The sequence below is a fragment of the Actinoplanes sp. NPDC051861 genome, assembly GCF_040681145.1.
Classification (GTDB): domain Bacteria; phylum Actinomycetota; class Actinomycetes; order Mycobacteriales; family Micromonosporaceae; genus Actinoplanes.
Genome location: NZ_JBFAYE010000018.1, coordinates 1 through 113753 on the forward strand (window position 1 = coordinate 1; position 113753 = coordinate 113753).

General features: G+C 72.0%; 101 protein-coding genes (1 of these 101 running past the window's edge). 53 read left to right on the forward strand and 48 right to left on the reverse strand.

The window, feature by feature from the left end; translation table 11 throughout:
* Positions 1 to 91 precede the first annotated feature (91 nt).
* Genes AB0M02_RS34030 through AB0M02_RS34055 form a run of 6 tightly spaced genes read right to left on the reverse strand, consistent with a single transcriptional unit; the run spans position 92 to position 7426 of the window.
* The gene (locus AB0M02_RS34030) at positions 92 to 475 is read right to left on the reverse strand and encodes a hypothetical protein (RefSeq protein ID WP_364234506.1); all 384 of its coding nucleotides are present in this window, start codon (positions 473 to 475) and stop codon (positions 92 to 94) included.
* 49 nt (positions 476 to 524) lie between these two features.
* Positions 525 to 1394 (reverse strand): sugar ABC transporter permease, encoded by an 870-nt coding sequence (locus tag AB0M02_RS34035; RefSeq protein ID WP_364234865.1) that lies wholly within the window; start codon positions 1392 to 1394, stop codon positions 525 to 527.
* Positions 1395 to 1426: 32 nt separating this feature from the next.
* Complete coding sequence (locus AB0M02_RS34040) at positions 1427 to 2494, reverse strand: ABC transporter ATP-binding protein (protein WP_364234508.1); 1068 nt, start codon at positions 2492 to 2494, stop codon at positions 1427 to 1429.
* A gap of 7 nt (positions 2495 to 2501) precedes the next feature.
* Positions 2502 to 3779, reverse strand: a complete 1278-nt coding sequence (locus AB0M02_RS34045; RefSeq protein WP_364234867.1) for a sugar ABC transporter substrate-binding protein — start codon at positions 3777 to 3779, stop codon at positions 2502 to 2504.
* A gap of 24 nt (positions 3780 to 3803) precedes the next feature.
* Positions 3804 to 4613 carry a carbohydrate ABC transporter permease gene (locus tag AB0M02_RS34050; RefSeq protein WP_364234510.1) on the reverse strand — a complete coding sequence of 270 codons (810 nt, stop codon included), beginning with the start codon at positions 4611 to 4613 and terminating at the stop codon, positions 3804 to 3806.
* Entirely contained in the window at positions 4613 to 7426 is a 2814-nt protein-coding gene (locus AB0M02_RS34055; RefSeq protein ID WP_364234512.1) for a sialidase family protein, read from the reverse strand. The genes AB0M02_RS34050 and AB0M02_RS34055 overlap by 1 nt, the downstream gene beginning before the upstream one ends.
* Positions 7427 to 7697: 271 nt before the next feature.
* Here AB0M02_RS34055 and AB0M02_RS34060 point away from each other — a divergent pair, with 271 nt between their 5' ends.
* On the forward strand, positions 7698 to 7853 hold the full coding sequence (locus AB0M02_RS34060; protein WP_364234514.1) for a hypothetical protein: 156 nt from the start codon (positions 7698 to 7700) through the stop codon (positions 7851 to 7853).
* A gap of 79 nt (positions 7854 to 7932) precedes the next feature.
* Here the strand turns inward: AB0M02_RS34060 and AB0M02_RS34065 are convergent, their stop codons facing one another.
* The 6 genes from AB0M02_RS34065 to AB0M02_RS34090 are packed head-to-tail and all read right to left on the reverse strand — an operon-like array spanning position 7933 to position 15339.
* A complete protein-coding gene (locus AB0M02_RS34065) occupies positions 7933 to 8772 on the reverse strand; it encodes an SDR family oxidoreductase (protein ID WP_364234516.1) in 840 nt (279 codons plus the stop codon).
* The gene (locus AB0M02_RS34070) at positions 8769 to 10259 is read right to left on the reverse strand and encodes an AMP-binding protein (protein ID WP_364234519.1); all 1491 of its coding nucleotides are present in this window, start codon (positions 10257 to 10259) and stop codon (positions 8769 to 8771) included. The genes AB0M02_RS34065 and AB0M02_RS34070 overlap by 4 nt, the downstream gene beginning before the upstream one ends.
* Positions 10256 to 11221, reverse strand: coding sequence for an acyl-CoA dehydrogenase family protein (locus AB0M02_RS34075; RefSeq protein WP_364234522.1), 966 nt, complete (start codon positions 11219 to 11221; stop codon positions 10256 to 10258). The genes AB0M02_RS34070 and AB0M02_RS34075 overlap by 4 nt, the downstream gene beginning before the upstream one ends.
* Positions 11218 to 12402 (reverse strand): acyl-CoA dehydrogenase family protein, encoded by a 1185-nt coding sequence (locus AB0M02_RS34080; RefSeq protein WP_364234524.1) that lies wholly within the window; start codon positions 12400 to 12402, stop codon positions 11218 to 11220. The genes AB0M02_RS34075 and AB0M02_RS34080 overlap by 4 nt, the downstream gene beginning before the upstream one ends.
* 6 nt (positions 12403 to 12408) lie before the next feature.
* Positions 12409 to 13986 carry a succinic semialdehyde dehydrogenase gene (locus AB0M02_RS34085; protein WP_364234526.1) on the reverse strand — a complete coding sequence of 526 codons (1578 nt, stop codon included), beginning with the start codon at positions 13984 to 13986 and terminating at the stop codon, positions 12409 to 12411.
* Positions 13987 to 13995: 9 nt separating this feature from the next.
* Positions 13996 to 15339 carry a cytochrome P450 gene (locus AB0M02_RS34090; RefSeq protein ID WP_364234529.1) on the reverse strand — a complete coding sequence of 448 codons (1344 nt, stop codon included), beginning with the start codon at positions 15337 to 15339 and terminating at the stop codon, positions 13996 to 13998.
* Between the two features lie 95 nt (positions 15340 to 15434).
* On the opposite strand from AB0M02_RS34090, the gene AB0M02_RS34095 reads away from it, so the two are divergent.
* From AB0M02_RS34095 to AB0M02_RS34105, 3 genes are read left to right on the forward strand one after another with little or no spacing between them, the layout of a single operon-like run.
* The gene (locus tag AB0M02_RS34095) at positions 15435 to 16046 is read left to right on the forward strand and encodes a TetR/AcrR family transcriptional regulator (RefSeq protein ID WP_364234531.1); all 612 of its coding nucleotides are present in this window, start codon (positions 15435 to 15437) and stop codon (positions 16044 to 16046) included.
* 56 nt (positions 16047 to 16102) lie between these two features.
* Entirely contained in the window at positions 16103 to 17413 is a 1311-nt protein-coding gene (locus AB0M02_RS34100; RefSeq protein ID WP_364234532.1) for a choice-of-anchor B family protein, read from the forward strand.
* A gap of 41 nt (positions 17414 to 17454) precedes the next feature.
* Positions 17455 to 18249: a hypothetical protein gene (locus tag AB0M02_RS34105; protein WP_364234533.1), complete on the forward strand. Its 795-nt coding sequence runs from the start codon at positions 17455 to 17457 to the stop codon at positions 18247 to 18249.
* Between the two features lie 14 nt (positions 18250 to 18263).
* Here the strand turns inward: AB0M02_RS34105 and AB0M02_RS34110 are convergent, their stop codons facing one another.
* From AB0M02_RS34110 to AB0M02_RS34145, 8 genes are read right to left on the reverse strand one after another with little or no spacing between them, the layout of a single operon-like run.
* Positions 18264 to 18620, reverse strand: coding sequence for a PRC-barrel domain-containing protein (locus AB0M02_RS34110; RefSeq protein ID WP_364234535.1), 357 nt, complete (start codon positions 18618 to 18620; stop codon positions 18264 to 18266).
* A 48-nt stretch (positions 18621 to 18668) separates the two neighbouring features.
* Positions 18669 to 19673 (reverse strand): HAMP domain-containing sensor histidine kinase, encoded by a 1005-nt coding sequence (locus AB0M02_RS34115; protein WP_364234537.1) that lies wholly within the window; start codon positions 19671 to 19673, stop codon positions 18669 to 18671.
* Positions 19666 to 20361 (reverse strand): response regulator transcription factor, encoded by a 696-nt coding sequence (locus AB0M02_RS34120; RefSeq protein WP_364234540.1) that lies wholly within the window; start codon positions 20359 to 20361, stop codon positions 19666 to 19668. Before AB0M02_RS34120 ends, AB0M02_RS34115 begins: the two co-directional genes overlap by 8 nt.
* A 10-nt stretch (positions 20362 to 20371) precedes the next feature.
* Positions 20372 to 20770, reverse strand: coding sequence for a hypothetical protein (locus tag AB0M02_RS34125; RefSeq protein WP_364234542.1), 399 nt, complete (start codon positions 20768 to 20770; stop codon positions 20372 to 20374).
* The gene (locus AB0M02_RS34130) at positions 20767 to 21990 is read right to left on the reverse strand and encodes a molybdopterin-dependent oxidoreductase (protein WP_364234544.1); all 1224 of its coding nucleotides are present in this window, start codon (positions 21988 to 21990) and stop codon (positions 20767 to 20769) included. Before AB0M02_RS34130 ends, AB0M02_RS34125 begins: the two co-directional genes overlap by 4 nt.
* Positions 21987 to 22661: a class I SAM-dependent methyltransferase gene (locus AB0M02_RS34135; RefSeq protein WP_364234546.1), complete on the reverse strand. Its 675-nt coding sequence runs from the start codon at positions 22659 to 22661 to the stop codon at positions 21987 to 21989. The genes AB0M02_RS34130 and AB0M02_RS34135 overlap by 4 nt, the downstream gene beginning before the upstream one ends.
* Positions 22658 to 23311: a DUF2064 domain-containing protein gene (locus AB0M02_RS34140; protein WP_364234548.1), complete on the reverse strand. Its 654-nt coding sequence runs from the start codon at positions 23309 to 23311 to the stop codon at positions 22658 to 22660. The genes AB0M02_RS34135 and AB0M02_RS34140 overlap by 4 nt, the downstream gene beginning before the upstream one ends.
* Positions 23308 to 23967 (reverse strand): glycosyltransferase family 2 protein, encoded by a 660-nt coding sequence (locus AB0M02_RS34145; RefSeq protein WP_364234551.1) that lies wholly within the window; start codon positions 23965 to 23967, stop codon positions 23308 to 23310. Before AB0M02_RS34145 ends, AB0M02_RS34140 begins: the two co-directional genes overlap by 4 nt.
* A 132-nt stretch (positions 23968 to 24099) precedes the next feature.
* Here AB0M02_RS34145 and AB0M02_RS34150 point away from each other — a divergent pair, with 132 nt between their 5' ends.
* The 3 genes from AB0M02_RS34150 (at position 24100) to AB0M02_RS34160 (ending at position 27172) form a co-directional block, all read left to right on the forward strand.
* Positions 24100 to 25137, forward strand: coding sequence for an NAD-dependent epimerase/dehydratase family protein (locus AB0M02_RS34150; protein ID WP_364234552.1), 1038 nt, complete (start codon positions 24100 to 24102; stop codon positions 25135 to 25137).
* 169 nt (positions 25138 to 25306) lie between these two features.
* A complete protein-coding gene (locus AB0M02_RS34155; RefSeq protein ID WP_364234869.1) occupies positions 25307 to 26563 on the forward strand; it encodes a hypothetical protein in 1257 nt (418 codons plus the stop codon).
* Between the two features lie 69 nt (positions 26564 to 26632).
* Positions 26633 to 27172, forward strand: coding sequence for a DM13 domain-containing protein (locus AB0M02_RS34160; protein ID WP_364234554.1), 540 nt, complete (start codon positions 26633 to 26635; stop codon positions 27170 to 27172).
* Here the strand turns inward: AB0M02_RS34160 and AB0M02_RS34165 are convergent.
* From AB0M02_RS34165 to AB0M02_RS34175, 3 genes are all read right to left on the reverse strand, one after another.
* Positions 27165 to 28595 (reverse strand): RICIN domain-containing protein, encoded by a 1431-nt coding sequence (locus AB0M02_RS34165; protein ID WP_364234556.1) that lies wholly within the window; start codon positions 28593 to 28595, stop codon positions 27165 to 27167. The genes AB0M02_RS34160 and AB0M02_RS34165 overlap by 8 nt on opposite strands.
* Positions 28596 to 28609: 14 nt before the next feature.
* Positions 28610 to 30025 (reverse strand): pectinesterase family protein, encoded by a 1416-nt coding sequence (locus AB0M02_RS34170; protein WP_364234559.1) that lies wholly within the window; start codon positions 30023 to 30025, stop codon positions 28610 to 28612.
* Between the two features lie 88 nt (positions 30026 to 30113).
* The gene (locus tag AB0M02_RS34175; protein WP_364234561.1) at positions 30114 to 32018 is read right to left on the reverse strand and encodes a sigma-70 family RNA polymerase sigma factor; all 1905 of its coding nucleotides are present in this window, start codon (positions 32016 to 32018) and stop codon (positions 30114 to 30116) included.
* A gap of 95 nt (positions 32019 to 32113) precedes the next feature.
* Here AB0M02_RS34175 and AB0M02_RS34180 point away from each other — a divergent pair, with 95 nt between their 5' ends.
* A complete protein-coding gene (locus AB0M02_RS34180) occupies positions 32114 to 32566 on the forward strand; it encodes a cupin domain-containing protein (RefSeq protein ID WP_364234563.1) in 453 nt (150 codons plus the stop codon).
* Positions 32567 to 32610: 44 nt separating this feature from the next.
* Here the strand turns inward: AB0M02_RS34180 and AB0M02_RS34185 are convergent, their stop codons facing one another.
* From AB0M02_RS34185 to AB0M02_RS34195, 3 genes are all read right to left on the reverse strand, one after another.
* Positions 32611 to 33231, reverse strand: a complete 621-nt coding sequence (locus AB0M02_RS34185) for a TetR/AcrR family transcriptional regulator (RefSeq protein ID WP_364234564.1) — start codon at positions 33229 to 33231, stop codon at positions 32611 to 32613.
* Between the two features lie 72 nt (positions 33232 to 33303).
* Positions 33304 to 33912 carry a hypothetical protein gene (locus AB0M02_RS34190; RefSeq protein ID WP_364234566.1) on the reverse strand — a complete coding sequence of 203 codons (609 nt, stop codon included), beginning with the start codon at positions 33910 to 33912 and terminating at the stop codon, positions 33304 to 33306.
* A 142-nt stretch (positions 33913 to 34054) separates the two neighbouring features.
* Positions 34055 to 35023: an RNA polymerase subunit sigma-70 gene (locus tag AB0M02_RS34195; protein WP_364234568.1), complete on the reverse strand. Its 969-nt coding sequence runs from the start codon at positions 35021 to 35023 to the stop codon at positions 34055 to 34057.
* Positions 35024 to 35121: 98 nt separating this feature from the next.
* On the opposite strand from AB0M02_RS34195, the gene AB0M02_RS34200 reads away from it, so the two are divergent.
* The gene (locus AB0M02_RS34200; RefSeq protein ID WP_364234570.1) at positions 35122 to 36132 is read left to right on the forward strand and encodes a DUF2461 family protein; all 1011 of its coding nucleotides are present in this window, start codon (positions 35122 to 35124) and stop codon (positions 36130 to 36132) included.
* Positions 36133 to 36155: 23 nt separating this feature from the next.
* Positions 36156 to 36605, forward strand: coding sequence for an SRPBCC family protein (locus tag AB0M02_RS34205; RefSeq protein WP_364234573.1), 450 nt, complete (start codon positions 36156 to 36158; stop codon positions 36603 to 36605).
* On the opposite strand, the gene AB0M02_RS34210 is transcribed toward AB0M02_RS34205, so the two are convergent.
* Genes AB0M02_RS34210 through AB0M02_RS34225 form a run of 4 tightly spaced genes read right to left on the reverse strand, consistent with a single transcriptional unit; the run spans position 36596 to position 38260 of the window.
* Positions 36596 to 37177 (reverse strand): peroxidase-related enzyme, encoded by a 582-nt coding sequence (locus AB0M02_RS34210; RefSeq protein WP_364234576.1) that lies wholly within the window; start codon positions 37175 to 37177, stop codon positions 36596 to 36598. The genes AB0M02_RS34205 and AB0M02_RS34210 overlap by 10 nt on opposite strands.
* Positions 37177 to 37473: a hypothetical protein gene (locus AB0M02_RS34215; protein ID WP_364234579.1), complete on the reverse strand. Its 297-nt coding sequence runs from the start codon at positions 37471 to 37473 to the stop codon at positions 37177 to 37179. Before AB0M02_RS34215 ends, AB0M02_RS34210 begins: the two co-directional genes overlap by 1 nt.
* Positions 37473 to 37940 carry an SRPBCC family protein gene (locus tag AB0M02_RS34220; RefSeq protein WP_364234580.1) on the reverse strand — a complete coding sequence of 156 codons (468 nt, stop codon included), beginning with the start codon at positions 37938 to 37940 and terminating at the stop codon, positions 37473 to 37475. The genes AB0M02_RS34215 and AB0M02_RS34220 overlap by 1 nt, the downstream gene beginning before the upstream one ends.
* Positions 37937 to 38260 (reverse strand): metalloregulator ArsR/SmtB family transcription factor, encoded by a 324-nt coding sequence (locus AB0M02_RS34225; protein WP_364234582.1) that lies wholly within the window; start codon positions 38258 to 38260, stop codon positions 37937 to 37939. The genes AB0M02_RS34220 and AB0M02_RS34225 overlap by 4 nt, the downstream gene beginning before the upstream one ends.
* 293 nt (positions 38261 to 38553) lie before the next feature.
* On the opposite strand from AB0M02_RS34225, the gene AB0M02_RS34230 reads away from it, so the two are divergent.
* The 22 genes from AB0M02_RS34230 to AB0M02_RS34335 all read left to right on the forward strand — a co-directional run bounded on the left by AB0M02_RS34230 (position 38554) and on the right by AB0M02_RS34335 (position 67796).
* Entirely contained in the window at positions 38554 to 40674 is a 2121-nt protein-coding gene (locus AB0M02_RS34230) for an ATP-binding protein (protein ID WP_364234584.1), read from the forward strand.
* 6 nt (positions 40675 to 40680) lie between these two features.
* Complete coding sequence (locus tag AB0M02_RS34235) at positions 40681 to 41505, forward strand: Pvc16 family protein (RefSeq protein ID WP_364234585.1); 825 nt, start codon at positions 40681 to 40683, stop codon at positions 41503 to 41505.
* A gap of 31 nt (positions 41506 to 41536) precedes the next feature.
* On the forward strand, positions 41537 to 42676 hold the full coding sequence (locus tag AB0M02_RS34240) for a phage tail sheath subtilisin-like domain-containing protein (RefSeq protein ID WP_364234588.1): 1140 nt from the start codon (positions 41537 to 41539) through the stop codon (positions 42674 to 42676).
* A gap of 31 nt (positions 42677 to 42707) precedes the next feature.
* Positions 42708 to 43145: a phage tail protein gene (locus tag AB0M02_RS34245; RefSeq protein WP_364234590.1), complete on the forward strand. Its 438-nt coding sequence runs from the start codon at positions 42708 to 42710 to the stop codon at positions 43143 to 43145.
* Entirely contained in the window at positions 43142 to 43516 is a 375-nt protein-coding gene (locus AB0M02_RS34250) for a hypothetical protein (protein WP_364234592.1), read from the forward strand. Before AB0M02_RS34245 ends, AB0M02_RS34250 begins: the two co-directional genes overlap by 4 nt.
* A gap of 170 nt (positions 43517 to 43686) precedes the next feature.
* Positions 43687 to 44550 carry a DUF4157 domain-containing protein gene (locus AB0M02_RS34255; RefSeq protein WP_364234594.1) on the forward strand — a complete coding sequence of 288 codons (864 nt, stop codon included), beginning with the start codon at positions 43687 to 43689 and terminating at the stop codon, positions 44548 to 44550.
* Between the two features lies 1 nt (position 44551).
* Positions 44552 to 45301, forward strand: coding sequence for a LysM peptidoglycan-binding domain-containing protein (locus AB0M02_RS34260; protein ID WP_364234596.1), 750 nt, complete (start codon positions 44552 to 44554; stop codon positions 45299 to 45301).
* Positions 45298 to 46872 carry a phage baseplate assembly protein V gene (locus AB0M02_RS34265; RefSeq protein WP_364234597.1) on the forward strand — a complete coding sequence of 525 codons (1575 nt, stop codon included), beginning with the start codon at positions 45298 to 45300 and terminating at the stop codon, positions 46870 to 46872. The genes AB0M02_RS34260 and AB0M02_RS34265 overlap by 4 nt, the downstream gene beginning before the upstream one ends.
* On the forward strand, positions 46869 to 47219 hold the full coding sequence (locus AB0M02_RS34270; protein WP_364234599.1) for a hypothetical protein: 351 nt from the start codon (positions 46869 to 46871) through the stop codon (positions 47217 to 47219). The genes AB0M02_RS34265 and AB0M02_RS34270 overlap by 4 nt, the downstream gene beginning before the upstream one ends.
* Positions 47219 to 47605, forward strand: a complete 387-nt coding sequence (locus AB0M02_RS34275) for a GPW/gp25 family protein (protein WP_364234602.1) — start codon at positions 47219 to 47221, stop codon at positions 47603 to 47605. Before AB0M02_RS34270 ends, AB0M02_RS34275 begins: the two co-directional genes overlap by 1 nt.
* On the forward strand, positions 47605 to 49818 hold the full coding sequence (locus AB0M02_RS34280; protein ID WP_364234605.1) for a putative baseplate assembly protein: 2214 nt from the start codon (positions 47605 to 47607) through the stop codon (positions 49816 to 49818). The genes AB0M02_RS34275 and AB0M02_RS34280 overlap by 1 nt, the downstream gene beginning before the upstream one ends.
* The gene (locus AB0M02_RS34285; RefSeq protein WP_364234607.1) at positions 49815 to 51464 is read left to right on the forward strand and encodes a phage tail protein; all 1650 of its coding nucleotides are present in this window, start codon (positions 49815 to 49817) and stop codon (positions 51462 to 51464) included. The genes AB0M02_RS34280 and AB0M02_RS34285 overlap by 4 nt, the downstream gene beginning before the upstream one ends.
* 26 nt (positions 51465 to 51490) lie before the next feature.
* Positions 51491 to 53287: a hypothetical protein gene (locus AB0M02_RS34290; protein ID WP_364234609.1), complete on the forward strand. Its 1797-nt coding sequence runs from the start codon at positions 51491 to 51493 to the stop codon at positions 53285 to 53287.
* Positions 53284 to 53532 (forward strand): hypothetical protein, encoded by a 249-nt coding sequence (locus AB0M02_RS34295; RefSeq protein ID WP_364234611.1) that lies wholly within the window; start codon positions 53284 to 53286, stop codon positions 53530 to 53532. Before AB0M02_RS34290 ends, AB0M02_RS34295 begins: the two co-directional genes overlap by 4 nt.
* A complete protein-coding gene (locus AB0M02_RS34300; RefSeq protein WP_364234614.1) occupies positions 53529 to 55172 on the forward strand; it encodes a tail fiber domain-containing protein in 1644 nt (547 codons plus the stop codon). Before AB0M02_RS34295 ends, AB0M02_RS34300 begins: the two co-directional genes overlap by 4 nt.
* Positions 55159 to 55476, forward strand: coding sequence for a hypothetical protein (locus AB0M02_RS34305; protein ID WP_364234616.1), 318 nt, complete (start codon positions 55159 to 55161; stop codon positions 55474 to 55476). The genes AB0M02_RS34300 and AB0M02_RS34305 overlap by 14 nt, the downstream gene beginning before the upstream one ends.
* Positions 55473 to 56729: a lanthionine synthetase C family protein gene (locus AB0M02_RS34310; protein ID WP_364234617.1), complete on the forward strand. Its 1257-nt coding sequence runs from the start codon at positions 55473 to 55475 to the stop codon at positions 56727 to 56729. Before AB0M02_RS34305 ends, AB0M02_RS34310 begins: the two co-directional genes overlap by 4 nt.
* Entirely contained in the window at positions 56726 to 59698 is a 2973-nt protein-coding gene (locus tag AB0M02_RS34315; protein WP_364234619.1) for a lantibiotic dehydratase, read from the forward strand. Before AB0M02_RS34310 ends, AB0M02_RS34315 begins: the two co-directional genes overlap by 4 nt.
* Positions 59695 to 63117 carry a DUF4157 domain-containing protein gene (locus AB0M02_RS34320; protein ID WP_364234622.1) on the forward strand — a complete coding sequence of 1141 codons (3423 nt, stop codon included), beginning with the start codon at positions 59695 to 59697 and terminating at the stop codon, positions 63115 to 63117. Before AB0M02_RS34315 ends, AB0M02_RS34320 begins: the two co-directional genes overlap by 4 nt.
* A gap of 11 nt (positions 63118 to 63128) precedes the next feature.
* Complete coding sequence (locus AB0M02_RS34325) at positions 63129 to 65237, forward strand: hypothetical protein (RefSeq protein ID WP_364234624.1); 2109 nt, start codon at positions 63129 to 63131, stop codon at positions 65235 to 65237.
* Positions 65234 to 67195, forward strand: coding sequence for a DUF4157 domain-containing protein (locus AB0M02_RS34330; protein ID WP_364234627.1), 1962 nt, complete (start codon positions 65234 to 65236; stop codon positions 67193 to 67195). Before AB0M02_RS34325 ends, AB0M02_RS34330 begins: the two co-directional genes overlap by 4 nt.
* Positions 67196 to 67214: 19 nt before the next feature.
* The gene (locus AB0M02_RS34335) at positions 67215 to 67796 is read left to right on the forward strand and encodes a dihydrofolate reductase family protein (RefSeq protein ID WP_364234629.1); all 582 of its coding nucleotides are present in this window, start codon (positions 67215 to 67217) and stop codon (positions 67794 to 67796) included.
* Between the two features lie 46 nt (positions 67797 to 67842).
* Here the strand turns inward: AB0M02_RS34335 and AB0M02_RS34340 are convergent, their stop codons facing one another.
* From AB0M02_RS34340 to AB0M02_RS34360, 5 genes are all read right to left on the reverse strand, one after another.
* Positions 67843 to 68361, reverse strand: coding sequence for a ricin-type beta-trefoil lectin domain protein (locus AB0M02_RS34340; protein WP_364234631.1), 519 nt, complete (start codon positions 68359 to 68361; stop codon positions 67843 to 67845).
* A 253-nt stretch (positions 68362 to 68614) separates the two neighbouring features.
* Positions 68615 to 69955 carry an MATE family efflux transporter gene (locus AB0M02_RS34345; RefSeq protein ID WP_364234632.1) on the reverse strand — a complete coding sequence of 447 codons (1341 nt, stop codon included), beginning with the start codon at positions 69953 to 69955 and terminating at the stop codon, positions 68615 to 68617.
* A 5-nt stretch (positions 69956 to 69960) separates the two neighbouring features.
* A complete protein-coding gene (locus tag AB0M02_RS34350; protein ID WP_364234633.1) occupies positions 69961 to 70947 on the reverse strand; it encodes an aminoglycoside phosphotransferase family protein in 987 nt (328 codons plus the stop codon).
* A gap of 79 nt (positions 70948 to 71026) precedes the next feature.
* Positions 71027 to 72301 (reverse strand): ThuA domain-containing protein, encoded by a 1275-nt coding sequence (locus AB0M02_RS34355; protein ID WP_364234634.1) that lies wholly within the window; start codon positions 72299 to 72301, stop codon positions 71027 to 71029.
* Between the two features lie 113 nt (positions 72302 to 72414).
* On the reverse strand, positions 72415 to 72891 hold the full coding sequence (locus tag AB0M02_RS34360; RefSeq protein ID WP_364234636.1) for a CoA-binding protein: 477 nt from the start codon (positions 72889 to 72891) through the stop codon (positions 72415 to 72417).
* 121 nt (positions 72892 to 73012) lie between these two features.
* Here AB0M02_RS34360 and rraA point away from each other — a divergent pair, with 121 nt between their 5' ends.
* Both rraA and AB0M02_RS34370 read left to right on the forward strand, forming a co-directional pair.
* The gene (gene rraA / locus AB0M02_RS34365) at positions 73013 to 73501 is read left to right on the forward strand and encodes a ribonuclease E activity regulator RraA (protein ID WP_364234639.1); all 489 of its coding nucleotides are present in this window, start codon (positions 73013 to 73015) and stop codon (positions 73499 to 73501) included.
* 82 nt (positions 73502 to 73583) lie between these two features.
* Positions 73584 to 76349: a TIM barrel protein gene (locus AB0M02_RS34370; RefSeq protein ID WP_364234641.1), complete on the forward strand. Its 2766-nt coding sequence runs from the start codon at positions 73584 to 73586 to the stop codon at positions 76347 to 76349.
* Here AB0M02_RS34370 and AB0M02_RS34375 read toward each other — a convergent pair.
* From AB0M02_RS34375 to AB0M02_RS34385, 3 genes are read right to left on the reverse strand one after another with little or no spacing between them, the layout of a single operon-like run.
* Complete coding sequence (locus tag AB0M02_RS34375; protein WP_364234643.1) at positions 76317 to 77285, reverse strand: ThuA domain-containing protein; 969 nt, start codon at positions 77283 to 77285, stop codon at positions 76317 to 76319. The two genes, AB0M02_RS34370 and AB0M02_RS34375, sit on opposite strands and share 33 nt — an antisense overlap.
* Entirely contained in the window at positions 77282 to 78094 is an 813-nt protein-coding gene (locus tag AB0M02_RS34380) for a citryl-CoA lyase (protein WP_364234644.1), read from the reverse strand. The genes AB0M02_RS34375 and AB0M02_RS34380 overlap by 4 nt, the downstream gene beginning before the upstream one ends.
* Entirely contained in the window at positions 78091 to 79278 is a 1188-nt protein-coding gene (locus AB0M02_RS34385; protein WP_364234645.1) for a CoA transferase, read from the reverse strand. The genes AB0M02_RS34380 and AB0M02_RS34385 overlap by 4 nt, the downstream gene beginning before the upstream one ends.
* 119 nt (positions 79279 to 79397) lie before the next feature.
* Between AB0M02_RS34385 and AB0M02_RS34390 the strand changes: the two genes are divergently transcribed.
* The 5 genes from AB0M02_RS34390 to AB0M02_RS34410 are packed head-to-tail and all read left to right on the forward strand — an operon-like array spanning position 79398 to position 86125.
* Positions 79398 to 80849, forward strand: a complete 1452-nt coding sequence (locus AB0M02_RS34390) for an aldehyde dehydrogenase family protein (protein WP_364234647.1) — start codon at positions 79398 to 79400, stop codon at positions 80847 to 80849.
* Positions 80846 to 82585: a thiamine pyrophosphate-binding protein gene (locus tag AB0M02_RS34395; RefSeq protein WP_364234649.1), complete on the forward strand. Its 1740-nt coding sequence runs from the start codon at positions 80846 to 80848 to the stop codon at positions 82583 to 82585. The genes AB0M02_RS34390 and AB0M02_RS34395 overlap by 4 nt, the downstream gene beginning before the upstream one ends.
* A gap of 11 nt (positions 82586 to 82596) precedes the next feature.
* Positions 82597 to 84693 carry a PQQ-binding-like beta-propeller repeat protein gene (locus AB0M02_RS34400; RefSeq protein WP_364234651.1) on the forward strand — a complete coding sequence of 699 codons (2097 nt, stop codon included), beginning with the start codon at positions 82597 to 82599 and terminating at the stop codon, positions 84691 to 84693.
* Entirely contained in the window at positions 84690 to 85130 is a 441-nt protein-coding gene (locus tag AB0M02_RS34405; RefSeq protein WP_364234652.1) for a type II 3-dehydroquinate dehydratase, read from the forward strand. Before AB0M02_RS34400 ends, AB0M02_RS34405 begins: the two co-directional genes overlap by 4 nt.
* Positions 85121 to 86125 (forward strand): Gfo/Idh/MocA family oxidoreductase, encoded by a 1005-nt coding sequence (locus AB0M02_RS34410; protein ID WP_364234655.1) that lies wholly within the window; start codon positions 85121 to 85123, stop codon positions 86123 to 86125. Before AB0M02_RS34405 ends, AB0M02_RS34410 begins: the two co-directional genes overlap by 10 nt.
* A 5-nt stretch (positions 86126 to 86130) precedes the next feature.
* Here AB0M02_RS34410 and AB0M02_RS34415 read toward each other — a convergent pair whose 3' ends face one another.
* Positions 86131 to 86925 (reverse strand): IclR family transcriptional regulator, encoded by a 795-nt coding sequence (locus AB0M02_RS34415; RefSeq protein WP_364234656.1) that lies wholly within the window; start codon positions 86923 to 86925, stop codon positions 86131 to 86133.
* A 233-nt stretch (positions 86926 to 87158) separates the two neighbouring features.
* On the opposite strand from AB0M02_RS34415, the gene AB0M02_RS34420 reads away from it, so the two are divergent.
* The 6 genes from AB0M02_RS34420 to AB0M02_RS34445 are packed head-to-tail and all read left to right on the forward strand — an operon-like array spanning position 87159 to position 93562.
* The gene (locus tag AB0M02_RS34420) at positions 87159 to 87728 is read left to right on the forward strand and encodes a TRAP transporter small permease subunit (protein WP_364234658.1); all 570 of its coding nucleotides are present in this window, start codon (positions 87159 to 87161) and stop codon (positions 87726 to 87728) included.
* Positions 87725 to 89005 carry a TRAP transporter large permease gene (locus tag AB0M02_RS34425; RefSeq protein WP_364234659.1) on the forward strand — a complete coding sequence of 427 codons (1281 nt, stop codon included), beginning with the start codon at positions 87725 to 87727 and terminating at the stop codon, positions 89003 to 89005. The genes AB0M02_RS34420 and AB0M02_RS34425 overlap by 4 nt, the downstream gene beginning before the upstream one ends.
* 15 nt (positions 89006 to 89020) lie before the next feature.
* Positions 89021 to 90028, forward strand: coding sequence for a DctP family TRAP transporter solute-binding subunit (locus tag AB0M02_RS34430; protein ID WP_364234661.1), 1008 nt, complete (start codon positions 89021 to 89023; stop codon positions 90026 to 90028).
* 8 nt (positions 90029 to 90036) lie between these two features.
* Positions 90037 to 90906, forward strand: coding sequence for a shikimate dehydrogenase (locus AB0M02_RS34435; RefSeq protein WP_364234663.1), 870 nt, complete (start codon positions 90037 to 90039; stop codon positions 90904 to 90906).
* A gap of 7 nt (positions 90907 to 90913) precedes the next feature.
* Positions 90914 to 92227, forward strand: coding sequence for a sodium:proton antiporter (locus AB0M02_RS34440; protein WP_364234666.1), 1314 nt, complete (start codon positions 90914 to 90916; stop codon positions 92225 to 92227).
* Between the two features lie 18 nt (positions 92228 to 92245).
* Positions 92246 to 93562, forward strand: a complete 1317-nt coding sequence (locus AB0M02_RS34445; RefSeq protein WP_364234668.1) for a GNAT family N-acetyltransferase — start codon at positions 92246 to 92248, stop codon at positions 93560 to 93562.
* Between the two features lie 139 nt (positions 93563 to 93701).
* Here the strand turns inward: AB0M02_RS34445 and AB0M02_RS34450 are convergent, their stop codons facing one another.
* Both AB0M02_RS34450 and AB0M02_RS34455 read right to left on the reverse strand, forming a co-directional pair.
* Entirely contained in the window at positions 93702 to 94022 is a 321-nt protein-coding gene (locus tag AB0M02_RS34450; protein ID WP_364234670.1) for a superoxide dismutase, read from the reverse strand.
* Positions 94019 to 94648 carry a superoxide dismutase gene (locus AB0M02_RS34455; RefSeq protein WP_364234672.1) on the reverse strand — a complete coding sequence of 210 codons (630 nt, stop codon included), beginning with the start codon at positions 94646 to 94648 and terminating at the stop codon, positions 94019 to 94021. The genes AB0M02_RS34450 and AB0M02_RS34455 overlap by 4 nt, the downstream gene beginning before the upstream one ends.
* 315 nt (positions 94649 to 94963) lie before the next feature.
* On the opposite strand from AB0M02_RS34455, the gene AB0M02_RS34460 reads away from it, so the two are divergent.
* From AB0M02_RS34460 to AB0M02_RS34470, 3 genes are read left to right on the forward strand one after another with little or no spacing between them, the layout of a single operon-like run.
* On the forward strand, positions 94964 to 95548 hold the full coding sequence (locus tag AB0M02_RS34460) for a copper chaperone PCu(A)C (RefSeq protein WP_364234674.1): 585 nt from the start codon (positions 94964 to 94966) through the stop codon (positions 95546 to 95548).
* A 17-nt stretch (positions 95549 to 95565) separates the two neighbouring features.
* Complete coding sequence (locus AB0M02_RS34465) at positions 95566 to 96711, forward strand: Dyp-type peroxidase (protein WP_364234872.1); 1146 nt, start codon at positions 95566 to 95568, stop codon at positions 96709 to 96711.
* Positions 96708 to 97262 (forward strand): copper resistance CopC family protein, encoded by a 555-nt coding sequence (locus AB0M02_RS34470; protein WP_364234676.1) that lies wholly within the window; start codon positions 96708 to 96710, stop codon positions 97260 to 97262. Before AB0M02_RS34465 ends, AB0M02_RS34470 begins: the two co-directional genes overlap by 4 nt.
* 14 nt (positions 97263 to 97276) lie before the next feature.
* On the opposite strand, the gene AB0M02_RS34475 is transcribed toward AB0M02_RS34470, so the two are convergent.
* Genes AB0M02_RS34475 through AB0M02_RS34490 form a run of 4 tightly spaced genes read right to left on the reverse strand, consistent with a single transcriptional unit; the run spans position 97277 to position 99471 of the window.
* Positions 97277 to 97687: an arsenate reductase ArsC gene (locus tag AB0M02_RS34475; protein WP_364234678.1), complete on the reverse strand. Its 411-nt coding sequence runs from the start codon at positions 97685 to 97687 to the stop codon at positions 97277 to 97279.
* Complete coding sequence (locus tag AB0M02_RS34480; RefSeq protein WP_364234681.1) at positions 97684 to 98394, reverse strand: aquaporin; 711 nt, start codon at positions 98392 to 98394, stop codon at positions 97684 to 97686. The genes AB0M02_RS34475 and AB0M02_RS34480 overlap by 4 nt, the downstream gene beginning before the upstream one ends.
* Before the next feature lie 20 nt (positions 98395 to 98414).
* Entirely contained in the window at positions 98415 to 99104 is a 690-nt protein-coding gene (locus AB0M02_RS34485; protein ID WP_364234683.1) for a helix-turn-helix domain-containing protein, read from the reverse strand.
* 34 nt (positions 99105 to 99138) lie between these two features.
* Positions 99139 to 99471, reverse strand: coding sequence for a YnfA family protein (locus tag AB0M02_RS34490; protein WP_364234685.1), 333 nt, complete (start codon positions 99469 to 99471; stop codon positions 99139 to 99141).
* 75 nt (positions 99472 to 99546) lie between these two features.
* On the opposite strand from AB0M02_RS34490, the gene AB0M02_RS34495 reads away from it, so the two are divergent.
* A complete protein-coding gene (locus tag AB0M02_RS34495; protein ID WP_364234687.1) occupies positions 99547 to 102063 on the forward strand; it encodes an FAD-dependent oxidoreductase in 2517 nt (838 codons plus the stop codon).
* Here the strand turns inward: AB0M02_RS34495 and AB0M02_RS34500 are convergent.
* Together AB0M02_RS34500 and AB0M02_RS34505 are read right to left on the reverse strand one after the other, a co-directional pair.
* Positions 102050 to 105076, reverse strand: coding sequence for an AAA family ATPase (locus AB0M02_RS34500; protein ID WP_364234688.1), 3027 nt, complete (start codon positions 105074 to 105076; stop codon positions 102050 to 102052). The genes AB0M02_RS34495 and AB0M02_RS34500 overlap by 14 nt on opposite strands.
* Positions 105077 to 105086: 10 nt before the next feature.
* The gene (locus AB0M02_RS34505; protein WP_364234690.1) at positions 105087 to 108176 is read right to left on the reverse strand and encodes an AAA family ATPase; all 3090 of its coding nucleotides are present in this window, start codon (positions 108174 to 108176) and stop codon (positions 105087 to 105089) included.
* A 96-nt stretch (positions 108177 to 108272) separates the two neighbouring features.
* On the opposite strand from AB0M02_RS34505, the gene AB0M02_RS34510 reads away from it, so the two are divergent.
* The 4 genes from AB0M02_RS34510 to AB0M02_RS34525 all read left to right on the forward strand — a co-directional run bounded on the left by AB0M02_RS34510 (position 108273) and on the right by AB0M02_RS34525 (position 113358).
* Entirely contained in the window at positions 108273 to 109088 is an 816-nt protein-coding gene (locus AB0M02_RS34510; RefSeq protein WP_364234692.1) for an alpha/beta hydrolase, read from the forward strand.
* 7 nt (positions 109089 to 109095) lie between these two features.
* Positions 109096 to 112032 carry an AAA family ATPase gene (locus tag AB0M02_RS34515; RefSeq protein WP_364234694.1) on the forward strand — a complete coding sequence of 979 codons (2937 nt, stop codon included), beginning with the start codon at positions 109096 to 109098 and terminating at the stop codon, positions 112030 to 112032.
* A 55-nt stretch (positions 112033 to 112087) separates the two neighbouring features.
* Complete coding sequence (locus AB0M02_RS34520) at positions 112088 to 112396, forward strand: 2TM domain-containing protein (protein WP_364234696.1); 309 nt, start codon at positions 112088 to 112090, stop codon at positions 112394 to 112396.
* Positions 112397 to 112488: 92 nt separating this feature from the next.
* Complete coding sequence (locus AB0M02_RS34525; protein ID WP_364234699.1) at positions 112489 to 113358, forward strand: AfsR/SARP family transcriptional regulator; 870 nt, start codon at positions 112489 to 112491, stop codon at positions 113356 to 113358.
* On the opposite strand, the gene AB0M02_RS34530 is transcribed toward AB0M02_RS34525, so the two are convergent.
* Positions 113341 to 113753, reverse strand: partial view of an FAD-dependent oxidoreductase gene (locus tag AB0M02_RS34530; RefSeq protein ID WP_364234700.1) — the end only. 1207 nt of this gene lie beyond the right edge of the window; the window shows 413 of its 1620 coding nt (coding positions 1208–1620); its start codon lies beyond the right edge, outside the window; its stop codon occupies positions 113341 to 113343. The two genes, AB0M02_RS34525 and AB0M02_RS34530, sit on opposite strands and share 18 nt — an antisense overlap.

Genomic DNA, 113753 nt, shown 5'->3' on the forward strand with positions numbered 1-113753 from the left:
TACTACAACACTGCACGCAGCCACTCAGCCCTCGGAGGACACCCACCGATCACTCGACTGGCCGTGTGAACAACGTCTTCGGTCACAACATCTAGACCGGCGTGGCACGGTGGACGACCAGGCCGCGGGTGACGTCCGTGGCGCAGGCGGGGTCCGGGGTGGTCACCTGCCCGCTCACCGCCACCTCGGCGCCGGTCTGCAGGGCGGTGACCGGCGTGCCGGTCAGGCTCCACAGGCGTTCGCCGACGCGCAGCATCGTGCAGGACCCGGAGCGCTCCACCACGCCGGTCAGGTTGCGCTCGCCGAACGGAAGGCCGCCCGGCACCTCCCCGGAGGATGGTGGCGGATAGGAAGGGGGCATGGACGGCACTCCCGTCGGCGCTGCGGTGGCGGTGGGTGGTGGCTGATCGGCGCCGCAGGCGCTCACGGCCGCAGGCAGCCCGACGGCGAGCAACAGGGCCGGCAGGCGTCGCATGAGCTTCATACGGGTTGGACGGCGGCCGTGCACTCCCGGCTCCCGCCTCTCACCTGTCGTGGAAACGGCGGTAACGCCGCAGCAGCCGCCACTGCACGGCCACCGCGGCGACCGTCAGCAGGAGCATGACCAGGGTCGCGGCGGCGGCGTAGCCGTACCGCAGGTACTCGAACGCGGTCCGGTAGGCGAACAGCGGGATGTAGGTGGTGGCGTAGGGCGGCGGGCCGCCGTCGGTCACCACCAGGGCCGGTACGAAGGAGAAGTGCAGGCTCTGGATCACGTCCCGGACCAGCAGCAGGCCCAGCACCGGCGCGATCAGCGGCAGGGTGATCCGGCGCAGGACGTCCCAGCCCGTGGCGTCCTCGAGGGCGGCCAGCTCGTAGACGTCGCGGGGCAGGGCCCGGCGCGCGGCGAGCAGGATGATGAAGGTCTCGCCGATGGTGAACAGGCTCATCAGGATGATCGCGGCACGCGCGTCCACCGGGTCGGTCAGCCACAGCGGCGGGGTGCGCCCGAGGACGGTCAGCCCGTTCTGCCCGCCCATCGTCAGCACCTGGTTGATCGGTCCGTGGAGCGGGTTCAGCAGCCACAGCCAGAGCAGCCCGTAGGCGATCTCCGGGACCGCCGCGGGCAGCACCGCGGCGGTCCGTGCCGGGCCGGCGGCCACCGCGCGCCGGTGCAGCAGCAGGGCCAGGCCCAGCGCGATCAGCAGCCGCAGCGGCACCGCGATCGCGGCGAAGACCAAGGAGTTGACCAGTGCGGTCCGGAAGATCGGATCATCGGCAAGCTCGGCGAAGTTCCCGGTTCCCGTCCATTCCGGCGGCCGGATCAGGTCGTAGTCGGTGAACGCCAGGGCCAGGGTGATCACGAACGGGCCGAGCACCAGCACGACCAGCCCCAGCACGTAGGGGGCGAGCATGAGCCGGAGCTGGCCGTGACCCCGGTCCGGCCTCACGGCGCCGGCACCCGCCGGCCGGAGCCGGCGTCGAAGACGTGCACGTCGGCCCAGCGCACGCCGACCCCGACCGGGTCGCCGGGTGCCGGCCTCGCGGTTGCGGGGACGCGCGCGGTGAGCACGTGGTCCGAGACCTGGATGTACGCGTAAGCGTCCTCACCGACCACGTCCACCCGCTCGACCGTGCCCGCCGCGTCGAAGGCCGGAAGGGGGAAGGACTCCGGCTCCGCCGCGGCGGTGGTGAGGCGCACCGCTTCGGGGCGGAAGCCCAGGAGGTGGTCTCCGGCACAGGGCTCCGGCAGGCCCGACGGCACGATCGGGCCGCCGGCCGGGACCAGGTTCATCGCCGGGGAACCGACGAACCGGGCCACGAACACCGTCGCCGGGGTTCGCCAGATCTCGTCCGGCGTGCCGAGCTGTTCGAGGCGGCCGTCGCGGAGCACGGCGATCCGGTCGGCCAGGACGAGGGCCTCGGTCTGGTCGTGGGTGACGTGCACCGAGGTCACCCCGAGCCGGGCGTGCAGAGCCTTCAGCTCGCCGCGGGTCTCCACCCGCAGTTCCGGGTCGAGGTTGGACAGCGGCTCGTCGAACAGGAACAGGTCCGGTTCGCGGACCAGCGCGCGGGCCAGCGCGACCCGCTGCCGCTCGCCGCCGGACAGCTGCCCGGGTCGCCGGTCGAGCAGGTGCGCGCAGCCCACCGAGGCGGCCGCGGCCCGCGCCCGGTCCCGGGCGGCTGCGCGGGAGACGTCACGCACCTCCAGGCCGAAGGTGATGTTGTCCAGCGCGGTCAGGTGCGGGAAGAGCGCGTACGACTGGAACACCATCGACACGTTGCGCCGCCCCGGGCGCAGCCCGGTGACGTCGCGCCCCTGGATCAGCACCCGCCCCTCGTCGACCGGGTGCAGCCCGGCGACCAGCCGCAGCAGCGTGCTCTTGCCGGCACCCGAGGGCCCGAGCACGACGAGCAGTTCGCCGCGGTGGACCTCCAGGTCGAGCCGGTGCAGCACACGCGTGTCCCGATAGGCCGCCGAGACTCCCTCCAGCACCAGCCCGGCGTCCGTCATCCAGCGATCATCGCGGATGTTCGGCCCGCGCGAACAGAGGGCGCGTCTGTTCGTCGAGTTGCCGGATCACCACGTCCAGCCGGTCGCCCCGGTAGAAGGCGTTCTCCAGGATGCCCCCGGTCACGTCCTCGATCTCCGGCCACGTCGACACCGTCGGCAGCGCCCGCACGGTCGGGATCGCGTCCAGGAAGACCTTGGCGCTGCGCGGCGGCTGCGCCGGGCCGAGGAAGGCCGGGCTGGTGGAGACCTCGATGTGCGACGGGACGGTCCGCCCGGTCGCGGCGATGATCTCCTGACCTTCGGCGCTGATCGCGTACTCCAGGAACTTCCACGCCTCGTCCTTGTTGCTGCTGCCGCGGGTCAGGCAGTAGGCGTCCGAGTGCAGGACGCCGACCGGCTGCTGGTAGATCGGCAGCGACGCCACGTCCCACTCGAAGCCGGTGATCGACCGGAAGGTGGTGGTGGACCGCCGTGACGACAGCAGCATGGCCAGCCGGCCGTTGACGAAGCGCGACTCGTCGTCCTCCGCCTCGACCTCCTGGTCGGTCGGCACCACCCCGTACGCGAGGCGCAGGTCGATCAGGTTCTTCAGGGCCTCCCGCGCACCCGGCGAGTCCAGGGTGAGCCGGGTCGGGCGGGCCGGGTCGTCGACGATGTCGGCTCCGTTGGACCAGACGAACGGCGCCAGCCGGATGATCGACGGTTCGATGCCGAGCCCGTGCACAGCCGGTCGCTGCGGTGCACCCTCGGTCTCGGTGGCCCGGATGACTCCGCCGCGGGCGTCGCGGGTCATCGCGGTGGCGGTGGTGAGCATGTCGTTCCAGGTCCAGCCGGGTTTCGGCAGCGCGACGCCGTACTTCTCGAAGAGGGTGCGGTTGTAGTAGACGGCGAGGCTGGACACGTTCTGCGGCAGGCACAGCTGCTTGCCCTGCCACTTGAAGGCGTCCATCGCGACCGGGTAGTAGTCGGCCGGGTCGATGGTGCCGGACGCGGCGATGCGCTCGTCGAGCGGCTCGATCGCGTCCTTGACCGCGAACTGGCCGTAGAACCGGTAGTTCATCAGGAACAGGTCCGGCGGCGAGCCGCCGGCGATCGACGTGGAGAGCTTCGCGAGGAGATCCTCGCGGTCGCTAGCCTCGACCAGCTGCACCGGCTTGTTGTACGAGCCGACCAGGGTCCGGTACGCCTCCAGCTCCTCCGGGGCGCCGAACACCAGCAGCCGCACCGGTTCGCCGTCATCATCGGCGCTGGTGGAACCGCAGGCGGCCAGTGCGGCGCACAGCAGGAGGGCAATAAGTCGTCGCAAGTCTCATCTCCTGAGGGAGTCGGAGCGGAGGAACCACCGCTGGGCGAGCACGAAGACGATCACCGGTGGCAGGGTGGCCACCACCGCACCGGCCAGGAAGACCGGGAAGTTGGTCGGGTCCAGCACCGACAGCGACCGCAGGGCGAGCGGCAGCGTGAACAGGTCACGGTCGTAGACGTAGACCAGCGGGTCGAGGAAGTTGGACCAGGTCAGGATGAAGCTCAGCGCGGTCAGGGCGGCCGTCACCGGGCGGGCCACCGGCAGCGCGAAACGCCACCAGGTCTGTGCCGGGGTCAGGTCGGACAGCCGGCAGGTGTCGTACAGGTCGGCGGGCAGGCCGCGGAACGCCAGGTAGTAGACGAGCACGTAGAGCGGAGAGGCGCCGAGCAGGGCCGGCGCGATCAGCGGGACCAGGGTGTCGGTGAGACCCAGGAACCGGAAGATCACGAAGCGGGGGAGCAGCAGCGCGGTGGCCGGAGCCATCAGTGCCAGCAGCGACGCGGCGGCCACCACGGTGACGACCCGCTGCGACGAGCGGGCCAGCGCGAACCCGGCCCACGCGGCGACCAGCACGCTCAGCGGCACCGCGACCACCGCCACCAGCACCGAGTTGAGCGTGGCCCGGCCGAGCCCGCCGAGCGTCCAGGCCTGCTCGTACCCCGCGGCTGACAGCGGATCGGGCAGCAGCCGCGGGGTCGGCGGTGGCGGCTGGCCCGGCTCGGTGAGCGAGCCGGAGACCAGCAGGAGCAGTGGTGGCACGAACACGAGCAGCACGAACACCGCACCGAGCGTGCGCCACCACCTCGACGGCATTACTTGCTCAGGTCCAGCTTCCAGGCGCTGAGGCCGTGCGACGCGGCGTACAGGATGCGTTTGCCCGGCACCACCGTCAGCCCGGTGACCTCGACGTTGGGCATTCCGCCCGCGGCGCGCACCCAGGTGGTCGTCCCGCTGGGCAGTCGAAGCACGCCGAAGTCGGTGGCCGTGTAGAGGTCGCCGGTCACGTCGTCGCGGACCAGGTCGGTCAGCGGCTGGTCACCGAGGTTGTACGACCGGTCGGTCCACGTGCTGGCCCCGCTCGCCGCGACGGTCACCTCGAACGCGTGCCCGGGCGTCGCCGGGGTGTTCGAGTTGAACCCGCTGTAGGAGATCCAGGCCCGTGCGGGGTTGCGCGGGTCGGGGTAGATGCTGCTGACGAAGCGGGTCGGCAGCTGCCGGTCGTCGTCGATGCGGGTCCATTGCACCGCGGAGGCTGGTTCGGCATCCACGTTGCGGGAGATGAATACGCGGCCGGTGGTGGTGGCCGCCCAGGCGGTCGAGGCGTCGGCGGGGGAGCGCTCGATCGCCGCGACCGCGCCGCCGGCCTTGTCACCCCAGAGCACGTCGTTCAGGGCGGTCGGGCCGAGTTGCGCCCAGTCGCCGCACTGCTCCTCGAACGTACCGGTCCAGGTGTTGCAGATCCGGTTCGCCTCCTCGAGCGTGCGGGTGCCGAGGCCGGACGTCTTCGTCCGGTACACGGTCAGGCCGGTGCCGGCGAACATCGTGCCGCTCACCTTCGGGTCGCTGATCACCGGCGCGTAGAACTGGGTGTTCGGCTGCGCGTCGATCGGCTCGCCGACGTAGATCCAGCTGCCGGTGTCGCCGTTGTTGAAGTTCACCTCGATCTGCACACCTGTGAAGGTGTGGAACCGGAACTCCGGCCGCGCGACGTCCCAGCCGGACTGCCCGCCGTCACCGATGATGGTGTTCAGCCAGCGCCGCCGCTCGCCCTTGTTCTCCCAGGTGCCGTTGTCCTGGGTGCCGCCCTGCAACAGGTTCACGTCGTGCGGGCTCACCGACAGGCTCATGAACTGCAGCGTGGACAGGCCGTCGTTGACGTCGTCCAGCCGGGACGGGATGCGCGAGAGCATCTGCTGACAGCGGGCCAGCTGCGCGGGGTTGAGGGCGCGCTGCGGGTCGTCGCACCAGTCGGACCGGTCGACGAACTCGCCGCTGGAGCGGGAGATGCCGCCGTCGTTGGCCTCGAAGAACTGGAACGGGTTGCGCGGGTTCACGACAATGTCGTGCTGGTCCGGGTGCAGGCCGTTGGGGTGCAGCTCGTCGGTGCCGTCGAAGGTCATGTCGGTGCCGCTGACCCCGGCGTCGGTGGAGAGCACCACCGCCCGCTTGTTGGCGATCGTCTCGCCGTAGACGTAGGAACCGCCGGTGTAGACGATGTCGGGGTGCCCGTCGGGGGTGTGCACGAACATGTCGTACCAGCACTGTGCGCCGCACTGGTTGTAGGTCGCGTAGCCGGGGTCGGCCACGTTCGCGCTGGTCAGGTCCTGGAACGCGGGGGTGCCTGCGGCGACGTCGTCGCTGCGGAAGAGCCGGGAGTACGGGGTGCCCGTGTTGCCCTCGTAGACGTACATCCGGGTCTTGCCGTTGGGCAGCTCGGTCACGTCGAAGGAGGCGCGGGTCTGGAAGACGGTCGGTGCCAGCGAGGGCTTGATCTGGGTCCACGTGGCGCCGGCGTCGGGGGAGCGCCAGATGCCGCGCGCGTACGACGAGGCGTACACGATCCGGCTGTCGCCGGGGTCGAGCTCGACGTGCCGTACGCCGCGCGGCGAGCAGGTCGAGTTGTTGGTCCACTCCTCGGTGCTGCCGGTGCACTGGGCCGGGTCGGCCGAGCCGTTGTGCAGGAACCGCCAGTTCTTGCCGCCGTCGGTGGACTTGTAGAGGCCCCACTTCGCGGCGTCCGGCACCGGGCGGGTGATGCCGCTGCAGCAGACGCTGGACATGCCGCGCAGGGCGGTCGTCGTGGCGACGTACAGCACCTTGGGGTTGCCCGGCTCGACCACGATCTCACCGAGACCCTTGCCGCCCAGTTCCTTCTTGCCCAGCGGGCCCTGCCAGGTCAGTCCACCGTTGGTGGACTTGTAGAGCCCGACGCCGGCGACGCAGCCGGAGGCGCAGATGTTGGCCTCGCCGGTGCCGACGTAGATGGTCAGCCCGGTCGGGTCGTTGCGGTCGATGGTGACCGAGCCGGCCGCGTTGATGCCCAGCGGCCCGCCGAGGTACGCCCACCTCGGCCGTTCGGCCAGCAGGTTCGGGGTGGCCCAGACGCCGCCGCCGGCCGGGGTGATGTAGGCCCGGCAGACGGCGGGACGGCAGCGGTGGTCGACCGCGATCGACGTGGTGCGGCCGCCGGCGACGTATTCGTTGGGAACGTAGTTGAAGGCGTTGCGGAACTCCGTGAACGGGTAGAGCGCCTCGCTGGGCCCGACGTTCGTCCAGCGGTTCTGCCGGATCCGGCCCTGCGGCGCCGACCGCTTGTCGGCCGCGCTGAACGCCGTCCGCGACTGGTCCACCTGGGCGACCTTGATGGTCTCGGCCGGGAACGCCCGCTCGTCGAACTCGCCCAGCCCGAGCGCGCCCGGACTGTCCAGGACCCCGTGGTTGGGCCCGGCCTGCCGCATCGCCGCGAGGTGGCCGCCGAGGGCGCGGGGCATCTCCCCGCCGCCGGCCGCGGCCGCGCTCGCCGCGGGCACCGCGGCCCCGGCCAGGTGCACCCCGACCACTCCGGTGGTGGCCACCAGGGCACCGATCAGTGTTCCGATGAATATCTGCCGTCGCCGCCGGGTCATCGGACCCCCCTCCGAAGAACCACCGCAGCGCGGCAGCCATCGGCGACCGTCACTGTCGGCATCTCCTGGCACACTGCCAAATCCAGTGATCCATAACAATGTCTGTGGCCGGTTCGGCCGGTCCGTCGCTTTCGGCGCTCACCGGCGGCCTGGCAGCGGCGCGGGCCGGGTACGCGTCCGGGAGCCCGGACATCAAAACGGATTGGTATTTCGATGGGCTGGGTACCAGGAGGTCGGCGGGAGATGCCCGCCGACGAAACGGAGCAAAGTCATGCTGGTACTGGGACTCATCCTTCTGCTGTTGGGCATCTTTCTGAATGTGTCCATCCTGTACACGATCGGCATCATCCTCCTGGTGATCGGTGCGGTGCTCTGGATCCTCGGTGCGGTCGGCCGCCCGGTCGGTGGCCGAAAAGTTTGGTTCTAGCCTGTCCTGAGTGACAGGCACCGCTGAAAAGGGCGCCCCCGCAACGAAGGCGGGGCGCGCCCTTTCGCATGCACGGGTTCTACGGTGTCCCGGAGGTGCTGCGGCGGGCGCGTTGTTCGTAGGTCTCGCGGGCTGCTGTGTCGGCTCGGCTCAGGACCTTGCCGGCTTCGGAGAGTCTGTCGAGGGTGTCGGCGACGCGGCGGGGCAGTGCCTGGGTGAGCTTCGTCGGGCCCTGCACCCAGCGGGGCACCCACATCTCCGCCCGTGGTTTGCGCAGAGCCGACTCGATCACCTTGGCCACGTCGCCGGGGGTGACCGGCTTGACGCCCTTCGCCGCCGGGACCCCGGCGGACAGTTCGGTCTGTACCACCGTCGGGAGGATCAGCGTGACGTCCACGCCCGCCGGTGCCAGTTCGGCGCGCATGGCCTCGCTGAAGCCGACCACCGCGAACTTCGACGCCGAGTAGGTGGCGGCGTTGGCGACCGCCAGGCGGCCCACCGCCGACGCCACGTTGACAATGTGGCCGCGGCCGCGGTCGATCATTCCGGGTGCGACCGCCTTCGTGCCGTTGATGACGCCGAACACGTTGACGTCGAAGATGGTGCGGGTGAGCTGGTCGGGTTCCTTGAGCAGGGAGCCGAGCGGCATGATGCCGGCGTTGTTGATCAGGGCGTCCCAGGGGCCCAGGTGGTCCACCTCGGACAGGAAGTCGCTCCAGGAGGCGGGGTCCGTGACGTCCAGGCGGGCGGACGCCACCCGGTCGCCGAAGGGTGCGACGGTGGTGGCGGCCAGGTCGGCGTCGAGGTCGCCGACGGCTACCGAGGCGCCGAGGCGGGCCAGGCGCTGGGCGGTGGCGCGGCCGATGCCGCGCGCGCCGCCGGTGACGATCACGGCCATGCCGGCGATGCGGCGGCTCATCGGGGGTTCCTCAGCAGATCGCGTACGGCCTTGCGGTTGATCTTTCCGACGCTGGTCAGTGGAACGCTGTCCAGGACGGTGACCTCGCGGGGGTATTTGTACTTGGCCATCCGCTCGCTGGCGAACTCGACGAGTTCCGGGCCGGTCACGGATTGGCCCGGTGCGAGCTGGACGAAGGCGACCACCTCCTCGCCGTTCTCCTCGTCCGGTCTGCCGACGCACGCGGCGATCTGCACCGCCGGGTGTTCGAGCAGCACGTCCTCGACGTCACGCGGGAAGACGTTGAAGCCGCCGCGGATGATCAGATCCTTCATCCGGTCGACGACGTAGAGGTAGCCGTCGTCGTCGAGGTGGCCGATGTCGCCGGTGTGCAGCCATCCGTCGCGCACGGTCTGGGCGGTCAGCTCCGGATCGTTCCAGTAGCCGAGCATCACCCCCGCGCCGCGGACGCAGATCTCGCCGTCCTCGCCGGCCGGCACGGGTTTGCCGGTCAGGTCGAGAATGGCCACCTCGGAGTGCGGGAGTGGCTTGCCGACGCTGCCGGCGCGGTGTTCGAGGACCGACTCCGCCGAGATCACCGCGCTGGACTCGGTGCAGCCGTAACCCTGCAGAACGGTCACGCCGAAGGCCTTCTCGGCCGCCGCGCGGATCGCGGCCGGCAGGGTGGCGCCGCCCGATCCGAAGGAGACGAGCGAGGACAGGTCGTAGTCGCCGTGCGGTTGGGCGAGCAACACCTGCAGCATGGTCGGGACGACCGGGCTGGTTTCGAGGCGGTGCTCGGCGACCAGTTTCAGCCACCCGGCCGGGTCGAACCAGCGCTGCAGGACCGAGACGAGGCGGCGTTCGCTGTGCAGGCCCGCGATGACGACGATCAGGCCGTACGCGTGCGACAGCGGCAGCGGCAGCAGCGACCTGGTGGCGTCCGTCGACCGGGATGCCAGTTCCAGGCCACGGCCGGACTCCCACAGCCCGCGGTGGCTGAGCATGACGCCCTTCGCCCGGCCGGTCGTGCCGCCGGTGTAGAGCAGCGCCGCGACGTCGTCGCCGGCGCGCGCCACGATGCCGGCCGGCTCGCCGGTCTCCAGGTCGGCATAGGACGAGCCGATGACGAACGTCGTGATCGGCAGGCCCTCGGCGGCGGCGCGGAAGAGTTCGGCCACCTCGGGGCTGATGATCGCCGCGGTGGCGCCCGAGTCGGTGAGGATGTGCCGCAGCTCCGGCACGCTCTGCAGGAAGATCACCGGGGTGACGACGGCGCCGGCACGCCAGATCGCCCGGTACGCGATGAACACCTCCGGCGTGTTCATCGTCATCACGATCACCCGGTCGCCCGGCGCGACGCCGTGCGCGCTCAGCCCGGCGCCCGCCCGCGCCGACCGCTGGTAGATCTCGCCGGAGGTCAGCCACCGGCCCTCGAAGAACAGGGACTCGTAGTCGCCGAGCCGCTCGTAGGCGTTCTCGGCGAGAACCGCGAGGTTGTGCTTCATCGTGCCGCCTCCATCGCGAGCCGGGCGACCTCGTCGAAGGCCGCCACGTCGTCGCCGAGGAGGAACCGGTCCACCTTGGCGCGCCGCCAGTACAGGTGTGCGTCGTGCTCCCACGTGAACCCGATGCCGCCGTGCACCTGGATCACCGCCTCGGCTGCGTGTTCGAGGGTGGTGGCCGCGGCGGCCTTCGCGGCGGCGGCGGCCAGGGGCAGTTCGGCGGGTGCCCGGTCGGCGGCCCAGGCGGCCCACCAGACCAGTGACCGCAGTTGTTCCACCTCGACGTAGACGTCGACGAGCATGTGCTTGATCGCCTGGTAGGAACCGATGGGCCGGCCGAACGCGCGGCGCTGCTTCGCGTACTCGACGCCGATCTCCAGGAGCCGGCCGGCGGCGCCCAGGCCTTCGGCGGCAAGGATCGTACGCCCGACCCGTTCGGCCCGCCGCCAGCGCGCGTCGGCGTCGCGTACCAAAATGATGGTTTTGTCTAGAGTGACGTCACCCAGACCGCGCGTCGGATCGATCGGCTCCCGGGCCACGACCTCGCCCGGCCCGCAGACCAGATCGCCGTCGCGCAGCGCCAGGAAGGTGTCCGCACCGATCGCGTCCAGGACCGGCCCGCCGTCGTCGACCACCGCGACGGCAAGACTGCCGTCGGCGAGACCCGCCAGCCGCTCCTCGTCATCCTCCAGGAGCACCGCCGCCCGTGCGAAGGTCACCATCGACGGCCCGGCCAGGACCCGCCCGGCTTGCTCCGACACCACCGCCAGCTGAAGAACGGTGCCACCGCTCTCCGGGACGGTGATCGTCGCGAAGCCGCTCTTGACCAGCTCCGCTCGGCCCGGCCGGATGCCGGCGCCGTCGTCGAGTGCCGCCCGGGCCGCCGCCGGTGAGGCCGAGGCCGCCAGGAACTCCCCGGCGGCGGCCGCCAGGTCCAGGTGCTCCCGGTCCAGGTCGAAGTTCATCCGAGGCTCTCCTTGAACGTGACGTCCTTGTCGGCGCGGGGCTCGGCGGGCAGGCCGAGGACCCGCTCCCCGATGATGTTGCGCAGCACCTGGTCGCTGCCGCCGGCGATCGCCATTCCCGGCAGGACCGCCTGCATCGTCTGCCACGTGCCGTCACCGTCGCGGGTGACGGCGACCCGGGCGTCGCCACCGAGTACGCGAACCGCGAGGTCGGCCAGGTCCCGCGCGGACTGTGTGCCGCTCAGCTTCCCCGCCGACGCCTCCGGGCCGGGGAACTCGCCACGGCTCAGCTTCGACAGCTGGCGGTATCCGGTGTAGCGGGCGCCGAGCGCGGACACGTACCCGCGGCCGAGTTCCTGGCGGGCCAGCGCCTGCCGGTCGGCCGGCAGCGCGCCGATGTGCTCGGCGACGTGCCGGGCCACCGTCTCCGGCTTGGGCCCGATCGCGGTGCCGCCGCCACCGAGCGAGAGCCGTTCGCTCATCAGCGTCGTCAGCGCCACCCGCCAGCCGTCGCCGACGTCGCCGAGGCGCTCGCTGTCGGGTACGGCGACGTCGTCGAAGAACACCTCGTTGAAGTCCGCCCCGCCGTTCATCTGCCGCAACGGCCGTACCGTGACACCGGGTGCCCGCATGTCGACCACGAACATCGTCAGCCCGCGGTGCTTGGGCACGTCCGGGTCGGTACGGGTGAGCAGGATCCCGAAGTCGGCGAGCTGCGCGAGAGTCGTCCACACCTTCTGCCCGCTGATCCGCCAGCCGCCGGCGTCCTCGTCGCGGACCGCCCGGGTACGCAACGCCGCCAGGTCGCTACCCGCCTCCGGCTCACTGAACAGCTGGCACCACAGGTCGTCGGCCCGCAGCAGCCGCTTGAGGTAGCGCTCCTTCTGCGAGTCCGTACCGTGCATGATCACGGTCGGGCCGCACATGCCGATGCCGATCAGGTTGATCAGCGGAGGCAGCCCGAGACGTGCCATCTCCTGGTCGACGATCGCCTGTTGCATCGGGGTGCCGCCGCGGCCACCGGCCTCCACCGGCCAGGTGACGCCCACGAATCCGGCGTCATGGAGGGCAGCCTGCCAGGCCCGAGCCGCTTCCCGGGTGGAGGGTGGCTTCTGCCCGGAAAGGAACGAGCGCACCGAGGCACGCCAGTCCGCCTCGAACGCAGTGTCGTCGAAGTCCATCACACCTCACCGGATGCCGAGCCGCCGCAGCAGCCTCAACTGTCTGTTGCCGAGCGTCACGAACGACTCGGCCCGCGCACCGGGCGGCGGGCCGACCGGGCCGAGGCGGGAGACGGCCACGGTCTGCGCGTCGGTGAACCGGCGGATGCCCTCCGCGCCGTGGCGGCGGCCCAGCCCGCTGTCCCCGCGCCCGCCCATCGGCGCCTCGACGGTGCCGATCGCGAGTCCGGCCCCGTCGTTGATGTTGACCGCACCGGCGCGGATCCGCCGGGCCATCGCCTCGGCCTCACCCGTGTTCGCGCTGAAGATGCTCGCGGACAGCCCGTGCCGGCCGAGGTTGGCCGCGGCGATCGCGGCCGCGTCACCGTTCACCCGGTGCAGCGCGATGACCGGCCCGAACGTCTCGCCGAGACAGACGTCCATGTCCTCGGTGACGTCGGCCAGGACGGTCGGCTGGTACGCGTACGGGCCGATGTCCGGCCGCGCCCGGCCGCCGGCGAGTACGGTGGCGCCCTTGGCGACCGCGTCCCGTACGTGCGCCTCGACCCGGTCCAGCTGGGCCCGGCCGGCGAGCGGCCCGACGTCGTAGTCGTAGCCGAAGCCCTGTCCCAGGCGCTGCCCGCTGGTGGCGGCCAGCAGCGCGGCGGTGAACGCGCCGTAGACGTCCTCGTGCACGATCACCCGCTCGATGTGGATGCACATCTGCCCGCTGTTGGCGAACGCGGCCTCGGCGGTGCCCCGGGCGGCCATGTCCGGATCGGCGTCGGCGCGGACGATGAGCGGGTTCTTGCCGCCGAGCTCGAGCGAGGTGCCGATGAGCCGGCGGGCGGCGCGCTCGGCCACGAGCCGCCCGGTCGCGGTGGAGCCGGTGAAGCAGAGGTGGTCGACGGTGTCGGCGACGGCCGAGCCGATCACCGGCCCGTCGCCGGAGACGACCTGCCAGACGTGCTCGGGCAGGCCCGCCTCGGCCATCAGGGCACGGGCCCACAGCAGGGTCAGCGGTGTCTGCTCGTCCGCCTTGCCGACGGCGGTGTTGCCGGCCAGCAGTGCCGGGATCAGGTCACCGACACCGAGGTAGAGCGGATAGTTCCAGGGCGAGATGATCCCGACGACACCCTTGGGCAGCCGCAGTTCCCGCGCCCGGGTGACCACCGGGATCGCCGGGCGCACCGAGCGGTCCCGGAGGTAGGACTGCCCGTGGCGGGCGTAGTGGCGGGTCACGTTGCCGAGCAGCAGGACCTCCTGCCAGGCGTGGAAGCGCGCCTTGCCCATCTCCCACTGGATCAGGTCGAGCACCTCGTCCTGGCGTTCGACGAGCAGGTCGTGGAAGCGGAGGACGACTTCGGCGCGGGCCGCGTACGAAAGCTCCGCCCACCTCTGCTGCGCGATGCGCGACCGGGCGACGGCCTCCTCGACGTCAGCCGGTGTGCAGGCCGGCACCGGCACCGCCGGCCGGGCGTCGAACGGCGCGATCGCCGTGGTCGTGCCGTCGCCGCCGGAGACCGGAACCGCGACCCAGCGCCGCAGCGAGGCCAGCCTGGCACCGGTCAGCCAGGCCGGGCGGTACGCGCTGACGTCGGCCATGACCGCTGCTCAGTTCCGGACCAGGACGATCGGCTGGCCGTCCTTGGGGAACGGCAGCGCGTGCTGGTCGAGCGGCGCGACGTAGCCGGGGTCGACGCTCCAGTGGTACCCGCGCAGCAGCCGGTGCATGATCGCCTTGACCTCCAGACCGGCGAAGTGCATGCCGATGCACTTGTGCACGCCGCCGCCGAACGGCTCCCAGGCGAACCGGTGCGAGCGGTCCTCGCGGCGCCCGGGTGCGAAGCGCTCGGGGTCGAAGACCGCCGGGTTGGTCCAGTACTCCTCCATCAGGTGGGTGAACTGGAGGCCGAGCGAGCAGAGCAGCCCGGCCGGGACGCGGACGCCCTGCACGACGGTGTCCTTGACGGTGTACCGGACCAGCACCGGCACCGGAGCCCGAAGGCGCAGCGCCTCGCGCATGACCAGGTCGATCGAGACGAGCGACTCGAGCTCGGCCGCGCCCGGCTCCGGCCCGAGCGCCATCGCCTCGGCCCGGCAGCGTTCCTGCCACGCCGGGTGCTGGCCGAGGTACTGCAGGATCGTCGAGGTGGTGATCGTCGACGTGTCGTGCGCCGCCATCATCAGGAAGATCATGTGGTTGACGACGTCGTCGTCGGAGAACCGGTCGCCGTCCTCGGTCTCGATGTGGCAGAGCACCGAGAAGATGTCGTCGGACGGCGTCGCCCGCTTGGCCGGCAGGTAACCCCGCAGGAACTCCTCCAGCACCCGGCGGCCGCGGTAGGCGCGGCCCCAGCGGGTGAACGGCACGTCGGCGCGGACCACACCGGCGGCGGCCTGCACGCAGTCGATGAACGCCCGGTTGATCCGGGCCATCTCGGCCTCGCCGGTGTCACGTGCGCCGCCCATGAACAGGTCGGCGGCGATGTCGAGGGTGAGCTGCTTGAGGCGCCAGTGCGCCGGGAACTCCCGGCCCGCCGCCCAGTTCGCCGTACCCCGCTCGATGGCCGGGTGCAGCCGGCGGGTGTATCCGTCGAGGCGGTCCCGGGTGAACGCCTCCTGCATGATCCGCCGGTGCGCGTGGTGGTCGTCGAAGTCGATGAGCATGAGGCCGCCGTGGAAGAACGGGCCGACCAGCTGCGACCAGGCGGGCTTGTTGGCGAACGCCTTGTCCCGGTTCTGCAGCGCCTCGCCGCAGGCGTCCGGGCCGAGCAGCATCACGGTTCTCTTGCCGAGCATGTACGACGGCGCGACCGCGCCGTAGTGCTCCCAGTGGCGCCGGTAGAACCCCACCGGGTCCCGCTGGTAGTTGAAGATGTTGCCGATCCAGGGCAGGCCGCGATCGTCGCGGCGCAGGTCCGGCAGGCGGAGCGGTTCCCGAGTTTCGGCCGTCATTGGCTCACCTCGCGGTGGCGTCCTCGTTCCGCCCAGCGTTATTCGGGAAGTGCGCCCTGTCAACCTTCGGTGTCCCTTGTGGCATGGTTGGCCTCATGGCGGTGCGGGCGGGTGTCTACCGGGGCGTCAGCGCCGCCGAGCGGGTGGCGGAGCGCCGGTCCCGGCTGCTCGCCGCCGCCCTCACGGTCTGGGCCGATCCGGGCACGCGGACCACGATGACCGCGGTCTGCGCCGAGGCGGGGCTGAGTGAGCGGTACTTCTACGAGAGCTTCACCGGCCTCGAATCGCTCCTCGAAGCGGTCATGGACACCATCGCGGCGGAGATCGAGACCACCAGCCGTGCCGCGGCGGACGCCGCGGGGGAGGAGCCGGCGGCAAGGGTACGCGCCTCCGTGCGCGCGTTCCTCGAACTGCTTCTCGACGACCCGCGCAAGGGCCGCGTCGCGATCGTGGAGTCCGTGGCCGTACCCAAGCTGCGCCGGCGCCGCACCGAACTGCTCCGTCATCTCGCGCACCAGTCGGCGCTCGAGTCGCGAAAGCTCCTGGCCGCTCCCGGCCGCAGCCCGAACGAGGACGAGATCGGCGGCATGCTCTTCATCGGCGGCATGGCCGAGCTCGTCACCGCGTGGCTGGACGGCACCCTCGAAGCCGCTCCCGAGGAGATCGTCGAGGCGGCCTCCCGCGCGCTGCTGGGCATATACCGCTGAAGCAGTGGGGCAAACGGTATATTGACCGTCGTAAATTGCTTACCTAGCGTTCAGGCATGACCATGCTCCGAGGAGTACGTCGCATCACGCTGGCCGCCACCGCGCTCCTGCTGCTCGCGCTCGCGGGGCCGCCGGCCACCGCCCACGACCCGGACACCCCGGAGGGCAGGGCCGAGCAGGCGGAGCTGCTCCGCATCTACGAGCCCACCTGGCGCAGCGGCGAACGCCTCGCCGGCGCACCGATCACCTGCGTCAACGGCCTGGCCGACCGGTATCCGTGCAAGAACGTCGACCTGCTCAGCTTCCTGCCGCAGTCCGCGCTGGGCGGCGGCGGCTCGTCGAGCATGTGGTACTGGACCGACACCCGGGACAGCAACGAGTACATCCTGTACTGCCGGTCCAACGGTGTCTCGTTCGTCAACGTCACCGACCCGTCCAACCCGCGGTACCTCGGGAACCTGCCGGCTGCGAACGGGCTCAGCTCGTCGTGGTGCGACATCCGCACGTACCGGAACTACGCGTACATCGGCAAGGACTCGGTCTCGCACGGCATCCAGATCTTCGACCTCAACAAGCTGCGCGGCGTGACCACCCCGCAGACGTTCACCGCGGACGCCCGCTTCACCGGCCTGACCAACAGCCACACGCTGTGGATCAACCAGAGCACCGGCTTCCTGTACGTCTCCGGCGCGAACACCTGCAGCAAGGGCCTGACCATCTACGACATCAAGACGCCGCTGAGCCTCCGGCAGGTGGCGTGCTACTCGCGCGAGGTCTACTCGCACGAGTCGGTCGTGGTGAACTACGCCGGCCCGGACACCCGCTACACCGGCAGGGAGATCGCGTTCAACTTCACCGGCCAGGGCCGGCGGTTCCAGGTCCTCGACGTCACCGACAAGGCGAACATCACGGTGCTGTCCAGCGTCACCCACCCCGGCGCCAGCTTCATCCACCAGGGCTTCGCCACCAGCGACTACAAGCACATGATCGTCAATGACGAGACGATCAGCACCCGCGGCGGCAGCCCCGAGTTCGTCTACAACATCGAACGGCTCGACGCCGTGCGATACGTGGGCAAGGACGTCGCCGTACGCGGTGAGTTCGTCAACCACAACGGCTACACGGTCGGCAACCGGCACTTCCAGGCGGCCTACCGCGGCGGCCTGCGGGTCCTGGACACCACCACCGCCGCCTCGGCCAAGCTGACCGAGGTGGGTTACTTCGACGTCGACCCGGCGTCCAACGCCAGCGGCTACAGCGGCAGCTGGATGGTCCTGCCGTACCTGAAGAACGGCGTGGTCGCGGTGCAGAGCATCGGCGTCGGCCTGTTCCTGGTGAAGCCCACCGGAACGGCGGCCGTGAGCTGAACGGGTCCGGGCCCGGTCACCGCCGCCGTCTCACGGCGGCGGTGACGCTCGCGGGCTTTCTCGGTGCCGCCTACCTCTTCCTCGACAGCCGCCCGGACGTGGCACCCGCACCGGCGCCGTCACCGGTCGCCTACCACAGCGACGGGCTCTCCGACGCCTATGACGGCTTCCGCGCGGAGGCGCTCAGCCTGCCCACGCGGCGCGGCCCCGGCACCGTCACCCTGCGGGTCAGCGGCCCCACGGCCGACTTCCGCCAGGTGCATTCGAAACCCATGCACATGTACGTGCTACGCGACGACCTGTCCGGCTATCAGCACCTGCATCCCCGGGTCGTCGACGGCTCCTGGACAGCGCCGGTGACCATCACGGACGGTGGCGCCTACCGCGTGTACATCGAGTTCGTCCCGAACGATCGCCCGGCCGGCGCCGACCCGACCGTGCTCGGCGTCCCGTTCGTCATCCCCGGGGACACGACGATGGTCCCGGTTCCCGCCCCGCGCGCGGAGGCACGGTCGGGCCCGTACACCGTCCGCCGCCTCGACGGCACGGCCGACCTGACGTCGGGCACGCAGACCGCGCTGCAGTTCCAGGTACTGCGCGACGGCCGTCCCGCGGTGCTGGAACCGTACCTGGACGCCTACGCCCACCTGTCCAACTTCGAGGTGCGTACGCAGGCCCTCAAGCACCTGCACCCGCTGCTGTCCGGCGGCCCACCCCCCGACAGCGTCCTCGCCTTCCACGCCGCCTTCGCCGAACGCGGCGACAAGCGCCTGTTCCTGCAGTTCCGCGCGGGCGGCACACTCCATCAGGTCGCCTTCACAGTCTTCACCACCTGACGGTGTGCCGGAGGTCAGCGGCGGGCCATCCGGCGGGCACCGCCCGCGCCGACCTGATACGGCAACCCGTAGTACGAGAAGATCCCCGGCTCGTCCGCCGCGCTGAGCTCCCCGTCGACGTCGATGCTCGGGGCGTCGCCGACCAGCTTCTTGCCGTACTGAACGCGCACGGCGTCCGGGCGGACCGTCGCGCCCTGCAACGGGACGAAGACCAGCCGGTGGCGGCCGATGAATCCGACGCGGACAGTGGCGAAGCTCGGCTCGTCGGTGGCGGTGTCGACGTAGACGGCCTCCAGGTCGCCGATCTTGTCGCCGTCCGGGTCGACGACCTTCTGACCGCGCCAGTCACGCAGGTTCTCAGCGGGGAACATGCACCACCTGATTCCCGTTGCCGGCGCACCGAAACGCGGCGCCGGCCGTCATGCTGGCAGGCGTACCTCGAACTGGCATCCGCCGCCGATGTTGCGTGCCCGGACCTGCCCGCCGTGCGCCTCCACCAGGCCCCGCACGATGGCCAGGCCCAGCCCTCCTCCGCCGGCACCGTCCGGGGTGCGTGCCCGCGTCCCCCGGAACGCCACGTCGAACACCCGCGGGAGATCCTCCTCCGGGATGCCGCCGCAGGTGTCCGACACCGACAGCCAGATCTCCCGGGGTTCCCGCCCCGCCTCGATCCGGATGGTTCCGTGTGCCGGGGTGTAGCGCAGCGCGTTCGTCAGCAGGTTGTTGACGATCCGGTTGAGTTCCGCGGCGCCTCCGGTCACCACCGGCCAGCCGCTCTGGGCGGCCTCGACGGTGATGCCGCGGTCCATGGCCAGCGGCGCCACCCCGGCGACCGCGTCCGAGACCACGTCACCCAGTGGCAGGTCGGTCGGGATGAGGCGCAGCGCGCCGGCGTGGATGCGGGACAGCTCGAACAGGTCGTCGACCAGCCCGCTCATCCGGTCGGTCTCGGCGCGGATCCGGGCGTGGTAGTCGGCCACCCCGGCCGGGTCCGCCACGATCCCGTCCTGCAGGGCCTCGGCCATCGCGCGCAGGCCGGCCAGGGGTGTACGCAGGTCGTGCGACACCCAGGCGACCAGCTCACGCCGGCCGGCCTCCATCCGGCGCTCGTTCTCGCGGGCCTGCGCCGCCCACATCGCGGCGGAGGCGAGCCGGCGCCCGAACACCACACCGAGGGTCAGGCTGACGACGGCGGACGCCGCGACCGTGACCAGCACGACCTGCAGGTCGTGACCGGAAAGGAACATGGCCTGCGCCACGGTCGCCACCCCGGCCACCACAGCGGCCACGGTGACGGCAAGCAGTACGCACACGTGCACGGTGATCGACCGCCCGCGCACCAGCCGCATCACCGCCGCTCCGGCGAGGCCGACGACGGCGCCGGCGACCAGCGAGTACAGGCCGATCAGCAGGATGTCACGCATGCTGGGCCGGCTCGTACCGGTAGCCGACGCCCCAGACCGTGACCAGCCGTGCCGGGGCCGCCGGATCGGTCTCGATCTTCTCCCGCAGGCGGCGTACGTGCACGGTCACGGTCGACTGGTCACCGAACCGCCAGCCCCACACGCGGTCCAGCAGTTCGGCGCGTGACCAGGCCCGTTCCGGGTTGCGCAGCAGGAATTCGAGCAGGTCGAACTCGCGGACGGTCAGGGCGAGCGGCCGCCCGCCCACTTCCGCGGTGCGCCGCCCGGTGTCGGCCACCAGGTCACCGTCGCGCAGCAGCGCCGGTCGCGGCGAGGCCACCGGCGCGGTGCGGCGCAGCACCGAGCGCACCCGCAGGGTCAGCTCGCGCGGGCTGAACGGCTTGGTCACGTAGTCGTCGGCGCCCACCTCCAGCCCGAGCACCCGGTCGCTCTCCTCACCCAGCGCGGTCAGCATCACCACCGGCAGACCCGGCTGGTCACGCTGCAGCCGCCGGCACACCTCCAGGCCGTCCAGCCCGCCCAGCATCAGATCCAGCACGACCAGATCGGGACGTTCGGCGTCGACAGCGGCGAGCGCGGCGAGCCCGTCGGCGGCCAGGCGCACCCGGCAGCCGTCTTGTTCGAGGTAGCGGCGCACGACATCGCTGACCGTGGGGTCGTCGTCGACGACCAGCACCAGGTGGCTCACAGTTGGCAGGCTACTTCCGCGGACGCCCGCGCGACCTTTCGAATCCCTTACGGATCAGTGCGGCGGTCACGCCGGTCAGGACCACAATCAAGATCAAGCCCATCGTGTACGGGCGGGGCAGCACAGTCGGATTACCGGCGTCGCGGCCGAGGCCGAGCACGAGCGGCAGCGCCACGACGAGGACCGTCACGTCGATGATCGCTACCAGTCGCACGGTGGCCTGCCACGCCGGCGGCACGGTACGGCGGATCAGTTCACCCGTGGCAAGCACCACGGGCAGGAACACGAAGTCGTGCACCACCAGCACGGCAAGCCCGAACAGCAACATCCCCGCGGGGTCCGCCCCCAGCGCGCCGATCACCGCGTACCCCATGATCAGCGTGCCCGAAACGATCAGCCCGCGCCTCACCGGGTGCTCCGAAGGGTGATCCGGCTGACCCATTTCGTCTGCATCACGCCGGGCCGGTTGGGTGCGATCAGCCGGGCCGGATAGCCGTGGTCGAGTGCCAGCGGCTCCCCACCGAGACCGGTGGCGATCAGCGTGTCGCCCGCGGCCAGATGCGACGAGGCAACCACCGACGTCCGATATCGGCCCCCGGCCTGAAGGGACTCCACCACGGCCTCGCACCGGGTCGGATCCGCCCCGACCAGAGCCGCGAGGTCACGCAGCCGCACACCCGACCAGGTGCCGACCGCACTCCACCCCTCGACACACGCGATCGGCAGGACCGCGGTGTGCTGCGGCATCGACGCGAGGTCATCCGTGCTGAGGGCGACGGTATGCCCGAATCCGGTCACGACGAGCCGGTATCCCGGCGAGGTGGCGGTGTCCCGGACCCCCGCCGCCGCGGCGGTCCGGTTGACCGGCAGACCTTGCGGCCCGTCGCCGGGACGGCGAGGCCCCAGCACCGAAACAGCGGCAAACGGGCGAAATGTCTGCCCGACCGTGGCCACCGTGATCACCCCGGCGGCGGCTGCGACACCGGTCAGCACCTGCCGGCGCCCCACGTCGCCAGCGGCCGGGTGGCGGTCCGTGTTGCCGGCGGCCGGGTGGCGCAGGGCCTCGCGCACGACGGGCAGTTTGACGCCGACGTGTGTCAGGAGCGCGCCGACGGCCAGCCAGGCGGCCCAGTAGTGGCCCGTGGTGAAGAAGAACGGCATCGGGGCGTACCAGTGAGCGATGTTCAGCAGCCCGCTGACCACCTGGAACAGGGACGCCGCGACCAGAACCGCGATCGACAGCCGCTCGGCGGCGTGCCCGGCACCGCGCAGCGGCGGCCAGGTGAACAGGCGCGGGTAGACCGACCAGAGTTTCGCGCCGAGCAGCGGGACGGTGGCCAGGCCCGTTGCCACGTGCAGACCCTGGGTGAACCGATAGAGCCCAGCGGGCCGGGCCGGCCACACGAACCAGCCCGGCGGGTGCTGAATCAGGTGGCTGAGCACCCCGGTGACCATGCAGACCGCGAAGGCGGCCCCGAGCGCGACACCGAGCAGGCTCGTCAGCCGTACCGACCGCAGCGGCGACGGGAACGCTCCCGCGCGCAACGGCCCGGCCCGCAGCCGTTCCGGCGGCGAGAACAGCCAGGTTCGCAGCCGGCTCAGGTTCTTACGGCTGATCGGCTGGGTCACGCGGGGGCGAGGGTGGTGAACCATCGGCCGGCCTCCGTCCAGGAAGCGCGCGGGCGCAGACCCGCGGCGCGGGCGAGGGGTGCGAGTTCGCCGGCGGCCACCTGTGCCCAGCGCAGCGGGGCACCCGGGGCGCTGTGGTCGTCGTGCAGGGTGGCGCCGCCCGACCAGGTGCCGCTGCCCGGCGGCTCCAGCTCGGTGTGCAGGCGGCCGTGCGGCGCGAGCAGTTCCCGGCATCGGCGCAGCAGGGCGATCGGGTCGCCGCCGATGCCGATGTTGCCGTCGGCGAGCAGCAGATGCTCCCAGCGGCCCTGACCGGGCAACGGCGCGAACACGTCGCGGCGCAGGGCCGGGGCACCACGGGCCCGGGCCAGGCCGACGGCGATCCGGCTGACGTCGACGCCGAGCACGGGCCGGCCGCGGGCCAGCAGCGCACGTGTCAGCCGGCCGGGCCCGCAGCCGACGTCGAGCGTCGCGCCGGTGCACCGGTCGAGCAACCCGTCGTCACCGTCGCGGTGCGGGCGGCACCAACCGGCCGCGTCCACACGGTGCTCCCGTCCCCCGGGAGCCCGCAGCACAAGCCGTGCGTCCTCACCGGTGACCGCCCGCGACAGCGCCCGGTCATAGACATCAAGCGCGGCCCGCTCCTCGGGACAGACAACCGTGGCCGTCATCGCGCCCTCCCCACGGAGACGTCAGGGACAGGCAGATGACCGGCGACAGCAACGGGGAAGCGGGCGCCGGGTGGGCACATTGCGGCGATCGCGAGCGCGTCGGCGGCGGTGTCGCAGTCACGCAGGGGCGGGAGGAGCGCCGGTTCGGTGCCGAGGGTGCGCAGGGCGGCGACGGTGAGCGCACCGGTCGCCGTGGTCGACATCGGCACCGCGGCCAGAACGGCGGCCTGGGACGGTTCGGTCAGGCCCAGCGCCCACCAGCCGCCGTCGGCGGCCGGGCCCAGCACTGTTCCGAACTCCCGCAGCGCGAGGGCGGCGTGGGTCAGTGCTTCGGCGGTCACCTGCGGGGTGTCCATGCCGATCAGCAGGGACGGCACGCCCGGCAAAGCGGTGTCGGCGTATGCGTTGGCCAGCCGCTCACCCAGCCCCGCACCCCGCTGCGGCACGCACGACCAGCCGGGCGGCACCGGATGGTCCCCGTCCAGCACCAGCGTGCGCCGCACGGCCGGAACGGCGCCTGCGGTGTCCAGGGTGTCGGCGAGCGCGGCCGCCGCGATCGCCGCCGCCTGCTCCGGCGTGCACGGTGGGCACAACCGGGTCTTGACCCGGCCCGGCACCGGCGCCTTCGCCATCACCAAGAGCTGGATCATCGGGTGAGCACCGCCTGCATGTCGTGGATGGCGCGCAGGGTGCCGCGCACCGTGCCGGTCACCTTGGAGCGCGTGCCGGCTGCCCGCGGGCCGTAAGCGACATCCACCTCGCGCACCCGCCAGCCGGCCCGGGCGGCGCCCAGCAGCAGCTCCAGGGGATAGCCGAAGCGACGATCCCGCAGGTCCAGGGCCAGCAGGGCGTCGCGGCGGGCGGCGCGCATCGGGGCGATGTCGTGTACCGGCAGGCCGGTGTCCTGGCGGAGCCGGCGGGCCAGGACGGCGTTGCCGAGGCGTGCGTGCAGTGGCCAGGCGCGTGCGGTCGTGGGGCGGCGGCGGCCGCAGACCAGGTCCGCGTCGCCGGCGATCACCGGGTCGGCGACTCGGGGAAGCTGAGCCGGGTCGAACGAGCCGTCGGCGTCCAGGACGCAGACGACGCCGTTGCGGGGGTCGGCGGCGAGGACGCCCGCGTGGACGGCGGCTCCGTAGCCGGGCTGTGGCACGTTGATCACTCGTACGCCCAAGTCGTGAGCCAACTCGGCGGAACCGTCGGTCGAGCCGTTGTCGGCGAGGATCGGGCGGTAGCCGGGCGGCATCCGTGACAGCAGCCACGGCAGCGCGGCGGCCTCATTCAGGCAGGGCAACACCACATCGGTCATGGCCGGGACGTTAGACCTGGTCAGCGGCTCGAAATCTTACAGAACGCGGACGTCGGCGACAGTCCTTACGAACCGCTGACGGATCGCCGCGAACCGCTGCCGAGGTGCCGTGACGGGTTTACGGTCGCCGTCGTGACGCACATCCTCGTGACCGGTGGAGCCGGTTTCATCGGTTCGCACGTGACCGCCGCGCTGCTCGCCGCGGGCCATGACGTGTCCGTTCTGGACTGTTCCCATCCGGCCGCCCACCGCGAGCCCCCGCAGGTTCCGGACGGCGTGCGGCTGCACCACGCCGACGTGCGCGACCGGGAAGCCGTCCGCCTCGCGCTGCACGGCGTCGAGGCGGTCGTGCACCAGGCCGCGCTGGTCGGGCTCGGCGCCGGGCCGGACGACCTTCCCGAGTACGTCGGTTGCAACGACCTGGGCACCGCGGTCCTGCTCGCCGCCATGTCGGAGGCATCCGTCACGCGGCTGGTGCTGGCGAGCTCAATGGTGGTGTACGGGGAGGGTTCCTACCACTGCGAGAAACACGGACCGGTTCGTCCCGCGCCCCGAGAGCCCGCAGATCTGGCGGACGGCCGATTCGACCCGGTCTGCGGGGATTGTGGAGGCACGCTCAACGCCGGCCTCGTGGAGGAGGATGCGCCACTCGACCCGCGCAGCGTCTATGCGGCCACCAAGGTCGCCCAGGAGCATCTCGCTGCGGTGTGGGCACGCGAGTGCGGCGGCGCGGTGGCGGCTCTGCGCTATCACAACGTCTACGGGCCGGGGATGCCGAGGGACACGCCTTACAGCGGCGTCGCGGCGATCTTCCGGTCGGCCTTGGAGAGCCGAAGAGCGCCACAAGTGTACGAGGACGGACTCCAGCGCCGGGACTTCGTGCACGTCAGCGACGTCGCGGCGGCGAACGTGGCGGCGCTGTCGGCCGGGCCGGGGTTCCGCGCGTTCAACATCGCCTCGGGCCATCCGATCAGCGTGGGCGACATGGCCGAGGCGCTGGCGGACGCGTTCGGTGGACCGCGGCCGGTCGTGACCGGCCGCTATCGACTCGGCGACGTCCGGCACGTGGTCGCCTCACCCGCCCGCGCCACCGCCGAACTCGGCTTCCGGGCTTCGGTGACTCCGGCCGCCGGGCTGAAGGAAATCGCGTGCGCACCCTTGCGCGGCTGAGGACCGAGCTCGCAAGCGCCACCACGCGGCCGAGGGACGGGGGTCGCATGCCCGCCACCACGCGGCTGAGGACGGGGGTCGCATGCCCGCCACCACGCGGCTGAGGAACGCGGTGCGGTCGTGGTCGTCGGCCGTGGCTGACCGATGGACCCTGGCCGTGACGTTCGCGCTGCTGGCCGGCGCGGCGCTCGCCGGTGCCGCCCTCGGCTGGGCGGGACGGCCGGTGCACGCGTCCGCGGCGCCGCTGTTCGGGCATGTGCTGCCGCACGCCGGCCCCGGCACTCCGCTGGCCGTGGCCGTCGCCGCGGCGGTGATCGGCTGGGGCCCGCGGCTGGCGGACCGGCTCCCGTGGCGACCACTGCTGGCCGCCGCCTGGGTCGCCTCGGTGGCGTGGACGTTCGCGCTCGCGCTAGTGGACGGCTGGCATCGCGGTGTGACCGGGCGGCTCACCACGCGCTTCGAATACCTCGCCGAGGTGCCCGGCGTCACCGACGTGCCCGCCATGCTGCGCGGGTTCACCGCCCGCATCCTTGACGGCTCCGCGGACTCGTGGACCACCCACGTGGCCGGCCACCCGCCCGGAGCCCTGCTGGTGTTCGTCGGCCTCGACCGTCTCGGGTTGTCCGGCGGCGCCTGGGCGGCGGCGGCCTGCGTGCTCGCCGGCTGCGCGGCCACCGTGGCGGTCGCGGTCACCGTGCGGGCGCTCGGCGACGAGAACGCGGCGCGGGTGGCACTGCCGTTCCTGGTGCTGTTCCCCGGTGCCGTGTGGGTGGGTGTCTCCGCCGACGGACTGTTCACCGGCCTGGCCGCGATGGCGATCGCACTGCTGGCGGTGGGCCTGTCCCGGCCGTCCCGGTGGTTGGTCGCCGCCGGTGGAGCGGGCTTGGCGGCCTGTGCGTACCTCTCCTACGGCCTGGTCCTGCTCGCCCTGCCCGTGCTCGCGGTGATCGCGGTGCGGCGGGCCCGCTTCCGCCTGCTGGGCTGGGCAATCCTGGGTGCCGCCCTGGTGGTGGCCGCGATGACAGGGCTCGGTTTCCACTGGTGGGAGGGCTATCACCTGGTCCAGGAGCGCTACTACCAGGGCTTGGCGAGCCGGCGACCGTACGCGTACTGGATCTGGGCGAACCTCGCCGCACTGACCCTGTCCGCCGGACCGGCCGCCGTCGTCGTCCTGCGCCGCGCCGCGAAACGGGCCTGGACCACCCACATGCCCGCGGCGCTGCTCGTTGTCGCCGCCGCCGCCGCAATCGTCGCGGCCGACCTGTCCGGGCTCAGCAAGGCCGAGGTGGAACGCATCTGGCTGCCGTTCGCGGTCTGGCTCCCGGCCGCCGCCGCGCTGTTGCCGGAACCGGACCGCCGCGGCTGGTTGTGCCTGCAGGCCGCCTGCGCACTTGCGGTCAACCACCTGGTCCTGACGGCGTGGTGAGCGGGCGTAAGGGGATTGTAAGCCGCCGTGGGCTGGTGATCATCGGGCCCGGGCCGGTTGACTCATACCGTGATTTCCCGACTTCTCGCGAAACCTCTCACCTGGGTGATCGTCGCTGTCCTCGGGGTCGGCGGCGCGGGTGCGCTCTACTGGTTCGAGCCGTGGCGGCTGTTCACCGACACGACGGTGAGCGACACGCTGACCGTCGTGCCGTCCGCGACGACGACACCGTCCGCAGCCCCCGCGGCCCAGCCGGTCGTGATCGCCGAGGGCTCCTTCGTCACGCATGAGCACGACACCAGCGGCACCGCCCGGATGGTGCGCAACCCGGACGGCAGCCACCAGCTGGAACTGGTCGGGCTGGACACCAGCGACGGCCCGGACCTGCGGGTCTGGCTCTCCGACCAGCAGGTCCGCACCGGGGTCGCCGGCTGGCGTGTCTTCGACGACGGGAAGTACGCCGAACTGGGTGAGCTCAAGGGCAACCACGGCGACCAGGTGTACCGCCTCGCCGCCGATGTCGAGCCGGGTGCGTTCCGCAGCGTCAGCATCTGGTGCAAGCGGTTCGCCGTCTCGTTCGGAGCCGCTGAGCTCACCGCCGTCACATGACGATGTCGGCCTGCGGACCGGAGGAGGCTCTGACCAGGCTGGGCACGTTGGCCGTCGGGTCGAGGGTGTACGCGTAGAAGCTGCCCGGCGTGAACGCCGAGCCCGACGTCTCCCTGCGCCCGGTCGAGTTGACCACCGTGCTGCCGCTCTGCCGCAGCTGGGCGCCGGTCGCCGTGTCCGGGTAGTACGGGTTGTTGACCTTGTCGAAGTAGCTGTTCTCGATCACCATCTTGGTCGCGCCGCGGGCGTAGTTGCCGTACGACGCGACGTTGTTGAGGTAGTTGTTGTAGAGGTGGACGTACTGCAGGTTGTCCGCGCTCGGGTTGCGCTGGTTGGAGTTGTAGATCCAGTTGTGGTGGATCGTCATCCGCGCCGTCACGTTGGTCGTCCAGCCGATGCCGAACGTCTTGTTGTGATCACCCATCCGGTTCCACGACACGGTGATGTTCGTGGAGTCCTTGCGGCTGTCGATGTAGCCGTCGTTGGTGTTGGTGAACGTGTTGTGGTCGATCCAGACGTTCGAGGCGGTGTCCATCTGGATGCCGTCGTAGTCGAAGTCCTTGTCGTCCGGGTCGTCGGAGGCCATCGCGGTGTCACCGATGGTCAGGTTCCGGATGATCACGTTCTGCACGCCGGTGCCGAGGAAGAACCCGCCGTTCCTGATCCGGCCGCCGGTGCCGAGCCCGACGATCGTCTTGTTCGACTTGACCGGGATCTCGTGGCCGTACGGCGTGACCGTGATGGTGCCGGACACCCGGATGATGTGGGCCGTGGACGCCGTCGCGTACCTCACCAGGTCGGCGAAGTTGGTCACGGTGACCGCGGTGCCGCCCGCTCCGCCGGTGGTGCCCTGCGCGAAGCCGTCCGCGGTGTTCGACCATTTCCCGGGCGCGGCGCTGACGGCGTTGAAGGACCACTGCATCCGGGAGATGTCCGAGCAGGTTTCCTGGACGATCGGATTGTTGCCCGCCGTCGAGCCGTCCTTGTTGCTGACGCAGAGCCCGTTCGCCGCGCTCTTGATCGAGTACTTGCCCGCGGCGGCGGTCGAGGCGGCGAAGGCCCACGTCTGGTTGGTGCTCGCGCCGCATGTCCACTGCCACAGCTGGATGCCGCCGGCCGCGCTTGAGTTCGGCACGTCGGCGCACTTGCCGCTGGCCACGTTCACCAGGCCGAACGCGCCGTTCTGGGCGACCACCCGGAACTGCTGAGCGGTGCTGGCCGCGTTGCACGCCACCTGGGTCAGCAGCCCGCCGTTGGCACTGTCGGGGGTCTGGACGCACTTGCCGCTCGCGCCGGACGCGATGGTGTAGACACCACCGGCCACCGGGGCGACAGCCGCCTCCGACGGCAGCATCGTGACGGCGACCGTGACGGGTACGGCGACGGCCAGGACCGCCACGCCGATGAGCTTCCTCTTGATCATGATCGTCATCCCTCTCAACCGACCGGGTTCCAGCCGTCGGAACCGGCCAGATACTTCTGCGGGGTGTAGTTCGCCGCCTGCGAGTCGGACATCTGCGGCCGGTTGCTGTTCGTCCCCGCACCCGCGCCGGTGTTCCGATATTCCGTAAAGCGAGCATTTTTCCAAATATTTGTGGACATGTCGGTCCAGGGCTGGGACGTGCGGATCGTGTTCGACAGGCTGGACTCGCGGAAGAGCACCTGCGCGCCCTGCCGCCACGGCCGGCCCAGCGTCGTGTTGTTCGTCCCGGTGCCGGTGACCGTGCACCTGTAGAACAGGAAGCCGTACGTCTTCTCCGCCGGAGTGCTCGCCGCGGTCAGCGGGCCGCCGGTCGAGCGCTTCTCGTGGATGCGGCTGTTGCTGAACACCGCGACGCCCGCGCCGAAGATGAAGTCGACGGTGCCCTCGACGTACGAGTTCGTGAAGTACGTCCGGGCGTTGTTGTCGACCAGGAACGTGTCCTGGTCGCCGAGCAGCCGCACGTTGTCGAACCGGGCCCGGTCCGAGTCCAGGTACAGAGCAAGCGCCTGGTCACCGGTCTCGTACGTGTTCTCGTCGTAGTCGTTGGTGATCGTCAGGTTCGTGACTGTCAGGTCCTTGCCGTACGCCTGCACCGTCCCGCTGCCGCCGAGCCCGAAGTGGCCGGAGTCGCGGTTGTTCACGATCGTCGTCTGCGCGTTCGACGTGCCGAGACCCTGCAACGTGATGAACGGCTTGTTCGCCGGGATCGTGACGATCTCCCGGTACGTGCCCGGCTTGATCGAGATGACCTTGCGGCCGGTGTTGTTCGCCGGCACCGCGTTGACCGCCGCCTGCACGGTCGTGTACTGGCCGGTGCCGTCCTTGGCGACCACGAGATCACCGGTGACAGGACCGCCGCTGACCTGGTTGAAGGACCACTGCATGCGGGCGATGTCGGAGCACGCCTCCTGCACGATCGGGTTGTTACCGGCGGTCGAGCCGTCCTTGTTGCTGATACAGAGCCCGTTCGCCGCACTCTTGATCAGATACTTGCCGGACGCCGCCGCCGACGCCGTCAGCGACCACGTCTGGTTCGCGCTGGCGCCGCACGTCCACTGCCACAGCTGGATGCCGGCCGTCGTGTCCGAGTACGGCACGTCGACGCACCTGCCGCTCGCGCTGTTGGTGAAGCCGAAGCCGCCGTTCTGCGCCACGGCCTGGAACGAGTTGGCCGCGCTGCACGTCACCTGTGTCAGCAGTCCGCCGTTCGCGGTGCCGGCGGCCTGGACGCACTTGCCGCTGGAGCCCGACGCGAGCGTGTAGACACCACCGCTGACCGGGGCGACAGCGGCCTCCGACGGCAGTGCGAACGCGACGACGAGCCCGGCTGGCAGGGCGAGAGCGAATACCCAGGGCAGGGTCTGTCTCATGGGGGAGTCTCCTCGGGGATGATGGATTAACCGGTTCACTGATAGGTGCGGCCACCGGTGGCGGGATTACGAAAAGATTCAGAAATGTCTATGACACACGCATCGTGGCGCCGAGCCCGCTGCGGCTGACCAGGAACGACGTCTGCGGCAGCGAGCCGTCCGGGCGGCGTGGTCCCTCGGCCCCGGCCGGATCGGTGGACCGGAAGATCGCGGCCTCACCGCGGTGCCAGGCGTTGCCCGCGGCGTCGGCCTCTCCGGCGAGATCAGCCGGGGTACGGTCACCCGCCGCGACGTTGCCCCGCAGGTGCGCCGAGCCCGACGGCATCGAGAACCCCGCACCACGGTTACGCCACGCGGTGTTGCCGGTGAGCCGTATCGCCGCGGTGTTCTCGTCGTCGGAGAACCCGTGCAGTTCGTTCTCCCAGGCGGCGTTGTTGCGGACGACGTGCGCGGCCCGGGGCGCCGGATCACCCCCACCGAGCGCGAAGCCGCAGACGCCGTTGCCGAACGACCAGTTGGAGTCGACCGTCACCGGGCTCGCGAAATCCCCCAGGTCGAACCCGTTGTCACCGTTGCCGAAGGCCCGGTTGCCGCGCACCACGTTGCCCGCTCCGGTACCGAATTTCACGGTCAGCCCGGTGCCGCGATTCGCGAAGAAGTCGCTGTCCAGCACCTGGTTGCCCACCGTGCCCGGATCGCGCAGCGTCAGGCCGCCGCGCACGTTCCCGTAGAGGGCCAGCCGATCGAAAACGGTCCCGGTGCAGGAGATGCAAACGTACGCGTGGCTCAGCGAGCCGGTCACCGCCAGCCCGCGCACGGTCCAGAAGTCGGCCTCGTGGGTCACCGCCCACTTGTCGTCCGGCAGCGCGGACGCGTCCAGCACCGGGCGCTCGTCCCGGAATCCGGTCAGCGTGATCCGGTTGCGGGCGTCGCCGCTGGTGGTGATGACGATCGGGTCGGTGAGGCGATAGGTCCCGCCGCGCAGCGCGATCGTCTGCCCCGGCCGGACCACGCCGACCGCGCGGGCCAGGGTGAACGGCCGCGCCAGGGTGCCGTCACCCGCGCTCGTGCCGTCCGGTGCCGCCACGACGGTGCTGGTCGGGCTGGGCTGCGGGGTTCCGGCGGGTGTGCTCGTCGCGTACCCGAATGCGCCGCCGGCGATCAACAACGTGGCCATGGTCGCGGCAATCAGCTTGACCGGCAGCAGGCTCGCGGAAGACGTCGCGCCGATGCCGTGGACCAGGCCGGCCAGCGCGATCGGCACCGGGACAAGACCCAGGAGCAGCTGTTCCGGTGAGATCAGACCACTACGGTACGCGGAGCAGCGCGCACAACCGCGGGTGTGCCGGGCCAGCCGCTTGCGCCACCGCGAATCCGCTCTGCCGTCCCAGGTCGCGACCGCGCTGGCCAATTCCGGACACGTCCCCGCGTGCAGCGCGCGAACCACCACCCGGGCCGCCTCGAGCTGATCACGCATCCGCTTGACCCGAACCGCCGCGTGCTTCCCGCTCACGCCCAGCGCGCCGGCCAGCTGCGCCCGGGTGATCTGACCGGACGCCTCCTGCCACCACAGCGCCAGCAGCAACCGGTCGCCGTCGTCGAGCCACCGGGCCGCCTCGGCCACCTCCCGGCGCTGACCGGTGAGCAGGAACTCGGCGACCGTCCGGGAGGCGAAGTCACCGGCAGGGTCGGGCACGTCGGCGTCGAGGTCCCGGCGGTGCCCCAGGAACCGCCGGCGGGCCCGCAGATGCAGCCGCACCTGCCGCTGCGCAATCGCCAGCAGCCAGGCGCGGAACCGCTCGGGGTCGCGCAGGGCGGGCAGGCCCCGCACCATGTGGACGAACGTCTCCTGGACGACGTCGTCGACGTCGGCGTGACCGTTCAGCGCACGGCCGACCACGTTGTAGACGAGAGCCAGATGCTCGGCGGCCAGCCGCTCGGTGGCGGCACGGTCACCGCGCTGGGCCGCCAGGACGAGCTCGGTGACGGACATACCTGTTGGTGCCGCGAACCGGGCCGCGACAACGGAAACCCGCGGAGTTCGTTTTTCGGTTGACAGTGCGTCCGGTGAAATTTGAGACTGGCCCTATGGCGAGCCTGGGTGTGATCACCGTCGACTTCAAGGTGTGGGGCGCCGACACCGGCGGCGCGCTGGCGATCGTCGAGCACGAGTTCCCGCCGGGCGCCCTGGTGCCGCCACACATCCACACGCGCGAGGATGAGTATTCGATAGTCACCGGCGGCACGATCGGCTTCCGCTCCGGTGACCGGGAGGCCGTCCTGAGCACGGGCGGTTGCATCGCCAAGCCGCGCGGCGAGGCGCACGCCATGTGGAACGCCGGACCCGAGCCCGCCCGCATGATCGAGGTGATCAGCCCGGCCGGCTTCGAGCTGTTCTTCCGGGCCGTCGCTGACATGATCGAGGCCGGCGATCCCGACCCGGAGCGCGGCGCCGCCCTCGCCGCCGAGCACGGTCTCTCCTTCGTCGACACGCCCTGGCTGGCCGACGTCGTCCGCCGCTTCGGCCTCAACGGGTCCTGAGTTCGCTCGCCCCGCGCTCAGCGCGTGTGAAGTTCGGCCCGCGCTCAGCGCGTGTGGAGTACGGCCCGCTCGGCCGTCGTCACCAGCGTCTCGATCGCCTCGTCGACGGTTCGGCCGCGGCCGGTGATCAGCAGGTCGAGGCTCTCGAAGCTGGTCAGCACCCACAGCGCGTCGGCGGCCTGCCCGGCGGTGAGGTCCTCGCGCAGCAGGCCCTCGGCCTCCAGGCGCGCGGCGAGGCTCTCCACGCCCGCCCGCCGGTCCCGCTCCATGTGCCGCACGGCCCCGCCGGCCGACTCCGGGCCGAGGCGGTCCATGGCGTGCAGCACGCGATAGATCGCGAGGTCACGCGCCTTCATCCGGCTCGCGGCGGCGATGCCCTCGCGGAGGTGCTCCCGGGCGCCGCCCGACGCCACAGCGCGGCTGAGCTCGCTGAGTCCCGTCCGCTCCCACAGGTCGATCACGAACGCGTCGAACAGCCCGGCCCGTGAACCGAAGCCGGCGTAGACGGTCGACCGCGACACCCGCGCCAGCCGCGCCACCTGCTCCAGGCTCGGCTGCTCGGCCGGGCCCTCCCGCAGCCGCTGCCCGACCGCCGCGAGGATCCGCCGCCTCGTCCGCTCGGCGGTCTCCGCGCGCAGAACCTGCTCGTACCTGCGCGCCGCCAACCGGCCACCTCCCCGTGGTCGTCATTTCGACGCACACATCGTATGCCGAAATGACGACCAGGAGCCGGCGCGCTACTGCAGGACCAGCGTCATCCTGTTGCCCGGGCCGGACAGCAGCAGGGTGAGCAGCGGCGTCAGCAGGCCGCAGCCCTTGAACGCCGGAATCGTGTACGTGCCCTCCATGGTGATCGGCTTGAACAACTCCACCGGGGTGGTGTTGTTCAACGTCAGCGTCGACGGCCGCACAGTCCGGCAGCCCGGCTTGACCAGGTTGATCTTCGGCGCGGCGTCCGTGTGCGCGTCGACGATCTGCAGCGTGAACGTCGTCGTGGTCGACAACTTGGACGCGCCGAGGTCGATCGTGCCGGTCAGCCCGCCCACCGGCACGATCTTCACCGTCGACGTGACGCCGATCAGCTTGGCCAGCTTCAGCTTCGCGGTGAGATCGGCCAGATTCGCACTGCCGGTGACCGTGTTGGTGTCCAGGTCGATCTGGGTCTGCACGGACGACGCCGGCACGCTGACGTCGACGTTCGGCTTCGCCAGATGAGTGGTGCCCGTGACGTTGTTGAAATTGATCGCAATGGGCGCGGCCTGCGCCGGCCCGGCAACCGTGACAGCCGCCGCGGCCCCGAGAACAGCCGTAGCGCCGAGCATGATGGTGCGTCGAAGGTAACCCACGGTTCCTCCACAGGGGATGTCCGAAATGGTCCGCGAACCGCATGCGGGCCTGAGGTTACCCGGAAGTAGCTTCCAGGGGAAGTCCTGTTGTCGCTGCTCAATCCACCCCTGATCGCGACAGTCATCGATGTCCAGCGGGCGCTCACCTGCCGCCTCGGACTCGGGCCGTCGGCAGGCCGAAGACGGGGAACAAGCCGGGCCCGGGGAACCCGGTGATCGCCGCGATCCCCTCGGTGTCCAGGGTGAGAACCATGATCCCGTAGCCGTGACAGTCGAGCCCGGCACTGTCGCCCGGGAGGTAGGCGGCGAGCGCGACCTGGCCGTTGGCGCGGGTCTCGACGAGGTCGACGAGGTCGAGCCGGCCGCCGGCGGGCACGGTGGCGAAGAACCGGGCGACCGCGTCGCGGCCGGTGATCCGGATGCGCTCGGGCGGCATCGTCAGGATGACGTCCTCGCGAAGCAGCCGCGCGAGCGCGTCGACGTCGCAGTCCGCCCAGGCCCGGAGGAACGCCGTGACCAGGTGGCGCTCCCGCTCGCCGGCCGGCCGCGTCACCGGTGTGACGTCCGTGCTCGCGGCGAGCGTGGCGCGGGCGCGCTGCAGGGCGCTGTTGACGGCCGCGGCGCTGGTGCCGAGCAGGCCCGCGACCTCCGCGGCGGGCCAGGCCAGCACGTCGCGCAGGATGAGCACCGCCCGCTGGGTCGCCGGGAGCAGTTGCAGGGCGGCGATGAAGGCGAGCGCGACGGACTCGCGCCGGTCCACAAGGTCGGCGGGATCATCGAGGCGGTCGAGGAGCACGTCCGGGCACGGCTCCAGCCAGGTGACGTCCAGGCTGTCGGTGACCGGGGTCCGCCGGCGCCGTTCGATCGCCTTCAGGCAGGTGGTCGTGGTGATCCGGAACAGCCAGTGCCGTAACGGCGCGCGGCCCTCGTAACCGGCAAGGCCCTGCCACGCCCGCAGCAGCGTCTCCTGCACCGCGTCCTCGGCGTCGTGGTGCGACCCGAGCATCCGGTAACTGTGCAGGTGCAGGGCGGGCAGATGCGGATCCACCAGCGCGCGGAACGCCGTGCTGTCGCCCCGCAGCGCCGCCTCCATCACCGGGTCCGTGCTCACCGGATCACGGTAGCGCCCGGGTGTGACAGGACCGATGAATCGGCGGCGCCACCGGGATCAGTCAGGACGAGGGCGACGACAACGATGGAGGTGCCCCGATGCCGGAGTCCGGCGAGAAACTGTTCTGGGAACTGGTCGAGCCGATGTACGCCGACCCGTCGGTGCGGCGGTCGACGATGATGGGTCTGCCGTGCGTACGCCGCGACGGCAGTTTCTTCGCCTCGCTGGAGCATCGCAGCGGCGCGCTCCTGGTCAAGCTGCCGCGCCACCGGGTCGAGCAGTTGCTCGCTGACGGGCATGGGGAGCCGTTCGCGCCGGCCGGACGGGTTTTCCGGGAGTGGGTGGCCCTGCCCGATCCGGACCGGGACCGGTGGGCGGCGTTGCTGAGCGAGGCCCTCGACCACGCGGCCGGCGATGTTCCCGAGCGTTTCCCCGGGTTCGGAGCCGCCGGGCTGGCGTTCCTGGCCGGCCTGGAGCGGGACAACAGCAAGGCGTTCTTCGACGCGGGCCGCGAGGTCTACCGCCGGGAGCTGGCGGAGCCCGCCGAGGCGTACGTGACCGAGCTGGGAGCCCGGCTGCGGGAGCGGGTGCCCGGCCTGCGCGCGGAGCCGCGCATCGGCGGAAGCCTCTTCCGGATCGCCAACGACCTGCGGTTCGCGCCGGACAGGCCGCCCTACCGGCCGCACCTGGACTTCGCGTTCTGGCAGGGACCCCACGGCCCGCGAACGGATCCGGCGCTGCTGGTGCGCATCACGCCGGCCGAGGTGCATCTCGGTTGTGGCGTGATGCCGCGCACCGGCGCCGCCCTGGAGAGCTACCGGGACCGGTTGCGCGACGAGCACGCCATGGCCGCGCTCGACCGGCACGTCACGGCACTGACCAGCGGCGGGGCGGAACTGAGCGAACCGACGCGGCGCCGCCTGCCCGCCGGGTTCGGCCCGGACGGGCCCGCGGCACGCTTCGCCGTCCGCGACGGACTCCACGTCATGCGCCGCCACCCGCATCCGGGCGAGATCACATCGCCCGCTCTGACCGGCTGGTGCGCGCGGCGGCTCGACCCGTTCCTGCCACTGCTGGGTTGGCTCACCTGGCCGGTGGCCGAGGACTAGCGTCGGTGGTGAGGGAGGGCGAGATGGCTGTCGACGTACTGACCGAGATTGTGATCGCACGCCCGGTTGACGAGGTCGCCGCGTACGCCGCCGACCCGGCGAACGCCCCGCACTGGTACCGGAACATCAGTTCGGCGCGGTGGGTGACCGACCCGCCGTTGCGCCTCGGCAGCCGGATCGCCTTCGAGGCGCGGTTCCTCGGCCGCGTCCTCGCCTACACCTACGAGATCGTCGAGCACGAACCCGGCCGCAGGCTGGTGATGCGCACGGCACAGGGCCCGTTCCCGATGGAGACCACCTACACGTGGGAGCCGGTCGGCAGCGGTGGCACGCGGATGACGTTGCGCAATCGTGGCGAGCCGGCCGGCTTCGCACGGTTCACCGCCCCGATGATGGCGGCGTCGATGCGCCGGGCCAACAGTGCCGACCTGGCCCGCCTCAAGACCGTCCTGGACGGGCGCGGTCAGCCGTAGCCGCGCTTGAGCAGGAACCTCGCGCCCGCGGCGAAGCCGTCCTCGTCGAGGACCTCGAAGTCGAACGCGTCGGCGAGGCGGTTGGTGATGTTGAAGGCGGTGGCGACCGCGAGCGCGTCCTCGATCTGCTGGCGTGTGACGCCCGCGGCCAGGACAGCGCGCATGTCGTCGGCGCTGACCGTGCCGTCGCGGGTCAGCTTCGTGAGCAGGCGCAGGGTCGCCCTCAACTCGGGAGCGACCGGTGCCGTGTCCACATCGGCGAGCACCGCTCGGACGAGGTCGCGGTCGGCGTACGCTTGCGCGGCTGTTGCGGTGTGCGCGCCGACGCAGAAGGTGCAGGCGTTGGCCTGGGACACGACCGCCGCCATCAGCTCACGGTCGCCCACCGACCACGGCGACGGGCCGCGCATCGCCAGCTGGGTGAAGCGCTTGGCCGGATCGCCGTAGAAGCCGGGCCGGTAGAAGACGAGCTTCGCGGCGTCCGGCAGAGGCCGGCCGGTGAACAGCCGGATCATCCTGAACAGCACCTTGGTCATCGGCTGGTAGCCGCTGTTGAGCACCTCGGGCCGCATCAGCCGGCCGCCGCTTCGTCGAGGGCGGCGAGCGCCGACTCGTACATCTGGGTGGCTTCCCCGACCGCGGCCGCGACCACCATCTCGAAGATCTCGTCCCCGGTGTAGCCGGCCACGTCGAGGTCGGCGTCGGTGATCCGGGTGGGTTCGGTGGCGACCTTGCCGATCAGCGGCTGCAGCGCCGCGTCGACGCCGGCGTTGGCGAAGGCCTGGGCTCGCTGCCGCGGGTCCGTCTCGCCCGGGCCGTGCAGAACCCGATCCATGAGTACGCGATGCGCCGCGCGCACGTCCTCCATCAGCGCTCCTCACCGAACAGTGCGGCGTACCGGTCGAGGTAGAGCGGCCACCCCTCGTCGTTCCCGATCCCGTCGCGAACCGACTCCCAGCCCGTGCCATGCCGGTCCAGGTGCCGGTGTTCGAGCTGGACCAGAGTGCGATCAGCGGCCTCGGCGGTGAACGTGACCTCGACCTCGCTGGTGAACTCCGGGTCCGCCTCCACCTGCCAGGTGGGCCCGATGTCCCAGCTGAACACGACGCGGTGCGGCGGGTCGTAGGCGAGGATCCGCGCCCACCGGCACTCGCTGCCGTCCGTCCCACGGTCGTAGATGTTGCCGCCGACCTTGGGCTCGAACACCGTCTCCGCGATCGGGACGCCGAGCAGGTTGTGCTCAGGTGGTTTGAAGTCGCCGAACCGGTCGGTGAACACCGTGAACGCCCGTTCGATCGGCGCCCGGACGACGATCTGACGGCGAACCACTGTCATGAGTCCTCCTCGTCCCGCTGCTCCGCGACGTCCTGGTAGCCCTCCAGTGCCCGGCTCCAGAACGTCTCCAACTGGTCCCGCAGTGCGGCCATGCCGACCGGGTTGAGCCGGTAGACCCGCCGCGTGCCCACCGCCTGGTCGGTGACGAGACCCGCGCCCTTGAGCACCTTGAGATGCTGCGACACCGCCGGGCGGCTGATCGGTAGCTCGGCCGCCAGTTCACCCACCGCACGCGGCCGGTCCGCCAGGCACTGCACGATGGCGAGCCGGCTGGGGTCGCCCAGCGCCTCCCAGCCCTCCGAGGCTCGGTAAGTGGCCACGAACGGAAAGCTACGACTTACCGAGCCGTCGCGCAAGGGCGGCCGTGCGCCCAGGCATCGATAGGTGGCTCTCGGAAAGCCGGGAAGGCGGTTTGCGATATGCATTGTCGACGCCATTATCATGCGCTTAATCAGCTGGTCCCGTTTCTGTCGGCAACCTGCCTGACAAATGCATTCCAGCAGGTGAATGACTGTCGCCAATGTGATTCTTGACACCCGCACGGGTTTGTCCCTAGCGTTGTCCGCGAACATCTTTCGTCACTTTCCTCGGTCGTTTGCGGGAGGGGGAAGTTATGTCGCTCAATGCCATTTCCCTCGCCGAGAACCCGCCGGCCGTCGCCGACTGGCGCCTCGCCTTCCGCCGGCTGGACGCGTTGCTCGCCGGTGCTGTGGCCGGTGCCCGGCAGCGGTACGGCGCCGACGCCGGTCACGACTCGTTCCGTGGGCTCTACATCACCGAGGCGGACGCGCTCGCGGCGCTGCACGACGCCGTCGCCGAGCCGCTGCGCGGTGTCCGCGACGTCGATCCCGGCTGGGCCGAGATCGTCGCCTATCACCGCGGCTGGGCCTGGGTCCGCGACACCGCCGGCCTGAGCGACGCCGAGCTCGACGCCGTCCTCGTCGCGCTCGGCCCCGAGGCCGACGTGCGATACGAGCGGCTGTACGGCTACCTCCAGGACGACGTCAGCCGGCGCCGCCCGACGGCCGGCCTCATCCTCGAGCTGATCAGCGAGTCGGCCGGCGACCGGATCCACCGCCGGGCACTGTTCGGACCGGACCGGCCGCTGCTGCGGCACCGGTTGCTGCGGCTGGTGGCCGAGGACCGGGTGCCGGCGCCGCCGCTGCTGTCGCATGTGGCCGTCCTGGACGAGCAGATCGCCGAGCTGCTGCTGGCGCCCGGCGGGTTCGACCGGCAGGTGGCCGCCTCCGGCGCACTGCACCGCCCAGCGCCGGGCGGTTGGGCCGCCACGACGTTGCCGCCGGACGTCCGGGCCACGGTGCTGGACGCCGCGCTCAAAGCGCGGGACGGCGATCCGCTGCGGGTGCACTTCCACGGCCCGGCCGGTTCGGGACGCGGTGCGGCCGCCGGGGCGCTCGCCGGTGAGCTGGGCGTTCCGCTGCTCCGGTTGGACACGGCCCGTCTGCCCGACACCGACGAGGAGGCCGCGGAAACAGTGTTCCGGGCGTTCCGGGAGGCGGCCCTGCACGGCGCGGTGATGTATGTGGACGGTCTGGCGGCGCTGCCACCGGGATCGCGCCGCCGGGCCGTGCTGGGTGAGCGCCTGGCCGAGCACACCGGGATCACGCTGCTGTCGGACACCGAGCCCTGGGCCGGTGCGGACGGTGCGTTTCCCGTCCTCGAGGTGTCCTTCGGGCACTCCGACCCGGCCGCCCGGCGGGCCGCCTGGGCGCGGAATCTTCGGCGTGCCCGTGCCGAATCGGCGGAGGACCTGGCCGCGACGCTGGCCGACCGGTTCACCTTCGGGCCCGCGCGGATCGCCGAGGCGGTGACCCGCGCGTCGGTGACCGCCGGGGGTGGCCGGGCGCCGACCGCGGCGCAGGTGTTCGCCGCCGCCCGCAGGCAGACCGGGCACCGCCTCGCCGCGCTCGCCCGCCGCATCGAGCCGGTGACCACCTGGGACGACATCGTCCTGCCGGACGAGACCACCGCGCAGCTCACCGACCTGTGCGCCCGGGTGCGGCTGCGGTCCACCGTGCTGTCCGAATGGGGGTTCGGCCGCAAGCTGCCCCGGGGCCGGGGCACCAGCGCTCTCTTCACCGGGCCGCCGGGCACCGGCAAGACCAGCGCCGCCGAGGTGATCGCCGGCGAGCTCGGCCTGGACCTGTACTCGGTCGACCTCGCCTCCGTGGTCAGCAAGTACATCGGCGAGACCGAGAAGAACCTGGAGCGGATCTTCGGCGCCGCGGCCGAGGCCGACGCCATCCTCATGTTCGACGAGGCCGACGCGCTGTTCGGCAAGCGGTCCGAGGTGCACGACGCCCACGACCGGTACGCGAACATCGAGACGTCCTACCTGCTGCAGCGGATGGAGCAGTACGACGGCATCGCGATCCTCGCCACGAACCTGCGGCAGAACCTCGACGAGGCGCTGACCCGGCGCCTGCAGTTCGTGGTGGACTTCCCGTTCCCCGACGACGCGCACCGCGCGGGCATCTGGCGGATCTGCTTCCCGGCCGGCGCGCCGCTCGCCGGTGACCTCGACTTCGGGGTGCTGGCCCGCGACTTCCGGCTCACCGGAGCGGAGATCAAGAACGCGGCGCTGCACGCGGCGTACCTGGCGGCGGACCGGGGCGAGCCGATCGGTGCCGAGGTGCTGCACCGGGCGATCCGCCGCGAGTTCCGGAAGATGGGCCGGGTGCCGCCCGAGCCGGTCCCGGACGGGGGGCGGTGAGCGCGGATGTTCGACGACCTCGACGCGACCGTCAAGGCACTGCTCGACGACGCGGCCGCGCCGCAGACGGTCCGGGACGCCGACGTCAGCTTCGACACGCCCGACCGGGACTTCAAACCGGCGCAGGCCACGCTGAACCTCTTCCTGCACGAGGTGGTCGAGAACCGCACGCTGCGGGAGGAGGGGCCGGTGACGATCCGGACGGAGAGCGGCTTCACGACCCGGATGCCGTACCTGCGGGTGGACTGCACGTACCTGGTGACCGCCTGGTCGAACCAGACCGGCGGGCTCAAGGCGGCGGCCGAGCACCGGCTGCTCGGGTCCACCCTGCAGTGGCTGGGCCGGTTCCCGGTCATCGGCGAGACGTTCCACCGGGGCGTGCTGCGGAACCCGCCGCAGCCGTACCCGCTGTCCACGGTGGTGGCGCAGACCCAGGAGGGCCGGTCCGCCGCCGAGTTCTGGAGCGCCCTCGGCGTGGCACCCCGTCCCGCGTTCCCGCTCACTGTGACCCTGACCGTCCAGCCGTACGACGAGGTCGAGCAGGCCGTGGCGCCGAAGGACTTCCGGGTCACCGCCACACCGCCGGAGCATCCCCAGCTGGCCGGGCGGGTGCTCGACCACACCCTCGCACCGGCATCCGGGACCACCGTCGTGGTGGTCGGCACCGGGAAGCAGGCCGTCACCACCGCGGACGGCGAGTTCGCGGTGCCGGGCCTGGAGTTCGGCAGCTACACCCTGCGGGTGCAGAAGCCCGGCAGCCCCGCCCAGGAGGTCGCGATGGAGTACGCGGCCACGCATCAGCGCCTCACGGTCGTCCTGCGGCAACCGTGACAAATGAGCTAGACGGAAGGCGGAACACGCGATGGTCGACTACGCGACCGCGGCACCCGGGGTCCATCTGGAAGAGTTCACACCCGCCGGCCCGATCAGCGGTGCCGGCACCAGCGTCGCCGCTCTGATCGGCGTCGTCACCACGGCGCCGCCCGCGGCCGAGCTCGGCAAGGCGGCCGGCTTCTCGAGCTGGAACGCCTATCGTGACAAGTTCGGCGGCTTCAAGGCCGGCCTCAACCTGCCGCTCGCCGTCCGCGGCTTCTTCGACAACGGCGGCACCTTCCTGTACGTCGTGCCGGTCAAGGACATGGGCGGGCTCGACGCCGCGCTCGCCGAGCTGACCCGCCGCCCCGAGGTGGGCCTGGTCTGCGTGCCCGGCCTGGTCGACGCGGCCGCGCAGACCAAGGTGATCAAACACTGCGAGGACCTGCACGACCGGTTCGCGATCCTCGACGGGGTGCAGGACAAGGATCCGCTCAAGGCCGACGGCCCGCTGCAGACCCAGCGCGGCGGCCTGCTGTCGCAGAACGGGTTCGCCGCCCTGTACTGGCCGTGGATCGTGATCCCCGACCCGCTGACCGCCGACGGCGCCACGATCGTGGCGCCGCCGTCCGGGCACATCGCCGGCGTGATGTCGCGCTGCGACAGCACCGTCGGCGTGCACAAGGCTCCGGCCAACGAGCAGGTCCGCGGCGCCGTGGGCGTGGAGATCACCCTCAACGACACCGAGCAGGGCCTGCTGAACAGCAAGAACATCAACGCTCTGCGGCAGTTCCCGGGCACTCCGCCGCTGGTATGGGGGGCGCGGACGCTGAGCCCGGTGGTGCCGTGGCGCTTCGTCAACGTCCGCAGGCTCGTCTCGTACGTTGAGGATTCGCTCGTCGAAGGGCTGCGCTGGGCGGTCTTCCAGCCCAACAACACCCGGCTGTGGAAAGGCCTCGATCGTTCGATCACCGAGTTCCTGACTCGGGTCTGGGAGTCGGGCGGGCTGTTCGGGCGCACCGCGAAGGAAGCGTTCTACGTGACCATCGACGAGTCGATCAACCCGGCGGCGGTCCGGGACCGTGGCGAGGTCTACATCGAGATCGGCCTGGCGGTCACCCGCCCCGCCGAGCACATCGTCCTGCGGCTCGGCCTGTGGGACGGCGGAGCAAGGGTCACCGAAGGCTGAGCCAACGCACATCACGACGTAGGGAGGCGCCATGCCCCAGACCGGCGAACGGGTCGACCCGTTCCGCAGTTTCAACTTCCTGATCGAGATCCAGGGGATCGCCCAGGGCAGCTTCACCGAGTGCACCGGCCTGGGCTCGACGACCGAGTCGATCGAGCACCGCCAGGGCGGCGAGGGCAACGTCCGCAAGCTGCCCGGCCGCACGACGTTCAGCGACGTCACGCTCAAGTGGGGATCCACCGCGTCCACCGAGCTGTACGACTGGCGGCAGCGGATCGTGGACGGCAACGTCGACCGGCAGAACGTCTCGGTCGTGGTGTACGACATGGACCGCAGCACCGAGGTGGCCCGGTGGAACATCACCGGCGCCTGGCCGTCCAAGTGGGAGCTGTCCGGCCTGAACGCCAAGGGCAACGAGATCCTCATCGAGACGCTCGTGCTGTCGCACGAGGGGGTCGTCCGGGTATGACCGCGGATGTGCTCGTCACCGAGGTCCCCTTCGAACTGCCGAAGGGGTACGTCGACGCTCAGGGCACGCTGCACCGGACCGGGACGATGCGGCTGGCGACCGCGGCGGACGAGATCTACCCGCTGCGTGATCCCCGGGTGCAGAACTGGCCGGCGTACCTCATCGTGCTGCTCCTGGCCCGGGTGGTGACCCGGCTCGGGTCGCTGCCGGAGGTCAACGCCGGTGTGGTGGAGGGCCTGTTCTCCGAGGACCTGGCCCATCTGCAGGACCTCTACAACCGTGTCAACGGCCTCACCCCGCAGGTGCTCGCGGTGGTCTGCCCGCACTGCCACGAGTCGCACGAGGTGGAGGTGCCCCTGCTGGGGGGATAGCCGGCTACCCCCTGGACCGGGTTCACCGGGAGGCAGCCTTCCTCGGGCGACACGCCCACTGGACCCTCACCGAGGTGCTCGCCCTCGACCACGCCCAGCGCGTGCGGTGGGTGCGGGAGATCTCAGCGCAACTCGAGACGAACTGACGCGACGCCGGAAGGGGGAACGGCATGCCCGCCACGCTCGGTGAACGCCTGTCCGCCGCCGGTGAGGAACTGGCGGCGCGGCATCTGACCACGTTTCCGTGGGCCGCGGGGCTGGCACCGGCGCTGCGCCGGGCCGCCGAGCTCAGCACGTCCTGGGCGGAGCGGTTCGAGCGGCACGAGGCCGACGTGCGCCCGCCGCCCGCCACCGCCCGCCGTCGCTTTCCGAGCGCTCCGGCGAGCCCGTCCGCGCCGGAGGAATCCGTGGTGACGGAGACCGAGCGGCCCCTTCCGGTGGACGTCCGCGCCCGGCTGGGCGCGCTGGCCGGGCCGGGCGCCGCGGTCATGCGCGTGCTCACCGGTTCCGCGGCCGACACCGAGGTACGCGGCATGCACGCCGACGCCGTCACGAGGGGCACCGAGGTCCGGATGCGGTCCGGGCGGTTGCGCCCGGACACCCCCGAGGGACTGGCACTTCTCGCGCACGAGGCGAGCCACGTCAGCGCGGCGCTGCGCCGGGGCGGAGCCGCCTCCCACGGCACGCCCGGTGGTGCCGACGCCGAGGAGCGCGAGGCGTTGCGGATCGAACGCGAGACCCGGCTCTCCTTCGGCTCGCCCGTGGTGAGTGCGCCGGCCGCACTCCACCTGTCCGGCGGGCCACCGGGCACCGCGACGCCACCGTCGCCCGGCCCCAACGGTTCCGCGCCGCCGAACGGAACCGCGCCGGCCGCGGCCGCGGCCGCGGGCCCGTCGATGCGCGCCGACGCCGACCGGGCCGAGGCCGGTCCGGCCGCCGCGGCGGCGCCGGCGCTCGACATGGAGTCGCTGCGCCACGACCTGATCGAGGAGCTGATGCGCCGGGTGCGTACCGACTTCGAGCGTGGAGGCTGACGTGACCGCACCGATCCCGCGGGGACGACCGGCGGTGCTGCGCCGGATGCAGCGGCGCGCTCCGGAACCGGCGCACGCCGAACTGGCCAAGGCGGTCCTCATCGACACCGTGTCCGGCACGCCGCACCCGGTCATGTACAACCCCGAGGAGCTCAAGTTCGAGCAGGGCAACCAGTTCGCCGAGGTCGGCATCCCCGGCCGTAACGCCTCACCGGTGCAGTACGTGCGCGGCAAGAACCGCGTGCTCACCATGGAGCTGTTCTTCGACACGTACGAGACCGGCGAGGACGTCCGCGCCCACACCGCCCCGATCGTCGCGCTGCTCAAGGTCCTGCCGCAGACGCTCGCGCCGCCGGTGCTGCTGTTCTCCCTCGGCCAGGTGCAGTTCCGGTGCGTGCTCACCGACGCGGGTCAGCGGTTCACCATGTTCGACCGCGACGGCACGCCGGTGCGCTCGACCATGTCGGTACGCCTGCAGGAGTACGCCGACGTCCCCCTGGAGATCCAGCGCGGCGTGTTCCTCGGCTCACCGACCGCCTCTGCCCTGGTCAATGACGTGATCATCCCGCTGGCGCAGGGGGAGGGCTCGGCCGTGCACGTCGTGCTGAACGGCGACACGCTGAGCGGGATCGCCGGTGTCTACCTCGGCGACCCGGGCCGCTGGCGGGAGATCGCGCGGGCGAACGGCATCACCGACCCGCTGGTGATCGTCGCCGGCACCACCCTGGTCATCCCGGGGCGGCCCGGATGACCACACCGCCGTACGCCCCGCGTTTCGAGGTCCGCCTCTCCGGCGTGACGATGGCCGCCGACCTGGCCGGGCAGGTGCTCGGCCTGACCGTGGAGACGGACCTGGACCTGGCCGGCTCGTTCCGGCTGACGCTGCGCAACCCGGACAACAGGCTGCTCGACTCGCCGCTGCTGGACATCGGCAAGACCGTGGAGATCCACCTGGGGTACGGCCACGAGCTGGTGCCGGCGTTCCTTGGCGAGGTGGCGTCGATCGAGCCATCGTTCCCGGCGGACGCGGCGCCGACGGTGGTGGTGTCGGGTTACGACAAGTCGTACCGGATGCGGCACTCGCAGACCGGCCCGGCGCAGTGGCCGATGATCAACGACAGCATCCTCGCCGCGGAGATCGCCGCCGAGTACGGGCTGATCCCGATCGTCGACCCCGCCCCGTACATCGGCAAGCGCACCAAGGCCGAGAACGACATGGCGTTCCTCAAGTCATGCGCCGACAAGTACTTCTTCGACGTGTACGTCGAGTGGGACCGCCTGCACTTCCACTTCCCCCGCCCGCAGCTCGCCGCGCACGTGCTGGAGTGGGGCAGGAACCTGTCCAGCTTCAGCCCGCGGATCTCGGCCGCCGGCATGGCCGGGGTCCAGGAGATCCAGGTCTACAACCAGGAGCTCGCCCAGGCGATCACCGTCACGATGCTCGCCGACCTGGACCCGGAGACCCTCACCGAGCGGCTCGGCCAGTCGGCGATGCAGCTGCTGATGTCGTTCGTCCGCAAGGGCGTCAGCAAGGAGCCGATCGAGAACCCGGTGCAGGCCGCCCAGCTCGGCCTCTCCATCCTGCGCAACCTGCTGGAGGGCATGTACGAGGGCACCGGCTCCTGCATCGGCATCCCCGACCTGACCGCCGGGCGCTACGTCAAGATCGCCGGCATCGGTAAACGGTTCAGCGGGACGTACCGGCTGCGCAAGGTCACCCACAAGATCGACGGCAACGGGTTCCGCACCGACTTCTCGATCACCAGCCGCGGCCACACGAACCTGCTCGGCATGCTGCGCAAGAAGCTGAACGAGGAGCCGCCGCCGAACCAGGCCGAACGGTTCTTCGGCGTGGTGCTGGGCGAGGTGGAGGCCAACAACGAGCTGCTGGCCGAGGTGCCGTCACCGCCGATCGGCCGGGTCAAGGTGAAGTTCCCCGGCCTGTCCGGCAACGCGCTCAGCGACTGGGCGCCCGTCGTACGCCCGATGGCCGGCGACGGCACCGGGTTCTGGGCGCTGCCGGCCGTGGGGGACCAGGTGCTCGTCGCGTTCCTCGGCGGGGACGTCACGAAGCCGTACGTGCTCGGCGCCCTGTGGACGGCGAAGCGCCCACCGCCGACGACAAACCTGGACGGCCTCAACAGCAAACGGATGCTCAAGACACCGTCGGGGCACACGATCACGTTCGACGACACCACCGGACTGGGATCGCTCTCCATCAGCGCCGCCGGCGACCTGTCCATCCAGGCCACCGGGAACATCAAGCTCCAGGCCGGGCTCACCAAGATCGAAATGACACCGAGCGGGGTGGACGTGACATGACAGCGGTACTGGTCGCACCGAGCACGGTCGCCTGCCCGCATTCGCCGGGCCTGGTGGCGGCCGCCACCACGTCGTCGAGGCTCACCGTCGGCAAGATGCCGGTACTGCTCGCGGGGCTCACCGGCAAGGCGGTCGCCGGCTGCACGACCGCGCCGTCACAGAACACCAAGACGTGCCTGACGGTGGCGTCGGTGACCACCGGCGAGAAGTCCCGGCTCACCGTGGGCGGCGTCTCCGTGGTGCTCGCCGACGTGGCGGGTGCGACCGACGGAGTCTCCCCGACCGGGAACGCGCTCAAGGCGACGGCGAACCAGACCCGGCTCACGGCCGCGCCGGCGGTGCTGTGATGGCCGACGAACACCTGGGCCACGGCCTCGCCTTCCCGCTGCGGCTCGGCGCCCGCGGGCTCGGCGAGTCCGGCGGCGTCGCGCGCGTCGAGGAGTCGATGCGGCTGATCCTCGGCACCCAGTACGGCGAGCGCCTCATGCGCCCCACCTTCGGCGGCAACCTCAAGACCCTGGTGTTCGCCGCCAACAACGCCACCACGGCGAGCCTGGCGGCCTACTACGTCAAGGACGCGCTGGACCGCTGGGAGCCGCGCATCGAGGTCCTCGACGTCCTGGTGACCAACGACTTCCGCGCCGAACAGCTCGTCATCGAGGTCCGCTACCGCCTGCGCGCCACCGCGGCCGAGCACCTGTTCGTGTTGCCCTTCGGATTGGAGCGTGCGTGATGACCCTCGAATCGCGCCGAGGCCGCGTCCTCCCACCGGACCTCGACGACCGGACCTGGCAGGACCTGGTCGACGAGATGCGCGCGCTGATCCCGAAGTACGCGCCGCAGTGGACCGACCACAACCCCAGCGACCTGGGCATCACGCTCATCGAGCTGTTCGCGTGGCTGGGCGAGAACATCATCTTCCGGCTGAACCAGACCCCGGAGAAGAACTACCTCGCGTTCCTCAACCTGCTCGGCATCACCCGCGACCCGCAGAACCCGGCCCGGACCTACCTGACCTTCAGCTCCGGCGTGCCCAACCGGACCACCGTCGTGGCGGGCACACAGGCGCAGACCGTCGACACCGCCGGTGGCAAGCCGGTGGTGTTCGAGACCGACGCCGACCTCGTGGTCCTGCCGACCGAGCTGACGGCGGCGCTGAGGCTGCCGGCCCGCAAGTCCAACGTCGCGCTCGCCGGGGCGTACCGCAACGTGTCGGCCGACCTGATCGGGCCGCCCACCGCGCACCACCTGGTCCAGGTGCCGGCGGGGCAGACCGTCGACGTCCTGCTCGGCTTCACCAAGGCGGTCACCGAACCGGTCGTGCTGGACATCCGGCTGTTCCAGGCGGCCCTGCCGGACAAGCCGGTGACCGTGACCGCGCGGTTCTCCAAGGGCACCGACCAGCCGAACGCGTGGCCCGCGCTGCCGGTGACCGACGGGACCGACGGCCTGCGGCACGACGGCACCCTGCGCGTGACCGTGCCGGCCGACTGGGCCACCCAGCGCGCCGCCGGGCCGGAGGCCACCAAGCCGTGGACCGCGGTCACGCCCGCCGGCGCGGCCGACGCGGTCACCGAACCGCTGTTCTGGACCGCGCTGCATTTCACCGCGCCCGCGGTGACCGTTCCGCCGGGCGGCGATCCGCCCCCGCCGCTGACGTTCGGCATCGACCGGCTGCTGTTCAACGCCGTGTCGGCGCGGACCGCGCTGACCATTCGCCGGCCGGAGGTGCTGGGCACCAGCACCGGGCAGCCGTTCCAGGTCTTCGGCCTGCGCGAGCGGCCGCTGTACCGCCGTCCGGGCCTCGCCGCGCCCTACGCCGACCTGCGCGTCCAGGTGGAGTCCGGCACACCGCCGGTCCTGCAGGAGTGGGCACTCGTCGACGAGTTCCAGGCGGGACCCGGCCAGGTCTACCGGATCGACCCGGTCGCCGGTGAGGTGCGGTTCGGCAACTTCGACCCGCAGTCCGGCAAGGGCAGCGGCTCGGTGCCGCCCGCCGGCAGCCGCATCCAGGCCGCCCGGTACCGCTGGGTGGACCGGGGAGCGGCCGGCAACGTCGCGCCCGGACAGGTCGTGGTGCTGACCACGGCACCGGACACGACCCTCCCGCCGGGCATCGCGTCGGTGACCAACCTCGGGCCGGCCCGCGACGGAGCGGACGAGGAGCCGATCGAGGAGACCATGCGCCGCGCCCCCGAGGAGCTGCGGATCCGGTACCGCGCGGTGACCGTCGACGACTACGAGTTCCTCGCCCGGGAGGCCGCCAACGACCTGGTGATCCGCCGGTGCCTGCCGCCGAGACTGCACAACCCGCCGCCGGGCGCGGTCACGCCGTTCCAGAAGGGCCAGCCGTGGGAGTTCGGCGGGCTGGTCCGCGCACCGGGCACCGTGAACCTGGTGATCGTCCCGGACCGCGGCCTCGAGATCGCGCGGCCGGAGCCCACCCAGGACCAGATCCGGCTGGTCACGGCGTACCTGGACGCCCGCCGCGACCTCACCGCCCGGCTGGAGGTGGTGGCGCCCCGCTACCTGCCGGTCATCGTCAGCGTCACCATCCAGGTCTGGCAGGAGGCGCTCGCCGCCGGGGCCGACACCGGCACCATCGAGACCGACACCCGCGCGCGGATCCTGCGGTTCCTGCACCCGACGCGCGGCGGCCCGGACGGCACCGGCTGGCAGGTCGGCGAACCGGTCTTCACCTCGGACCTGTTCCGCGCGCTGATGCCCGCCGAGGACCTCGGTTTCATCAGCACGCTGCAGATGAAGCCGGACGTGCCCGCCTATCACTTCCCGCCGCAGGGGCCGGGCGGTGCCTTCAACGCCGACGTGGAGCGGCCGTTCCCGCTCTCCGACTTCGGCGCGTCGGTGCGCGTCGCCGACTACGAGCTGGTCTGCGCCGCGGCCGAGAACGCGCAGGTCGTGAAGGTGCAGCAGGTACAGCGATGACCGACGTGAGCGGCTACCTGCGCTACCTGCCGCCGATCCTGTGGCGCGACGACCCGCCGCCGGAGTCCGGCGAGATCGGGCTGGGCGCGATGCTGCGCATCTTCGAGAAGATCGCCACCGGTCTGCCGGACGGTGTCACGCTCGCGCACGGCCGCCCGGCTCTCACCGATCAGATCGCCGGCCTGCACCGCCTCTTCGACCCGTGGACCACGCCGGCCGAGTTCCTGCCCTGGCTCGCCTCCTGGGTGGCACTCGACTTCCCCACCCTGCAGGGCGAACTGCTCTGGGACGAATACCAACGGCGCAAGGTCACCGCGGAGATAGCCGGGATCTACCGCTTGCGCGGGCGCAAGGCGGGCCTCAATCAATACCTTGATCTGTACGCCGTTGGCAGCACACAACCGCGGGTCTGCGTCGACGACGGCGCCCGGCTGCTGTCGGTCGTACCCCGGGCCGGTGAGCGTGCCACGGTGACCGCGCTGGTCTCGCAGGGCCCGGTCGTGATCGGCACTCAGGTGCGCTCGGAGGGCCTGACCCGGCCCTGGAACGTGACGACCGGCGCCGACGGCAGCCTGTTCGTGGCCGACATCGGCCTGCCCGACGACGCCGGGGTCACCCTGCCCGGCCGGGTCTGGCACCTGGACTCCTCGGGCCGCTACCGCACCGCCGGCACACCGCCGCGCCCCGCACCCCTGGCGAGCGCGACCAGCCTCAAGGACGTCGTCGCCGTCACTGTCCGCCCGGCCCGCGACGCCGCGCCGGAGACCGCGTACGTGCTCACCCGCACCGGCCGCCTCTTCTCGATACCGGCACCGTTCGACGGTGTGGCGGCCACCCTCGTCACGACGCTGTCCAACCCCGGCAAACCGGTCTGGATGGTGGCCCTCGCGGTCGACCCGGCGACCGGGGACCTGCTGGCGCTCGACCGCGGCGGGCAGAAGCCGCAGGAGGCGGTCCCGTCGATCGTGACGGTCAAGCCGAACCCGCTCACCGTCACCCGGACGAGGCTGACCACGGTCGTCGAGCCGCTGTCGCTGACCGTCGAGGCCGGCGGCACGCTGCTGCTCGGCGACGGCGGGCCGCAGGAGCCGTCCGGGCCGCAGGAGATGTCCGGCAACCTGCGCCGCGTCGACCGGCGCACCAACCCGTGGACCGAGACGCGGCTGCTGCCGGTGACCAACCCGCTGGTCGCACCGACCGCCCTGGCGCAGACCCGGGACGGCACCCGGTACGTGCTGGACGCCGGACTGAAGCCGTTCGAGATCTCCGCCACCAACCCGTTCATCTGCCCGGTGGCCGAGCACGCCGCCGTGTTCACCGTGGACCTCGCCGCGTCACCGCCGGTGCTCACCCGGATCACCGGTCCGGGCGAGCTGGTCTATCCCACCGGCATGGTGGCCACCGCGGACCGCCTGGTGATCAGCGACCCCGGTCAGCCGCCGCTGCGCGGGCTGGAGACGTTCTGGAACCGGGCCCGGCCGTTCCACTTCGACGTCTCCGTGCACTTCACCGAGTCACGGCTGCCGCCCGACGGCGACCCGAGGCGCAAGCACGAACTGGACAAGGCCGTCGGCAACATCACCACGATCGTGACCGAGCAGAAGCCGGCACACACCGTCTGGACCCTGAACACCTCGATCCTCTAGCAGCACGCGCCGGAAGGAGTCCGGAGTTGGCCGAGCCGATCATCCGTACGCAGTACCTCAACCTCGCGACCGGCACGGTCCGTACCGGGTCCACCAACCATGTCGAGAGCCGTGACGACATGGACAGCCACCTGCTCCCGCTGGAACGGGCGCGCGGCGCGGCGCTGCACCACTGGGGCGTGGCCCGAGGTCTGGAGGTGTCCGCGGTCGCCGGTGCGGCGGGCCTCACGGTGGCGCCGGGCACCGCCCTGGACGCGGCCGGCCACACGATCGTGCTGGCACCCGGCAGCGCGGCAGTGACCGACCCCGAGGTGGCACCGGACACCGTGCAGGACGTGCCGACCGTGCTGGTCGGCGAGACCGGCGTCGCGGTCGCCACCGGCCCGGGCGCCGAGGGCCGGGCGATGCTGCTCACGATCGTCTTCCGGGAGGTGGAGGCGGCCACCGGCGGCACGCTGGTGCTGCGGCACGCGCCGTGGCTGCGGCTGCTGCCGGAGGCCGGGTTCACCGACCGCGGGGACCAGGTCGTGCTCGCCCGGGCGACGCTCGACGCGGCGGGCGCGGTGCTCGGCCTGGAACCCGGGCCGCGGCGGCTCGCCGGCCTGCCGGCCGGACGGCTGGAGCTGCGGGTGCCGACCGGCGCACCGGGGACCGTGGGCCAGGCGGCGGTGGCGACCCTGGGCACCGGACCGGCCGGTGACGTGGTGCTCAGCATGCTGGGCGGCCCGTCGCCCCGGCCCGCGCTGCGGGTCACCCCGGCCGGCGACACCGAGGTCCAGCACCTGCACACCACCGGCCCGTCGGCCGGGTTGTCGTTCGACGACCGCACGGCCCATGAACCGGTGCGGTGGGAGTGGTACGCCCTCGGCGGTGACGCGTTCCTGCGTGCCGGCGAGGACATGCTGAAGGTCCGGCTGCCGCAGTCCGTCCCGGGCAGCCCGGACGGTGCCGGCTTCGACGTGCTGCGCCGGATGCGGGTGCGCTCGCACGGCGTCTTCTCCGCCGGCATCTGGTTCCACCAGGACCGCGACCGCGGCTTCGTGGGCATGGGCGCCGACAACAAGGTGGGTCTCTACGGTGCGGACGGCACCGGCTGGGGCTTCGCCATGGACACCCGCACCGGCAACCTCGGCATGGGCATCGGCCTCGGCGACCCGGACGCACGGCTGCACGTGGACGGCTTCGTCGCCATCCGGGCCGCGGGGCGCACGGCCTCGGGCGGCCCGATCTTCTTCCCGCCGAGTCTCCGGGCACGGGGCATCGGCGTCGACGCGAGCGGCGACATCGGCATCCGGTCCACCGGCCGCGTCGCGGCGGCTCAGTTCAACGGCAACGTGTCGATCACCGGGACGCTGTCCAAGGGCGGCGGCGGGTTCACCATCGACCACCCCCTGGACCCCGAGCACCGGCTCCTGTCCCACTCGTTCGTCGAGTCGCCGGAGATGACGAACCTGTACAGCGGGCGGGTCACCACCGGCGCGGACGGCCTCGCCCGGGTCGAGCTCCCGGACTACTTCGAGGCGCTGAACCGGGACGTGAACTACCAGCTCACCGTCATCGGCGGCACGGCCTCGGTGTCGATCGCCGAGGAAGTCTCCGGCAACAGCTTCGCGATCCGCTCCGATCCGCCCGGTGCGACCGTCTGCTGGCTGGTCACCGGTGTACGGCAGGACCCCTGGGCGGAGGCGAACCGGATCGTCGCCGAGGTGGACAAGCCCGAGCACGCCGCCGAGAGGTACCTGCACCCGCACGTGTACGGCGTCGACGAGGAGCGAGGCATCTTCGGCGCCACCGACGACACACCGACGGAGGACGAACGATGACCGACGACCGACTGCGGGACCGGCTGGCCGAGCTGCGGCGCGAGTACGCCACCGGCGAGGCCCGCCTGCACGAGCTGACCAGGCAGGAGGTCGTGCTGCGGGAGACTCTGCTGCGCATCAGCGGCGCGATCCAGGTGCTGGAGGAACTCGAGGCCGGCACCGGGCCCGGCCCAGTCGTACCCACCTCGCCGGCACCGGCCGGCGCGGACGACAGCACCGATCCCCGGATCCTGGCCGTCGGATGAGCAACACCGGCCTGGTCCGCACGCAGTACTGGAACCTCAGCGGCCCCAACCCCACACCGCGCACCGGCCTCACCTCGCGGGCCGAGTCGCGCACCGACATCGAGGGCTACGTCCTGCCCGCCGACGCCGCCCGCACCACGGCGCTGTACGACTGGGGCGTAGCCGGCGGCCTGACGGTCACCGCGACCGCGGGCTCGGCGGGCCTGACCGTCGCGCAGGGCACCGCGCTCGACGCCGAGGGCCGGGTGATCGTGCTCGGCGAGGACGGGCTCGCGATCACCGATCCGCAGGTGCCGCCCACCGGCGTGCAGAACATCCCGACCGTCCCGGTCGGGCCGGACGGCGTCGTTCTCGACACCGTGGACGTGGACCCGGGCCGCTACCTGCTCACCGCCGGCTGGCGCGAGGTCGAGGTGGCCGACGCCGGTCTGCTCCTGCTGCGCCAGGCGCCGTGGCTGCGGCTGATCGACCCCGGCCCGTTCGCTGACGACGGCACCCAGGTCGTGCTCGCGGTGGTCGAACTCAACGCCGGCGGTGTCGTCGAGACCCTGGAGCCGGGCCTGCGGCGCCTGGCCCGGCCGGTCGCCGGATCGCTGGTCCTGTCCCGCGTCGACGGGGGACAGGGAGCCGGTCAGGCGCGGTCGGCGCAGCTCGCGCCGCGGGCCGACGGCGGCGTCGACCTGCACCTGCTCGCCGCGGCCGGAACGACCCGCCGGGCGCTCGCCGTGACCGGCGCCGCCGACCTGGAGCTGGACGGCGGCCTGCGCGTGGCCCGGCCGGTCGCGCTGGCGTCCGCGCTCTCGGTGAGCGGCGGCGCCGAGGTGACCGGCGACCTCAGCGTGACGGGCAACCTGACCGCGGGTGGCGACCTGGCCGTGGCCGGCGACGTGACGATCGACGACGACCTGGTGGTCACCGGCGATCTGCGGGCGGCGACCACCACCCTGGCGGCGCTGAAGGTGAGCGGCAGCAGCACGCTGACCGGCGACGTGCAGGCCGGCGGCAACCTGACGGTCACCGGCGCCGTCACCGCCGCCGGGACGTCCCGGCTGGAGCGGCTCGCCGTCCGCGGCACCACCACGATCGGGGCCGGCGGCGACGCGTTCCTGGTCACCCGGCACGTCGTGGGCAAGCAGTCGGGCGCCGACGGGCCGGACGGGCTGTGGCTCAACTGGAACACCGGGCAGACCGTCCACGTCGGCGGCGGCAGCCCGGCCGATCTGGAGGTGTCGCACGACGTGTTCGTCGGCAACCGGCTCGGCGTCCGCAACCCGAGCCCGCGGTTCGACGTGGACGTCTCCGGCACGGTCTGCGCGATCACCTTCTGCAACCCGTCCGACCTGCGCCTCAAGACCGGCGTCACCGGACTGACCGGCGTGCTGGACCGGCTGGCCGAGGTGGAGGCGGTGACGTTCGTCCCGGTGGAGGGGGAGGCCGGCACCGTGAGTGGCCGGCGTGCCGGGGTCGTCGCGCAGCAGATAGAACGTTCGTTCCCCGAACTGGTCGTGCCGATGGGCGACAGTGACCTGCTGGCCGTCGACTACGCGGGCCTGGCCGGTGTGCTGGTGGGCGCGGTCAACGAGCTCCGCGCGGCGGTGACCGCGCTGGAGAGCCGGATCGGTCACGATGAGTGCGGATAGGGGTGCCCTCGACGAGTTCGACCTCGACCTCGTGTGGGGTGAGCTGAGCCCGCACGGCTCCCCGGAGCTGTACCTGCCGACCACCAGGGAGCAGCCCGGCGAGACGTGTGACAGTCACGCGCCCACCTGCCCCAACACGTGCCGCGCGACGTGCCCGGACACGTGCCGCGCGACCTGCGCGGCCACCTGCCGGAACACGTGCGAGGAGACGTGCCGCCGGACGTGCCCGGAGACCTGCCGGCCGTGCCAGACCCAGGCGCAGACGCACTGCCCGACCGAACAGCACAACTGCGGACGACCGTGACCGCCGAGAAGGTCGCCGAGCTGATCGCGGACCGGATCAACGACCCGGTCCGGCTCAGCGGCGCGGTCGCGGCCATGGCACGCCAGTCCCGGTACGCGGACGTGCTGCCGTGGCGCCCGGCCAGTCTCTCGGGCGGCAGCGCGGGACTGGCCGTGGTCTGCGCCGCGCTCGACGTCCATCGGCCGGGCGACGGGTGGGACCGGGCCGGGCATCAGCACCTGGCCACGGCGGTTGCGGCGTCGTCCCCGTACGATGTCTCGCTCTTCTCCGGCCTGGCCGGAATCGGCCTGGCAGCGACCCTCCTGGCCGGTGGCCGTCCCCGCTATGAGCGGCTGCTGTCGTCGCTGGACGCGGCCGTCGGCCCGGCGGTGATCTCGGCGGCCCGGCAGCTTCGCGTGGCGGACGGCTGCGCGGCGAGCGACCACGACCTGATCTCCGGGCTGACCGGGACGGGTGCCTACCTGCTGGCCCGGCCCCGCGGCGACGCTCTCACCGCCGCCCTGACGGCGCTGACCCGGCTGCTGGCCGGCACCGGGCACCCGCGCAGCTGGCACACACCGGCTGACATGACTGTGGGGACGTTGCGCGACTACTTCCCGGACGGGCACCACAACTGCGGCATCGCGCACGGTGTGCCGGGCCCGCTGGCGCTGCTGGCGCTCGCGATCCTGGACGGTGCCGAGGTGCCCGGCGCCCGCGACGCGATCGAGGCGACCGCCACCTGGCTCGCCGACCATCGGGTGGGCACCGCGGACGCGCCGGACTGGCCGGACGCCGTCGCCCTGGACGACCCCGGACCGGCACGTTCCGCCACGGCGGAACCCGGCCGGGCCGCCTGGTGCTACGGATCGATCGGCGTGGCGCGCAGCCTGTGGCTCGCCGGCACCGCGCTCGGCCGCAGCGAGTGGCGCGACCTCGCGGCCCGGACGATCCGCGCGGTGGCGGCCCGGCCACCGGAGCGCTGGTGGCTCACCACCTCCGGCCTGTGCCACGGGCGGGCCGGGCTGCTGCGGGTGCTGCAGCGCTTCGCCGCCGACCTCGACGACCCGGCGCTGGCGGCGACCGCCGAGACGCTCGCGGCCAGGCTCGCCGCCGAGTACGACCCGGACACCCTGCTCGGGATGCGCGTCGCCGAACCGGGTGGCGTCCTGGTCGACCATCCGGGGCTGCTGGACGGCGTACCCGGTGTCGCCCTAGCCCTGCTCGGCCCCGCGCCCGGCCCGTCCTGGGATCGGATGTTGCTGCTCTCATGACGACTCGGCCCGCGTACCGTGCGCTGTCCGGACCGGTGGTCCGGGCCCCCTTGCTGCCCGCCTCGGCCTTCGCGAGCCTCGGTGACTCCGACCTCGACCGGTGGTGGGCCGACGAGGACGTGGCGTTCGCCGTGTCGGTGTCGTCGCCGGACCTGAGTGCCGCCCTCGACTCCGGCACGGCCGGCCCGGCCGCCCGCGCCGCCCTGCAGCGCTACCTGATCCGCGCGGCGACGCGGCCGACCCCGTTCGGCGGGTTCGCCGCGGTGGCCGTGGCCCGGTGGGACGACCGGACGGACCTGGCGATCGCCCCGCGCCGCCGGCCGACGCGGACCCGGGCCGACATGACCTGGCTGACCGCCGTCGCCGAGCAGCTGAGCGGCGAGGACGGCGGCCGCTGGTACGCCAACACCTGCGTCTCCGCCCGCGACGGCCGGTTCTACCTCGCGGACCCGGCCACCGGCGGCCGGCACGCCGGGCCGGACGTGTCGATCCGCGCGACCGGTGTGGTCCGGCGCGCGCTGGAGCTGGCCCGTCCCGGCATCGGCTCGGCCGATCTGCGCCGGTACCTGCTCGCCCAGACGCCGGGCGCGACCGCCGAGAAGGTCACCGCTCTGCTGCGGCAGCTGCGTGACCAGCAGTTCCTGCTGCCCGAGCTGCCACCGGCGCTGCTCGGCGACCCGCTCGGGCACGTGGTGAAGTGCCTGGACCAGATGACCTCACCCACGGCGGCGCGGTGGTCCACCCGGCTGACCGCGGTCGGTGCCGCCTGCCGTGCCGTCGACGAAGCCGGCAGCGCGGCCTCCGCGACAGCCGCCCTGACCGCCGCCCGCGCTCTGCTGTCCGAGGCCGGGATCGAGGGTGCACGCGCTGACGTGCAGGTCGACTCCGCGCTGCCACTGGCCGGAACCGGGGTGACCCGATCGGTCGCGGACGACGCCGCCGCTGCCGTCGACCTGCTGTTCCGCCTGCGTTCCGGCCGCTCGTGGGACCCGCTCGCCGGCTACCGGCAGGCCTTCCACCGCCGCTACGGCGACCAGCGCCGGGTGCCCCTGCTCGAACTGCTCGATCCACGGTTCGGTCTCGGTCACCCGTCCGCCCATGACGGCGCCGTCCACGGCGGCGCGGGCGCGGACCGCGCGCGGGTGGTCCGGGAGATGGTCGCCGGGGCGATCCGTGCCGGCCGCCGCGAGGTCGTCCTCGACGACGCCCTGATCGACCGGCTCACCGGCGGTGCCGCCCCGCCGGATCCGGCCGGCCTACCGCCCTCGCTCGAACTCAGCGTCTTCGTCGCCGCGCGCGACCGCGCGGCCCTCGACCGGGGCGACTACCACCTGGTCGTCGGGCCCAACCTGGGCGGCCAGTCGGCCGGGCGCGGCCTCGGCCGGTTCGCCGACCTGCTCGGCGCGCCGGCACACGACCTGCTCACCGAGGCCGCCGCGGCGGAGCCCGCCGATCCCGGCGCGGTGGTCGCCGAACTCGTCTACCGGCCGCTGCGCGCCCGTTCGGCGAACGTCGCGGTGCGCCCGCTGCTGCGGCACCACGAGCTTGCCGTGGGGGTGGCGCCCACGGTCGCGCCGGACCGGGTGGTGCACGTGGACGAGCTCTCGGCCGGCCTGGTCGACGGCCGGTTCCGGGTGTGGTGGGACACCGCCGACCGGCCGCTGGTGCTCACCTCCGGTCACATGCTCAACCCGGCGGCGGCGCCGGCCGTCTGCCGCGCGTTGCTGGACCTGACCGCCGACGGCGTCACCGACCTGAGCGGCTTCGACTGGGGGCCGATGGCGGACATGCCGTTCCGGCCGCGCCTGCGCCGGGACCGGATCGTGCTGAGCCCCGCCCAGTGGCTTCTCACCGCCGCCGATCTCCGGGCCGGGCTCGGCGCCTGGCGGGACCGCTGGCTGGTCCCACGGTTCGTCTATCTGGCCAGCTCCGACAACCGGCTGCTGCTGGACCTCGACGACGACAGCCACCGGGGTCAGCTCGCCTCCCTGCTGAAACACCACGAGGTGGTGCTGCACGAGCCGCTGCCCGGGCCCGAGCACGCCTGGCTCCCCGGGCCGGACGGCGGCCACCTGGTCGAGATGGTCGTGCCGCTGGTCCGGGTGGCACCGAGCCGGCCGGGCCCGGCAGTCCCGGCCGCACCCCGGGTGGACGCGGAGCGCCGCCGCCCGCCCGGCTCCGACTGGCTGTACGTCACCCTCGACGGGCCGCCGCGCACCGAGGACGACCTGATCGCCGGCCCGCTCGGCGAACTGGCCGACGGCATCGTCGAGCGCGGCGACGCCGACGGCTGGATGCTCGTCCGGTACGCCGACCCGGACCGGCACCTGCGGTTGCGCTTCCACGGCGAGCCGGGCACGCTGCTCGGGCGGGTGCTCCCCGAGGTGACCGGCTGGGCGGCGCGGGCGATCGGCGCCGGGCTGCGGACCAGGATGAGCATCGAGACGTACGACCGTGAGCTCGAACGCTACGGCGGCCCGCACACGCTGGCGATCTGCGAGGAACTGGCCTGCGCGGACTCGGCTGCCGTACGCGGCCTGCTCACCGCGATGCGCGGGGCCGGTCTGGACCGGGTCGAGCTGGGCCTGGTCAGCATGGCCGCGCTGCTGGACGGCCTGGGTGAGAGGTCCCTTGCGGGCACGCACTCGGCCGGTGGGCGACGGTTCCGGGAGCAGAAGGAGCGGCTGCGGGCCCTGGTCGGCGCGTACGGCACCGGGCGCTGGGACCGGCTCGGCGCGGGGTGGGACCGCGCCGGCGCCGTGCTGGAACGCCGGCGGCAGACGGTCGAACCGCTGGCCGGGCGGCTCCGGGCGGCCGGCGGGGTGCTGCCGGACCTGGCGCCCAGCATCCTGCACCTGCACGCCAACCGGCTCGGGCTCGACCGCGAGGCGGAGCGGCTGGCGCTCGGGCTCCTCGACAGAACGATGCGGTCCCTGCGGGCGCACCGCCCGGTGGAGGTCCCGGCATGAGCGCTACGCCGGTACGCACCCACCGGGCCGACGCTCCGGCGGGTGCCTCGCGGGAGACGGCATCCCGGCGGCCACCGGAACCGGGCCTGCCCAGCCTGGTCGGCAACCGGAGTTTCACGGCGCTGCTGCGGGGCGCGCCCGACGACGTGTCGGAGGAGGAGGCCACGCGGGTCGCGGCGGAGATGACCGGCGACACCGGTCCGGAGCAGGTCACGCCCGCGCGGCCCACCGCCGGTGACCTCGACCGGGCCGCCGAGCCGGACGACGGCGCGGACCTCGGCGGTGAGCTGAACGCCGTACGCGGCACCGGCCGCCCCCTGCCGGAAAGCGTCCGCGCGGTCTTCGAACCGGCGTTCGGACTGCCGCTCGGTGCCGTCCGGGTGCACGACGGCGAGCAGGCGCACCGGCTGAACCAGCGTGCCGGTGCCGAGGCGTTCACGTCCGGCGCCGACATCTTCTTCCGCCAGGGTGGCTTCCGCCCGGAGACGGCGGCGGGCTCCCAGCTTCTCGCGCACGAGCTCGTCCACGTGCTGCAGCAGCGCGGCACGGCCCGCACGCTGCAGCGCAGGCCGAAGAAGGGCGGCGACATCGAGACGCTGGAGTACAGCGTCGAGGTTCCGGCGAGCGTGCAGACCATGGAGGAGGTGTTCCGGCTCTACGAGCGGGTGGCGTTCGGCCGGGAGACGCACTCCGAGTGGACCTGCGGCGGCGGCAACTGCGACGTCGCCAAACGCCGCGGGCGCAGGGTGCGGTTCCTGGTCGAGCGGCGCAAGGTCGAGGCGTCCGGCCGCCCCGAGGACGCGGACCGACGTAGGAGGGCCAAGGAGAAGCTCGGCGCCATGCCCGGCGACGCCCGCGCCGAGCTCAACGCCGAGGCCGACCGCCGGTACGCCGAGCTGGCCGGACTCAAGAAAGCCGGCAAGATCCAGAAGTCCGAGACCGGCAACGTGCGCACCTGGGAGAACCAGCTTGCCGACGTCGTCGCCGAGCGCGAGCAGCTGGAGAAACTGCCCCCGGCGATCAAGGAGCTGCTCACCGGCGGGACGACGCCGCTGCCGCCGAAGGACTACCCGCAGTTCCTGCGGATCGCCGGCAAGCTCGCCACCCTCTCGCACGAGGACCTGACCGCCTTCAAGCTGCTCGCGATCCGCGCCACGACCGACATCAACCTGTTCGAGAAGTCGGTCGACATGTTCATCGCCCGCAAGGCGGAGCTGGTCAAGGCGCTGGAGAACCAGCAGAAGAACCAGAAGCCGAAGCCGGACGACACGCTGCAGGGCGCGCTCGACGAGAAGCTGAAGACGATCGACGAGCACGCGGTCGCCACGATGTCCGAGAGCGACCGCTACGACCTCGCCCGCAAGATGACCTCGGAGCTGACCGACGCGCAGCTCAAGTACATGAAGGACCATCCGGGCGAGACGCTGAAGGACTTCGGCAAGTCGGCGCTGCTGCTCAACACGCCGGACACGTTCCGGGGGATCGGGCAGGACCTCGCCGAGGCCGCCAACGGCGACGCGAACAGCTGGGCGCGCTGGGCGGCGGGCACCGGGGCGGGCGCGAAGATCTCCGGCTGGCTGCTGGCGGTGGCCGGGATCCTCTACGTCGCCTCGTGGCTGACCGGCATCGGCGAGCTGGCGACGATCGCGGTGGCGGCGGGCGTGCTGCTCGGCACGACGATCACGCTGTCGGCGGCCGAGTCGGAGCTGCGGATCAAGGCGGCGTCGCAGGCCAAGGACCCGGCGGAGTTCAAGCGGCACGTCCAGGCGGCGGCCGCGGCGCGGGCCAACGTCATCGTCGCGGTCGGCATGATCATCGTCGCCGCGGTCCTGCACGTCACCGCGAAGACCGCGTTTCCCAAGACCATGCAGCGCATCTCACGGTCCATGGCGGTCCTGCGGGAGAAGATCAGGATCAAGGGCTCAGTGTACGAGGTGAAGCCCGCAATCGCCGCCGAGATGAGGTCCTACCGCGGCGAGCTGGTGTCCGCGTGCGACGCTGCCAAGGCGGACGCTGTCGCACTGTCGAAGGAGCTGTCCGCACTCAGCACCGACGAGTTCGTGAAGCGCCTCGAGTCGGGCAAGGGTGACTTCCTCGACCACACGAAGGCGCCCAAGGAGCAGCGGGTCGACTTCCGTGAGCTGGCCAAGTCGCCGGAGGGCCGGGCGGCGATCGAGGAGTACCGGCAGCGGCTCGTGGACGCGCTCGCCAAGGACGTGCCGGCCGAACTGGACGGCCTGCGCAACGAGTACACGTCCAAGATCGACAAGTTCCTCGACGAGGTCGAGGCCGCCAAGACCCATGAGGACCTGAGCGCGGCGGCGGACCGGTTCGAGCCGGTGCTGACCGATGACGGCATCAAGGCGTACCTCAAGGGCCGCCAGGAAGCCGTCACCGCCGCGAAGATCGCCGCTGAGCAGGACGCGCTCGCCAAGCGGGCGGCCGCGCAGCGGGCGAAGGAGGCCGCCACCGCCCCGCCGGACCCGAAACCGCCGACCGAAAGGCCGCCGGTTTCCGATAAGCCGCCGGTTTCCGATAAGCCGGTGGTTCCCGACAAGCCGGTGGTTCCCGACAAGCCGGCGCCGGCCAAGAAGAGTGCGGCGGTGAAGAAGAAGCCGATGGCGAAGCTGCCGCCCGGTGTCGAATCTGGTCCGCTGCGGAAGCGGGCGCTGGAGATCATCGGTGCGCTGCCGGAGGCGGAGCGGCTGAGCATCGAGGAGGCACTCCGCAAGCTGCCGCCCAAGGAGGCCGGGCGCATCCTCACCGAGCTCGGCCGCGAGGGTGACATCGAGACCTTCAAGGATGTCGTGGAGAGGCACGGCGAGCCGCCCGCCGAGGCGCCCGAGGGTCCCCAGCCGCCGCGGTCCGCGCTGGACCCCGACGCCGTGCCGCAGCTCGGCGACGAGCAGGGGATGGGTGAGTTCCAGAAGAAGACGCCCGCCCCGGTCAGCGACGTCGAACCGGGCGTCAGCCGGGCCGCGCTCAAGGGCCGGATGGAGGCGCCGGCGTGGGCGCAGGGCAACTCCGGCTGGTGGAACCCGCACCACCTGATCCCGATGTGGCTGGAGAACCATCCGGTCCTCGACGTGCTGCGCGCGCACGGCGGCTGGGACCACAACGCGGCACGTAACGGGTTCGCGCTGCCGACCCGCCCCGGCATCCCGGGTGCCGAGAACCTGCCGGTGCACCAGGTCACGAAAGCGGTGATGCGCGAGGCCGGCCGCCCGCCCTCGCCCGAACTGATCCGGGAGCTGCAGGGCCACCCGATCTGGAACGAGAAGGTGCGGGGCCGCCTCGAGGCGCTGCGCCCGTACATGGACGACCCGGTCACGTTGCGGGCGAAGGTCGAGGCGCTGATCGACGAGCTGCGTGCCGAGCTGGAGAACGCGGCCAAGAACGGCCAGAAGGTTCTGTTCTGAGGGGAGATCGGATGAGCGTCACCGGACTGATCCGGACGCAGTACTGGAATGTGAGCGGACCCAACCCCACTCCGCGCAGCGGGAACACGTCGCATGCGGAGTCGCGTACCGATTTCGAGGGTTATCTTCTCGCCGCCGACGCGGCGGGCAACCAGGCCCTGCTCGGCTCGGGGGTCGCCATCGGGCTGCGGGTCTCCGCGGTGGCCGGCGCCGCCGGGATCACCATCGGCCTCGGCACGGCGTACGACGCCGACGGCCGCGTCATCGTGCTCGGCGACGACGGTGTCGCGGTCGTCGACCCGCAGATCGGCGCGGGCGGCGTCCAGAACATCCCGACCGTGCCGGTCACCGCGGACGGGCTCGTCTTCGACACCGCCGGGGTGAGCGGCGAACTGTTCTTCACGGTCACCTGGCGCGAGGTCGAGGAGGTGGAGAACGGCCTGCTCGTGCTCCGCCAGGCTCCGTGGCTGCGGCTCGTCGACCCAGCCACCTACGTGGACGACGGCCTGCAACTGGTCCTGGCGCTGGTGACGCTCGACGCCACCGGCCTGGTCGAGGACCTCGTCCCGGGACCGCGGCGGCTGGTCTCCGTCACCGCCGGCCGTTTCGAGCTGCGCCTGCCGAGCGGCGCCGCGGGCACACCGTTCGCCGCCGACCAGCGTCCCGCCGCACAGGTGGGCCTGGCCGCCGGTGGACTCGGCATCGACATGCTGCCCGCCGGGGGAGCGCCGGCCCGGGTGCTCGGCGCCGACCCGGCCGGCAACCACCTGACGCTGATGCCGTCCGGCGGTGACGTCGGCATCGGGCTGCGCGGTGGCCCGGCCCGGCGCACGCTGCACGTCGAGGGCGGCGAGATACACAGCGGCGGTGGAGGCGGCGGGTTCTCGTTCGCCGACCGGTCCACCGGCGGCGGGTTCGTCGAGATCCCGGGCGGCGGACAGCGCTGGGTCTGGTACGCCAACAACGGCGCCGCGCGGCTCTGGTCCGGCGCCGACTGGCTGGCGGTGCGGCCGAAGGACGGCGGGTTGCGCATGGAGACCGCGGCGCACCTCGAGGTCGGCAACCCGCTGGCCGTCGCGTCGACCGTCGGGATCCGGCAGAACCGGCTCTACCTCAGCGGCGACGCCGGGTGGAGCAGCCTGTCGTACAACGCGGTGCACAACGCCGTGAACGGGGACTGGGTGTTCCCGGACCCGAGCCGGCCGGCGGTGACCCTCGAGATGGACGACTCCGGTGGCGTGCCGCGCTTCGCGGTGTTCACGACCACGCCCGCCAACACGAGCGCGTGGCAGTTCCGGATGGGCGTCGACGGCAACACCGGGAAGCTGTCCGTCCCGGGCGGCGCCAGCTTCGACGGGATCGTGTCGGTGAACACCTCGACACCGAACCCGAGGCTGGTCGGTTCACTGCAGGTCACCTCCGCCTCCGGCACCGGGATCTGCGCGATCGCCCAGGACGGCACGGCGGTGACGGCGCTGGCGAACAAGGCCGACCGGATCGGGCTGGTGGCGATCGGCACGCCGACCGCCGCGCAGTTCAACGGCGACGTATCGGTCAGCGGCACGCTGTTCGCCGGTGCGAAGCAGTTCCTGATCGACCATCCGCTCGACCCGGACAACCGGGTGCTCGCGCACGCCAGCGTCGAGTCGTCCGAGCGGGTCGTCGTCTACAGCGGCACGGTCACGTGCGACGCGGAGGGCAACGCCACGGTCGCTCTGCCGGACTGGCTGGAGGCGCTGGCCACCGACTTCCGCTACCAGCTGACCTGCGTCGGCAGCCACGCACCGGTGTACGTGTCCCGCCCGGTCGAGGAGAACTCGTTCGCGATCGCCGGCGGTACCGCGGATCTGACCGTCTCGTGGCAGCTCACCGGGGTGCGGCACGACCCGTGGGCCCAGCAGAACGACCTGCTCGTCGAACAGGACAAACAGGAGCGGGAACGCGGCTTCTACGAGCATCCGGAGGCGTACGGGCGGGACCTGACGGCGAGCGTGCACTGGGCACGCAACGACGAGGTGCTCCGCGCGCACCCGATTCTGGCCCGGCAGGTGGTACGGCAGCGGGCTGAGCACGAGGAGGAGCGGATGCGCGTACAGGACATTCGGCGCGCATCGTCGTGAGCGACTTCGCCGTCGCCGGCCGCCCGGAGAAGGCGCCGCGTGGGACCGTGCCGCCGTCGCGCCGGCCGCCTTCTCCGGGCGGCCGCGGCTCGGTGCCGGAGGCCGTCGCGGACCTGCACGGCAGCATCGGCAACCAGGCCGTCGGCGATCTGCTGGACCCGGCCGTCCGCGCGTCGGCCGAGGCCGGTCTGGGCCATGACTTCAGCGGTGTGCGGGTCCACACCGGCCCGGCCGCCGCGAGCGCTGCGGAGCGGGCCGGCGCGCGGGCGTTCACCGTCGGCGACGACATCGTGCTGAACGCCGGGGCGCCGTCGCCGCGCACCCCGGCGGGTCAGCGGCTGCTCGCCCACGAACTGGCGCACGTGGTGCAGCAGCGCGCGGGTACACCGGCGGCCGGGCGGGCGGAGGCGGGTCCCGAGGCCGAGCGGGAGGCCCACGACGCGGCGGCGGCGGTCACGCGGGGTCACCCGTACGCTGTGAAGGCCCGCACCGGTGTGACCCTCGCTCGGCAGCCGAAGTCCCTGGACGACGAGCTCGACGAGGAATTGAGGAAACGCGCCGCCGCGAACCCGAGGGTGCTCGACCCCAACCACCCCGACTACGCCAACACGCTGCAGCAGTACGGGTTCGAGCTGACCCACGACAGCTCGATGGCGCTGCTCCCGGAACCGGCGAAGGCGAAGGACAGGGCCGCCTGGAAGAGGAGGTTCCAGAAGAGCGAACTGCTCGCGGGGCGGATCCTGTCCCAGGGCGGGCCGCGGGTGACGCAGAAGGAGGAGCGCGGCCAGATGCTGGCCAGTGACCTCGCCACGGCCGGGTTCGTCGACGAGGCCATGGCGCTGGCCCGCCAGGTCACGAACCGTGACCTGCGGGTGTTCGTGTACAACGAGGCCCTGGACCGGCCCGACCGCATCAGGGCGGCACAGGTCGCGGAGATCACCAAGTTCCACGTGAGCCGGCATGCCGCGCCGGCGGACAACCCGGTGCTGTCGAAACTGCACGATGGCGCGTACGCAAAGAATTTGGGTCCGGAGAAGGTGAATGCGGGCCTGATCGAACTCGTGAAGGGCTACGAGAAGGATCCCGGTCTGCCGCAGGAACTGGCCCGGGTGCTGTTCTTCCACCCGGAGAGCCGAGCCGGGTTCACCACCTGGATGCTCAAGGACGGCAAGGGCGCGCTGCTCAGGAAGGTGTCGGAGCAGCCCTTCTTCGTCGAGGGCGCGAAGATCACGACACCGTCGGGAGTGGTCAGCCCGTCGGAGAGCACGCGCGCGTGGGCCATCGCCAACAAGCAGAAGGTCGCGGTGGCGGACGTCATCGCGCTCACCACCGCGGCCCAGACGCCGGTCAAGCAGCCCAAGGCCTTCGACGCCAAGAGCCTCAAGGCGTGGCTCGAGTCCAACACGGAGATCATCGGTCAGGCGATCAGGAAGCAGCACCCCGGCGACCCGGCCGCGGCGGAGGCGCTGCTGCATCAGATCACCAGCGCCTTCATGTACCACGTCGACCCGGACGGCCCGGACATCGAACCCGACAAAGCGGGCAAGATCTCTCACCTCGCTGCGGGCGGGCCGCAGAAGACCCAGTTGCAGGTGGACTGTGATGTGCTGGCCACGTACTCGGTGCGGCTGCTGGTCTCGAGCGGCTTCACCCCGGTGGGCTACATGGCCGTCGAACCCACCGACAAGAACCGGGCGGCCCACGCCATGGCGCTGCTGCGGAGCGGCACCGAGTGGCGCGCGATCTCGAACATGTCGTCCCGCACGTTCCCGGCGACGGCCACGAAGGACCAGGCGCTGACGATGCTGCGTGACTTCGGGATCGGGGAGGCGTACGACGCCGCCCGCCCCCTCACCGGTTACAAGATCTACTACCAGGACAGCGACGCCAAGGGCACCCTGCCCGACGGGGTCCGCAACAACGACGCCGCCGCCGAGATGACGAAGCTGGGCAAATGAGTGCCGTTATCGTTGGTCGATGAGTCGTGTCATCTACTCGGTCGCGTCATCGCTGGACGGCTGTCACACCGATCCCGGAGGTGACTACTCGTGGGCGGTGCCCGACGAGCAGGTCATGGCAGCGCTCACCGCTGACGCCGCCGGCGTGACCACCTACCTCTACGGCAGGCGGATGTACGAGGCGATGTCCGTGTGGGAGACCGACCCGGAGCTCGCCGAGGAGTCACCGGAGTCCGCCGCCTACGCCAAGACCTGGCAGGCCGCCCGAAAGGTCGTGTTCTCCTCGACCCTGCCCGAGGTCTGGACCCGCCAGACGAGGCTCGAGCGCACCCTGACCGCCGAGGTGGTCGAGCAGGCCCGCGCCGACTCCCCGGGCGACCTGACGATCGAGGGCCCGACGCTGGCACACAGCGCCCTGCGCCTCGGCCTCGTCGACGTGATCGAGCTGCTGGTGTGCCCGGCGGTGGTCGGCGGCGGCTCCCGAGTCCTCCCCGACGACGTGCGAGCCGCGCTCTCCCTCACCCGCGAACGCCGCTTCGGCAACGGCATGGTCCAGCTCACCTACGACGTCACCCGCCAGCCGAACGCCTCGATCGGGTAGCCGTCGCCTTACCTCAAAGCCCGACCTACGTCCGGATCAGCCCTGGTTACGGGGCGACCTCGGTCCACTGCTGCCTTTCCTGGTTGCTGTTGCAGGTCTCCACGATGACCGCCCTGTTCACGGCAATGGTGGACAGGCACAGGTGCCGACTCTGGTTCGTCCAGGAACCCTTGTTCTTGTAGACCTTCACGCCGCCGCTGGTGAAGACCTGCCACAGCTGGTAGTCGCCCGCGTTGCAGCTGGTGAACCAGCCGGACGCGGTGCCCGAGGCGCCGCGGGTGTCAAGACACATACCCCACCCGTTGAGGAACTTCACCTGGGGCTTGCCGTCGTAGGTGCCCTTGTCCTCGATCGTGAAGACCTCGTCGAGGGTCCTGTTGCGCAGCCACGCCTCCGATGTCACGGTGTTGCTGGGCGTGCCCGTGCTCATGGTGGCGGGATTGCGCTCCACGCTGCGCACGACTCGCTGACGGTTGGCGGCGGATGCCGGCGTCGCCAGGGCGAACACGGCCAGGACGCCGGTGATGACGGCGGCGGTCAGAGTGCGGGTTCTCCAAGAACGCATGATGCTCCCCGTGATACTTGTCGATGTCGCCGGAAGGTGACTGATCATGACGCGATCCCGTTGTCCCCCGGAGGACAAACTTGGGCTTACCGGCGCAATCTTGTGTGTGGAGTTGTGCCCCGCTCCGCGCCCGAACTCCACACACAAGCTCGGGCTTACCGGCGCAATCTTGTGTGTGGAGTTGTGCCCCGCTCCGCGCCCGAACTCCACACACAAGCTCGGGCTTACCGGCGAAAGCTCGGTCCCGAGGCCGTCAATGGCGCGCCACGGAAGCCGGCTCGGTGCGGAGGCGGCGCAGGAGGGTCAGGGCGGTCAGGGCGGAGATGATCTCGCCTAGGGTCAGGGCCGTCCAGACGCCTGAGGTTCCGGTCCGGGACAGGGCGAGGACGAGGGGGGCCTTGACGGCGAGCAGGGTGCCGATCGAGATGGCGTAGGAGAGGGCGGGCCGGCCGAGCGACTGGCTGTATGCCGAGATCAGCGGGGTGACACCGGCGGCGACGAAGCCGATGGCGATGATCCGCAGCGCGTGTTCGGCGGTGGTGGCGGTGGGGCCGCCGGGGAGGAAGAACGCCACGAGTGGGCCGGCGAGCAGGGCGACCACGGTGGCCGCCAGAGCGCCGTAGGCAACCGTGGCCCGCAGCGACAGGGTCTTGGCGCGCTGTACCCGGTCGTACCGGCGGCGCCCGGCGTTGTATCCGACGATCGGCTGCAGGCCCTGGCTGATGCCCAGCTGCGGCATCATGACGAATGTCTGGATCCGGGCGCAGACGGCGTAGGCGGCCAGGGCGGCGGCGCCTCCGGTGTACGACAGGGTGTTGTTGACCAGCACCGCCAGCAGGGTGGCGCCGAGTCCCGCGAGGAGGGACGGCGCGCCGACGCCGATCAGGGCGCGGACGGCCGGGCCGTGGGGGAGCAGGTCGGCCCGGGTGATGCGGTAGGGCCGGCTGCGCTGCACGAAGAAGAACCAGATGCTCATCGCCGCGGAGACGGCCTGGCCGCCGACGGTGCCGAGGGCCGCGCCACGCACACCCCAGCCGAGCCCGAAGATCAGCAGTGGGTCCAGGACGATCTGGACCAGGACCGGGATGACCCAGAGCATGGTGGAGAACCGCAGGCGGCCCTCGGCGCGGACCAGGCTGGAGAAGCCGGTCGAGACGAGCGCGCCGCAGAGCAGCACGACGGTGTAGTCGCGGGTCAGACCGCGGGTGCCGGGTTCGGCACCGAGCGCGGTGAGCAGTGGCTCGATGGCGAGCAGGCCGGTCACCGTGATCAGGGCGGCGGTCAGCCAGAAGACGGCGAAGGCGTTGCCGGCGGCGCGGGCGGCACCGGCCGGGTCACCGGCGCCGAGCCGCCGCGACACCAGCGAGGCCCCACCGGCTCCGACGGTGGTGGAGACCGCGCCGAGTACGAGCAGGACGGGCGCGGCGAGGTTGACGGCGGCCATCGCGTCGGCGCCGACACCGCGGGCGACGAACCAGGCGTTGGTCAGGGCGTAGATGCCGTAGGCGCCGACCGACAGCGTGGTCTGTGAGCAGGTGTGCCACAGCAGCCGCCCGACGGGACGGCTGCCGAGCATCGTCGTGCTGTCGGCCAAGGAGCTCAGCCGGCTTCCTGGCCGAACAGCGCCAGGATCTCCCGCAGGCGCTCGCGCGCCCAGTCGTACTGTTTGGTGTCGGTGTGCCCGCGGTAGTCCGTCTCGATGATCATGATCAGAATCAGATAGAGCGTGTAGAGCCGGCGCCGCCGGCGTTCGGCGATGGTGAGCGCGGCCCGGCCGTAACCGCGGAGGAACGCGGTGGGGTTGCCGAACGCGGGCAGGTCGATCGCGGTGAAACCGGCCTCCATGAGCGGGTCGCCGTAAAACGCCCGCTCGTGGTCGATGATCGCCACGATCTTCCCGTCCCGGATCATGACGTTGCTGTCCCACAGGTCCCACTCGACGAAGCGGGGCTCGGTCACCTCGTCCAGGCAGTCCTGGTGTGCGGCGATCAGTTGCCGGATCTCCTGGTAGCCGTGACCGAGGTCGACGGCGCGGCGCTCACCGTCGGCCAGCACGTCGCCGATCATGCGGGTGAAGCAGGCGCGCCAGCTCGGGTCGGCGGGACCGGCGAGCGGGCCGAACCCGGCGCCGCGGATGCTGTTGAGCTCCCGGTTCGCCGCGCCCAGCGCCTCGTTGTACGCGTCCCGCTCCGCAGCGGGCAGGCTCTCCTGGACGATCCCGAAGTTGTCCGCGTCGATGTAGGGCATGAAGAAGTAGTCGGCGTCGCACAGCTCGTGGCTCTGGTCGGCGTAGTCGACGTGCGGAACCGGCACGCTCGTCCGCTCCGTGACGAGCCGCAACGAGGCCAGCTCGATCCCCATCGCGCCGTGCTCATATGTCATCACCTCCACGTCCGGCGGCGGCGCGATCTTGAGCACCACCTCGGCGCCGTCACGCAGCCGGATCCGGTACGCGACGTTGAACCACCCGTGCCCCAGCTCCGACACCCAGTCGTCGCCGTCCGGCACCCGCTCCGGACCGTACGCCCGGCTGATCATCGCCCGGAGGACGTCGTGCGACTGGCGGTTCTTGGTGATGCTCTCCATGGGGCGTCATTGTCCAATACGCTCCACGCCCCTGGTGGTCGGTGGCCCAGAAACCGGACCGGGCCACCGACCAGGTCGGTCATCCGAGGCGGAAGCTCTGGGCCGCCGTTCCGTTACAGGTGTACTGGACGAGCTGGACGCTGTCGGCCGCGCTCGCGGCGGGGACATCCAGGCACTTGCCGCTGTTGCGGTTGACGAAGTGGTAGTAGCCGCCGCCCTCGGCGACGGGCTGCCACTGCTGGTTGGCGCCGCCGCCGTACGTCCAGGTCTGGATCTTGGCGTTGTCGGCGGTGGACACGTTGGTCACGTCGAGGGCCTGGGCCGCGTTGCCACGGTTGTTGATCCGGACGTAACCGCTGTCGGTGGTGGCGAACTGGTACTGCTGCGCGTTCGAGCCGTTGCAGGTGTACTGCTGGATGGCGGTGCCGCTGACGGTCCCGGCCGAACGGGCGTCGACGCACTTGCCGCTGTTCTTGTTGACCACCGGGTACCAGGCCGCCGGGTCGATCGGGTTGTCGCTGGGCGGCGTCGTGCCCTGGCCGCCCAGCCACAGCAGGCCCTGGATCAGCCACTGGTTCTGCTGCGCGCTGGCGAAGGTCGACGACGTCCGCGTGTTGGTCTCGTAGTTCATGCCGTTGTGCCCGAAGTTGGCGTACAGCATCCTGTAGTTCTTGTTGGTCCACAGGATCGGGTAGTAACCGCTGCGCCACTGCTGATTCGGGTCGGTGCCGACCGGGAACGTGGACGCGTCGAGCGAGGCCAGGACGTTGATGTTCGCGTTCTGGCGCAGGTCGTTGCTCCACGAGTACCACTCGCTGACCGACGACTGGATCGTGGCGGGCAGCCCGGCCGTGGACGGGTGGTTCCGGTCCTCGATCCGGAGCGTCTCGGCGGTCGGTCCCCACGTGTTGGTGGCGAAGTTCCCCGAGCCCAGGAACGTGTTGTAGTACCAGCTCCACGAGCTCGCGCTGGTGGTGAACGCGCTGACGTGGAAGCCCAGGAACCCGCCGCCGTTCTGCACGTACGTCTGGAACGCGGCCCGGCGCTCGGCCGGCGGCGCGTCGTCCAGGAACATGATCACCTGGTAACCGGCCAGGCCGCCGGCGCTCAGCCGGCTCCAGTCGGTGGTGGCCTCCCAGGAGAAGCCGTACTGCGCGGCGGCCTTGGGGAACCAGTCCCGAGCCTCCTTGTCGAAGTCGATGTGCGCGGCATCCCAGGTGCCGTTGTAGAACGCGAGCACCTTGAACGGCGCCGCGGCGGCAGCGGGGGCGGCGAGCGCGAACAGGCCGGTGGCAACCGCGGTGAGCAGGGCCAACGACGCCGCTAGGGCGCGTTCGAACAGCTTTCTGACCACGTGGATTCCTCGAGGACGCAGGGGCGGGGGAGGGCGGCGCCGCTTGGCGTACATCCTCAGATATCGATGCCCGGCCTCGCAAGGTTAAGAAGGCTAATAGTTAAAACATCTTCCTAAACCTCCTTGGGTACGCTGCCGGAGCGCGTGAGCACGAAGCGCATCACCCTGTGCCCGAAGTCGGCCGTGGGGTCGAACATCAGCGGGCAGCCGCCGTCGATGACGGTGATGCCGTGCCGCCGTCCGTACGCGGTCGCGGCCTCCGAGACGCTGCCGGCGCCCGGGCCCCGATGCATCCACACGTACGCGATCCCGAGCTCCGCACACTCGCGCACGGTCTCCTCGGCCACCTCCGGCCGCGTACCGATGACCACCGCCTCGACACCTCCCGGCACCGACTTCAGATCGTGGTAGCACCGGTCACCCTCGACCTCGCCGGCGTTCGGATTGATCGCGAAGACCTCGTAGCCGCGGTCCCGCAGCCGCTGATAGACGACGTTGCTGCCGTGCCCTTGCGGGTCCCGTGACACCCCGGTCACCGCGATCCGCCTGTGCGCCAGAAACCGAGCCGCCGCCTCTTTCATCGTGGACATGACGACCTCCTCACCCCGCACACTGCTGCGCCCGGCCATCGCCGCCCAGGGACGAAAGTCACCTGAACCGGGAGCCGCCGGCGTGTTCCGATGACATATCGCCCCACCGAGAGGAACAACGATGAACGGCACTGCCGATCTGTACGACGAGCACGGCGAGAAGCTCGGCTCCTGCGACACCCAGCTGCGCCAGTACGGCGGCGTCCCCGCCTTCCGCGGCCCCGCCGTCACGGTCACCTGCTTCGAGGACAACGCCCTGCTCAAGTCGGTTCTCGGTGAGGCCGGCGCCGGCCGGGTCCTGGTGGTCGACGGTGGTGGCTCGGTGCACTGCGCGCTGATGGGCGACATCATCGCCGGCCTGGCGGTCGGCAACGGCTGGTCCGGTGTCGTCATCAACGGCGCGGTGCGGGACGTGGCGGCGCTGCGGGAGCTGCCGATCGGGATCAAGGCGCTGGGCTCCAACCCCCGCAAGAGCGCCAAGACCGGCGCCGGGGAGCGCGATGTCGTCGTCGAGTTCGGCGGGTGCCGTTTCACGCCCGGTGCCGAGGTGGTCAGCGACGACGACGGGGTCGTGGTCCTTCCGCCCGCGGCGGCCATCGGCTATAACTAACTATCCGGTACATTATTATGGATCGATTGGACTGCCTGGTGGACCGGATCGCCTGACCCCGCCCCAGGAAGGCAGAGCCGTCATGCTCATCGCCGAACATGACAGAGTCCGCAGCTCGGCAGCGGTGCTCGCCGCCGGCCGGCGCAAGTCGATCGCCACCGCGTGCCTGTCGGGCACCCTGGAGGACAAGCTGGCGGCGGCCGCGGCTGCCGGGTTCGACGGTGTGGAGATCTTCGAGAGTGATCTCATCGCCTCGCCGTGGTCGCCCGCGCGGATCCGGCAGGAGTGCGCGCGCCGTGGCCTGTCGATCGACGTCTACCAGCCGTTCCGCGACTTCGAGGCGGTGCCGCCGGGCACGCTGCGGGACGGCCTGCGCCGGGCCGAGCGGAAGTTCGACGTGCTGGAGCAGCTCGGGGCGAGCACGCTGCTGGTCTGCTCGTCGGGGTCGGTGGAGGCGGTCGACGACGACGATCTGGCCGCCGAGCAGCTGGGCGAACTCGCGGAGCGGGCGGCGGGGCGGGGACTGCGGATCGCGTACGAGGCACAGGCCTGGGGCCGGCACGTGAACACGTACGCCCATGCCTGGCGGATCGTGCGCCGCGCCGGCCACCCGGCCCTGGGGCTCTGCCTGGACAGCTTCCACGTGCTGTCGCGCGACGACGACCTCGCCGGGATCGCGGTGATTCCCGGTGCCAAGGTGTTCCACCTGCAACTGGCGGACGCCCCGCGCATGAAGATGGACGTGGCCGAGTGGAGCCGCCACCACCGGCTGTTCCCCGGTCTCGGTTCCTTCGACCTCGCCGGCTTCGTCACCCGCGTCCTGAGCACCGGATACACCGGGCCGTTCGCGCTCGAGGTGTTCAACGACATCTACCGCCAGGCCGACCCGCGGCACGCCGCCATCGACGGGATGCGCTCGTTGCTCGCCCTGGAGGAGGCCACCGCGGGCCGCCGCGCGCCGTCCGGCCTGCCCCCGGCACCCCGGCTGGGCGGCCACGTCTTCACCGAGCTGGCCGTCGACGACGTCTCCGGGCCCGTCGTCGCGCGGACGCTGACCGCGCTCGGGTTCGCCCGGACCGGTCAGCACCGGTCCAAGCCGGTGCAGCTGTGGGAGCAGGGCCGCGCCCGCATCCTGCTGAACTCGGCCCCGCAGCGGACGGTCACCCCCGGCACCGCGCTGATCTGCGCGCTGGCGGTGGAGAGCGAGGACCCGCCGCGGTCGGCCCAGCGAGCCGACCGGATGTTCGCGCCGGTGCTGCCCCGGGTCCGCCAGCCGGGGGAGGCCGACCTGAGCTCGGTCGCGGCGCCCGACGGGACCGCCGTCTTCTTCTGCCGGGCCGGCGCCGGGGCCGAGGGCACCGGCTGGCTGGCCGACTTCCTGCCGACCGGCGAGCCGGCCCGCACCGACGGCCTGGTCACCGCGACCGACCACATCGCGCTCACCGAGTCCGTCGACGACTTCGACCAGGTCGCTCTCTTCTACCGTTCCGTGCTCGACCTGCGGTCCGGTCCGGCAACGGAGATCGCCGCGCCGTTCGGGCTGCTGCGGAGCCGGTCGGCCACGGACGCGGCGCACTCGGTCCGGATCACGCTGAACACCGCGCCGCTGCGCCGCGGCAGCTGGGCGCCCGGGATTCCGAGCCCGCAGCACGTCGCGTTCATCAGCGACGACGTGATCGCGAGCGCACGGGCCATGCGGCAGCTCGGCGCGCCGGTGCTGAGCATCCCGGACAACTACTACGACGACCTGGACGCCCGGCTGGCACCGCCGCCGGACCTGCTCGCCGTGCTGCGCGAGCACTCGATCCTCTACGACAGCGACGACCAGGGGGAGTACCTGCACTTCTACACCGAGATGCTCGGGTCCCGGCTGTTCTTCGAGGTGGTGCAGCGCATCGGCGGCTACGGAGGATACGGTGCCGTCGCGACCGTGCCGGTGCGCATGGCCGCGCACCGGCACCGGCGCCTGCTCGGGCTGCGGGACCACGCCGGGAGCGGCGGCGCCCGGGTGCACGACTACTCGCTGGCCCACCTGACCGCGCTGAGCCTGTCGCCGCCGGAGCTGGTGGAGGCCGCGGCCGAGGCGGGATACCGGTACGTGGGTGTCCGGCTCACGAAGGTGACCCCGCAGGAGCCGCACTATCCGCTGGCCACCGACCCGGCACTGATGCGCACGACCAAGGTCCGCCTGGCCGCCACCGGCGTCGAGGTGCTCGACATCGAGCTGGCGAGGATCGGGCCCGGCGAGAATCCCCGTGACTTCCAGCGGTTCCTGGAGGCCGGCGCGGAACTGGGCGCCCGGCACGTCATCACCCAGCTTCCCGATCCGGACCGCAGTCGCAAGGTGGACCGCTTCGCGGAGCTGTGCGAGATGGCCCGGCCGCTGGGACTCACCGTCGACCTGGAGTTCCCGTCCTGGACCGAGACGCCGGACCTGACCGAGGCCACCCGGGTGCTGCGGGCGGCCGGTCAGCCGAACGGCGGCATGCTCATCGACCTGCTGCACTTCGCCCGCTCCGGCTCCAGCGTCGCGGACCTGCGCGAGCTGCCGGCCGAGTGGTTCCACTTCGCGCACGTCTGCGACGCGCCGGCCGGGGTGCCGCCGACCAACGAGGAGCTGATCCACACCGCCCGGTTCGAGCGCCTCTACCCGGGGGAGGGCGGCATCGACGTCGACGGCATCCTCGCCGCGCTGCCGGCGGGCATCCCGTACGCCCTGGAGATCCCCCGCGCCCAGCTGTCGGCGCAGATCGGGGCGAAGGAGCACGCGCGCCTGGCGATCTCGGCCGCCAGGCGGCGGCTGGACGAAACCGTGTCAGCGGCAGAACGGCAGGCGGCCCATGGCTGACTCGATGCCGCCGAGGACGTGCTGCTGGAAGTACGTGTCGCCGGTCGTCGGTGCGTCGGTCCAGGCCTCCACGGCGTGGCCGAGGGTGGTCACCCAGGAGCGGCCGCCGTCGTAGTACTGACACCAGGAGACCGGGTGGTTGCGGCCGTGCCCGGGGTGGCCGCTGCCGCCGGTCGCGCCGTCCGGCAGGCTCGCCTCGTCGACCCGGGCGAGGATCCGCACCTGGCTGGGGAACGGCACCAGGTTGTACCACTCGTCGGTGAAGTCCCAGCGGGCCGGCAACCCGGCGGTCGACACGTCGCGGCGGCTCGCCGTCACCACGGTGCCGGGCTGGTTGCGCCCGTGGTCGTAGTAGTTGGCGCCGCCGAGCAGCCCCTCGTACCACTCCCAGTTGTACTCGGTGCCGAAGGCGTTGTGGATGCCGACGAACCCGCCTCCGCCGCGGATGTACTGCCGCAGGGCGGTCTGCGCCGGATCGTCGAGGGTGTCGCGGGTGGTGCTCATGAAGACCACCGCGTTGTACCGGAACAGGCGTGCCGGCGAGTTGAGCTGGGTGACGTCCTCGGTCCAGTCGACGGCGAAACCGTGGTCCGCGCCGAGCTTCACGAGGGCGTTCTGGGCGGCGTGCGCCGGGGTGAGCGGCGGGTTGAGGCCGGGAGCCAGGGCCGGGCCGAGGTGGGCGTGGCGGGGCCCGGCGGTGCGGCTGTAGACCAGGATCCGGTAGCCGTCGGTGGCCGGGTCGAAGTTGCCCCAGTCGTGGTAGCAGTCCGGGTCGGTGCCCCGGCAGACGCCGTAGTCGACCTGGCCCAGGTGGCGCGCGGCGTCGTCGCGTACCGAAGAAGGGGTGTGGGTGTTGAGAGCGGCGTTGCCGGCGAGCATGACGGTGGCGGTGAGTGCGGCCGTGAGTCCCGCGCCGAGCAGAGCGTTGATCTTCAAGGAGTCTCTCCGATCCAGGTGGGCAGGACCGACGGTGGCATCGGTCCCTTGTTGCGCCGGCCCTGACCGGTCTCCTCCCAGGCGTGGGCGAGGATGCCGACGCTGCGGCCGAGGACGAACAGGCCGCGGGCGAGCGGGGCCGGAAATCCGAGTTCGCCGTAGATGACCGCGGTGCAGCCGTCGATGTTGATCGGCACCGGCCGGCTGCGGCCCGCGGTGAGCAAACGCTCGACGGCGAGGGCGGCCCGCAGGTAAGAGCCGCCGACAATCCCGTCGCCGACGGCCTGGTCCACCATCGCGAGCAGGGAGTCGCGCCGGGGATCGCGGGGGTGGAAGCGGTGGCCGAACCCCGGCAGGTATTTCGAGCGGGCCTGCCACTCGGCGACGACCTCGGCGGCCGCGGCGTCGACGTCCCCGCCGGCGGACCGGTCGCTCACCTCGCCCAGCAGGGCCACACACTGCTCACCGGCGCCGCCGTGCACGTCGCCGAGCAGGTTGACGCCGGTCGCCACCGCGTTGTTGAGGCCGACCCCGCAGGTGGCCGCCATCCGGGCCACGGCGATCGAGGGCGCGTGCGGCCCGTGGTCCACCGAGGCGACCAGTGCGGCTTCCAGCAGCCGTTCCTGGCCGGGTCCCGGAAGGTCGCCGCGCAGCATCAGCCAGATGACACCGGTGAAGCTGGTCGTGCCGATGAGGTCCTGGACGGGGCGGCCCCGCAGCTCGATCACGCCGGGTTCGACCCGGTCGACGGACGTGGCCCACCAGTCGGCCACGTCGCGGACGGTGGGCTCGGGCGGTTCCGGGCTCACGGCGCCGCCACCTCCTCGGACGGGTCGCGATCGCCGGTGAACTCGGCGTTGTGCTCGCCCAGCAACGGCGGCGGCCCCGATGGCCTGAGCGCGGCGCCGTTGAACAGCACGCCGTTGCCGCTGACCCGCAGCGTGCGCTCCGGGTCGGCCGGGAACGCGAGGTCGGTGAAGAACTCGCGCTGTTCGAGCTGTTCCAGCTCCACGGCCTGGGTGACGGTCAGGATCCGGGCCGCCGGCACCCCGGCGGCGGCCAGCAGGCCCTCCCATTCGAGGGCGGTCCGCCGCTGCAGCGCGGTGTCGATCTCGGCGTTGAGCGCGGACCGGTTCTGTTTGCGGGCCTCGCGGTCGGCGAAGCGTACGTCCGCGGCGAGCTCCGGGCGGTCGAGCAGGCGGCACAGCGTCTCGAACTGCTCCTGCCGGTTCGCGGCGATGTTGAGCGGGCCGTCGGCGGCCTGGAACGTCCCGGACGGTGCGGCCGTCGCGTTCTGGTCGCCCATCGGTTCCGGCGGGACGCCGCTGACCAGGTAGTTCGAGACTGCCCACCCCATGGCCGACAGTGACGTCTCCAGCATGGACACGTCCAGGCACACCCCGGTGCCGGTGCGGGTACGACCGGCCAGCGCGGCGGCGATGGACATCGCGGCGGCCAGCCCGCCGATCGTGTCCGAGACCGGGAAGCCCACCCGCAGCGGTGCGGTCCCGGGTGTGCCGGTCACGCTCATCATGCCGGAGAGACCCTGGATGATCTGGTCGTACGCCGGCGCGTGGCGCATCGGGCCGCTCTGCCCGAAGCCGGAGATCGCGCAGTAGATCAGGCGCGGGTTGAGCTCGTGCAGGACCTCCCAGCCGTACCCGAGACGGCTGAGCACCCCGGCACGGAAGTTCTCCAGCAGCACGTCCGCGTCCCTGACCAGGTCCTCGAAGACGCTCCGATCGGCCGGGTCCTTCAGGTCGAGCTCGACCGACTTCTTGCCGGCGTTCTGGGCCAGGAACGACGCGCCGAGCGCAGCCCGGTTGAGCCCCGGCTCCGGGCCCAGTGAGCGGGCCAGGTCCCCGGTGCCCGGCCGCTCGATCTTCACGATCTCCGCGCCGAAGAGCATCAGCTGATAGCTGCAGTACGGACCGGCGAGGACGTTGGTCAGGTCCAGAACCCGGACGCCGTGCAGGGGTCGGTCGTCATCCATGTGGCGGCCCTTCGGATCGGCGTGAGCCATTGCCAGGCGACTTCGCGGCCCGTACGTTACACCTAGTCCACAGGACGGTCTATATGGACCACCACGCGGATCGCTGAGGGAGAGTGGAGATGGCCGAGGTTGGATGCCTGATCGCCGGCTCGTGGGTGACCACCGGGGCGCAGTCCGAGCGCGTCGGCCCGTGGACCCGCCAGGTCGTCACCACCGCCCGGCAGGCAGACGACGACGATGTCGGAACAGCCCTGAGGTACGCGCGCAGTGGCGCCAAGGCCGTCGCCCGCATGTCACCCGCCGCGCGCGCCGACATCCTCGACCGCGCCGCCGCCGAGGCGATCCGCCGCCGCGACGACCTGGCGAGACTGCTCGCCCTGGAGCTCGGCAAGCCGGTCCGGGACGGCGGCGGCGAGATCGACCGGGTCGCCGACACGTTCGCCGTGTCGGCCGCCGAGGCGCGGCGCGTCGGCGGCGAGGTGCTGCCGGTCGCCGGCTGGGCGCGCGGCGTGGGCAACACCGCGTTCACCCACCGGGCGCCGGTCGGTGTCGCGCTGGCGATCACCCCGTTCAACGCGCCGGCCAACCTGCTCGCGCACAAGCTCGCCGCCTCGTTCGCGGCCGGCAACACCACCATCGTCAAACCGCCGCCGCAGGCCCCGGCGTCGTCCGCGGCTGTCGTGCGCCTGCTGCTCGACTGCGGGATGCCGCCCGAGGCGGTCCAGGTCCTGCACGGCGGCGGGGAGATCGGCTCGGCGCTCAGCGCGGCACCGGAGGTCGGCGTCATCAGCTTCACCGGCAGCCCGGCCACCGGCGCCGCCGTGGCCCGCGCCGCCGGTGCCAAACGCCTGGTCATGGAGCTGGGCGGCAACGCCGCCACCATCGTGTGCGACGACGCCGACCTGACCGCCGCCGCTCGCGTCTGCGCCGCCACCGGGTACAGCAACTCCGGGCAGAGCTGCATCTCGGTGCAGCGCGTCTACGTCGACCGGCGCCGCTACGGCGACTTCCTCGACCTGTTCACCGACGCGGTCCGCAAACTGCGGGTGGGCGACCCCCTCGACCCGGACACCGCCGTCGGATCGATGGTCGACGACGACGCCGCCGAGCGGGTCGTCAGCTGGGCCCGTGAGGCGGCCACGGCCGGCGCCACCATCACCACCGGCGGTGACCGCGACGGCGCCGTCGTGACCCCGACCGTGGTGGCGGCACCGCCGCCGGACGCCCGGCTGATCCGCGACGAGGTCTTCGGCGCCGTCGTCAGCGTCACGCCGTTCGACGACTTCGACGATGTCCTGGTGACCTGCAACGACAGCCGCTACGGGCTGCAGGCCGGGCTGTTCACCCATGACATCCGCCGGATCATGACCGCCTGGCGCGAGCTGGAGGTCGGCGGGCTGGTCGTCAACGGGTCGTCGAACTTCCGGCTCGACCACGTCCCGTTCGGCGGGGTGAAGGACTCCGGGTTCGGGCGCGAGTCGCCGCGCTGGATGGTCGACGACTACACCGTGATCAAGACGCTGCTGCTGCGCGGCACGTCCCTGTACGGCGACCAGGAGGGCACCCGATGAGCACGGTCACGGCGGCGGAGGCGATGGTGGCCCAGCTCGAGTCGTACGGTGTCGACCACATCTTCGGCACCTGCGGGCACACCAACATCGCACTGCTGGACGCGATCGGGCGCAGCGGCATCAAGTTCGTCATCGCCCGGCACGAGCAGGCGGCCGCGCACGCCGCCGACGGGTACGCCCGTGCCACCGGCCGCACCGGCGTGGTGCTGCTGCACGTCGGTCCCGGCATGACCAACGCGGTCACCGGGGTGCTCACCGCCGCACTCGACTCGGTGCCGCTGGTCGCGATCGCCGGGGACATCCCGTCCTACTACCGCGGGCGGCACCCGCACCAGGAGGTGAACCTGCACGCCGACGCCGACCAGAGCGCCATATACCGGCCCTTCGTCAAACGGGCCTGGCAGGTGCACCAGGTCGCCGACCTGCCCCGCTTCACCGAGCGCGCGTTCTGGACCGCGGCCTCGGGCCGGCCGGGCGCGGTGCTGCTCAGCGTGCCGATGGACCACTTCTCCCGTCCCGTCCCGAGCGAGACGGCCACCGCCTACCCGCTCGCGGTCGCGGAACGCCCGGACCTGCCCGCCGACGTCGCCGGCCGCATCGCCGGGCTGCTGCTGGAGGCCGAGCGCCCGCTCGTCTACCTGGGTGGCGGCCTGCGCCGGGGCCCCGGTCTCGACGCGCTGCGCTCGCTGGTCGAGCACCTGGACATCCCCGTCGTGCACTCGCTGATGGCCAAGGGCACGCTGCCCGACGACCATCCGCTGCTGCTCGGCATGCCGGGCTTCTGGGGACTGGAGATCACCAACCGGTACACCCGGGAGGCGGACGTCGTGCTGGCGCTGGCGACCCGGTTCGCCGAGACCGACGCCAGCTCGTGGGACCGCCGCTACACCTGGCAGTTCCCGCCCGGCCGGCTGATCCAGATCGACATCGACCCGGCCGAGATCGGCCGCAACTTCCCGGTCACCGTGGGCGCCGTCGCCGACGTCACCCGCGCGGTGCGGGCCGTCGACGCGGCTGTCCGGGCCCGCCGGCCGCAACCACGGCGGCGGGACGGACTGCGCGACACGATCTCCGGGGCTCGCCGCACGCTGTTCGCCGACAGCCGCGGGCGGGGGTCCGACGACCGGTTCCCGCTGCGGCCGGAGCGCATCCTCACCGATCTGCGGGCGATCCTGCCCGCCGGCGCGGTCCTGGTCACCGACGTGGGCTGGAACAAGAACGGCGTGGCCCAGTGCTACGAGCTGCCCGCCGAGGGCCGGTTCATCACTCCGGGCGGCGCCTCCACCATGGGTTTCGGCCCGGCCGCCGCCGTCGGCGTCCAGATCGCCGAGCCGGACCGCACCGTGGTCGCGCTGATCGGTGACGGCGGTATGGGCGCTCAGCTGCCCGCCCTGCCGATGGCCGTCGAACAGGGCGCCCCGGTCATCTTCGTGGTCATGAACAACCGCTCCCACGGCACCATCAGCGACCTGCAGGCCGCCAGCTTCGGTCGCAGCCACGGATGCGACTTCACCGGCCCGGACGGGGAGCCGTACAGCCCCGACTTCGCCGCGCTCGGCCGCGCCTGCGGTGCCGATGGCTACACCGTGAAGGCCGCCGGGGAGTTCGGTGACGCCCTGCGCGCCGCACTCGCCGCACGACGGCCCGCGGTGATCGACGTACCGATGGTCAACGAGCCGGTGCCCACACCGGGGCACTGGAACATCAAGGACATCTACCAGGGCGTATTCGAGTAGAGGGGACACGCGTGGCCCACATCGACAGACGTAACCTGCTCAAGGGTGCTGCCGCGGCAGCCACCGGCCTGGCGGTCTCCGGCACACCCGCGGCGGCCGGCGGCCGCTCCGGTGCCGCCGATCTCAAGGTCTTCGACACCCCCGGCGACGCCGACTTCCCCAAGGTCGGCGGCAACCTCGGCAACCAGAACTACACCTCGCTGCGGCGTATCGGCCACGGCAACGTACGCCGGTTGCGCGGCGCCTGGACGAACTCGATCGAGGGCGGCCTGCGCACCGGCAACAGCCAGAGCACCGCGGTGGCCGTGGACGGCGTGCTCTACATCGAGTCCGCGCTCGGCAACGTCGTGGCGGTCGACGGCGTCACCGGGCAGACCAGGTGGCGCTACGAGCAGACCCGTGGCGCCCTCACCCGCCGGGGCGTCGCCGTCGGCGGCGGGCACGTGTTCACCAAATCCAACGACAACTACGTCATCGCGCTCGACCAGCAGACCGGCCAGGTGGTCTGGGAGAAGCAGGTCGACGGGTACGGCAACATCGAGAAGGTTGCCGTGGTCTACCACGACGGCCTGCTGTTCTGCGGCACCAACGACGGCCCGCGCGGCGCGGCGATCGCCCTCGACGCCGGCACCGGTGAGGTGCTCTGGCACTTCTGGGGCACACCCGGGCCCGGCGAGTTCGGCAACGACACCTGGGAGGGCGACTCCTGGGCCGAGGGCGGCGCCACCCCGTGGATCCACCCGGCCGTCGACCCGGAGCTGGGCCTGACGTTCTGGACGTTCGGCAACGCGCGCGGCAACAACTCCTCGCAGGACGGCTCGGCCCGTGGCGGGCAGAACCTGTTCGCCAACTCCCTGGTGGCGCTGGACATGCGCACCGGTGCGTACCGGTGGCACTTCCAGTCCATCCACCACGACATCTGGGACATGGACAACGTGATGTCGCCGGTGCTGGCCGACGTGCGCATCCGCGGCCGGAAGCGCAAGGTCGTCGTGTACGGCAGCAAGTCCGGCATGTTCTTCGTCCTCGACCGCACCGACGGCACCGCGCCGCTCGGCGTCGTGGAACGGCCCGTGCCGCAGGAGCCGCGCCAGAAGACGTGGCCCACCCAGCCGTTCCCGGTGCAGGGCGGCTGGACCGAGCAGCGCGTCGTCGACCAGCCGCTGGGCACGTCGGTGCCGGGCGACCCGAACCGGGCGGTCCCGAACTACGTGCGGGGCGCCCTCTACGACCCGCACTGGGACGTGCCGGTGCTGTCCATCCCCGGCCACGGCGGCGGCGCCGACTGGTCGCACCTGTCGTTCAGTCACCGCACCGGCCTGGTCTACACCGGTTACGGGTACGTGGCGGCGGCGCACTCGCTGACCGAGGCGTCCAACGGCCTGCGCCCGCCCGGCGAGTACCAGACCGGCGGCATCGTCGCCGTCGACGTCAGCACCAACCAGGTCCGCTGGAAGCGGCGGATGCCGTACTCCCTGGCGCACGGCAACGGCATCCTCACCACGGCGAGCGACCTGATGTTCATCGGGCAGCCCGACGGCAACCTGCTCGCGATGGACGCGCGCACCGGCCGCGAGCTGTGGCGCTTCCAGACCGGGGCGGCCATCAGCTCCAGCCCGATCATGTACCGGGCCGGCGGGAAGGAGTACCTCGCCGTGTTCGCCGGGGGGACCAGCATCCCGTACGGCAACTCGGCACCCCGCGGCGACTTCCTGTGGGCCTTCGAGATCGACGGTGCCCTCGGCCCGGTGGCGGCCCCGCCCCCGCCGGTGATCCGCCGTCCGGTGTCCGGAGCGCCGGTCGAGGGCGCCACCGTGTCGAACACCGTCGTCATCGGCCGCACCACGACCGGCACCACCGAGTCGTTCACGGTCGCGAGCATGGCGCCCACCCACCTGCGGGTGCCGGTGGGCACGACCGTCACGTTCACCAACCATCCGGGCAACGCCGGCCCGCGCGGGGTCACGCAGTTCTTCGAGGGGCTGTTCGACGTGCTGCTCGCGCCGGGGGAGTCGTACACGTACACCTTCGGCCGGGCCGGCGAGTACTTCTTCAACGACCCGGCGAGCCCGCGCTCCACCGGGAAGATCGAGGTCTACCAGCCGTGACCGGGCGGCTGTTCGTCCTCAACGGGCCGAACCTGAACATGCTGGGCCGAAGGGAGCCCGAGCTCTACGGGCGCGTGACCCTGCCACAGATCGAGAAACGCTGCCGGGAACAGGCCGCGGAGCTCGGCTTCGAACTGTTCTTCGGGCAGTCCAACGCCGAGGCTCAGCTGATCGACTGGGTGCACCGGGCGTACGACGCGTCGGCCGCGGTGATCATCAACCCGGCCGGCCTGTCCACCACCTCGGTCGCTCTGTACGACGCGCTGCGCATGCTCGTCGAACCGGTCGTCGAGGTGCACCTGACCAACGTGTTCGGCCGCGAGCCGCTCTACCGCAACCTGTTGACCGCCGCCGCGTCCACGGGTTTCCTGGCGGGCTTCGGCGCGGACGTCTACGAGCTGGCGATGCGCGGGCTGGCCGGGCCACGATGCGAATAGGGATCCTCGGCTGCGGTGCGATCGCGCGCAACCACGTGGCGGCGTTGCGCGCGACGGCCGGAGTCGAGGTGTTCGCGGTGGCGGACACCGTGCCGCGGCGGGCGCACGCCTTCGCCGCCGAGTACGGGATACCGCACGCCTACGCGGACGCGGAGCCGATGCTGGCGCGCGGCCTGGACGCGGTGACGGTGTGCACCCCGCACGGAGCACACGAGGCCGGCGTGCTGGCGGCCGCGCGTCACGGCGTACATGTGCTGTGTGAGAAACCGATAGCGCTCGACGTGGCGCAGGCCAACCGCATGATCGCGGCCGCCGGGGCGGCCGGGATCCGTCTCGGAGTGATCTTCCAGCGCCGGTTCTGGCCGGCGGCCGCCCGGATCCGGGCCGCCATCGACGACGGGCGGCTGGGCCCGCCGATCTGTGGCGGTGTCGTGGCCCGGTTCAACCGGGACGCGGACTACTACGCCGAACCGTGGCGCGGCAGCCGCGCGACCGAGGGCGGTGGCGTGCTGATGACCCAGGCGATCCACCACATCGACCTGCTGCAGTGGTACATGGGCCGGGCCCGGCGGGTCACCGGCCGCTGCGCCACACTCGTCCATCAGGGCCTCATCGACGTGGAGGACACCGCGGGCGCGCTCGTCGAGTTCGCCTCCGGCGCGATCGCCACGGTGCAGGCCGGCACGACGTTCCGGCCGGGTCGCGGTGCGCGGGTGTGGGTCGCCGACGCCGCCGGCCGCGTGGCGGGCGTGACCGAGTTCCCCGAGGGCGTCGGCTCCGCGGGGCCCGTGCCGGAAGGTTCCGGTGACCTGCCGCTGGCCGCCGTCCACGAGCACCTCGCGCCGTTCCACGCCATGCAGGTCGCGGACTTCGTGGCCGCCCTGCGCGAGGACCGGGAGCCGGCGGTCACCGGCCGGGACGCGGTGCGGTCGCTGGAGATCGTCGAGGCGGTGTACACCTCGTCGCGCACCGGCACGACGGTGGTGCTGGAATGACCCGGTCAGGCGGGCGCGCCGAACGGGCGGTCGAAGCCCCGCTCGGACATCTGCTGCGCCATCGCCCTCAGGTCGTCGGCGAACTCGGCGACCCGGTCCGGGGTGAAACGGATCGAGGGCCCGCTCAGGGCCAGGGCGGCGACCACGCCGCCCGAGCGGCCGAGAACCGGCGCGGCGACGGCGGACAGCCCGGCCTCGCGCTCTCCGTGGCTCTCGCCGTAGCCCACCCGGGCGGCCTCGTCGATCCACTCCCGCATGACCCTCACGTGTTCCGGGCCCCGCGGCGAGTCCCTGGCGATGCGTTCCAGCAGGGCGGGGGTGGCGTCGCGCAGCAGGACCTTGGACGAGGCGCCGGCCCACATCGGCAGCTCGTCGCCGACGCGGACCACGTGGCGCAGCGGTTGCGGGCTCTCCTGCTGGGCGACGCAGACGCGGTAGATGTCGCGGGCGACGTACAGGTTGACGGTCTCGCGCTGGCGCGCGGCGAGCTCACGCATGCTCAGCTGGGTCTCCGGCGGCAGCTCCCAGCTCTTGCGGGCCAGATGGGCCCAGCGCCACAGGCCCGGCCCGGCCATGTATCCGTTGGTGGTGGCCCAGAGCAGGCCGTTGTGCTCGAGCGTCGACACCAGGCGCAGCACGGTGGTCTTGGCCAGCCCGGTCGCCTCCACGATGTCGCGGACCGAGACGATCGGCCGGTCGTCGGTGAGCAGGCCGAGGATGCCCAGCGCGCGCTGCACGCTGCGCACGCCCTGCTGGTCGACGGCTTCGGCGGGTGCCGCGGTCGTATCCGGCGCCTCCAAGGAACCCACTCTCCTCGCCTCCGGGTGCACGGCCTCCTGGTGCACGGCCGCAGACCATCCTGCCCGTGTCGCCACGATTCTCCTGCCCCGGGTGCGGATTCACACATCCGTAACGGTCCGGACTCGGGCTCTTGTCAGGAACGGCGGACGCCCGTACGTTACACGCAGTCCACGGAGCGGTCCAGTCGGTCCGCCTAGCGGAACTCCTCATCTGAGCGGCAGGAGGTCGTTCGTTGACCAGATCCGTCCCCTTCCGCCGGCGCACACGGCCGGACTCCGCCGCTGAGGCGGAGCGGGAGCAAGGCTGGCGGGAACCGGCGATGTTGCGCGCCTGGGGCTCGATCGAGCTGTGGATCGCCGTCGTGGCGCTCACGGTCATCTTCCTGAGCGTCCTGTGGCAGGTGATCAGCCGTTACGTGCCCGCGCTCAACTGGCAGGGCGTCGGCGAACTCGCCGGCTACTCGCTGATCGTGCTGACCTTCATCATGGTCGGCTACCTGATCGGCAACAACGGCCACATCACCATCCAGATCATCGACTACCTGGTGAAAGGCCGGGCCTTCACGGTGGTCAAGGCGATCTCCGCAGCGTGCACGGCGGTGATCTGCGCGGCGCTCGCCTGGGAGGCCTACAACCTGATCGTGGTCTACGCCGGCCGGCACACCGCCGCACTCGGCATTCCGCTGTGGATCCTCTACGCCGTCCCGCTGATCGGTTTCACCTCCGGCGCGATCCGCGCCGTCGTCCGCGTCTTCGCCGCCGGCCACGAGGACGCACCCTTCGACGCGGCGGAGGCGAGATGATCCTCGAACTGTGGATGGTGGGCGCCGCCATCGCCGTGCTCCTGCTGATCCGGGTCCCCGTCGGGCTGGCCTTCATCGGGCCCAGCCTGTGGTGGGCGCTGGCCGACGGCCGCTCGGCCGGCTTCTCCCTGAAGACCACCTTCGACGGCCTCAACAGCTTCCCGCTGCTGGCCGTGCCCCTGTTCATCCTCGTCGGCGTGCTCGCCAACCGGCTGGGCATCGCCGACCGGCTCTACGAGTTCTGCCTGGCCGGCCTGGGGCGCCTGCGCGGCAACCTGGCGTACGTGAACGTCGGCTCCGCGGTCGGCTTCTCCTGGATGAGCGGCTCCGCCCTGGCCGACGTCGCCGGTCTCGGCAAGATGCAGATCCCGCAGATGGTCAAGGCCGGTTACCCGCACGGTTTCGCCTCCGGCCTGACCGCCGCGTCCTCGTTGATCAGCCCGGTCATGCCGCCGAGCATCCCGGCGGTCATCTACGCGGCGACCGCCACGGTCTCCACCGGAGCGCTGTTCGCGGCTTCGGTGCTGCCCGCCTTCGCGATGGCGATCGGGCTCTGTGTCTACATCTTCATCTGGACCGCCCGCCGGTCCCGGTTCACCTCCGTGCCGTTCGACCGGTCCCGGTTCACCCGTGCCTCGATCGGCGCCGTCGGCCCGCTGCTCACCCCGGTGATCCTGCTCGGCGGCATTCTCTCCGGGACGTTCACCCCGACCGAGGCGGCCTCGGTCGCGGTGACGTACATGCTGATCCTCGGCGTCGTCTACCGCACGGCGAAGGCCCGGGTGCTGTTGCAGGCGGCCCGGGAGACCGCGGTCATCACCGGCGGCATCATGCTGATCCTGGGTGCCGCGGCGCTGCTCGGCCTGATCCTCACCCGGGCGCACGTGTCCCGCGACGTCGCCGAGTTCCTCACCGGGGTCTCCAGCAACCCGTGGGTCTTCATGATTCTGGTCAACCTCATCCTGCTGGTCCTCGGCTGCCTGATCGACGCCACCGCGATCATCCTCGTGACGGTGCCGGTCCTGCTGCCGATCGCCGTCGAATTCGGCATCGACCCGATCTACTTCGGCGTCGTCATGATCATCAACCTGATGATCGGCCTGCTCACCCCACCGGTCGGCAGCGTCCTCTACATCACCAGCTCGGTCACCGGCAAACCGGTCGACGTCATCTTCCGCGGCGTCGCGCCGTTCCTCGTCCCGCTGCTGCTCGTCCTGATCGTCGTCACCGCACTGCCCGGTGTCGTGCTGTGGCTACCCAACCTGCTCGGATTCTGACATTCGGGAGAAACCATGAAACGCATCGCCGCCGCCCTGGCGCTCGTCCTTCTCGCCGCCGGATGCACCACCGCCGACAACTCCGGCGCTGCCGAGGGCGCGAACCCCGCACTCACCCTCAAGATCGGCAGCTCCCAGCCGGAGACCCAGCCGAACTACTACTGCGGCATGAAGCTGCTCAAGGAACGCATCGAGGCGCAGCCGGACCTCAACCTGACCATCGACATGTTCCCCAACAGCCAGCTCGGCCCGGACGCCGAGCGGTTCACCGCCGTGCAGAGCGGCGACATCGACATGGACCTGCAGGGTGGCTCCGCGATGTCGACCGCCTTCCCCAAGATCGGCGTCCTGGACGCGGCATACGCCTTCAACGACATCGATCACTTCTTCAAGTGGGTCGACGAGAACGGTGAGCAGTTCTTCACCGAGTTCAACACCGCCACGAACACGACCGTCCTCGACGGCTGGTACTTCGGGATGCGGACGTTCACCGCCACCAAGCCGATCCGCAAGCCCGAGGACCTCGCCGGCCTGAAGATCCGCTTCCCCAACACCCCGCAGTTCCTGGCCAACGCCAAGGCGCTCGGCGCGAACGCGGTCGCCATCGCCGTCGAGGAGCTCTACCTGGCGTTGCAGCAGGGCGTCGCACAGGGCCAGGAGAACCCGGTGGTGGCCACCCACGCGCAGAAGTTCGACGAGATCCTCAAGGCGGCCAGCCTCACCAACCACCAGGTCGGCGTGCACTACGTGGTGATCTCCGACAAGACGCTCGACAAGATGAGCCAGCCGCAGAAGGACGCGCTGACCAAGGCCGTGCACGACATCCGGGCCGAGAACCGCAAGTGCGTCGACGACGAGACCGAGAAGGTTCTCGACGGGTGGCGGGCCGACTCCACCCGTACCGTCGTGGAGATCGACCAGGTCGACCGGACCGCCTTCATCAGCAAGGCGGAGGCCTTCTTCAACACCCACTACACCGGCGCCAACCTGGAGCTCTACAAGAGCATCCGGGCCTCCGCCTGACCAGCACGGTGACCCCATCCCCTCGCGTCCTGATCGGCCTCGTCGGCGCCGGCATCCGGCAGTCCCACTCGCCGCTGCTGCACCAGCACGAGGCCGATCGGCACGGCATCCGCCTGCTCTACACCACCATCGACTCGCACGACCTCGGCCTGCGCGCCGCCGACCTGCCGGACCTGCTGCACTGGGCCCGCGCGCTCGGCTATCGCGGCCTGAACGTCACCCACCCGTTCAAGCAGGAGATCATCCGTCATCTCGACGGCCTGTCCGCCGAGGCGCGCCTGCTGGGCGCGGTCAACACCGTCGTCTTCGACGACAACACCGCAAAGGGCCACAACACCGATGGGTACGGGTTCCGCACCAGCTTCGCCGAACACTTCCCGTCGGTGTCCCGTGACCACGTCGTCCAACTCGGCGCCGGTGGTGCCGGGTCGGCCGTCGCGCACGCCATGCTGACCCTCGGCGCCCGCCGCCTCACGATCGTCGACCTGGATCAGGACCGCGCCGATCAGCTGGCCCGGGTCCTGGCCGGGCAGTTCGGCGCCGAGCGCGTCGCCACCGGTGTTCCGGCCGGACAGAGCGCGCTGCTCGCCACCGCCGACGGCGTCATCAACGCCACGCCGGTCGGCATGGCCCACCATCCCGGCTCACCCGTCGCCGCCGCCGACCTGCGCCCCGATCTGTGGGTCGCCGATCTCGTCTACCGTCCCGCCGACACCGCTCTGCTCATCGCCGCCCGAGCCGCCGGCGCCGCCACACTGCCCGGTGTCCCGATGAGCGTCTACCAGGCCGTCGCCGCGTTCGAACTGTTCACCGGCGCGACCGCGGACCCCGGCGCGATGCTCGCCGACTCCGCCGAACTGCTGCGCTCCGGCGGCTGAGCGCGGTATGGAGACACTCGGCGACCAGCTGCCACTCTGGAGCGCCGTACCGTTCGCCGCCCTGCTGATCGCGGTGGCGCTGCTCGAAGTGCTCGCCGCCGGCTGGTGGGCCCGGCTGCGCAACAAGGCACTCGTCGTCGCCGCGCTCGCCGTTCCCGCCGCCGCCCAGTTGCTGCTCCGGCACGGCGGGCCCGAGGCGCTCACCCACTCGCTCGCCGAATACCTCTCGTTCGTCGCCCTGCTCGCCGCGCTGTTCGTCATCGCCGGCGGCATCGAGATCCGCGGCTCCCTCGCCGGAACCCCACTCGCCAACGCCGGCATGCTCGCCATCGGCGCGGTCCTGGCCAACGTGATCGGCACCACCGGCGCCGCCATGCTGCTCATCCGCCCGTTCCTGCGCGCCAACGCCCGGCGCGGCACGCGGGCCCACCTGGTCGTCTTCTTCATCCTCATCGTCGCCAACGCGGGCGGCCTGCTCACCCCGATCGGCGACCCGCCGCTCTACCTGGGTTTCCTCAAGGGCGTGCCGTTCGACTGGACCTTCCGGCTGTGGGCGCCGTGGCTCTTCGTCAACGGCGTCCTGATCCTGATCTTCAACCTGATCGACCAGGCCGTGGTCAACCGCGAGGAACGCCGCGACCGCGACACCGGCCTGATGGACGAACTCATCGCCCACCAGCCGCTGCACCTGGCCGGCCGCCGCAACCTGCTGCTGCTCGCCGCGGTCGTCCTCGTCCTGCTCGCCAAGGGCGCCGTCACCCTGCCCCACGGCCTGACCGAGCTGGCGCTGCTGGGCATCGCGTACGCGTCGTACCGGCTCACCCCGCGCGCGATCCACGACGGCAACCACTTCACGTTCGGCCCGATCGCGTCCGTCGCGGTGCTCTTCGCGGGCGTGTTCGTCACCATGACGCAGCCACTGCTGATCCTCAACGCCCGCGCGGACGAGATCGGCCTGCACCACCCGTGGCAGTACTTCTGGGCCACCGGCGCGGTGTCGTCGACACTGGACAACGCGCCCACCTACCTCGCCTTCACCTCGGTCGCGGCCGGCCAACTCGGCATCGGCATCGGCGATCCGCGCTATCTGGCCGACCTGACCAGCACACCCGATGGCAACAGCCTGCTGTTCGCGATCGCCTGCGGCGCGGTGATGATGGGCTCACTGACCTATCTGGGCAACGGGCCCAACCTCATGGTCAAGGAGGTGGCCGAGCACCGGGGGGTCCGGATGCCGCACTTCTTCGCGTACGCGGCGATCGCGCTGCTCATCATGCTGCCGGTGCTGACGGCCACCACCTACCTGTTCTTCCCACCGTGAGTCTGCTAGACGTAAGGTATGACAACGGGGACTGTTCGTTACCTAATCCGGCCGGGCCGGCCGTCCGACGCCGCCGAGCTGGCCGACCTGCAAGCATCGGTCCAGCTCCAGCGGGTGACCGGCGGGAAACCGCACCCCGGCATCGCCGCCTGGGTCCACGACCTGCTCGACGGGCATCCGTCGGTCACACCGGACGACTTCCTGGTGGCCGAGGACCCCGCCACCGGCCGCCCGGTCGCCAGCCTCGTCAGCCTGCGCCAGGACTGGGCGCTGACCGGGGTGCGGCTTCCCGTCGCCCAGATCGAACTCGTCGGCACGGCACCGGAGCACCGGGGGAACCGGCTCACCGAGCAGCTGTTCGCGGCGCTGCACCAGCGGCACGCGGCCGACGGCGTGGCGATCCAGATGATCGAGGGGATCCCGTACTTCTACCGGCGGCTCGGTTACGACTACGCGCTGGCCAACGACGGCGCGCCCACACTGCCCGCCGCCGAGCTCCCGCCGCGCGGTGACGCCGGTGACTTCTCGATGCGGCCCGCCACGGCCGCTGACGCGTACGCCCTCGCCGACCTCGACCGGCTGCTCGCGGCCGATGACGTGTGGACCTGCCCCCGGGACGTCGCGGTGTGGCAGTACGAGATCGCCGGGCGCCGGGCGGCCGACTTCGTGCGGCGCGCGGTGGCGGTGCTCGTGAGCGGCACCGACGTGGTGGCGTACCTGGTGTACGGCAACCGGCTCTCCACCGCCGGCGATGTGTTCGTCGTCGCGGCCGGCGCTCTCCGCCCGGAGGACTGGCCCGTGGCGGCCCCGGTGATGCACGCCTACCTCGGCCAGGCCGGCCGGGAGTTCGAGGCCGCCGAGGGCCGGCCGTTCACCGCCGTCCGGTTCCTGCTCGACCCGCGGCACCCGCTGGTCCTGCACGGTCCGCACGGCGTGCCGCAACGCCCCCGCGGCTGGTACGTCCGCGCCGCGGACCCGATCGGCCTGCTCACCCGGCTGCAACCGGCGCTCCGGGCCCGCTGGCAGGCGGCCGGCCTGCGCTGGCCCGAACCGGAACTGACCATCGACACCTACGGCCGGGCCGCCCGGCTGGAGTTCGAGGACGGGACGCTCAAGGCGGTGCACGCGGTACCCGGCGAGGTCAGCCCGCCGACCAGCCCCTCGGTCCACGCCGCGATCCCACCGGCCGCCCTGCTCCAGCTGCTCCTGGGCCACCGAGACCTGCCCGGCCTGCTGGATCACTGGCCGGACTGCCTGCTCCGCGACCGCCGCACCGAGGAGTTCCTGACCGCCGCGTTCCCCACCGTCCCGGTCCACCTCTGGACCCGCACCTGACAGACATCCGCTCCGCCCGCGGCCGGTGGCAGTCTGTACGGCGACCCGTGAGTGCGGAAACTCATGGTGGTCAGCACCGCGTGGCGTTCCGCGCTGCGGCGAACACCCACCACCACGAGAGGTGTCCGGGCCGGCGACGTCAGTCGTCGTCTCCCGGTGGCCCGCCCTGCGCCGCGTCCGCCATCAGCAGGCTCAGTTCCCGCACGAGATCGTCCATCGTCTGGCCGGTCCGGGCGCGGACGAGGTTCAGAGCGAGTTCGGCGAGCAGGCAGAAGCCGCGTGCCCGGGCCCGTTCGTCACCCATCGCCGTCAGCAGTTCCTCGGCGCCGGCGAAGTCGCCGCGGTGTTTGGCCGCGACGACTCCGGCCGCCTGTTGCGCGCTGAGGAACACCGGCCCAGGACCCGTGTCCGCGGGGGTACCGCGCCCCGGGCCGGTGTCCTGCGGGCCGGTGCCGGTCACGGGGCGACGATGATCGGGTTGCCGGCGGCGCGGGCCGCGTCGAACCGCTTGGTCACGTCGGCCCAGTTGACCAGGTTCCACAGCCGGTCGACGTAGTCCGGGCGGACGTTCTTGTACTGCAGGTAGTACGCGTGCTCCCAGGCGTCGAAGACCAGGATCGGCGTGGAGCCCTGCCCGACGTTGCCGTGGTGGTCGTAGACCTGCTCCACGATCAGCCGTTGCGACAGCGGCTCCCAGGCGAGCACACCCCAGCCGGAGCCCTGCACGCCCTTGGTGGCGGTGGACAGCTGGGCGGAGAACGCCTCGAACGAGCCGAAGTGCTCGGCGATCGCCGCGTCGAGCTCGCCCTCGGGCCGGTCGGCGCTGCTGCCCGGCCGCAGGTTGTTCCAGAAGATCGAGTGCAGCACGTGCCCGGACAGGTTGAACGCCAGGGTCTTCTCCAGCCCGACCAGGGTCGAGTAGTCGCCCTTGTCGCGGGCCTCGGCCAGCTGGTCGAGGGTGTCGTTGCTGCCCTTGACGTACGCGGCGTGGTGCTTGCTGTGGTGCAGCTCGAGGATCTGCCCGCTCATGGCGGGCTCCAGCGCGCCGTAGTCGTAGGGCATGTCGGGCAGCGTGTAAACGGCCATCGGGAACCTTCCGGTGATGAATCGGTTCGGAGGGGCCCAGTATGGCCTATTGCAAGTTTATGGCAACTGCAGGATGATGACTTTAAGGGTGAGGGTGTTGCTTGGCCGTGACCCACCACCCGGGGCGGCGCTCGCGTCGTGTCGACAACGAAGGGCGCTCCGGCTCGCGATGATCCAGCCGCCGGAGCGCCCTTCGCCGTGTAGGCCGCCCGGCCCCGGCATGTGAACTTTCCCCCGCGAATCGAAGGGTGCGGGAACTTCCCGGAGCTGAGAGGAGACCAACTCAGCGCAGACCCCCTTCGAGGAACGGACATCATGCCAACCACCCTCATCCACGGCTCTCGCCGGCGGACCCTCGCGGCAGTGGTGCTGGCCGGCGCCATGACGACTCTCGGCCTGGCCGGATGCGGCGGCAACGATGACGCCGCGGGTGCGGGGACTCCCGCGCCCACGCCGTCGGCGATGGTGGCCACGACGCTGACGGTCAAGGACCCGTGGGTCAAGGCCGGGCCGGCCGGTGAGATGACCGCCGCCTTCGGCATCCTGCAGAACGCCACCGCCGCCGACATCACCATCACGGCGGCCGAGTCGCCCGCGTCGCCGATCGAGCTGCACGAGATGACCATGAAGGACGGCAAGATGGTCATGCAGCCGAAGGAGGGCGGCTTCGTGATCAAGGCCGGTGGCAGCCACGAACTCGCGCCCGGCGGTGACCACCTGATGCTGATGAAGCCGGCCGCCGCGATCCAGCCCGGCGACCAGGTGTCGTTCACCCTCAGGCTCGGCGACGGCACGGCTGTGCCGTTCACCGCGATCGCCAAGCCGTTCGCCGGGGCGGAGGAGAGCTACGAGCCGGGCATGTCGCCGTCCGGCATGCCGATGGGCAGCAGCGCCCCGTGACGCCACGACCTCTGCCGGTGAGCAGGCGCGGTCTGCTCGCCGGCGGCGCGGTGGCCGGCATCGGCGTGGTTGCCGGGGCCGGCCAGGGGCCGGTTGCGGCCGCGTCGTCCGGACCTTCCGGAATCGGTACGGGGACCGTACGGTTCCACGGCCCGCGCCAGGCCGGTATCGCCGAGGACCCGCCCGCACACGCCTCGTTCGTGGCGTTCACCCTGGCCCGAGGCACCGACCGGCGGGCGCTGGGCAGGATGTTGCGCCTGCTCACCGACGACGCCGCCCGCCTCACCCAGGGTGTTGCCGCCCTGGGTGACACCGATGCGACCCTGGCCGTCCTGCCGGCCCGCCTGACTGTCACCTTCGGCTTCGGGCCCGGCCTGTTCCGGGCCGCGAGGCTGCCGTCCCCGGTCGCCGACCTGCCCCGCTTCAAGATCGATCGGCTCCAGGACCGCTGGTCCGGCGGCGACCTGCTGGTGCAGATCTGCGCCGACGACCCGCTGACCGTGGCGCACGCCCAGCGCATGTTGATCAAGGATGCCCGCCCGTTCGCCACGGTGCGCTGGGTGCAGACGGGATTCCGGCGCAGCCCCGGGGTGCACGCTCCCGAGCACACCCAGCGCAACGTGATGGGCCAGCTCGACGGCACCGCCAACCCGCGCGGCGCGGAGATCGATCCGGCGGTGTGGAACCCCGACAACTCCAGCACGCTCGTGGTGCGCCGGGTACGTGCCGAGATGGAGACGTGGGACAAGCTGTCGGTGACCGACAAGGAGAACGCGGTCGGGCGCCGCATGGAGTCCGGCGCGCCGTTGAGCGGCAGTCAGGAGCACGACGTACCGGACTTCGCCGTGCTGGACACCTCCGGCCTGCCGCTGATGCCGGACTTCTCCCACGTCACCCGGGCCCGCATCGAGGATCCGGCGCTGAAGATCCTGCGCCGGCCGTACAACTACGACGGCATGCCAGACGCCGCCGGTGTACCGGACTGCGGCCTGATCTTCGCGGCCTACCAACGGGACATCGCCGCCCAGTTCGTCCCGATCCAGCAACGACTCGCCGACAAGGACCTGCTCAACGAATGGATCACCCCGATCGGCTCCGCGGTCTTCGCGATACCGCCCGGCTGCGCCGAGGGCGGCTGGATCGGCGAGCAGGTGCTGGCATGAGGCGGCCGCTCCTGCCGGTCGTGGCGCTGCTGGCGGTCCTGACACCGAGCGTGCCGGCGTGGGCGCACGCCGTGCTCGTGTCGGCGGACCCGGCCAAGAACGGCGTCCTGGTCAAGGCGCCCGGCACGGTCACTCTTCGGTTCAGCGAGCGCCTCAACCCGGACTACACGACGATCGTGATCAGTGATGCGAGCAGGCAGCGGGTCCCGGCAGCGCCCGCCGTCGTCGAGCAGTCGACCGGCAGTGTCACGTTGACCGGGTCGCTGGCGAACGGTACCTACACGGTGGCGTACCGGGTGGTGTCCGTCGACGGCCACACGGTTCAGGGTTCCTACGAGTTCACCCTCGCCGACCCGGTCCTGCCCGCGGCGGCAGTGCCGCAGGCATCGGCCACCGGGGTGCCGGTGTCCCAGGCATCGGCCGCCGCGGCCCGGGAGGAGTCAGCGGGTGTGCCGGGCGGTGTCCTCGGCGGTGCCGTGGCGGCCGGGCTGCTGCTGGTGGCGGTGGGCGTCTGGCTCGTTGCCGGCAGGCGACGGCGGTCGGCACCCTGACCCGGCCGGCGCGGTCAGGCGGGCGGGAGCAGGTCGGCGAGCAGGACCTCGACGCGGGACCTGATGTCGTCGCGGATGGGGCGGACCGCGTCCACGCCCTTGCCGGCCGGATCCTCCAGCTTCCAGTCCTCGTAGCGTTTGCCGGGGAAGACCGGGCAGGCGTCGCCGCAGCCCATGGTGATGATGACGTCGGACTCCCGCGCGGCGTCCCAGGTGAGCCTGGCCGGGGTCTGGCCGGTGATGTCGATGCCGGCCTCCCTCATCGCCTCGACGGCGGACGGGTTGACGGTTTCGGCGGGCTCGGAGCCGGCGGAGCGGACCTCGACCCGGTCGCCGGCGAGGTGGCGCAGCCAGCCGGCGGCCATCTGGGAGCGGCCGGCGTTGTGTACGCAGACGAACAGGACGGTGGGCCTGGTGCCGTTCATGAGCTGCTCCCCTGGAGAATCGGGCGTGCGGTGGGGTAGAGCGCCAGTACGAGACCGGCGCCGATGATCAGGCCGGCGAGCTGGGCGATCACGAAGCCGGGCACCGACGCCGGGGCGATACCGGCGAAGGTGTCGGTGAAGGCGCGGCCGATCGTGACGGCCGGGTTGGCGAAGCTCGTGCTGCTGGTGAACCAGTAGGCGGCGCCGATGTAGGCACCGACCGCCGCCGGGGCGACCGCGGCGCGGCCGGACCGGCCCAGCGCGAAGATCAGCAGGAGCAGACCGGCGACGGCGACGACCTCGCCGAGCCACAGGTGCCCGGCCGCGCGGTCCTTGGCCGAGAAGGTCACGGGCGCCAGGCCGAACATCAGGTTGGCCAGGATCGAGCCGGTGATCGCTCCTGTCGTCTGCGCTGCGGCGTACCCTATGAGGCCTTTGACCGTCAGCCCGGTGCCGGTGCGGCGGCTCAGGAACCAGTCGGCGGCGGAGACCACCGGGTTGAAGTGGGCGCCGGAGACCGGGCCGAACATGAGGATCAGCGCGCCGAGGGCGAACGCGGTGGCGACCGAGTTCTCGAGCAGCTGCAGGCCGACGTCGTTCGGCGACAACTCCACCGCCATGATGCCGGAGCCGACGACGGCGGTGACCAGCAGCGCGGTGCCGAGAAACTCGGCGAGCAGCCGCCGCCACCATGTGATCCGGTGCATGGGACTCCAGGTTGAGCGGGTCAGCCGCGGCCGGCGCGGGTGTCGATGACCGGCGAGATCCGGTCGATGCGGTCGGCGAGGTCGGTGTACGCGGCCTCGAACGCCTCGTCGGTGTCGGCGCGGGAGGGATCGGGCACGGACCAGTGCAGGCGGGGGCGGACCGGGCCGGTGAGGTCCTCGTGGGCGTTGTCGCAGACGGCGATGATCAGGTCGCCGTCGTGGACGATGTCGTCGACGTGGTGAGTGCCGGCCGGGTCGAGGGCCAGGCCGTGCCTGTGCGCGACCCGCACGGCGCGGGGATGGACCCGCTGCGCCGGAAGGGTCCCGGCGGACGCGACGTCGCCGCCGACGCGGTCGCGCCACAGCGCGGCGGCCAGCTGTGAGCGAGCCGAGTTGTGGGTGCAGACGAACACCACTCGCTCGGCGCTGTCGAGCCGTGGAGCGGTGAGTGCGGAGAGCACGCCGGGCACGAGCCGCAGGTAGGTGCGGCGGCGGTCGCCCTCCGAGCGCGTCCTCACCAGCAGCCCGGCTTCGCGCAGGACGTTGACGTGGTGGGCGACGAGGTTGGTGGGCATGCCCAGGCCGGTGGCGATCTCGCCGGGGGAGGCGTCGCCGAGCGTGAGCGCGTCGACGATGGCGAGGCGGGCCGGGTCGCCGAGAGCGGCGTGCACCCGGGCTCGCGCGGCAAGGGACGATGCCTCAGCGTTCATTGACTCAATTATTACTGAGCTACTTCGGTCGGGGTCAACCCCGGGGTGCGTACATGATGACGGCGACGCCGATCAGGCAGACGGTGGCGCCGATGACGTCGTACCGGTCGGGCCGGAATTTGTCGACGAGCATCGCCCAGCCCAGCGAGCCGGCGACGAACACGCCGCCGTAGGCGGCCAGGATCCGGCCGAAGTTCGCGTCGGCCTGCAGGGTGGCGACGAACCCGTAGGCGCCGAGCGCGGCGATGCCGGCGCCGATCCAGAGCACACCCTTGTGCTCGCGGACCCCCTGCCAGATCAGCCAGGCGCCGCCGATCTCGGCGAGCGCGGCGAGGGCGAACAGCAGGACGGAGCGAATGATCGTCACGGTGCAATGCCACCACACGCGCCTGAGTGCGGCCCGTCCAGAACTAATTCAGTGGCGCGGTGTTGGTTGCGCGGTGTGGCCTTCGAAGAAGTCGATGCGGTTGTGATCGGGTCGGGCATGGGTGGGCTCGCCGCCGCCCGGATGCTCGCGCAGTTCGGCGGGAAACGGGTTCTGGTGCTGGAGCAGCACTACACGCCCGGTGGGATGACGCACGAGTTCGCCCGGCAGGGCCGTTACCGGTTCGGGACCGGACTGCACTACATGAGCGGGAACGCCGGACCGTTCCTGAACTTCATGACCGACGGGCGGGTGCAGTTGCAGCCGCTGCCGGACGACTACGACATGCTGCACTTTCCCGGATTCGACTTCGCGGTGCCCGCCGGCCGGGAGCAGTTCCAGGCGCGGCTCACCGAACTGTTCCCGGGCGAGGCGCGGGCTGTCGGCCGCTACTTCCGCAAGGTGCGCCGGGCGATGATCGGGCTCGCGACACGCAATGTGCTGTCGTCGCTGCCGGCGCCCGTACAAAAAATGGGGTTTCCGCTTGTCGAGGGTCTCTTCCCGGCGGCTTACCGGTCGCTGCGGGACGAGGTGAATCGCAGTGTGACCGACCCGCGGTTGCGCGCGATCCTGCAGGCGCGATGGGGTCTGTACGGAACTCCGCCGGCGACGAGCGCGTTCGCCTATCACGCGGCGGTGCCGACGACGTTCTTCCTGGGTGGCACGGCGCATCCGGTGGGTGGCCCGAAAGCGATCAACGAGGTCGTTCTGGAGATCCTCGCCGAGCGGGGCGTCGAGGTGCGGACCCGGCAGCTGGTGCGGCGCGTCGTCGTCGAGCGGGGCCGGGCGGCCGGTGTCGACGTGGTGGACCAGGCCGACGGCCGTGAGTACCGGGTGACGGCGCCGACGGTGGTGTCGGCGGCCGGCGTGCGCAACACCTATGCGCTGCTGGGCCAGGAGGTGGACCTGCCCGCCGAGCCCTCCGCGGTGATGCTGTTCCTCGGGCTGAACCGCTCGCCGGCCGAGCTGGGGGTGCACGGGGAGAACCACTGGTTCATGCCGGACCTGGACGGGGCGCCGCGGGGCACGCTGTACGTCTCGTTCGCCTCGCTGAACAACCCGGCCGCCCGCTTCCACACCGTGGAGCTCCTCGAACTGGTCGACCCCGGTGACTTCGAGCGGTGGCACGGCCGGCCGGAGGGCTACGAGCAGCTCAAGGCGGAGTGGACGAACCGCCTGCTGGACCGGCTGGAGCAGCGGTGGCCCGGCTTCCGGGACCTGGTGGACTTCGCCGAGCTGGCGACCCCACTGACGTTCGAGAACTTCCAGCACAGCGTCCGCGGCTCGTTCTACGGTCTCGCGGCGACCCCGCAACGGCTCCGTTCCCGGGCCGCCGGCACCCGTACCCCGGTGAAGGGGCTGGTGGTGGCCGGTCAGGACGCCTGGGGTTCCGGGGTGGTCGGTGCCCTCGCCGGTGGCCTGATGGCCGCGAACGCGGTGCTCGGCGGGCGGCAGACCGGCGCGATGTGGCGCGCCCTGCTCGCCCCGGTACCGCGGCAGACCGGTGAGTGGCGCGGGTATCTACGGGTGGCCGCGATCGACGCCGTGACCCCGCAGATCAACCGGATCCGGCTGGAGCCGCTCGACGGTGACGCGCTGCCGTTCGGGTTCGTCGCGGGGCAGTATCTGAAGGTCGAGCTGCCGGTGGCGGTGGAGCCGATCGAACGCTCGTACTCGATCTGCAGCGGCCCGCAGGCCACGGGCTATGCCGAGATCGCGGTCAAGCGGGAGCCGGACGGCCTGGGCTCCACGTTCCTGCACGACGAGCTGCGGGTCGGGCAGGCGCTGCGGGTGACCGGGCCGGTGGGCACGTTCACCTGGGCGCCCGGCGACAGCCCCGGCGACGGCACGCTGCTGCTGATCGCCGGCGGCGTCGGTGTGACCCCGCTGATGAGCGTCGTCGCCAGCGCGGCGGCCGCCGGACATCGCGGGCGGATCGTGTTCCTGCTCGGCTGCCGCGGCGAGCCGCCTTTCACCGATGAGCTCGACCGGCTGGCGGCCGTTCTTCCCGGCCTCGAGGTGCACGTATTCCGCAGCGGGCCGGGCGGGTCCGGCCGCATCGATCTCGACGCGCTGCGCACCTGCGCCGCCGGGGCGTCCCGTGTGCACCTGTGCGGGCCGGCGCCGATGATGCAGGACGTGCTGGGGCATCTCGCGGAGCTCGGTGTGCCCCGCGACATCGTGCACACCGAGGCCTTCGTGTCCGGTCGCAGCGGCCAGACCCGCCGGGAGCGGGCGCACGCCGTCGCGCTCGCCGCGCAGCAGGCCGGTGTCGCGGAGTACCGGATCAGGCTGTCCGGCGGCGAGTCGTTCCCGTGCCCGCCGGGTCAGACGGTTCTCGACGCCGCCAACACCGCGCGGGTGCCGTTCCCGCAGTCGTGCGGCGAGGGCGCCTGCGGCACCTGCCGGGTACGGGTGCTCAAGGGCGACTACGAGACCGACACCCGGGGCATGTTCTCCGCGGCGGAGCTCGAGGAGGGCTGGCGGCTGGCGTGTCAGACGCTGCCGACCGGTGACCTGGTCATAGACCGCTGATCAGCTCGGCGGCGCGGCCGGCGAACAGGTGCGACCCCCGCTCTGCGGACCACGCCCGTGCTCGTTCGGCCGCCGCCCGGACCTCGCCGCCGGGCGCGCCGTGTGCCGCCAGCAGGCGGGCACGCACCAGCAGAATCAGGCCCTGTGCGTAGCGTTCGCCGTGGGTGGCGACGGCCCGCTCGGCACGGTCGAGGGCGGTGGCGGCGGAGTCCGTTCGGCCGGCGGCCAGCCACATCTCGGCGATCAGCGCCCACCAGGTGTGCAGCCCGGTCAGGGGCGGGTCGAGCAGGTGGGCGGTGAGCACCTCCTCGGCCCCGGCGGCGGCCGCGGCCGGGTCGTGGCCGGTCACAGCGAGCGCCCAGCACCGGTTCATGCGCAGCTGGGCGCCGAAGAAGCGGAACGAGAAACCGGGGTCCTCGGCGATGCCGCGTTCGGCGGTGCGCAGCGCCCGCGCCGGGTCGCCGGCGAGCGCGGCGATCGTGGACGCGAACGCGGCCCACAGGGTGATGGCGTACGGGTCGTCGCCGGCGGCTTCGAGGGTGTCCAGGACCGGCCCGGCGGCGTCGAGGTCGCCGTGCAGGGCGGAGATCTCGGCGTGCATGCCGGCGGCGATCAGGTGCAGGTCGCGGCGCAGCGAGTACTCGGTGTTCCCGTCGATGTCCTCGAGCAGCGTGCGGTCGGATCGGCTCTGGTACTCGAACGCCGTGCCGATGTCGCCGACGGCCCACTGGTAGATGGCCCACGAGTGCAGGCCGTACGCGCGCAGCATCGGATCGGCCGAGGTCGCCGTCTGCTCCAGGAACTGGCGGGCCAGCCGTTCGGCGCGGTCGAGTTGCAGCCCCTGGCAGTACGCCGCCAGGCGCGAGATCAGGAAGTTGACGGCCTCCTGCTCTCGGCCGAGCTCGCGGGCCAGGTGCTCGGCGCGTTCCAGCAGGCCGGTCGTCGAGCCGGCGTAGCCGGAACCCATGCCGGCGACCGCGGTGAGCAGCGACAGCGCGGTCAGTTCGAGCTCGGCGTGCCCGCTCGTCCGGGCGAGTTGCGCTGACGAGCGCAGGTGCTGCGCGGCCGCTTCGAGGGCGGACTTGGACGCCGCCCGCCGGCCGGCGCAGATCAGCGCGTCGGCGGTCCGGCCCGGGTCGGCGAGCGGCCCGGCGGCCCAGAGGTGGTGGGCGACGCGTTCGGCGACGGATTCAACCTTGGTGTCGCCGGCTTCCAGGGCGTCGGCGACGCGCAGATGCAGCTGGATCTTGCGGTGGGGTGAGGTCGTGGTGGCGACCGATTCGCGGACCAGGTCGTGGGAGAAGCACAGCGCGAACGGGTTGCCGGGGGTGGGCCGGAGCAGGCCCAGTTGCTCGACCGGCTCGAGGCGGTCGAACAGGGTCTGCGCGTCCACGCCGGTGACGCGGGAGAGCAGGCCGAGGTCGACGTCGCGGCCGATGAGCGCGGCGGCCTGCAGCAGGTCACGGGCCTCGTCGCCGAGGCGGGCGACGCGGTCGCGGACGACGTCGCGGACGGTGGACGGCACGGCGGTGATCGTGTCGCCGGCGGCGTGCATCCGGGCCAGCTCCCGGACGAAGAACGGGTTGCCGCCGGTGCGGGCGTGGATGCCGCGGGCCACGCCGTCGCCGGGATCGCGGCCGGTCTCGCGGCGCACCAGTTCGGCGACGTCGGCGGCCCCGAGCGGGCCGAGCCGGATCCGGCGGTGGCCGGGGACCCGGCTGACGGCGGCGAGCAGCCGGGAGAGCTGCGCGTCGGGCGAGGGGGCCCGGTCGCGCAGGGTGCCGATCAGTGCGACACCGGCGGGGAGCCGGCCGGCCAGGTGACCGAACAGCTGCAGGGAGGCGAGGTCGGCCCACTGCAGGTCGTCGACGACCAGCAGCACCGGCTGTTTCGCGGCGACCCGGCCGAGCAGGCCGGCGAGGGCTTCGAAGAGCCGGAACTGGCTTCCGTTGCCGGGCAGCTCGGGCACGCTGTCCGGCTTTCCGAGGAGCGGGCCGAGTTCGCCGGCGAGCCATTCCTGATGGGCGCTCGGAGGCAGCGCGTCGAGGATCCGGTCGGCGGCGCGCATCCACGGCCACATCGTCGGGGCGCCGGTGTCCTCCAGGCAGTGGCCCCAGACGACGTGGGCGCCGTGCCGGGCGGCGTCGCCGGTCACCTCCTCGACCAGCCGGGTCTTGCCGGCGCCCGGCTCGCCCTCGACCAGCACGAGCCCGGTGTCGCCGGCCTGCGCGGACTGCACGGCCTGGCGCAGCACCGCGAGCTCGTCGTCCCGGCCGACCAGGTCACCGTCCGCCCGCTGCTCTGCCGCGGCGGCCCGCAACGCGGGGCCGGGATCGATGCCGAGCTCACCGGCGAGCCGGTCACGGACGAGCCGGTACGCCGTGTCCGCGTCGGCGGTGTGCCCGGCCGCGGTCAGCAGTCTCACGAGGGCGGCGTGAACCGGCTCGTGCAGCGGCGCCATCGACGCGGCCAGGCGCAGCGGGGCCAGCAGACGATCCGGCCGGCCCAGGGCAGCAGCGAGGTGGGCGGCCGCGGTGCAGGCGTCGAAGAACTCGTCGTCGAGGGTGGCGAACTCCGGAGCCGGCGGCAGTCCCTGTCCGGCCGGCCCGCGCCACAGCTCCAGTGCCCGCCCGTACAGGTCGAGGGCCGGGCCGCCGGTGGTCCGCCCGGCCCGGTGGACGAGGTCCCGGAACTCGGAGAGGTCCAGCATCGCGGGCGGCGCGTCGAACAGGTAGCCGTTGCCGTGGCGGTGCAGGTACGAACCGGTCGCCCGCGCCGGCAGGGTGGGTTCGAGCAGCCGGCGCACCGCGCCCACGTACTTCTGGACGATGTTGAGGGCGCTGGGCGGGACGTCGTCGTCCCAGAGCAGATCGATCAGTTCGTCGGTGCTGACCGGCTGCCCGGCTCGGGCCAGCAACACGGCGAGCAGGAAGGTCTGCTGTCTCGGGCCGGTGTCCACCTCGACGCCGCCGCGCCATAGCCGCGGCTGCCCGAGGATGTCGGCACGGAGCATTCCCGGCTCCTCAGCTGTCGAGTTCACGGAGCAGGTCCCCGGCGCGGCGGGCGTACAGGTGGGCCTCGCGGTCCTCGGACAGCGACCGCGCCCGTTCGGCCGCGGCCCGCACGACGGTGCCCGGCTCGCCGCGGGCCCGCAGCAGGTGTGCGCGGATCAGCAGGACGAGTCCCTCGGGATAGCGCTGGCCGAACGTGTCCAGTGCCCAGTCGGCGCGGTCGAGGGCGGCGGCCGCGGCGTCCGGCCGGCCGGCCGCCAGGTGGGCCTCGCCGAGCAGCGCGAACCAGGTGGCGACACAGGAGATCGCCGGGTCGAGCAGGTTGTTCGTGATCAGCTGCTCCATGCGCGCGGCGGCGCCGGCCGGGTCCTCACCGGTCATCGCCCGCGCCCAGTTCCGGGCCAGCCGCAGATAGGTGCCCTGGAAGACGAAGGAGAACTCGGGGTCGACGGCGATGCCGCGTTCGGCGGCCTGCCGCGCCCGGACCGGATCGCCGGCGTTCGCCGCGGTCCGCGCGGCCATCGAGGCCCACACGGTGATCATGTACGGGTCGTCGCCCGCGGCCGCCTCCAACGTGTCGAGCAGCGTCGTCGCGGTGCCGAGGTCGCCGTGCTGCGCGGTCATCTCCGCGTAGATCGCCGCCGGCAGCATCTGCAGGTCGTGGCGCAGCGGGTCGTCGGCGCGGCGGGCGGCGTGACCGTCCAGGGTCCGGCTCGCCCGGTCGAGGTGGCGCACGCCCTGCCCGATGTTGCCCATGTCCCACTGGTGGATGCCCCACGCCATCAGGCCGTACGCCTTGATGGTCGGATCGGTGGCGGCCTCGCCCTGCTCGAACAGCAGCTGGGCCAGCGGGGTGGCTCGGTCGAGTTCGATGGTCTGGGCGTACCCGGCCCAGCGGGAGAACAGGAAGTCGGCCGCCTCCCGTTCGCGGCCGAGCCGGCGAGCCAGGTGCTCGGCCCGTTCGAGCAGGTCGAGGGCCGCGCCGCCGCCGTACAGCGACCGCATGCCGACCACGGCGGCGAGTTGCTTGAGGGCGGACAGCTCCAGTTCGGCCAGGCCCGCGGTGCGGGCGACCTGGGTGGCGGAGCGCAGCTGACGTTCGGCGGCGTCGAGCCCGGACTTGGCCGCGGCGCTGCTTCCGGCGTGCACGAGGGCGAGCGCGGTGCGGGCCGGGTCGGCGAGCGGGCCGGCGGCCCACAGGTGGTGGGCGAGGCGCTCGGCGTCGGGCGAGGTCTGCTCGAGAGCGTCGGCGAGCCTGAGATGCAGCCGGGGACCGGAACCCGGCGGGGTGGCGGCGATGACGGATTCGCGGACCAGGTCGTGCGCGAAGCGTACCGAGAACGGGTCGCCGGGTGCCGGGTCGAGCAGGCCGAGGGCCTCGGCGGGCTCCAGCTGCGCGAGGCAGGTGTGCGCGTCCAGGTCGGCGGCGCGGGCGAGCAGCCGGATCTCGACGTCGCGGCCGGCGATCGCGGCCAGTTGCAGCAGGGCGAGGGCGCCGGTGCCGAGGCCGGTCATCCGGTCCCGGACGACGTCGCGGACGGTGGCCGGCACGGCGGCGCGGGTCGCCGCCTCGACGGTGATGACACCCTGGTCGGTGGCGAGCAGCCGGGACAGCTCCCGGACGAAGAACGGGTTGCCCGCGGTCCGGGCATGGATCCGGCGGGCGACGCCGGCGCTGGGGCTGCGGCCCGTCTCGCGGCGGACGAGCTCGGCGACCTCGCCGGCGGCCAGGGGACCGAGCCGGATGCGGCGGTGACCGGGAACCCGGCTGGCCGCGGCCAGCAGCCGGGTGAGTTCCGAACCGGGAACGGGCGCCCGGTTGCGCAGGGCACCGATCAGCACGGCGCCTCGCGGCAGGCGGGCGGCCAGGTGGCTCAGCACCTGCAGCGAGGAGCCGTCGGCCCACTGCAGGTCATCGATGATCAGTACGGTGGGCCGGCGGGCTGCTACCTGGGCTACGACGGCGGCGACCTGCTCGAACAGCCGGAACTGGGCGCCGCCGTCGGGCATCGTGGACTCGCCCCGCACGCCGTTGCCCGGTTGCACCAGCCGGCCGAGCTCGCCGTCCAGCCGCTGCCGGCGCTCGCCGGGGGACAGGGTGCCGAGCAGGGCTTTGACGGCCTGCGTCCACGGCCACATCGATGGGGTGCCGTCGCCGGCGAGGCAGCGGCCCCAGACGACCAGGGCGTCCGGCCGGCCGGCACCGGCCTCTTCGAGCAGGCGGGTCTTCCCGACGCCGGGCTCGCCCTCGACCAGGACGAGGCCGGTGCCGCCGGACAGCGCGGAGTCCACGGCCTGGCGCACAATCCGGGCCTCGTCGGCCCGGCCGACCAGCGTGCGGCGGGTCGTCTCGGCGGCGGGCGACGGCGCGGCCGTCAGCACCCGCTGGTGCGCGGTGGTCAGCTCCGGCCCGGGGCGGACGCCGAGCTCGTCGGCGAGACGCGTGCGGGTGGCCGCGAACTGCGACAGCGCCTCGGCCTGCTGCCCGCCGGTGCCCAGCGCGAGGACGAGGCTCGCCTGGACCGGCTCGTGCAGCGGTGCCATGGCGGCCGCCCGGCGCAGGTGTGCGAGCACCCGGCCGGGCTGTCGCAACGCCACGGCGACCTCGGTGGCGGCCACACACGCGCCGAGGAACTCGCCGTCGAGCCCGGCACCGGCGGGCGCCGCCGCCGGCCCGTGCCAGAGGTCCAGCGCCATGATGTACGCGTCGAGCGCCCGCTCACCCGCCGCCTGCCCGGCATCGGTCACCAGGTCGCGGAAGTCCGTCAGGTCCAGCACGCCGGGAGCCGGGCGGAACAGGTAGCCGTTGTTGTGCCGCAGCAGGTAGGAGCCGGGCTCACGGGCGGTGAGGCCGGGTTCCAGCAGGTGCCGCAGCGTCCCCACGTACTTCTGGATGATGTTCTGTGCGGTCGCCGGGGCGTCGTCCTCCCAGATCAGGCCGGTCAGCTCGGTGGTGCTCAGCGGCCGGCCGGCGTGTGACAGCAGCGCGGCGAGCAGGCAGGCCTGCTGGCGGGGGCCGGGATCGATCTCGGCGCCGTCACGCCAGATCCGAAGTGGGCCGAGGATCTGCAGACGCAGGGCGCCACGAGCGGTTCCGGCCACGGAACGTGAGCCTATCGTCCTCCTCGGCTCGCATCCAGACGCCGTTCAGAGCGATTTCCTAGCGTCGTCCGCAGATCTGCCGAAGGGGGAGAAACGGTGCGGAACAAGGGGATGCGGGTGGCGGTCGCCGCGCTCGCGATCGCGGGGACGGGTCTGTTCGCGGTGAGCGCGGACGGCGCGTACGCGGGTGGCCGGCCCGGTCCGAAGCCGACGATCGTGCTGGTGCACGGTGCGTTCGCCGACAGCAGTGGCTTCGCCGCGGTGGCGAGGCGGCTCCTGGACGACGGCTATCCGGTGGTGGCGGCGGCGAACCCGTTGCGCGGGCTGTCGTCGGACGCCGCGCAGGTGCGGGCGCTGCTGGACACGATCACGGGGCCGATCGTGCTGGTCGGGCACTCGTACGGTGGCGCGGTGATCTCGGCGGCCGCCGCCGGGGACCCGGACGTGAAAGCGCTCGTCTATCTGGCCGCGTTCGTGCCGGCGGCCGGTGAGAGCGCGGAGCAGCTGGTGAACAGGTTCCCGGGCAGCACCGTGGGCGAGTCGCTCAAGGCGGTGCCGCTGCCGGACGGGCAGGTCGACCTCTACATCGACCCGGCGGTGTTCCCGGCGCGTTTCGCCGGCGACGTGCCGCCGAAGGACGCGGCGGTGTACGCGATCACCCAGCGCCCGGCCTCCGGAGCGGCGCTGGGCGAACCGGCGTCCGGGCCGCAGGCATGGCAGACGATCCGCAACTACAACCTGATCAGCGGCGCGGACCGGATCATTCCCCCGGCGGCGCAGCGGTTCATGGCCGAACGCGCCGGCGCCGAGGTGCGGGTGGTCCGGGGCGCCTCGCATCTGGTGTTCGTGTCGCAGCCCGGCACGACCGTCGCGTTCATCGAGAAGGCGGCCCGCGAGACGGTGCACCTATGATCGCGGAATGGCATGGCCACGCCTGACGTTGCTCGGCCCACTGAGGATCCGGCGTGACGATGCCGAACTGGATGCCGGACCGCCCCAGCAGGCGTTCCTGCTGGCGGTTCTGGCGGCCCGTGCCGGCGAGACGGTCAGCAGCACGGAACTCGTCGAGCTGATCTGGGACGACGACGTCCCGGCAAGCGCGCACAACATCATCCAGAAGTACGCCGGCGCGTTGCGGCGGCTGCTGGAGCCGGACCTCGCCGCCCGCGAGCCCGGCTCCTATCTGGTGCGCCACGGCGACGGCTACCTGTTCCAGCCGGCACCCGGCATGCTCGACGTCGCCGAGTTCCGCGCATTGCTCGACCGGGCCCGTGCCTCGTTCGGTGACCAGGCCCTCGACTGCTATGTGGAGGCGCTGGACCTCTGGCACGGACCGGCGGCCGAGGGACTGCCACCCGCGGCGAGCTTCGCGGCGCTCAACCGCGAGTTCCTCGGCGCCTGCGTGACCGCGACCGGCCTGGCCCTGTCGCGGGGCCGGCCGGCGCAGCTGCTCGGGCCGCTGCGCCTGGCCGCGCGGATGGCCCCGGACGACGAGCGCGTGCGGACGAGCCTGGCCGGGGTGCTGGCCGCCGTCGGAAAGGAGACCGGAGTGCCGGGCGCGGGCCTGGTCGGGCGGGCCGAGGAGTTCGCCGTGCTGCGGCAGTCGGTGGTTGCGGGGCTCGGCGGCGGCTCGGCCGTGGTGGTCGTGGAGGGCGAGCCGGGCGCCGGTAAGACCCGTCTGCTGGAGGAAGCCGCCGCGGTGGCCGGGCGGCTCGGCGCGCTCGTGGTGTGGGGTCGCTGCCTGGAGGGCGACGGCACGCCGTCGATGTGGCCGTGGGTGGAGGCGGTCCGTGCGCTGATCGAGAGCCTGCCGCAGGCCGTCCGCCGGCGATGGCAGGACGGTGAGCTGGGCCGGCTCGTCGAGCCGCGCGGTGGCCCGCCGGCCGGGCCGATCCTGCCGGACAGCGGCTCACAGTTCCGCCTGTTCGAGCAGGCCGTCGACGCCCTCGCGCAGGTCGCCGCCGGGCAGCCGGTGGTCCTGATGGTCGACGACCTGCAGTGGGGCGACGTGGCGTCGCTGCACATGTTCGCGCACCTGGCGGCGCGGCTGCCCGGCGCGGTCGTGATGATCGGCGCGCTGCGTGACCGGGCGCCGGCACCCGGCTCCGAGCTGGCCCGGCTGCTGGCAGCGGTGAGCCGGGCACCGGGGCACCGCCGGATCCGGCTCGGACCGCTCGGCCCGGCCGAGGTGGCCGAACTGGTCCGCCGCGAGACCGGCCACGCTCCGGGCGACGGGGTGGCCCGGGGGATACACGCGCGGACCGCGGGCAACGCGTACTTCGTCCGCGAGCTCGCCCGGCTGCTCGCCGACGGCGGCAGCATCACCGCCGTCCCGTCGACCGTCCGCGACGTCGTCCAGGACCGGATCCTGCTGCTCGACGACGATGCCCGCGACCTCCTGCAGGCCGCCGCGCTGATCGGCCGCGACGTCGACCTGAGCCTGCTCGCCCGGGCGGCCGGCCTGGACGTGCAGACATGCCTCGACCACCTGGCGCCCCTGGACGCGCTCGGCCTGCTCGAAGCGGCGCCGGGCAACCCGTACCTGGTCCGCTTCCCGCACGACCTGGTCCGCGAATCGGTCGCCGGGACGACACCGGCCCGGTCGGCGGCCCGCGCGCATCTCCGGATCGCCGACGCCCTGCAGAACCGGGGGTCCGCCGAGCAGCTCGCCCACCACCTGTGGGAGGCCGGCCCGCTGGCGGACCCCGCCCGGACCTCCGGCGCGCTGCTGCGGGCGGGCCGCCAGGCGGCCGGCAAGTCCGCGCTCGAGGCCGCCGAACGCCACCTGCACGCCGCCGCGCAGGTCGCCCGCACCGCCGGCCTCGACACCTCGGAGCTGTCGGCGCTGTCCGAGCTCACCGCCGTGGCCGGTATGCGGTCGGGATACGTCGGCTCCGCGCTGGACCTGCTGGAACGCGCCGAGGACCTGGCGCGGCGGCTCGGCCGCGAACGAGAGGCCGCGGACTTCCTGTTCTCCCGGTGGGCCGCGCACTCGCAGGGTATCCAGCTGGACCGGGCCGGGCGCCTGGCACGCCGGCTGCGCCAGCAGGGCGAGAACTCGGCCGATCCGGTCGTGCGCGCGTACGGCCTGCACGCGTGGGGCATCCACCAGTGGGACATCGGCGACATCGGCGAGGCGTACCGGTATCTCAGCCAGTCCAACCGGACCATGCTCGACGAGCTCACCGACCGGGCCGACGAGGCGCTGCGCCACGACCTGCAGCTGCTGTCACCGGTGATGCTGGCGCTGATGACCGCCCTGTCCGGGCGGCTCGGCGACGCGCGGGAACTGCTCGCCACGCTGGAGGCGGCGGCCGGCGACGACTCGTACCCCCTGACCGTGTGGGCCGCGTTCGCGGTGACCGTCGCGGCGCTCGCCGGTGACCCGGCGGAGGCGCGGCGGGCCGCCGAACGCGGTATCGCCGCCGACCCCGACATGACGTTCGTGTTCCTCGGCGGCTACCAGCGGCTCGCCCGGTGCTGGGCGCGCGCGGTGACCGGCGAGGACCCGGCCGGCGCGGCGGCCGAGGCGCAACGCCTGATCGCCGTGGCCCTGCTGGACCCGCCGCGATCCGGCGTGGCCACCTGGTACGGGCTGCTCGCCGAGATGTGGCTGGCCGCGGGACAACCGGGCGAGGCCGCCGCCGCGCTCGACCGGGCCGACTGGTTCCTCGAGACCCACGGCCAGCGCTATCCGGAAGCCCTGGTCCTGCTGATCAGGGCGCGCGTCATGCGGGCCGCGGGCGAGCCGGCCGACCGGGTCCGGGCGGTCGCCGCCATGGCACGGGCGCTGGCGGCCGAGCGCGGCGCGCACCTGTTCGCGGAACGCGCGACCCGGTACCTGGCCTCGCTGTAGCGGCGTCCAGATCCGATTCAGAACGCGTTCAGTACGCCTTCCTATCGTCCTCGACATGAAGAGTCATCCCTCGGCCGGCGCCGATCCCGATCCCGATCCGGTGCGGGCGCGTGCCATCCGGCAGCTGCACCTCAAGCGCGGCCTGCAGGTGCACGCGCTGATCTACGTGATGGCCAACCTCATTCAGGTGGTCGTCTGGTTCGCGTACACCTCCGACCAGTTCTTCTGGCCACTGTGGTCGATCCTCGGCTGGGGCATCGGGCTGGTGTTCCACGCGTGGGCGGTCTACTCGGGTTCCGGCCTCGACGAGGCGCGCATCGAGCGCGAGATCAACCGCATCACCGGCGGCCCCGGCGTTCAGTAGGCGTCAACAGCGGCTCCCGGATAGTTCAGTGGCTTCCCCGAAGGTGGACGTGCCGGCGCCGCCGGCCCCGCACGTCGGTCGAGGGGGAAGCGTTGAGGGAGCCGGGCACGTTACGTTTCGAGATTCTGGGACCGCTACGGCTCTGGCGCGGTGAGACCGAGCTGGACGCCGGCCCGCACCAGCAGCGATCCCTTCTCAAGGTCCTGCTGGCCGCGGCCGGGCAGCCGCTGGGCATCCACGACCTGATCGGCCTGATCTGGGAGTCCGAGCCCCCGTCGAGCGCGGTGAACATCGTCCACAAGTACGTCAGCGGGTTGCGCCGCGTCCTGGAACCCGGCCTGGCCGCACGCGACTGCGGCACCTACCTGCTGCGGCAGGGCGGTGGGTACCGGCTGAGTCTCGGCTCGGCCGTCGCCGACCTGCCGGCGTTCCGGCGGCACCTGGCCGACGCCGCGGCGTGCGAGAGCATGGGCGCCCCGGCGCGGGCGCTCGACCACTACACCGATGCCCTGCGGCTGGTCCGGGGACCCGCCGGCGGCGCACCGGCCGAGACGGTCCGGGCGGCGGCCGTCTTCACCGTCTTCGACAGCCTGTTCTTCGACGCGGCCGTCGCGGCCACCGAGATCGCCGTCCGGCTCGGCCGGTCCGCCGAGGTGCTGCCCGCCCTGCGGCTCGCGGCCGGCATGAACCCGCTGCACGAGCCCGTACACGCGAGCCTGATCACCGCGCTCGCCGCGGCCGGCCGGCAGGCGGAGGCTCTCGCGACCTACCGGACGATCCGCGGGCTGCTCGACGAGGACCTGGGCATCGACCCGGGGCCGGCGCTGATCGAGGCGCAGCGGCGGGTACTGACCCGGACCGTTCCGGGCCACGAGGCCTCGCCCGCGTGCGCCCGGTGCCGCAGAACTCACCGGCGAGCGCGACCCTCCCGGGGATGGCGGCGTTCACCGGTGCGGGCCTGACGCACGCTCGCCGGCCAGCACGGCGTGCACCGAGGACACGGCGCTGGCCCCCTCGCCGACCGCGGTGGCGACCCGCTTGATCGACCCGGAGCGCAGGTCGCCCACCGCGAAGACCCGGGAGCTGCTCGTCTGGAACGGCAGCGCCGCACGCCCGTCGGTACGCACGAAACCGCGCTCGTCCTTGGCGACACCGGTGAGCCAGTCCGACACCGGGTCGGCGCCGATGAAGCAGAACAACGCCCGGCAGTCGATCCGCCGGCCGTCCTCGCCGTCGTGGCCCACGACTATCGACTCCAGCGTGCCGGTGCCCAGCAGGTCGCGGACCGTCGTGCCGGTGTGCAGGCGGATCGCCGGGTGCGTACGGATCCGGTCGGTCAGATAGGACGACATCCGGG

What these genes read in the sequence shown, in the direction of transcription:
- AB0M02_RS34030 (WP_364234506.1), bottom strand. Translation starts at nt 475, where the DNA reads ATGCGACGCCTGCCGGCCCTGTTGCTCGCCGTCGGGCTGCCTGCGGCC.
- AB0M02_RS34035 (WP_364234865.1), bottom strand. Translation starts at nt 1,394, where the DNA reads ATGCTCGCCCCCTACGTGCTGGGGCTGGTCGTGCTGGTGCTCGGCCCG.
- AB0M02_RS34040 (WP_364234508.1), bottom strand. Translation starts at nt 2,494, where the DNA reads ATGACGGACGCCGGGCTGGTGCTGGAGGGAGTCTCGGCGGCCTATCGG.
- AB0M02_RS34050 (WP_364234510.1), bottom strand. Translation starts at nt 4,613, where the DNA reads ATGCCGTCGAGGTGGTGGCGCACGCTCGGTGCGGTGTTCGTGCTGCTC.
- AB0M02_RS34055 (WP_364234512.1), bottom strand. Translation starts at nt 7,426, where the DNA reads ATGACCCGGCGGCGACGGCAGATATTCATCGGAACACTGATCGGTGCC.
- AB0M02_RS34060 (WP_364234514.1), top strand. Translation starts at nt 7,698, where the DNA reads ATGCTGGTACTGGGACTCATCCTTCTGCTGTTGGGCATCTTTCTGAAT.
- AB0M02_RS34065 (WP_364234516.1), bottom strand. Translation starts at nt 8,772, where the DNA reads ATGAGCCGCCGCATCGCCGGCATGGCCGTGATCGTCACCGGCGGCGCG.
- AB0M02_RS34070 (WP_364234519.1), bottom strand. Translation starts at nt 10,259, where the DNA reads ATGAAGCACAACCTCGCGGTTCTCGCCGAGAACGCCTACGAGCGGCTC.
- AB0M02_RS34075 (WP_364234522.1), bottom strand. Translation starts at nt 11,221, where the DNA reads ATGAACTTCGACCTGGACCGGGAGCACCTGGACCTGGCGGCCGCCGCC.
- AB0M02_RS34080 (WP_364234524.1), bottom strand. Translation starts at nt 12,402, where the DNA reads ATGGACTTCGACGACACTGCGTTCGAGGCGGACTGGCGTGCCTCGGTG.
- AB0M02_RS34085 (WP_364234526.1), bottom strand. Translation starts at nt 13,986, where the DNA reads ATGGCCGACGTCAGCGCGTACCGCCCGGCCTGGCTGACCGGTGCCAGG.
- AB0M02_RS34090 (WP_364234529.1), bottom strand. Translation starts at nt 15,339, where the DNA reads ATGACGGCCGAAACTCGGGAACCGCTCCGCCTGCCGGACCTGCGCCGC.
- AB0M02_RS34095 (WP_364234531.1), top strand. Translation starts at nt 15,435, where the DNA reads ATGGCGGTGCGGGCGGGTGTCTACCGGGGCGTCAGCGCCGCCGAGCGG.
- AB0M02_RS34100 (WP_364234532.1), top strand. Translation starts at nt 16,103, where the DNA reads ATGACCATGCTCCGAGGAGTACGTCGCATCACGCTGGCCGCCACCGCG.
- AB0M02_RS34110 (WP_364234535.1), bottom strand. Translation starts at nt 18,620, where the DNA reads ATGTTCCCCGCTGAGAACCTGCGTGACTGGCGCGGTCAGAAGGTCGTC.
- AB0M02_RS34115 (WP_364234537.1), bottom strand. Translation starts at nt 19,673, where the DNA reads ATGCGTGACATCCTGCTGATCGGCCTGTACTCGCTGGTCGCCGGCGCC.
- AB0M02_RS34135 (WP_364234546.1), bottom strand. Translation starts at nt 22,661, where the DNA reads ATGACGGCCACGGTTGTCTGTCCCGAGGAGCGGGCCGCGCTTGATGTC.
- AB0M02_RS34140 (WP_364234548.1), bottom strand. Translation starts at nt 23,311, where the DNA reads ATGATCCAGCTCTTGGTGATGGCGAAGGCGCCGGTGCCGGGCCGGGTC.
- AB0M02_RS34145 (WP_364234551.1), bottom strand. Translation starts at nt 23,967, where the DNA reads ATGACCGATGTGGTGTTGCCCTGCCTGAATGAGGCCGCCGCGCTGCCG.
- AB0M02_RS34165 (WP_364234556.1), bottom strand. Translation starts at nt 28,595, where the DNA reads ATGATCAAGAGGAAGCTCATCGGCGTGGCGGTCCTGGCCGTCGCCGTA.
- AB0M02_RS34170 (WP_364234559.1), bottom strand. Translation starts at nt 30,025, where the DNA reads ATGAGACAGACCCTGCCCTGGGTATTCGCTCTCGCCCTGCCAGCCGGG.
- AB0M02_RS34175 (WP_364234561.1), bottom strand. Translation starts at nt 32,018, where the DNA reads ATGTCCGTCACCGAGCTCGTCCTGGCGGCCCAGCGCGGTGACCGTGCC.
- AB0M02_RS34180 (WP_364234563.1), top strand. Translation starts at nt 32,114, where the DNA reads ATGGCGAGCCTGGGTGTGATCACCGTCGACTTCAAGGTGTGGGGCGCC.
- AB0M02_RS34200 (WP_364234570.1), top strand. Translation starts at nt 35,122, where the DNA reads ATGCCGGAGTCCGGCGAGAAACTGTTCTGGGAACTGGTCGAGCCGATG.
- AB0M02_RS34205 (WP_364234573.1), top strand. Translation starts at nt 36,156, where the DNA reads ATGGCTGTCGACGTACTGACCGAGATTGTGATCGCACGCCCGGTTGAC.
- AB0M02_RS34210 (WP_364234576.1), bottom strand. Translation starts at nt 37,177, where the DNA reads ATGCGGCCCGAGGTGCTCAACAGCGGCTACCAGCCGATGACCAAGGTG.
- AB0M02_RS34215 (WP_364234579.1), bottom strand. Translation starts at nt 37,473, where the DNA reads ATGGAGGACGTGCGCGCGGCGCATCGCGTACTCATGGATCGGGTTCTG.
- AB0M02_RS34220 (WP_364234580.1), bottom strand. Translation starts at nt 37,940, where the DNA reads ATGACAGTGGTTCGCCGTCAGATCGTCGTCCGGGCGCCGATCGAACGG.
- AB0M02_RS34230 (WP_364234584.1), top strand. Translation starts at nt 38,554, where the DNA reads ATGTCGCTCAATGCCATTTCCCTCGCCGAGAACCCGCCGGCCGTCGCC.
- AB0M02_RS34235 (WP_364234585.1), top strand. Translation starts at nt 40,681, where the DNA reads ATGTTCGACGACCTCGACGCGACCGTCAAGGCACTGCTCGACGACGCG.
- AB0M02_RS34240 (WP_364234588.1), top strand. Translation starts at nt 41,537, where the DNA reads ATGGTCGACTACGCGACCGCGGCACCCGGGGTCCATCTGGAAGAGTTC.
- AB0M02_RS34245 (WP_364234590.1), top strand. Translation starts at nt 42,708, where the DNA reads ATGCCCCAGACCGGCGAACGGGTCGACCCGTTCCGCAGTTTCAACTTC.
- AB0M02_RS34250 (WP_364234592.1), top strand. Translation starts at nt 43,142, where the DNA reads ATGACCGCGGATGTGCTCGTCACCGAGGTCCCCTTCGAACTGCCGAAG.
- AB0M02_RS34255 (WP_364234594.1), top strand. Translation starts at nt 43,687, where the DNA reads ATGCCCGCCACGCTCGGTGAACGCCTGTCCGCCGCCGGTGAGGAACTG.
- AB0M02_RS34265 (WP_364234597.1), top strand. Translation starts at nt 45,298, where the DNA reads ATGACCACACCGCCGTACGCCCCGCGTTTCGAGGTCCGCCTCTCCGGC.
- AB0M02_RS34270 (WP_364234599.1), top strand. Translation starts at nt 46,869, where the DNA reads ATGACAGCGGTACTGGTCGCACCGAGCACGGTCGCCTGCCCGCATTCG.
- AB0M02_RS34275 (WP_364234602.1), top strand. Translation starts at nt 47,219, where the DNA reads ATGGCCGACGAACACCTGGGCCACGGCCTCGCCTTCCCGCTGCGGCTC.
- AB0M02_RS34280 (WP_364234605.1), top strand. Translation starts at nt 47,605, where the DNA reads ATGACCCTCGAATCGCGCCGAGGCCGCGTCCTCCCACCGGACCTCGAC.
- AB0M02_RS34285 (WP_364234607.1), top strand. Translation starts at nt 49,815, where the DNA reads ATGACCGACGTGAGCGGCTACCTGCGCTACCTGCCGCCGATCCTGTGG.
- AB0M02_RS34295 (WP_364234611.1), top strand. Translation starts at nt 53,284, where the DNA reads ATGACCGACGACCGACTGCGGGACCGGCTGGCCGAGCTGCGGCGCGAG.
- AB0M02_RS34300 (WP_364234614.1), top strand. Translation starts at nt 53,529, where the DNA reads ATGAGCAACACCGGCCTGGTCCGCACGCAGTACTGGAACCTCAGCGGC.
- AB0M02_RS34305 (WP_364234616.1), top strand. Translation starts at nt 55,159, where the DNA reads ATGAGTGCGGATAGGGGTGCCCTCGACGAGTTCGACCTCGACCTCGTG.
- AB0M02_RS34315 (WP_364234619.1), top strand. Translation starts at nt 56,726, where the DNA reads ATGACGACTCGGCCCGCGTACCGTGCGCTGTCCGGACCGGTGGTCCGG.
- AB0M02_RS34320 (WP_364234622.1), top strand. Translation starts at nt 59,695, where the DNA reads ATGAGCGCTACGCCGGTACGCACCCACCGGGCCGACGCTCCGGCGGGT.
- AB0M02_RS34325 (WP_364234624.1), top strand. Translation starts at nt 63,129, where the DNA reads ATGAGCGTCACCGGACTGATCCGGACGCAGTACTGGAATGTGAGCGGA.
- AB0M02_RS34335 (WP_364234629.1), top strand. Translation starts at nt 67,215, where the DNA reads ATGAGTCGTGTCATCTACTCGGTCGCGTCATCGCTGGACGGCTGTCAC.
- AB0M02_RS34340 (WP_364234631.1), bottom strand. Translation starts at nt 68,361, where the DNA reads ATGCGTTCTTGGAGAACCCGCACTCTGACCGCCGCCGTCATCACCGGC.
- AB0M02_RS34350 (WP_364234633.1), bottom strand. Translation starts at nt 70,947, where the DNA reads ATGGAGAGCATCACCAAGAACCGCCAGTCGCACGACGTCCTCCGGGCG.
- AB0M02_RS34360 (WP_364234636.1), bottom strand. Translation starts at nt 72,891, where the DNA reads ATGTCCACGATGAAAGAGGCGGCGGCTCGGTTTCTGGCGCACAGGCGG.
- rraA (WP_364234639.1), top strand. Translation starts at nt 73,013, where the DNA reads ATGAACGGCACTGCCGATCTGTACGACGAGCACGGCGAGAAGCTCGGC.
- AB0M02_RS34370 (WP_364234641.1), top strand. Translation starts at nt 73,584, where the DNA reads ATGCTCATCGCCGAACATGACAGAGTCCGCAGCTCGGCAGCGGTGCTC.
- AB0M02_RS34385 (WP_364234645.1), bottom strand. Translation starts at nt 79,278, where the DNA reads ATGGATGACGACCGACCCCTGCACGGCGTCCGGGTTCTGGACCTGACC.
- AB0M02_RS34390 (WP_364234647.1), top strand. Translation starts at nt 79,398, where the DNA reads ATGGCCGAGGTTGGATGCCTGATCGCCGGCTCGTGGGTGACCACCGGG.
- AB0M02_RS34395 (WP_364234649.1), top strand. Translation starts at nt 80,846, where the DNA reads ATGAGCACGGTCACGGCGGCGGAGGCGATGGTGGCCCAGCTCGAGTCG.
- AB0M02_RS34410 (WP_364234655.1), top strand. Translation starts at nt 85,121, where the DNA reads ATGCGAATAGGGATCCTCGGCTGCGGTGCGATCGCGCGCAACCACGTG.
- AB0M02_RS34425 (WP_364234659.1), top strand. Translation starts at nt 87,725, where the DNA reads ATGATCCTCGAACTGTGGATGGTGGGCGCCGCCATCGCCGTGCTCCTG.
- AB0M02_RS34430 (WP_364234661.1), top strand. Translation starts at nt 89,021, where the DNA reads ATGAAACGCATCGCCGCCGCCCTGGCGCTCGTCCTTCTCGCCGCCGGA.
- AB0M02_RS34440 (WP_364234666.1), top strand. Translation starts at nt 90,914, where the DNA reads ATGGAGACACTCGGCGACCAGCTGCCACTCTGGAGCGCCGTACCGTTC.
- AB0M02_RS34445 (WP_364234668.1), top strand. Translation starts at nt 92,246, where the DNA reads ATGACAACGGGGACTGTTCGTTACCTAATCCGGCCGGGCCGGCCGTCC.
- AB0M02_RS34455 (WP_364234672.1), bottom strand. Translation starts at nt 94,648, where the DNA reads ATGGCCGTTTACACGCTGCCCGACATGCCCTACGACTACGGCGCGCTG.
- AB0M02_RS34460 (WP_364234674.1), top strand. Translation starts at nt 94,964, where the DNA reads ATGCCAACCACCCTCATCCACGGCTCTCGCCGGCGGACCCTCGCGGCA.
- AB0M02_RS34470 (WP_364234676.1), top strand. Translation starts at nt 96,708, where the DNA reads ATGAGGCGGCCGCTCCTGCCGGTCGTGGCGCTGCTGGCGGTCCTGACA.
- AB0M02_RS34475 (WP_364234678.1), bottom strand. Translation starts at nt 97,687, where the DNA reads ATGAACGGCACCAGGCCCACCGTCCTGTTCGTCTGCGTACACAACGCC.
- AB0M02_RS34480 (WP_364234681.1), bottom strand. Translation starts at nt 98,394, where the DNA reads ATGCACCGGATCACATGGTGGCGGCGGCTGCTCGCCGAGTTTCTCGGC.
- AB0M02_RS34485 (WP_364234683.1), bottom strand. Translation starts at nt 99,104, where the DNA reads ATGAACGCTGAGGCATCGTCCCTTGCCGCGCGAGCCCGGGTGCACGCC.
- AB0M02_RS34500 (WP_364234688.1), bottom strand. Translation starts at nt 105,076, where the DNA reads ATGCTCCGTGCCGACATCCTCGGGCAGCCGCGGCTATGGCGCGGCGGC.
- AB0M02_RS34515 (WP_364234694.1), top strand. Translation starts at nt 109,096, where the DNA reads ATGGCATGGCCACGCCTGACGTTGCTCGGCCCACTGAGGATCCGGCGT.
- AB0M02_RS34520 (WP_364234696.1), top strand. Translation starts at nt 112,088, where the DNA reads ATGAAGAGTCATCCCTCGGCCGGCGCCGATCCCGATCCCGATCCGGTG.